Origin of the sequence: Paenibacillus sp. NPDC058898 (assembly GCF_049316025.1) — a bacterium.
Lineage (GTDB): Bacteria > Bacillota > Bacilli > Paenibacillales > Paenibacillaceae > Paenibacillus_AQ.
On sequence record NZ_JBMOSM010000004.1, the window covers coordinates 403,701 to 519,043 of the forward strand.

General features: G+C 51.0%; 107 protein-coding genes (2 of these 107 cut by a window edge). 83 read left to right on the top strand and 24 right to left on the bottom strand.

What is annotated here, in order from left to right:
* On the top strand, positions 1-744 hold the 3' portion of the coding sequence (tyrS, locus tag ACOZB4_RS13815; RefSeq protein WP_379406492.1) for a tyrosine--tRNA ligase. Its footprint begins 510 nt before the window's first position; the window shows 744 of its 1,254 coding nt (coding positions 511-1,254); the start codon falls outside the window, past its left edge; it ends in the stop codon at positions 742-744.
* Between the two features lie 86 nt (positions 745-830).
* Here the strand turns inward: tyrS and rpsD are convergent, their stop codons facing one another.
* Positions 831-1,433, bottom strand: a complete 603-nt coding sequence (gene rpsD / locus ACOZB4_RS13820) for a 30S ribosomal protein S4 (RefSeq protein WP_076320710.1) — start codon at positions 1,431-1,433, stop codon at positions 831-833.
* Between the two features lie 534 nt (positions 1,434-1,967).
* Here rpsD and ACOZB4_RS13825 point away from each other — a divergent pair.
* The 5 genes from ACOZB4_RS13825 to ACOZB4_RS13845 all read left to right on the top strand — a co-directional run bounded on the left by ACOZB4_RS13825 (position 1,968) and on the right by ACOZB4_RS13845 (position 6,922).
* The gene (locus ACOZB4_RS13825) at positions 1,968-3,959 is read left to right on the top strand and encodes a sensor domain-containing diguanylate cyclase (protein ID WP_379406491.1); all 1,992 of its coding nucleotides are present in this window, start codon (positions 1,968-1,970) and stop codon (positions 3,957-3,959) included.
* A gap of 103 nt (positions 3,960-4,062) precedes the next feature.
* The gene (locus tag ACOZB4_RS13830) at positions 4,063-4,896 is read left to right on the top strand and encodes a hypothetical protein (RefSeq protein WP_379406490.1); all 834 of its coding nucleotides are present in this window, start codon (positions 4,063-4,065) and stop codon (positions 4,894-4,896) included.
* A gap of 131 nt (positions 4,897-5,027) precedes the next feature.
* Positions 5,028-6,143, top strand: a complete 1,116-nt coding sequence (locus ACOZB4_RS13835; protein ID WP_379406489.1) for an aminopeptidase — start codon at positions 5,028-5,030, stop codon at positions 6,141-6,143.
* A 95-nt stretch (positions 6,144-6,238) separates the two neighbouring features.
* The gene (locus ACOZB4_RS13840) at positions 6,239-6,484 is read left to right on the top strand and encodes an HPr family phosphocarrier protein (protein ID WP_071223684.1); all 246 of its coding nucleotides are present in this window, start codon (positions 6,239-6,241) and stop codon (positions 6,482-6,484) included.
* Positions 6,485-6,634: 150 nt separating this feature from the next.
* Positions 6,635-6,922: a YlaN family protein gene (locus ACOZB4_RS13845; RefSeq protein ID WP_009589686.1), complete on the top strand. Its 288-nt coding sequence runs from the start codon at positions 6,635-6,637 to the stop codon at positions 6,920-6,922.
* A gap of 126 nt (positions 6,923-7,048) precedes the next feature.
* Here ACOZB4_RS13845 and cax read toward each other — a convergent pair whose 3' ends face one another.
* Positions 7,049-8,122: a calcium/proton exchanger gene (gene cax / locus ACOZB4_RS13850; RefSeq protein WP_379406488.1), complete on the bottom strand. Its 1,074-nt coding sequence runs from the start codon at positions 8,120-8,122 to the stop codon at positions 7,049-7,051.
* 187 nt (positions 8,123-8,309) lie between these two features.
* On the opposite strand from cax, the gene ACOZB4_RS13855 reads away from it, so the two are divergent.
* Complete coding sequence (locus ACOZB4_RS13855) at positions 8,310-8,696, top strand: Asp23/Gls24 family envelope stress response protein (RefSeq protein WP_009589611.1); 387 nt, start codon at positions 8,310-8,312, stop codon at positions 8,694-8,696.
* Positions 8,697-8,752: 56 nt separating this feature from the next.
* Here ACOZB4_RS13855 and ftsW read toward each other — a convergent pair whose 3' ends face one another.
* The gene (gene ftsW / locus ACOZB4_RS13860) at positions 8,753-9,970 is read right to left on the bottom strand and encodes a putative lipid II flippase FtsW (RefSeq protein WP_098742818.1); all 1,218 of its coding nucleotides are present in this window, start codon (positions 9,968-9,970) and stop codon (positions 8,753-8,755) included.
* 11 nt (positions 9,971-9,981) lie between these two features.
* Positions 9,982-10,329, bottom strand: coding sequence for a YugN family protein (locus tag ACOZB4_RS13865; RefSeq protein WP_076320716.1), 348 nt, complete (start codon positions 10,327-10,329; stop codon positions 9,982-9,984).
* Between the two features lie 251 nt (positions 10,330-10,580).
* Here ACOZB4_RS13865 and ACOZB4_RS13870 point away from each other — a divergent pair, with 251 nt between their 5' ends.
* From ACOZB4_RS13870 to ACOZB4_RS13910, 9 genes are all read left to right on the top strand, one after another.
* Positions 10,581-11,090, top strand: a complete 510-nt coding sequence (locus ACOZB4_RS13870; RefSeq protein WP_379406487.1) for an NUDIX hydrolase — start codon at positions 10,581-10,583, stop codon at positions 11,088-11,090.
* A gap of 31 nt (positions 11,091-11,121) precedes the next feature.
* The gene (locus ACOZB4_RS13875; protein WP_379406486.1) at positions 11,122-12,294 is read left to right on the top strand and encodes a M20 family metallopeptidase; all 1,173 of its coding nucleotides are present in this window, start codon (positions 11,122-11,124) and stop codon (positions 12,292-12,294) included.
* A 140-nt stretch (positions 12,295-12,434) separates the two neighbouring features.
* Positions 12,435-14,219: a DNA repair helicase XPB gene (locus ACOZB4_RS13880; RefSeq protein WP_379406485.1), complete on the top strand. Its 1,785-nt coding sequence runs from the start codon at positions 12,435-12,437 to the stop codon at positions 14,217-14,219.
* Positions 14,216-15,931 (top strand): helicase-associated domain-containing protein, encoded by a 1,716-nt coding sequence (locus tag ACOZB4_RS13885; protein WP_379406484.1) that lies wholly within the window; start codon positions 14,216-14,218, stop codon positions 15,929-15,931. Before ACOZB4_RS13880 ends, ACOZB4_RS13885 begins: the two co-directional genes overlap by 4 nt.
* Before the next feature lie 104 nt (positions 15,932-16,035).
* On the top strand, positions 16,036-16,473 hold the full coding sequence (locus tag ACOZB4_RS13890) for a YlbF family regulator (RefSeq protein WP_098743096.1): 438 nt from the start codon (positions 16,036-16,038) through the stop codon (positions 16,471-16,473).
* Between the two features lie 47 nt (positions 16,474-16,520).
* The gene (locus ACOZB4_RS13895) at positions 16,521-16,784 is read left to right on the top strand and encodes a YlbG family protein (protein ID WP_076320721.1); all 264 of its coding nucleotides are present in this window, start codon (positions 16,521-16,523) and stop codon (positions 16,782-16,784) included.
* A gap of 420 nt (positions 16,785-17,204) precedes the next feature.
* Positions 17,205-17,642, top strand: coding sequence for a hypothetical protein (locus ACOZB4_RS13900; protein WP_076320722.1), 438 nt, complete (start codon positions 17,205-17,207; stop codon positions 17,640-17,642).
* 117 nt (positions 17,643-17,759) lie between these two features.
* Positions 17,760-18,665 carry a selenium metabolism-associated LysR family transcriptional regulator gene (locus ACOZB4_RS13905; RefSeq protein WP_339272003.1) on the top strand — a complete coding sequence of 302 codons (906 nt, stop codon included), beginning with the start codon at positions 17,760-17,762 and terminating at the stop codon, positions 18,663-18,665.
* Between the two features lie 38 nt (positions 18,666-18,703).
* A complete protein-coding gene (locus ACOZB4_RS13910; RefSeq protein ID WP_379406483.1) occupies positions 18,704-19,570 on the top strand; it encodes a PHP domain-containing protein in 867 nt (288 codons plus the stop codon).
* A 175-nt stretch (positions 19,571-19,745) separates the two neighbouring features.
* Here the strand turns inward: ACOZB4_RS13910 and ACOZB4_RS13915 are convergent, their stop codons facing one another.
* On the bottom strand, positions 19,746-21,503 hold the full coding sequence (locus ACOZB4_RS13915) for an Rqc2 family fibronectin-binding protein (RefSeq protein ID WP_379406482.1): 1,758 nt from the start codon (positions 21,501-21,503) through the stop codon (positions 19,746-19,748).
* A gap of 178 nt (positions 21,504-21,681) precedes the next feature.
* Between ACOZB4_RS13915 and ACOZB4_RS13920 the strand changes: the two genes are divergently transcribed.
* The 18 genes from ACOZB4_RS13920 to spoVM all read left to right on the top strand — a co-directional run bounded on the left by ACOZB4_RS13920 (position 21,682) and on the right by spoVM (position 42,290).
* Entirely contained in the window at positions 21,682-24,477 is a 2,796-nt protein-coding gene (locus tag ACOZB4_RS13920; RefSeq protein ID WP_379406481.1) for a calcium-translocating P-type ATPase, SERCA-type, read from the top strand.
* Positions 24,478-24,552: 75 nt separating this feature from the next.
* On the top strand, positions 24,553-25,389 hold the full coding sequence (gene dapF, locus ACOZB4_RS13925; RefSeq protein WP_379406585.1) for a diaminopimelate epimerase: 837 nt from the start codon (positions 24,553-24,555) through the stop codon (positions 25,387-25,389).
* A gap of 182 nt (positions 25,390-25,571) precedes the next feature.
* On the top strand, positions 25,572-27,443 hold the full coding sequence (locus ACOZB4_RS13930) for a bifunctional homocysteine S-methyltransferase/methylenetetrahydrofolate reductase (protein WP_379406480.1): 1,872 nt from the start codon (positions 25,572-25,574) through the stop codon (positions 27,441-27,443).
* 38 nt (positions 27,444-27,481) lie between these two features.
* Positions 27,482-28,369: a YicC/YloC family endoribonuclease gene (locus ACOZB4_RS13935; protein WP_379406479.1), complete on the top strand. Its 888-nt coding sequence runs from the start codon at positions 27,482-27,484 to the stop codon at positions 28,367-28,369.
* Positions 28,370-28,422: 53 nt separating this feature from the next.
* The gene (remA, locus tag ACOZB4_RS13940) at positions 28,423-28,683 is read left to right on the top strand and encodes an extracellular matrix/biofilm regulator RemA (protein WP_006209218.1); all 261 of its coding nucleotides are present in this window, start codon (positions 28,423-28,425) and stop codon (positions 28,681-28,683) included.
* Between the two features lie 13 nt (positions 28,684-28,696).
* On the top strand, positions 28,697-29,269 hold the full coding sequence (gene gmk / locus ACOZB4_RS13945; RefSeq protein WP_076320728.1) for a guanylate kinase: 573 nt from the start codon (positions 28,697-28,699) through the stop codon (positions 29,267-29,269).
* Positions 29,270-29,327: 58 nt separating this feature from the next.
* Positions 29,328-29,528, top strand: a complete 201-nt coding sequence (rpoZ, locus tag ACOZB4_RS13950; protein ID WP_076320729.1) for a DNA-directed RNA polymerase subunit omega — start codon at positions 29,328-29,330, stop codon at positions 29,526-29,528.
* Between the two features lie 123 nt (positions 29,529-29,651).
* On the top strand, positions 29,652-30,905 hold the full coding sequence (gene coaBC, locus ACOZB4_RS13955; RefSeq protein WP_379406478.1) for a bifunctional phosphopantothenoylcysteine decarboxylase/phosphopantothenate--cysteine ligase CoaBC: 1,254 nt from the start codon (positions 29,652-29,654) through the stop codon (positions 30,903-30,905).
* Positions 30,905-33,433: a primosomal protein N' gene (gene priA / locus ACOZB4_RS13960; protein WP_379406477.1), complete on the top strand. Its 2,529-nt coding sequence runs from the start codon at positions 30,905-30,907 to the stop codon at positions 33,431-33,433. Before coaBC ends, priA begins: the two co-directional genes overlap by 1 nt.
* 43 nt (positions 33,434-33,476) lie before the next feature.
* Positions 33,477-33,971, top strand: a complete 495-nt coding sequence (gene def, locus ACOZB4_RS13965) for a peptide deformylase (protein ID WP_379406476.1) — start codon at positions 33,477-33,479, stop codon at positions 33,969-33,971.
* Positions 33,968-34,909, top strand: coding sequence for a methionyl-tRNA formyltransferase (fmt, locus tag ACOZB4_RS13970; protein WP_379406475.1), 942 nt, complete (start codon positions 33,968-33,970; stop codon positions 34,907-34,909). The genes def and fmt overlap by 4 nt, the downstream gene beginning before the upstream one ends.
* Positions 34,906-36,288 carry a 16S rRNA (cytosine(967)-C(5))-methyltransferase RsmB gene (gene rsmB / locus ACOZB4_RS13975; RefSeq protein WP_379406474.1) on the top strand — a complete coding sequence of 461 codons (1,383 nt, stop codon included), beginning with the start codon at positions 34,906-34,908 and terminating at the stop codon, positions 36,286-36,288. Before fmt ends, rsmB begins: the two co-directional genes overlap by 4 nt.
* 180 nt (positions 36,289-36,468) lie before the next feature.
* On the top strand, positions 36,469-37,509 hold the full coding sequence (gene rlmN / locus ACOZB4_RS13980) for a 23S rRNA (adenine(2503)-C(2))-methyltransferase RlmN (protein ID WP_076320734.1): 1,041 nt from the start codon (positions 36,469-36,471) through the stop codon (positions 37,507-37,509).
* 6 nt (positions 37,510-37,515) lie between these two features.
* Positions 37,516-38,292: a Stp1/IreP family PP2C-type Ser/Thr phosphatase gene (locus tag ACOZB4_RS13985; RefSeq protein ID WP_076320735.1), complete on the top strand. Its 777-nt coding sequence runs from the start codon at positions 37,516-37,518 to the stop codon at positions 38,290-38,292.
* Positions 38,289-40,427, top strand: coding sequence for a Stk1 family PASTA domain-containing Ser/Thr kinase (gene pknB, locus ACOZB4_RS13990; RefSeq protein ID WP_379406473.1), 2,139 nt, complete (start codon positions 38,289-38,291; stop codon positions 40,425-40,427). The genes ACOZB4_RS13985 and pknB overlap by 4 nt, the downstream gene beginning before the upstream one ends.
* Before the next feature lie 51 nt (positions 40,428-40,478).
* Positions 40,479-41,387, top strand: coding sequence for a ribosome small subunit-dependent GTPase A (gene rsgA / locus ACOZB4_RS13995; RefSeq protein WP_076320737.1), 909 nt, complete (start codon positions 40,479-40,481; stop codon positions 41,385-41,387).
* Positions 41,388-41,390: 3 nt separating this feature from the next.
* Positions 41,391-42,050, top strand: a complete 660-nt coding sequence (rpe, locus tag ACOZB4_RS14000) for a ribulose-phosphate 3-epimerase (protein ID WP_379406584.1) — start codon at positions 41,391-41,393, stop codon at positions 42,048-42,050.
* Positions 42,051-42,209: 159 nt separating this feature from the next.
* Positions 42,210-42,290: a stage V sporulation protein SpoVM gene (gene spoVM / locus ACOZB4_RS14005; RefSeq protein WP_034273235.1), complete on the top strand. Its 81-nt coding sequence runs from the start codon at positions 42,210-42,212 to the stop codon at positions 42,288-42,290.
* A 444-nt stretch (positions 42,291-42,734) separates the two neighbouring features.
* Here the strand turns inward: spoVM and rpmB are convergent, their stop codons facing one another.
* Complete coding sequence (gene rpmB, locus ACOZB4_RS14010; RefSeq protein ID WP_006209230.1) at positions 42,735-42,923, bottom strand: 50S ribosomal protein L28; 189 nt, start codon at positions 42,921-42,923, stop codon at positions 42,735-42,737.
* Between the two features lie 366 nt (positions 42,924-43,289).
* Between rpmB and ACOZB4_RS14015 the strand changes: the two genes are divergently transcribed.
* The 4 genes from ACOZB4_RS14015 (at position 43,290) to ACOZB4_RS14030 (ending at position 48,415) form a co-directional block, all read left to right on the top strand.
* Complete coding sequence (locus ACOZB4_RS14015) at positions 43,290-45,068, top strand: DAK2 domain-containing protein (protein WP_379406472.1); 1,779 nt, start codon at positions 43,290-43,292, stop codon at positions 45,066-45,068.
* A gap of 49 nt (positions 45,069-45,117) precedes the next feature.
* A complete protein-coding gene (locus ACOZB4_RS14020) occupies positions 45,118-45,975 on the top strand; it encodes a DegV family protein (RefSeq protein WP_379406471.1) in 858 nt (285 codons plus the stop codon).
* 14 nt (positions 45,976-45,989) lie between these two features.
* Positions 45,990-48,041, top strand: coding sequence for an ATP-dependent DNA helicase RecG (recG, locus tag ACOZB4_RS14025; protein ID WP_076320740.1), 2,052 nt, complete (start codon positions 45,990-45,992; stop codon positions 48,039-48,041).
* A gap of 86 nt (positions 48,042-48,127) precedes the next feature.
* Complete coding sequence (locus ACOZB4_RS14030) at positions 48,128-48,415, top strand: stage VI sporulation protein F (RefSeq protein WP_215164004.1); 288 nt, start codon at positions 48,128-48,130, stop codon at positions 48,413-48,415.
* 158 nt (positions 48,416-48,573) lie between these two features.
* Here ACOZB4_RS14030 and ACOZB4_RS14035 read toward each other — a convergent pair whose 3' ends face one another.
* Positions 48,574-49,281: an SOS response-associated peptidase gene (locus ACOZB4_RS14035; RefSeq protein WP_379406470.1), complete on the bottom strand. Its 708-nt coding sequence runs from the start codon at positions 49,279-49,281 to the stop codon at positions 48,574-48,576.
* A gap of 179 nt (positions 49,282-49,460) precedes the next feature.
* On the opposite strand from ACOZB4_RS14035, the gene ACOZB4_RS14040 reads away from it, so the two are divergent.
* On the top strand, positions 49,461-50,762 hold the full coding sequence (locus tag ACOZB4_RS14040; protein WP_076320743.1) for an NCS2 family permease: 1,302 nt from the start codon (positions 49,461-49,463) through the stop codon (positions 50,760-50,762).
* 198 nt (positions 50,763-50,960) lie between these two features.
* Here the strand turns inward: ACOZB4_RS14040 and ACOZB4_RS14045 are convergent, their stop codons facing one another.
* A complete protein-coding gene (locus ACOZB4_RS14045) occupies positions 50,961-51,608 on the bottom strand; it encodes a putative glycolipid-binding domain-containing protein (RefSeq protein ID WP_422759554.1) in 648 nt (215 codons plus the stop codon).
* A gap of 258 nt (positions 51,609-51,866) precedes the next feature.
* Here ACOZB4_RS14045 and ACOZB4_RS14050 point away from each other — a divergent pair, with 258 nt between their 5' ends.
* The 12 genes from ACOZB4_RS14050 (at position 51,867) to ACOZB4_RS14105 (ending at position 61,885) form a co-directional block, all read left to right on the top strand.
* The gene (locus tag ACOZB4_RS14050; protein WP_379406469.1) at positions 51,867-53,411 is read left to right on the top strand and encodes a sensor domain-containing diguanylate cyclase; all 1,545 of its coding nucleotides are present in this window, start codon (positions 51,867-51,869) and stop codon (positions 53,409-53,411) included.
* Positions 53,412-53,619: 208 nt separating this feature from the next.
* Positions 53,620-53,964, top strand: a complete 345-nt coding sequence (locus ACOZB4_RS14055) for an ArsR/SmtB family transcription factor (RefSeq protein ID WP_379406583.1) — start codon at positions 53,620-53,622, stop codon at positions 53,962-53,964.
* 157 nt (positions 53,965-54,121) lie between these two features.
* On the top strand, positions 54,122-55,048 hold the full coding sequence (locus ACOZB4_RS14060) for a COX15/CtaA family protein (RefSeq protein ID WP_379406468.1): 927 nt from the start codon (positions 54,122-54,124) through the stop codon (positions 55,046-55,048).
* 152 nt (positions 55,049-55,200) lie between these two features.
* Positions 55,201-56,121 carry a ubiquinol oxidase subunit II gene (gene cyoA, locus ACOZB4_RS14065; protein WP_339272021.1) on the top strand — a complete coding sequence of 307 codons (921 nt, stop codon included), beginning with the start codon at positions 55,201-55,203 and terminating at the stop codon, positions 56,119-56,121.
* Between the two features lie 14 nt (positions 56,122-56,135).
* Entirely contained in the window at positions 56,136-58,109 is a 1,974-nt protein-coding gene (locus ACOZB4_RS14070; RefSeq protein ID WP_379406467.1) for a cbb3-type cytochrome c oxidase subunit I, read from the top strand.
* On the top strand, positions 58,109-58,735 hold the full coding sequence (cyoC, locus tag ACOZB4_RS14075) for a cytochrome o ubiquinol oxidase subunit III (protein WP_379406466.1): 627 nt from the start codon (positions 58,109-58,111) through the stop codon (positions 58,733-58,735). Before ACOZB4_RS14070 ends, cyoC begins: the two co-directional genes overlap by 1 nt.
* A gap of 1 nt (position 58,736) precedes the next feature.
* Entirely contained in the window at positions 58,737-59,060 is a 324-nt protein-coding gene (gene cyoD, locus ACOZB4_RS14080) for a cytochrome o ubiquinol oxidase subunit IV (protein ID WP_379406465.1), read from the top strand.
* Positions 59,057-59,929 carry a heme o synthase gene (gene cyoE, locus ACOZB4_RS14085; protein WP_379406464.1) on the top strand — a complete coding sequence of 291 codons (873 nt, stop codon included), beginning with the start codon at positions 59,057-59,059 and terminating at the stop codon, positions 59,927-59,929. Before cyoD ends, cyoE begins: the two co-directional genes overlap by 4 nt.
* 124 nt (positions 59,930-60,053) lie before the next feature.
* A complete protein-coding gene (locus ACOZB4_RS14090) occupies positions 60,054-60,362 on the top strand; it encodes a FixH family protein (RefSeq protein WP_379406463.1) in 309 nt (102 codons plus the stop codon).
* A 37-nt stretch (positions 60,363-60,399) separates the two neighbouring features.
* Complete coding sequence (locus ACOZB4_RS14095; RefSeq protein WP_379406462.1) at positions 60,400-60,765, top strand: c-type cytochrome; 366 nt, start codon at positions 60,400-60,402, stop codon at positions 60,763-60,765.
* Positions 60,762-61,337, top strand: a complete 576-nt coding sequence (locus ACOZB4_RS14100; RefSeq protein ID WP_379406461.1) for an SCO family protein — start codon at positions 60,762-60,764, stop codon at positions 61,335-61,337. The genes ACOZB4_RS14095 and ACOZB4_RS14100 overlap by 4 nt, the downstream gene beginning before the upstream one ends.
* A gap of 26 nt (positions 61,338-61,363) precedes the next feature.
* Positions 61,364-61,885 carry a TlpA family protein disulfide reductase gene (locus ACOZB4_RS14105; protein WP_379406460.1) on the top strand — a complete coding sequence of 174 codons (522 nt, stop codon included), beginning with the start codon at positions 61,364-61,366 and terminating at the stop codon, positions 61,883-61,885.
* A 95-nt stretch (positions 61,886-61,980) separates the two neighbouring features.
* Here ACOZB4_RS14105 and ACOZB4_RS14110 read toward each other — a convergent pair whose 3' ends face one another.
* A complete protein-coding gene (locus ACOZB4_RS14110) occupies positions 61,981-63,417 on the bottom strand; it encodes a PLP-dependent aminotransferase family protein (RefSeq protein ID WP_379406459.1) in 1,437 nt (478 codons plus the stop codon).
* A gap of 306 nt (positions 63,418-63,723) precedes the next feature.
* Between ACOZB4_RS14110 and rpmG the strand changes: the two genes are divergently transcribed.
* The 17 genes from rpmG (at position 63,724) to ACOZB4_RS14195 (ending at position 79,647) form a co-directional block, all read left to right on the top strand.
* A complete protein-coding gene (gene rpmG / locus ACOZB4_RS14115; RefSeq protein ID WP_076320761.1) occupies positions 63,724-63,873 on the top strand; it encodes a 50S ribosomal protein L33 in 150 nt (49 codons plus the stop codon).
* A 112-nt stretch (positions 63,874-63,985) separates the two neighbouring features.
* Positions 63,986-64,459, top strand: coding sequence for a hypothetical protein (locus ACOZB4_RS14120; RefSeq protein WP_379406458.1), 474 nt, complete (start codon positions 63,986-63,988; stop codon positions 64,457-64,459).
* A gap of 105 nt (positions 64,460-64,564) precedes the next feature.
* Positions 64,565-65,173, top strand: a complete 609-nt coding sequence (locus tag ACOZB4_RS14125; protein WP_339272027.1) for a DUF1349 domain-containing protein — start codon at positions 64,565-64,567, stop codon at positions 65,171-65,173.
* A 211-nt stretch (positions 65,174-65,384) separates the two neighbouring features.
* On the top strand, positions 65,385-66,278 hold the full coding sequence (locus ACOZB4_RS14130) for an alpha/beta hydrolase fold domain-containing protein (RefSeq protein WP_379406457.1): 894 nt from the start codon (positions 65,385-65,387) through the stop codon (positions 66,276-66,278).
* Between the two features lie 199 nt (positions 66,279-66,477).
* A complete protein-coding gene (locus ACOZB4_RS14135) occupies positions 66,478-66,666 on the top strand; it encodes a hypothetical protein (protein WP_076321309.1) in 189 nt (62 codons plus the stop codon).
* Positions 66,667-66,705: 39 nt separating this feature from the next.
* Positions 66,706-66,855, top strand: a complete 150-nt coding sequence (locus ACOZB4_RS14140) for a hypothetical protein (protein ID WP_422759555.1) — start codon at positions 66,706-66,708, stop codon at positions 66,853-66,855.
* A gap of 33 nt (positions 66,856-66,888) precedes the next feature.
* Complete coding sequence (locus ACOZB4_RS14145; protein WP_379406455.1) at positions 66,889-67,863, top strand: Gfo/Idh/MocA family protein; 975 nt, start codon at positions 66,889-66,891, stop codon at positions 67,861-67,863.
* A gap of 328 nt (positions 67,864-68,191) precedes the next feature.
* Positions 68,192-71,866, top strand: coding sequence for a nitrate reductase subunit alpha (locus tag ACOZB4_RS14150; protein WP_379406454.1), 3,675 nt, complete (start codon positions 68,192-68,194; stop codon positions 71,864-71,866).
* Complete coding sequence (gene narH / locus ACOZB4_RS14155) at positions 71,856-73,391, top strand: nitrate reductase subunit beta (protein WP_379406453.1); 1,536 nt, start codon at positions 71,856-71,858, stop codon at positions 73,389-73,391. Before ACOZB4_RS14150 ends, narH begins: the two co-directional genes overlap by 11 nt.
* Positions 73,384-73,953: a nitrate reductase molybdenum cofactor assembly chaperone gene (narJ, locus tag ACOZB4_RS14160; RefSeq protein ID WP_379406452.1), complete on the top strand. Its 570-nt coding sequence runs from the start codon at positions 73,384-73,386 to the stop codon at positions 73,951-73,953. Before narH ends, narJ begins: the two co-directional genes overlap by 8 nt.
* Positions 73,940-74,632: a respiratory nitrate reductase subunit gamma gene (gene narI / locus ACOZB4_RS14165; RefSeq protein WP_379406451.1), complete on the top strand. Its 693-nt coding sequence runs from the start codon at positions 73,940-73,942 to the stop codon at positions 74,630-74,632. The genes narJ and narI overlap by 14 nt, the downstream gene beginning before the upstream one ends.
* Positions 74,633-74,683: 51 nt before the next feature.
* Positions 74,684-75,148 (top strand): GAF domain-containing protein, encoded by a 465-nt coding sequence (locus tag ACOZB4_RS14170; RefSeq protein ID WP_339272033.1) that lies wholly within the window; start codon positions 74,684-74,686, stop codon positions 75,146-75,148.
* Positions 75,145-76,227, top strand: coding sequence for an ATP-binding protein (locus tag ACOZB4_RS14175; protein WP_379406450.1), 1,083 nt, complete (start codon positions 75,145-75,147; stop codon positions 76,225-76,227). The genes ACOZB4_RS14170 and ACOZB4_RS14175 overlap by 4 nt, the downstream gene beginning before the upstream one ends.
* On the top strand, positions 76,224-76,871 hold the full coding sequence (locus ACOZB4_RS14180; protein ID WP_076320774.1) for a response regulator transcription factor: 648 nt from the start codon (positions 76,224-76,226) through the stop codon (positions 76,869-76,871). Before ACOZB4_RS14175 ends, ACOZB4_RS14180 begins: the two co-directional genes overlap by 4 nt.
* Positions 76,872-77,038: 167 nt before the next feature.
* The gene (locus ACOZB4_RS14185; protein WP_379406449.1) at positions 77,039-78,553 is read left to right on the top strand and encodes a nitrate/nitrite transporter; all 1,515 of its coding nucleotides are present in this window, start codon (positions 77,039-77,041) and stop codon (positions 78,551-78,553) included.
* 51 nt (positions 78,554-78,604) lie between these two features.
* On the top strand, positions 78,605-79,330 hold the full coding sequence (locus ACOZB4_RS14190; protein ID WP_379406448.1) for a YwiC-like family protein: 726 nt from the start codon (positions 78,605-78,607) through the stop codon (positions 79,328-79,330).
* 80 nt (positions 79,331-79,410) lie between these two features.
* Positions 79,411-79,647, top strand: a complete 237-nt coding sequence (locus ACOZB4_RS14195; RefSeq protein WP_076320777.1) for a DUF6953 family protein — start codon at positions 79,411-79,413, stop codon at positions 79,645-79,647.
* 107 nt (positions 79,648-79,754) lie between these two features.
* Here ACOZB4_RS14195 and ACOZB4_RS14200 read toward each other — a convergent pair whose 3' ends face one another.
* The 4 genes from ACOZB4_RS14200 to ACOZB4_RS14215 all read right to left on the bottom strand — a co-directional run bounded on the left by ACOZB4_RS14200 (position 79,755) and on the right by ACOZB4_RS14215 (position 86,199).
* Positions 79,755-82,244: a glycoside hydrolase gene (locus tag ACOZB4_RS14200; protein ID WP_379406447.1), complete on the bottom strand. Its 2,490-nt coding sequence runs from the start codon at positions 82,242-82,244 to the stop codon at positions 79,755-79,757.
* Between the two features lie 22 nt (positions 82,245-82,266).
* On the bottom strand, positions 82,267-83,271 hold the full coding sequence (locus tag ACOZB4_RS14205; protein ID WP_379406446.1) for an ROK family protein: 1,005 nt from the start codon (positions 83,269-83,271) through the stop codon (positions 82,267-82,269).
* Entirely contained in the window at positions 83,268-85,145 is a 1,878-nt protein-coding gene (locus ACOZB4_RS14210; protein ID WP_379406445.1) for a class I mannose-6-phosphate isomerase, read from the bottom strand. Before ACOZB4_RS14210 ends, ACOZB4_RS14205 begins: the two co-directional genes overlap by 4 nt.
* A 121-nt stretch (positions 85,146-85,266) precedes the next feature.
* The gene (locus tag ACOZB4_RS14215; protein WP_379406444.1) at positions 85,267-86,199 is read right to left on the bottom strand and encodes a helix-turn-helix domain-containing protein; all 933 of its coding nucleotides are present in this window, start codon (positions 86,197-86,199) and stop codon (positions 85,267-85,269) included.
* Positions 86,200-86,407: 208 nt separating this feature from the next.
* Here ACOZB4_RS14215 and ACOZB4_RS14220 point away from each other — a divergent pair, with 208 nt between their 5' ends.
* A complete protein-coding gene (locus tag ACOZB4_RS14220) occupies positions 86,408-86,998 on the top strand; it encodes a YdhK family protein (RefSeq protein WP_379406443.1) in 591 nt (196 codons plus the stop codon).
* Between the two features lie 76 nt (positions 86,999-87,074).
* Here ACOZB4_RS14220 and ACOZB4_RS14225 read toward each other — a convergent pair whose 3' ends face one another.
* Positions 87,075-87,983 carry a TIGR01777 family oxidoreductase gene (locus tag ACOZB4_RS14225; RefSeq protein ID WP_379406442.1) on the bottom strand — a complete coding sequence of 303 codons (909 nt, stop codon included), beginning with the start codon at positions 87,981-87,983 and terminating at the stop codon, positions 87,075-87,077.
* Positions 87,984-88,120: 137 nt separating this feature from the next.
* On the opposite strand from ACOZB4_RS14225, the gene ACOZB4_RS14230 reads away from it, so the two are divergent.
* On the top strand, positions 88,121-89,086 hold the full coding sequence (locus tag ACOZB4_RS14230; RefSeq protein ID WP_379406441.1) for an arsenic resistance protein: 966 nt from the start codon (positions 88,121-88,123) through the stop codon (positions 89,084-89,086).
* Between the two features lie 170 nt (positions 89,087-89,256).
* Here ACOZB4_RS14230 and ACOZB4_RS14235 read toward each other — a convergent pair whose 3' ends face one another.
* The 5 genes from ACOZB4_RS14235 to ACOZB4_RS14255 all read right to left on the bottom strand — a co-directional run bounded on the left by ACOZB4_RS14235 (position 89,257) and on the right by ACOZB4_RS14255 (position 94,979).
* Positions 89,257-90,447, bottom strand: coding sequence for an ornithine--oxo-acid transaminase (locus ACOZB4_RS14235; RefSeq protein ID WP_076320785.1), 1,191 nt, complete (start codon positions 90,445-90,447; stop codon positions 89,257-89,259).
* Positions 90,448-90,542: 95 nt separating this feature from the next.
* The gene (gene rocF / locus ACOZB4_RS14240; protein ID WP_379406582.1) at positions 90,543-91,448 is read right to left on the bottom strand and encodes an arginase; all 906 of its coding nucleotides are present in this window, start codon (positions 91,446-91,448) and stop codon (positions 90,543-90,545) included.
* Between the two features lie 242 nt (positions 91,449-91,690).
* A complete protein-coding gene (locus tag ACOZB4_RS14245; protein WP_339272045.1) occupies positions 91,691-93,052 on the bottom strand; it encodes an ABC transporter substrate-binding protein in 1,362 nt (453 codons plus the stop codon).
* Positions 93,053-93,177: 125 nt separating this feature from the next.
* The gene (locus tag ACOZB4_RS14250; RefSeq protein WP_339272046.1) at positions 93,178-94,002 is read right to left on the bottom strand and encodes a carbohydrate ABC transporter permease; all 825 of its coding nucleotides are present in this window, start codon (positions 94,000-94,002) and stop codon (positions 93,178-93,180) included.
* Positions 93,999-94,979 carry a carbohydrate ABC transporter permease gene (locus tag ACOZB4_RS14255; protein WP_379406440.1) on the bottom strand — a complete coding sequence of 327 codons (981 nt, stop codon included), beginning with the start codon at positions 94,977-94,979 and terminating at the stop codon, positions 93,999-94,001. Before ACOZB4_RS14255 ends, ACOZB4_RS14250 begins: the two co-directional genes overlap by 4 nt.
* A 235-nt stretch (positions 94,980-95,214) precedes the next feature.
* Here ACOZB4_RS14255 and ACOZB4_RS14260 point away from each other — a divergent pair, with 235 nt between their 5' ends.
* The 7 genes from ACOZB4_RS14260 to ACOZB4_RS14290 all read left to right on the top strand — a co-directional run bounded on the left by ACOZB4_RS14260 (position 95,215) and on the right by ACOZB4_RS14290 (position 102,176).
* The gene (locus ACOZB4_RS14260) at positions 95,215-96,198 is read left to right on the top strand and encodes a LacI family DNA-binding transcriptional regulator (protein ID WP_379406581.1); all 984 of its coding nucleotides are present in this window, start codon (positions 95,215-95,217) and stop codon (positions 96,196-96,198) included.
* Positions 96,198-97,076, top strand: a complete 879-nt coding sequence (rbsK, locus tag ACOZB4_RS14265) for a ribokinase (RefSeq protein ID WP_379406439.1) — start codon at positions 96,198-96,200, stop codon at positions 97,074-97,076. Before ACOZB4_RS14260 ends, rbsK begins: the two co-directional genes overlap by 1 nt.
* Positions 97,077-97,078: 2 nt before the next feature.
* Complete coding sequence (rbsD, locus tag ACOZB4_RS14270; protein WP_379406438.1) at positions 97,079-97,477, top strand: D-ribose pyranase; 399 nt, start codon at positions 97,079-97,081, stop codon at positions 97,475-97,477.
* A gap of 15 nt (positions 97,478-97,492) precedes the next feature.
* Positions 97,493-98,974: a sugar ABC transporter ATP-binding protein gene (locus ACOZB4_RS14275; RefSeq protein ID WP_339272051.1), complete on the top strand. Its 1,482-nt coding sequence runs from the start codon at positions 97,493-97,495 to the stop codon at positions 98,972-98,974.
* A 1-nt stretch (position 98,975) separates the two neighbouring features.
* On the top strand, positions 98,976-99,944 hold the full coding sequence (rbsC, locus tag ACOZB4_RS14280; protein WP_076320794.1) for a ribose ABC transporter permease RbsC: 969 nt from the start codon (positions 98,976-98,978) through the stop codon (positions 99,942-99,944).
* A gap of 15 nt (positions 99,945-99,959) precedes the next feature.
* On the top strand, positions 99,960-100,877 hold the full coding sequence (rbsB, locus tag ACOZB4_RS14285; RefSeq protein ID WP_076320795.1) for a ribose ABC transporter substrate-binding protein RbsB: 918 nt from the start codon (positions 99,960-99,962) through the stop codon (positions 100,875-100,877).
* A gap of 222 nt (positions 100,878-101,099) precedes the next feature.
* On the top strand, positions 101,100-102,176 hold the full coding sequence (locus ACOZB4_RS14290; protein WP_379406437.1) for a Gfo/Idh/MocA family protein: 1,077 nt from the start codon (positions 101,100-101,102) through the stop codon (positions 102,174-102,176).
* 138 nt (positions 102,177-102,314) lie between these two features.
* Here ACOZB4_RS14290 and ACOZB4_RS14295 read toward each other — a convergent pair whose 3' ends face one another.
* Complete coding sequence (locus ACOZB4_RS14295; protein WP_379406436.1) at positions 102,315-103,937, bottom strand: response regulator; 1,623 nt, start codon at positions 103,935-103,937, stop codon at positions 102,315-102,317.
* Complete coding sequence (locus tag ACOZB4_RS14300; protein ID WP_379406435.1) at positions 103,934-105,670, bottom strand: sensor histidine kinase; 1,737 nt, start codon at positions 105,668-105,670, stop codon at positions 103,934-103,936. The genes ACOZB4_RS14295 and ACOZB4_RS14300 overlap by 4 nt, the downstream gene beginning before the upstream one ends.
* Positions 105,671-105,983: 313 nt before the next feature.
* Here ACOZB4_RS14300 and ACOZB4_RS14305 point away from each other — a divergent pair, with 313 nt between their 5' ends.
* From ACOZB4_RS14305 to ACOZB4_RS14325, 5 genes are all read left to right on the top strand, one after another.
* Entirely contained in the window at positions 105,984-106,913 is a 930-nt protein-coding gene (locus tag ACOZB4_RS14305; protein WP_076321312.1) for an ABC transporter permease, read from the top strand.
* A gap of 20 nt (positions 106,914-106,933) precedes the next feature.
* Entirely contained in the window at positions 106,934-107,854 is a 921-nt protein-coding gene (locus ACOZB4_RS14310) for a carbohydrate ABC transporter permease (RefSeq protein WP_379406434.1), read from the top strand.
* 44 nt (positions 107,855-107,898) lie between these two features.
* The gene (locus ACOZB4_RS14315) at positions 107,899-109,518 is read left to right on the top strand and encodes an extracellular solute-binding protein (RefSeq protein WP_379406433.1); all 1,620 of its coding nucleotides are present in this window, start codon (positions 107,899-107,901) and stop codon (positions 109,516-109,518) included.
* 3 nt (positions 109,519-109,521) lie between these two features.
* Positions 109,522-109,674 carry a hypothetical protein gene (locus tag ACOZB4_RS14320; protein ID WP_379406432.1) on the top strand — a complete coding sequence of 51 codons (153 nt, stop codon included), beginning with the start codon at positions 109,522-109,524 and terminating at the stop codon, positions 109,672-109,674.
* Positions 109,675-109,978: 304 nt separating this feature from the next.
* Positions 109,979-111,061, top strand: coding sequence for a Gfo/Idh/MocA family protein (locus ACOZB4_RS14325; protein ID WP_379406580.1), 1,083 nt, complete (start codon positions 109,979-109,981; stop codon positions 111,059-111,061).
* Here the strand turns inward: ACOZB4_RS14325 and ACOZB4_RS14330 are convergent.
* From ACOZB4_RS14330 to ACOZB4_RS14340, 3 genes are all read right to left on the bottom strand, one after another.
* The gene (locus ACOZB4_RS14330) at positions 111,056-112,030 is read right to left on the bottom strand and encodes a hypothetical protein (RefSeq protein ID WP_339272058.1); all 975 of its coding nucleotides are present in this window, start codon (positions 112,028-112,030) and stop codon (positions 111,056-111,058) included. The two genes, ACOZB4_RS14325 and ACOZB4_RS14330, sit on opposite strands and share 6 nt — an antisense overlap.
* A 435-nt stretch (positions 112,031-112,465) precedes the next feature.
* Entirely contained in the window at positions 112,466-113,032 is a 567-nt protein-coding gene (locus ACOZB4_RS14335; protein WP_379406431.1) for a redoxin domain-containing protein, read from the bottom strand.
* Positions 113,033-113,118: 86 nt separating this feature from the next.
* The gene (locus ACOZB4_RS14340) at positions 113,119-113,787 is read right to left on the bottom strand and encodes a Crp/Fnr family transcriptional regulator (protein ID WP_379406430.1); all 669 of its coding nucleotides are present in this window, start codon (positions 113,785-113,787) and stop codon (positions 113,119-113,121) included.
* Positions 113,788-113,977: 190 nt separating this feature from the next.
* Here ACOZB4_RS14340 and ACOZB4_RS14345 point away from each other — a divergent pair, with 190 nt between their 5' ends.
* Positions 113,978-115,343 carry the 5' portion of a cobyric acid synthase gene (locus ACOZB4_RS14345; protein ID WP_379406429.1) on the top strand. Its footprint extends 266 nt past the window's final position, so only the first 1,366 of its 1,632 coding nucleotides appear in the window; it begins with the start codon at positions 113,978-113,980; its stop codon lies off the right edge, out of view.

Here is a 115,343-nt window from a genome sequence, read left to right on the forward strand (position 1 = left end):
CAGGGCGGGCTTCCGATCAGCATCCACGAGTTCTTTTACCCGTTGATGCAGGGTATGGATTCTGTGGCGCTTAAGACCGATGTCGAGCTTGGGGGAACGGACCAGAAGTTTAACCTGCTGATGGGGCGGACCCTGCAGAAGGAGTATGGCACAGAGCCTCAAGTTGTGATCACGATGCCGCTTATCGAAGGACTTGACGGTATACAGAAGATGAGTAAGAGCTTGGGGAATTACATCGGTATCGATGAAGAGCCAAATGAGATTTACGGTAAATCCATGTCCGTTCCGGACGAACTTATGCTTAAGTACTTCGGCTTGGCCACCGATATGGCAGCTGAGGAGGTAACCAGACTGGAGAAGGGGCTTCGGGACGGAAGCGTTCATCCCCGGGATGCCAAGATGAGTCTCTCGCACACTCTCGTTCGGATGTATCATGGGGGGGTGGCTGCGGATGCCGCACAGCAGCATTTTGTGACCGTGTTCCAGCAGAAGGCACTTCCTGAAGACATTGAGGACTATATTGTACCCGAAGGAGAACTGGAGGAAGGAAAGATTACGCTTATCAAAATGCTGACACTGCTCGGTTTTGCCGCTTCCAATGGTGAGGCCAGACGCAGTATCCAGCAGGGGGCCGTAAAATGGAATGGAGAAAAGTGCAGCGACACCCACGGTGAAATCGCTCCTCAAGACGGGGATGTGGTTCAAGTAGGCAAGCGTAAATTTGCCAGATTGAAGTTTTCTTAAGATGATTGAACTTGCGGAGCATTCATTTCGATATTAAAAAAACCTGAAGGCCAAGGCCTTCAGGTTTTTTGGGTTCCGAGTTAATCTTAACGGTTGTAGAATTCGACGATTTGTTTCTCATCGATATCTTGGGAAAGTTCGGAACGTTCTGGAAGACGGATGTATTTCCCTTCCATTGCTGCTTCATCAAACTCAAGGTAAGCTGGAAGATGTACGCGGTTAGCCAAAGCTTCCTTGATGGAAGAGAGGCTGCGGCTTCTTTCACGAAGACCGATTACATCGCCAGTGCTCACAGCGTAAGAAGCGATATCGACTTTCTTGCCGTTCACAGTCACGTGACCGTGAGCTACCAATTGACGAGCACCCGCACGGGAGTTGCTGAAGCCAAGACGGTAAACCAGGTTGTCCAGACGGCTCTCAAGCAGGAACATAAAGTTCTCACCAGCGATACCTTTCATGCCAGTTGCTTTGTTAAACAGGGTTTTAAATTGCTTCTCGCCCAAGCCGTACATGTGACGCAGCTTTTGCTTTTCTTGAAGCTGCATACCGTAGTTGCTAATTTTTCTCCGTTGGTTAGGACCATGCTGACCTGGAGGGAAAGGGCGTTTAGCCAATTCTTTACCTGTACCGCTCAGGGAGATTCCCAGACGACGGCTTAATTTAAATTTAGGACCGGTGTAACGTGCCATGTTATATAGACTCCTTTTTAATTAAAGTTTCATTAGGGCTCTATTTGCGCCGTATTTGTTTGCTCTAGCCGTAATCTTCGGAAGATCTGCCAGGAAAGTTCAGCCGCTGTCCTGTCAGTAACAAATAACGTGAGGGTGACACAACCCGCCCAAATTCATGGAATGCATTGCATTCTTACTCAACAATAAATATTATATGAAGTAATGATATAAAGTCAAGTTCAACCTGTAACTTACTATAACTTGGTTTTTGTCTAATTTTGTCGATAGGACTACAGACCTAAAAATATTGTGAAAAACGCATAAATTTTAATGCAAAAATGGGTAGAAAAGAGTAAGATGATATTGGATTAAGTAGTCTCATTTATCTAGTTACATATCGTAACATCTTTTGGTGTTTATCATGACCCTCCCAATATGTTGAACAGCTGGGTTACCGTTATTAAATGCGGCAGCCAAATGGATCCTTACATTATGAATCCCGAACGCCAGTCTTGGATAGGCCTTTTATAATGGTGCAAAGGAGCGCCCAATATGTCAGAAGATCAACGGAAAGCGTATGAAAGCTCTCCCGGTTCTGCAGTTATGTTTAATGATGCTGGGCCAATTCCTGGAAATGAGCCTCGTTTTTGGCTTCAGAGCTTGGATATTACACCTCATGATTTCCCTTATATTCAGCCTCTCATATCAGACAGCTATCTGGAGTGGCTAAGAGAAAGCGCAGGCACACGGGCGATGAAGAAATTCAGCTGGGCCCTTCTTTCTCATGAGGGAGCTTGGCTGACAGGGGCGTCCGAAATAACGCAATACCTTAACGCAAGTGAAGATGAGACGTTATCGCGTACTTTAAACTCCAAAGAAGCCGTCCAAGGGATGGGAAAGGGTTCTTTGGAGGGAAGCGTGCTGTGCGCTGTCCCGCTCTTCACTCGCATTCATGGCGATGTATTTGCGGTGATGGTCAGTGTTTCCTCGCTTGAGATGGAGCCGGAACAGTCACTTATGCTGACAGAAACTCATGCGTTATTGTTTCGTTCCTGCTTCTATCGGAAGTTGGAATACGTATTTGCCGATGATCTGGAGAAAGTCCACAACCAAGCTGAGCGTGAGGTGCACAGGCGTTCCATCATGTTTCAATATGTCAAGCGGATGCATGTGCAGATTAATGTGGACAATGTGCTGGTGGAGGCTATCGACAGTGTTCTGGCACTGTATCCCAAGGCCAAAGTTGAATTGTTTATGTCTCAGGACCATGAGAGCGGACATCCGCTGGTGCGTCCCCTGCTGCTTCATCATTGGCAGAGAGAGGTTTATGTCCGCACATTTATGGAGGGTACCCTCACGATTGATGAACATAAGGAACCCGATTCGATCGTGGAAATCGGGATTCCTATGGGAGGCAAGCAGGGCGTTTATGGCGTGCTCCATGTGGAAGTGGACAAGTCTGAGCTGCCCGATATGGATCTGGAATTGCTCTCTATGATGGCCGATGCTGCGGGCACCGCGTTTGAGAATGCCAAATTGTACGAGCAGTCCAATCTGATGATTCATGAGCTCCGTATGATTAATGAACTGACACAGCGGTTGAACAAAAGCTTGCATTTGGCGGAGATATTTCAATTTGCCAACCATGAGCTGCTAAAGATTCTTGAGGCCGATTACTGCTGCATTTTGATTTATAACGAGGAGCTTGGCGGTCTTGAAGTTGTATCCTGCAACGCCGAATGGCTTGCCAAGGAGGTCTTTGAGAAGGATTATGGTTTGGGCGGCCTAGTCTACCATTCGAAGGAACCGCTCATCCTGTCAGACTATAACGAAGAACGTCCGGCGGAATCCCGGCTAATGGAGAGCACTCATTCCAGCTCGATGATTGCTACTCCGCTTACCGTAAACGGTGAGGTGCGGGGGGTTGTCCTTCTCACCCATGCGAAGCGGCATTATTTTTCGTATGACAGCTATCGGTTGCTTCAAGCTTTGACAAGCCATATTGGTCTGGCTATCGGCAATGCCTTCCTGCATGCGGAAGTGAGAAGAATGGCGAACCGGGATATGCTGACTGAACTGTATGCGAGACATTATCTTGATGAAATGATCCATGAATGTCAGACTCGTGATTTTTGCGGTTCTCTCATTGTTGTGGATATCGATGCATTCAAGCAGGTTAATGATACGTTCGGTCACCAGCGGGGGGACAAAATTCTGAAGCAGGTCAGCAGTATCGTGAAGACAACGATTCGCCATAGCGATATTCCGGCCCGCTGGGGAGGCGAGGAGCTTGCCGTGTATTTGCCGGGACTCGGCATTCAGCAGGCGATGCAGGTCGCCGAACGGATTCGCATAAGGGTATCGGAAGAGACCGACCCGCGCGTAACGGTGTCCTGCGGAATTTCCGAATGGAACTGGACCAATGACAAGATCAGCGTGGAGTCCCTCTTTTATCGAGCGGATATGGCTCTATACGAAGCGAAGAATGGCGGCCGCAACCGGATTGTCGTGGAGAGGGCCGAGGCTGAAATCGGATTAGATTAAATACCCTGCAGCTATTTAGTGGCTGCAGGGTTTTTTCTGTCATCTGCATAATGTCATGGACCGCGGATAGCCTAAGAGAAAGATCAATGAGGGGCTGATGATTATGAGAATAAGAAGATCACGGAGCGTCATCGGAATGGTTTTGTTTGTCTTTTGCTTAACCGGATGTGCCTGGCAAGATCAATTGTCTGCCGAAGAGTCGTTTAACCGCGCCCTGTCGGGGCTGTCTGGCGTTGATAATTTCTCTTTTCGGGGAGAAGCGGCGATTCGGAGCGGAGAAAACGGACCGTTTCAGCAAAGTTTGGCATTTGAAGGCAATCTGCAGCATCATAAGGATCTGACACTATCCTCAAGGAACAAGGGCACAACCATACGTAATGATAAAGATAAGGTATATGCCGATTCGGTATATCAAGCGGATGGACTTACCGTGTCCCTGAAGCGCAAGGAGGGCAAGTGGAGCACACTCTCATCAGGACATGTCGAGGAAATGTGGATAACCCGCTTGAATCCGTTAGAATTACTGGAATATATCGGGAATTCGGAGAAGACGGTGACCCAGGAGCTGGGGGCGGCAAGAGGAACCAAGGTGCTGCGCATCGAGCTGTCACCCGAGGCGGCAGCCCAAATGGTATATGGATCGCTGGATGAGCAGATGAAGACGCTGGCGGAACGGATCGAACGCAAAGGGGATCCGCTGTACAGTGAAGATCCGAAGGTACGCAAACGACTGAAGGCCGTGTGGGAGCGGGACTATAATGAAATGAAGAGCATGTTGAGCAAGGCGGACACGGTTTCGGTTTCTCATGTAACGATTAACCAAAAAAAACAGCTTCCTACCAAACTGACTATGGAACGAACCTTGTTTTTTGTTGATGAACAAGGCAAAACCCGCACGGAAACGTTGCTGTCCGATGTTACATTTACTGGTTATTGAAGGGATTGCCATGAAAATTTTTTTAACGATGAACGCTGACTTAAGGCTGTTCGCATGCTACAATAATGAATAAATTTACCGCTGTTCAATTCATAACGTAGGGAACAGTCATCATAAGGAGGATATGACATATGCGTGATCCCAGAATTCAAAAATTGGCTCAAAATCTCGTGAACTATTCGGTAGATATGCAGCCGGGCGAAAATGTGCTCATCGAAATGATTGGATCGGAGCGCGATCTGCTGAATGCCATCATTGAGGAGGTTTCGAATCAAGGTGGCCGCCCGTTCGTGCAATTGACAGATCGCACGGTTCAACGTGCCATGCTGAAGAACGCAAATAAGGAGCAGCTTGAGCTGTGGGCTGAGCTGGATCTTGAGCGCATGAAGAAAATGGATTGTTACATCGGTATCCGCGCAGGCGAGAACGTCAACGATATGGCTGACGTGCCTGAGGAAAACATGAAGCTGTATAATGCACTTTATTCGCACCCCGTACATAGCGAAGAGCGCGTCAAGCATACGAAGTGGGTGGTTCTCCGCTATCCGAACGCCAGCATGGCGCAGCTTGCCAACACTAGCACCGAGGCGTTTGAGGATTTCTACTTCGATGTGTGCAATCTGGATTACTCCAAAATGGACCGCGCCCAGGATCCTTTGGCCGAGCTGATGAGAAAGACCGACAAGGTTCGCATCGTAGGACCGGGAACGGATCTCAGCTTCTCGATCAAAAACATCGGTGCAGAGAAATGCTCCGGTCAGAAGAACATTCCGGATGGCGAGGTATATACAGCGCCTGTTCGTGATTCAGTTAACGGCACAATCTCTTACAATACACCGACTCTCTACAATGGCGTAACCTTCGAGAATATTATATTCCGCTTTGAAAACGGAAAAATTGTTGAAGCAACCGGTAGCGACACCAAACGTTTGAACGAGATTTTGGATGCGGATGAAGGTGCAAGATATATCGGCGAATTTGCCATCGGCTTCAACCCATATATTTTGACACCGATGAAAGATATTCTGTTTGATGAGAAAATCGCCGGAAGCCTGCATTTTACGCCAGGTCAAGCATATGATGTAACAGACAACGGCAATCGTTCCTCGATTCACTGGGATCTCGTTTTGATCCAGCGTCCGGAGTACGGCGGCGGGGAAATCTACTTTGATGATCGCTTGATTCGCAAGGATGGTATATTTGTTATTCCAGAACTAGCAGCGTTAAATCCGGAAAATCTTAAATAGATTGGAAAAAATGTTGCATAAGAAAACGGATTCAATGTATCATGAAGGTGCAGTGATGAGCTTTATTCAGATCCTAAAGTTACGGAGGGATTCGTATGTCCAATAACAATCAATCTATCGTAGAAATTTCGCAAACCGCTAGCCAGTTCTCATCCTCCATCGTTTTGCAGGCAGAGAACAAGTACATTGATGTTAAGAGCATCTTGGGTCTGTTCACAACGCTTGTCAACAGCCAAAGCTATGAACTGCATGTTCATGGACCTGATGCTGATGCAGCTAAAAAAGCAATGATCGACGTATTCACCAAGCATGGTTTGAATGTATCTGTCGTGGCTGAATAACAGTCGCCCAAAACACCCCTCCATAGAATGGAAGGGTGTTTTTTCGTAGAGAAAGGGTCTATTTTGTTCAGGTCCTTGTATTGAGAAACGATTTCGACTAATATTAAAGGTAGTAACTGTGCTGTGATTTTTGACATAGGGGGGAAGATCATGACTTCATCTGATTTACAGGAACAGCTGAATTTAAAAGCGATCAGTCTTCTTCATGAAGATGCAGATAAAATCCTAAAGCTTATTGAAGTACAGATGGAGAATCTGGCGACCCGTTATTGCCCTCTCTATGAGGAAGTGCTGGATACCCAAATGTACGGTTTTTCAAAAGAGGTTGATTTCGCGGTGCGGGCCGGGCTTCTTCCGGAAAGTACGGGAAAGCAGCTGATCAGCAAGCTTGAACGCAATCTGGCGGTCCTGTACGAAGCCATGAATCAATCCAAATAGCCTGTATTCGTACAGGCGCATACATAGAGAAACGCATGTCGCACTCAGGCGGCATGCGTTTTTTTCTTGTGAATTATCGCACACGATGCAGGCAGCTGTGTGGGCTTACCCTTCCTTACATTACATTTAGACGAGGAAGAACGAGACGCTTAGTATGACGTACACGGCGAGCAGCAGAAGGCCTTCATACCAGTTGGAGGCACCGTCTTGCGTAATGGATCTGGCAATGAATACGGCGACACCGATAGCAACCAGCTCCAGCGTGGTAAACACAATATCCATCGTATCCCCAAGGAAGAAGCTGATGAACACGAGCACGGGAGCAACAAACAGGGCAATCTGCAGGCTGCTGCCAACGGCAATTTCAACGGCTGCGCCGATTTTGTTCTTCATGGCGAGCATAATGGCTGCACTGTGCTCGGCTGCGTTACCGATAATCGCTACAAGGAATGCCCCGATAAACAGTTCGCTAAGGCCATACTCGTGGCTGATAGGCTCAAGCACCCCCACAAGCCATTCACTGACAAACGCAACCATCACCGTAGCGACAACGAGGTACAGTATTGAGCGTTTCTTGGACCAGACGGGACCGTGCTCGTGCGGCAGCGCATCCTGATCGTTATCGTCGCTGACATCCGCCAGATAGTTCTTGTGGGTGATCATCGAGAACCCCAGCCATGCGATGTAGGCTACGATCAGAATTCCCGCCACAATGAGGCTGAGCGTCTTGGTCTCACTCTCCGTAATGGAGTGGGTATTCAGAAAGACAGCAGGGATAAACAGGGCGATAATCGCCAGCGTCATCAGGGATCCGTTCAGACCTGCCAGCGTCACGTTGTATTTTTGGATTTTAAATTTGAGGCCCCCGGCAAACAGGCTGAGTCCGAGGACGAGCAGCAGGTTGCCGATAATGGAGCCGGTGATGCTTGCTTTCACCATATCGTACAAGCCTTCCTTGATCAGCAGGATGGCAATGATCAGCTCCGCCGCGTTACCGAAGGTGGCGTTCAGGAATCCCCCGAGCCGTTGACCGGCGTAATGCGCAACGCTTTCGGTTGCTTTGCCAAGGAAACCGGCGACAAAAATAACTGAGATGGCAGACAGAATGAATTGGAGTGTGAAGTTCCAATCCGCAAAATGCCCCAGCGCACTAAGCAAAAAAGTGAAGATGAGCAGCGCGGGGTTCAGCCATTTTTTCATAATCGACACCTACCTTATGATTTATGTATTGATGAGTTCTTGCGAGCGGAAACGACGATTCTCGTATCGCTTTTTACAATATACCCAAATTTTTCGGAAAATTATCCTTCTTTTCAGAAAGGAGCATTTGCTTTTTAGGTCCGTTACCATTTACAATAACGGATAATGAGGTGAAGGAGGAAATGGCATGACGGAACAACTTCAACTGGATAACGGTTTGATTCGAATATCGGATGATGTCGTCTCGAAAATTGCCGGATTAGCTGCCTTGGAAACCCCAGGTATTGCAGCAATGTCCGGTGGATTGTCCGAGGGCTGGGCTAAGCGACTGAGCGGCAAAAATGTGCAAAAGGGTGTTACCGTAGAAGTAGGTCAGCTGGAAGCGGCGATTGACCTGCGGATTATCGTGCTTTATGAGACACCCATACATGAAGTGTGCCGCATGCTTCAACAGAATGTCCGCGAAGCTGTCGAGAGCATGACAGGACTTCGTGTGGTTGAGGTCAATGTGAAGGTCGAAGGCGTAGCTTTTAAAGACGATGAAATCGACGATATTCAGCTTCGAGCTAAATAAGACGTACCATAGGGGATCCGTTCCCCGCTGATGATGAAAAAAAACGAGAAAAAAGACTACCCGATTGCCCGGTAGTCTTTTTTAATTACGGATTTAACCTGCTCCTCTTTCATCGGACGGTTGCTGTCCCTGGATATGCTAAGCACGATTCCCATGCTCAGCATCATAACCAGCAGCGAGGATCCGCCATAACTGATGAATGGGAGGGTAACGCCCGTTATCGGGATGGTATTGGTAACCCCACCGATATTGATGAAGGCCTGTATGGCGATTAGTCCCATGATGCCGACGCCGGTCAAGGTTCCGAACGGATCCGAGCAGCGAAGCGACACAATGATCCCTCGCAGGATAAAGTATAAGTAGAGCAGGAGGAATATCGCAGTTCCGATAAAACCGAATTCTTCGCCGATGACCGAAAAGATAAAGTCATTGTAAGGATTCGGCAGGTAATGCAGCTTCTGCACACTCTCCCCGTAACCGGCTCCAGTGACACCGCCCTGGCCGATGGCGATCAGCGATTGCACCAAATTGTAGCCCGTGTCCGACTCATCGTGGAACGGGTCCATGAAAGCCTCGATCCGGCCCATCTTGTAGTTCTTGGAAGCCTGCTCCTGATCTCCGCTGGAGTTAAAGAGTGCACCGACGCCCAGAGTGAGTACCAGGCCAAGCGCGACAAGCGAGATACATCCCAGGATATGCTTGAGGCTGGCGCCGCCAGCATAGATCAGCAGCCCGCTCGTAGCCACGAGGATGAAGCAGGAACCTAAATCCGGCTGAAGCATGATAAGTCCCGCTACGACCCCTACAATAATGAGTACGGGGAAGAAACCGCCCTTCCATTGACGAATTCGTTCCCCTTTTTTGGTAATCAGCGCTGCCAGATAGACAATGGTCGCAATTTTGGCCAGTTCGGTCGGCTGGATGCCGAATTTCCCCAGGTTAAACCAGCTTGTGGCTCCGTTGGTTGCGGAACCGATGATCACCACAAGAATCAGCAGCATCAAGGTTAGAAAAAACACCGGTATGAATAGCTGCTTGTATTTCTTATAGTTGATGTTCATGGCAACAAACATAACCAACGTGCCAAGGACGGCAAACGCGACTTGCCGCTTCGTAAAATGCAGCGGATCGTTATTGAATTTTTCATTGAAAACGGCCAAGCTGGAGCTGGAACTGAACACCATGATCAGTCCGAATCCCACTAACAGCAAGGTAAGGATCAGCAGTTGAAAATCAGGCGTCCCTCTCTTCGGCTGAGGTTTGGTCGTATTCATAATGTTCGACCTTACGCTTCCAGAAGAGCTTTGAGCTCTTGAAGCTTCTTGGTAGCCACATTCATAACGGGCTGTGGAGCCATGGATTCATACTCAAGTCCGTGCGGGAACGTGGCTCTACCCAGGTATACCGCTTCGATTTTGAGGATGGCGTCCGGTTTTTCGAGCTTGCCTTCAACAGCGCGGGTGTTAATGCGCAGGAAGTATTCAGCCTGATTTTTTTTATCTTCGATTTTCAAGTCATATGTAGCGCGGTAGTATTCCCACTGCCAACGAATGAAGCCTACTTTCTCGGCACATTCATCAAGGTAAGCTAAATCGCTGTGCAATCCGTCCAAGCCTGTATTTTCGAAAATCATGTGGTTGTAACCCCCTTAATAGTCCTTGCAAAGTTCTTTAATATGATAGTATGTTTCAGGAACTTGTGCAAGCCTGTACCGCCCGTCACGCTTCAATTGAGACCTTTTATCCAGATGAGATTTTGATAACGACAGGCATTCTTCTTTTCTGCTAAAATAAATGGAAGTGAAAACGCTGTGAAATGTACGCTTTCCATCCTGGTGGTTATATATTCATAGGACTTCAATTAAGCGAAGGGTGGATATGGCCGATGAATCGCGTCGTTTACCGCACGGATTATTATGTAGTGGAAGAGAACGGGCAGCAGGAAATTGTCGTAATTGACCGGATTCCGGAATCGGCAGCGGTTGTGGCCGTTCATCAAGGTTGTCTGCTCTTGGTATGCCAGCACAGGGAAGCGGTTGATAAGATCACCTGGGAGCTTCCCGGCGGAACGGTGAAACCGGGTGAGGAACGGAAGCTTGCCGTGAAGCGGGAGCTTGAGGAAGAGGCAGGCGTGCTGTGCAAGGACCTGTCCTACATGGGCAGTGCTTATCCGATGGCTTCTCTGGCCAACCGGAACGTTCATTTTTATTTCACCGACGATTTGAAGGTGTCTGGCAGCCAAGAGTCGAATCAAGATGAGGACGAAGATGTTAGAGCTGTGTGGGTCCCGCTCAGGGATGTATATCGCAAGATCAAGGAAGGCGGCCGAATGGATGCCATGGTTGGGCACGGACTGCTGCTGAGCAAGCTTTACGGATTTCTTGCGATCGATTGAGCCGCATATAGCGGGGGGAGGATGATGGAACTTGACGAAGGAAGCATTTTGGGAACAATGGTATCCACGGATGGTGGAGTGGCGTCGTCATTTACATATGCACCCGGAACTTTCGTTCCAGGAGAAGGAAACTTCGACATTTATAGCAACCCGGCTGCAGGAGCTTGGCCTTGCGGTCAAGACAGGTGTGGGCGGGCATGGCGTTATAGGAATTATAAAAGGAGATACACCTGGCAAGACCGTTGTGCTGCGTTCTGATATGGATGCGCTGCCGATTGAAGACGGCAAGAGCTGCGAGTACAAATCCCGGGTGCAAGGCGTGATGCACGCTTGTGGGCATGATGGGCATACCTCCATGCTGCTGGGGGCCGCTGCTTATTACAGCACGTATCCGGAAGAAGTCCAGGGCGAAATTCGTTTTATGTTCCAGCCGGCGGAGGAAGTCTGTCCCGGCGGTGCGGTAGAGATGATCAAGGATGGAGCACTTGACGGAGCCGACGTTGTCTATGGTCTCCACTTATGGACGCCGTTTCCGGTAGGGACCGCAGCGAGCGCGCCGGGTCCGCTGATGGCTGCGGCGGATGAGTTTTTCATTGATATTACAGGGCGCGGGGGACATGGCGGTATGCCGCATGTGACAGCCGATGCCCTGGTAGCGGGGGCAGCGCTTGTTATGCAGCTCCAAACCATTGTAAGCCGCACGGTAGATCCACTGCAGCCTGCCGTGGTTACGGTAGGAACGATGCAGGCCGGAACGGCGCAAAACGTAATTGCTTCCTCTTGCCGGATCACGGGAACGGTGCGCACCTTTGACGAACCTACCCGGACATTGATCCGGGAGCGGATCGAACATATGACCCGGACGGTTTCGGAAACCTACGGCACGAAGGCAGCGGTCCGATATCTCGTCGGTTATCCACCCTTGGTGAATGATGAGACCGAAACCGCGCGGTTCTTCCGTACGGCACCGAAAATATTCGAAGCGGATCAGGTCAAGGTCTCGCCCAAACTGATGCCAGCGGAGGATTTTGCCTATTACTTGATGGAAATTCCAGGCTGCTTCATTTTTGTTGGAGCCGGTAACCCGGACAAAGGGGCAATCTATCCGCATCATCACCCGATGTTCGACTTTGATGAAGATGCTATGCGTTATGGGGCGAAGCTGCTGGTCGAGATGGTGTCGAGTTATCAGAACGGGGACTAGACTTTAAGAAAATCGCAATCATCGCGCATGAACGCTCGTCATTTGGAAATCCTATTGATCATAGGGGAAGTTCAGATCCATGGATATGGATGTGGGCTTCTTTTTTTTGAGAGAACCAAATGTTACGAGGAGGGATTAAGATGCATAACAAGCCATGCATCGTCCAGCGGGATCGGACCATCTTGCTTGAGACCGCTCATGTGGAGGCTGAGGCCGCACGCGAACAACTGGCCCAGTATGCGGAATTGATCAAAAGTCCTACGTCTTTTCATACATATCGCCTGTCCCCGTTATCCTTATGGAACGCTGCTGCCGGAGGATTGACAGCTGAGGCGATTTGTTCGAGCCTTCAGTCGCTATCACGTTGGGATGTGCCGGCAGCCCTGCTGGAAGAGGTTATCCAGCTCGTTGGGCGTTACGGACAGCTGTCGCTGCTCCCGCATCCCACACAGGATTGTTCATTGCTGCTACACAGCAATAGCGAAGCCCTGATGCAGGAGCTCAGGTCCAAGCGTTCCCTGATGGAAATCGGCGTTCGATTGATTTTGGCAAACGAGGCAGAGGTGCCCTCAGACCGGCGTGGCCTATTAAAGCAGGAGTTGACCCGGCTTGGATATCCTGTGCTGGATCAGGCGGGATATTTGGACGGGCAATATCTGAACATCCTTTGGCGAGGAGAAACAACGGGTACGGAGAGAGGCGGAGGTTTAAGCGGCGGCTCAAACGATCAGCGATTCAAGCTTCGCGACTATCAGCAGAAGGCTGCTGAGTCCTTTCGGGATATCGGCGGAGAAGGGGGGAACGGGGTGCTTGTCCTGCCCTGTGGTGCCGGGAAAACGGTGATTGGCATCGCCGCCATGCGCGATCTGCAGTGCGAGACCCTGATTCTAACCTCCAACACAACGTCTGTAAGGCAGTGGATCGACGAGCTGCTGCAGAAAACCTCACTCTCCGCGGAGGAGATCGGTGAATACTCCGGTCAGCGCAAAGAGGTGAGGCCGGTAACGGTCGCTACCTATCACATCTTGACCCAAAGGCAGGGCAAGAGCGATGAACAACAGCATATGAAGCTGTTTAATGAACGTCGCTGGGGCTTAATCATCTATGATGAGGTCCATCTCCTCCCCGCCCCGGTATTCCGTGCGACGGCCGATATTCAGGCGACCCGCAGGCTTGGTCTGACCGCCACCTTGGTTCGCGAGGATGGAAGGGAGCATGACGTGTTCTCGCTGATCGGCCCCAAACGATATGAAATGCCGTGGAAAAGGCTGGAGGAGCAGGGCTGGATTGCTTCGGTGAACTGCACGGAGATTAAGGTGCCGCTGCCGGATGAGATAAGAGAAGCCTGCAAGACGGTAGGCAAAAGGGAGCAGTATCGGCTGGCTGCCGAGAATCCCTCCAAGCTTCGTGTGATTCGGCAGCTCGTGGATCTCCACAAGGATGCACAGACGCTGATCATCGGGCAATACCTGGATCAGCTTCATGCCATTGCCGAGGAGCTGCAGGCCCCTCTCATTACGGGGCAAATGACGCAGGATCAGCGCAATGAATGGTATAAGGCTTTCCGGGAAGGAGCCGTCCGTGTACTTGTCGTTTCGAAAGTGGCTAACTTCGCGGTTGATCTGCCCGATGCTTCCGTCGCGATCGAGGTTTCGGGCAGTTACGGCTCACGGCAGGAGGAGGCGCAGCGCCTTGGACGCTTGCTGCGGCCGAAGCAGGGGGAGAATCGGGCTTATTTCTATGCATTGGTGACGGAGGACAGCCGGGAGGAGATGTTTGCGATCCGGCGCCAGCTGTTCCTGATTGAGCAGGGATATGAATATCACGCGATTCAAGCGAAGCATCCGGCATCCCTTGACCTCATAGCGATGCGGCATACGCATCGCTTGCAGATTCCTGACGGGAAGGAGGCCTCGTGGAGATGATGGAACAGCAGAACGTGGCGGAAGCCACAAGCTTAGAGCATCTTCTTGCCAAGGAGCGATCGGTCCTTCATCATATTTGGAGCCGCTTTGCCGGGCAGAGCTTTGATGACGACAAGCTTCGCTCGCTTCGCGTTCAACGCCTGAGCGGTGTGGAAGTACAGCTCGCCTTCTTATCCTTGAGGCAGCAGCGATGGGTTCAAGCAGTCAAACAGGGCTGGGGCGAGAGGCTGTATTTCATTCCTTTTGATAAACTTCAGATTCTCCAGGAGGCTTTTGGCAATCTCGAGGCGGATTCCGTTCCTGCTGCTGCCGTGAAGCTCCAGCAAGAGGGAAGAAGCGGCATAGCAGTTGATATGTTCAATGTGCTTGTCTATATGGCCAAGAACCAGGTGGCTATAACCGCTAAAGGGGTTCTACATAAGAAGTTTATTCAGAAGCTGGGAAGCATCGTGGGATTAACGCCATCCGATGTCGAGGGGCTTACTCTCCAATATGATCACGCTGATGTTTACCCACCGTATGTTGCGATCGTATTGGATCTGCTGTTTTCGTTTGAGCTGGTCGCCTTGGAGCAAAGGGAGCTTAGGCTAAACATGACCGCGTTGCGTCATTGGCTCGCACTCTCACGCGAAGCGATGGACCGATTGGTTCTTTTGCACATGATGGAACGTTATGTTCCGGGTTCGGCCGAGTATCAGCATTTCACATGGCAGATTTGCCACTCATCACGGATCGTCGGGATGTGGTATTATGCTCAGCACATGTTAGCAAAGGGCGAGGAACCACTGAACTGGAATCCTCTTAGGGGAAGGGAGTTGTCCGCGGGGGATGCGGCTTCATGGCTCCGTTTATTGACCGGTTGCGGTTACATCGATCTTGGGATGGATCACGATGGTCAATTCCTGTTCCGGTGGCGTATGGATCCCTGCTCCTTGTTGAGTGGAAGCAGTAAGGATGACACCGGATCTTCGGGGCTGTTTATTCAGCCGGATTTTGATATATTGATTCCGCCTGACGTGCCTTATATGGTCAAGTTTACGGCTGCCCTATGCACGGAGCGCATCTCGGATGACGTAATGACGGTTTATCGACTGACCAGAGATTCGGTAGCTCAGGCGGCGACTGCAGGAATGGGGCCGGAAGCGATCACGGCTTTTTTCACGGAACATGCAGTGGCAGGAATTCCAGAGAACGTGTACACGGCCCTACGTCAATGGGGCAAGGAGATTGAACGCGCGGGGAGGAATGAGTTCTTACGGTATGCCGGCGCAACTCCAAAAGATGAAACGGAATTCGGGGCCAGTGATGAAGGAGATAACCGTTCCGCTTTGCCGCGTTATCCAGGCTGCCCTTCTAGCGGATTGATTCGCTCTGCTCGCAGTGAGCTTGTTCTTGAATGGGACGACAGCCTTCCGGATAAAGCGTCAATCGTTCCGGATTTGAACCGGATTCCCATCATGTGGACACGGGATTGGCGTTCTTATCACGGTTCGACGGCCAAGCAAATGATGGAGCAGGCGCTTGAATTGTCAGCCAAATTAGAGATTGCGGTCGATGGAAGCCGGATGGAGTTTATTCCATATCAGCTCGAGCGGCAGCCATGGAAAATTTCGGGAGCATTATATGATCTGGATTCCGATTCCGAAATGACGGGAACCGTGGTGCAGTTAGGCGAAGGGGAATGGAAGGAAATGCGGCTTGTGATTCCGTAAAAGCGTATGAATTCCCCCTTCTTAAGATACGAGCGTTATGCTATGATGAAAGAGTCCACAAAAATAAAGCGTGGGCCAAACTATTAGAAAAGCGGGATGAGTTCATGAGCGTATCGGAAATAAACACGGTCGATATGGCCGAGGTGCTCACCTATGCCTATGAAATAGGCGACATGATTAATGCTTCCGTCGAAGTGGCGGATTATCTATATTGGAAGCAGGCAGTTGAAGGTGATCCTACGATTCAGGCTTTGATCAGAAAGCTTGATTCCAAGAAAGAGCTATTTGAAGAGACTCAGCGGTTCGGTCACTTTCACCCGAATTACCATTCGGCCAAGGATGAAGTAGCCGCAGTGGAGGCGGAGCTTGAGGCTTACGAGCCTGTAGCCCGGTTTAAGCAGGCGGAGAAGAATCTGGACGATCTGCTGCATTCGATGTCGGAGAAGATTGCTTTTTCGGTTTCGGAGAGCATCAAGGTACCTGGCAACGATCCTCTTCCCAAGAAGGGGTGCGGCAGCGGCGGAGCTTGTTCGTGCGGATAATAAGCATAGACTAGAGATAGAGACGAAAGTGAGGCGAGGAGCTTAGGATGTTGGCTGAACGGACCGGTTTTATTATATGGGTCAGCGATGTAAAGGCAGCAAGAAATTTGGAGAAATACGGCAGCGTGCACTATATATCACGCCGCATGCATTATGTTGTCATGTACGTCAATGCTGACCGCGCCGAGGAAACAATGAAGAACATCCGGAGATTGTCCTACGTTCGTAAGATCGAGCGCTCCTTCCGGAATGAGATCAAGACGGAGTACAGCAGCAAAGGGCCGGATAAAGCGAAGTTTTACGGTCCTTAGCATGATGTGCCTGATCAAGACTCTAACGTTAACGCATAAGTTAGCATAAAGCGGCCCCCACGGGGGCCGCTTTTTTTAAGATATTGGAAGGTATAAAATTGAAGCATGGGACTTCCTGATATCGCAAGAGAAATCCACTTTTTTATAAAGTTTTTTTGGATTGATGGCGATAGATTGGCATAAATCGGAATCTTGTTTGATAAAATAGTATAAGTAAGGTACAATTTACATTTTAATCAAGCCATCATTCCAGGCGACGTCAGCGCCTAACGCACAGGATACAACTAGAGATATTTCTAAATTTTCGGTGATTGTTCACAAGAAGCGAGGTTTCAATCTTGTGAATGCCAGTGGAATGATGTAATATGTTGGGTATATATACATAGATACAAAGACCCATTTGGTGGAGAGTGATATTCCATGCGCGACAAAGGGACAGAGCGGTGGAGCACCTATGAGCCGTTTTATATTACGTTAAATGATAAAAAGGTAGCCGACATCATCATTACCAATCATGCGAAGAGCCGTTATACGGACCGGGTTCAGGGCAACGACACCTCCCATGAGGAAATCGGGACTTGGATGTGGGAGTGCCTGAAACAGGACCGGATCGTGCCGTATTACCGCAACGAACAGGATGTCTATCTGATTGACGACGACTTGGTGGTTGTGGCGGAGTTTTCGGAGCTGGAGCATGAACGTGATTTGATTGGCAACCCGCTGCACCGGATGATTATTGTAACTTTTTTGGGACGTATGTCAGAAACCATTGAGCTTCGAGACCTGAAGTCGTATTACTCATGGCTTCGCCATTCACGTCGTATGACACTGATTAAGAACAGCCGGAAACGTAAATAAAGAAATAGAGTCATCATATGGCATGCGAGCGTAAGCGCGGATGTCTTTTTTGTATGCTCCGCTCTGATCCGTTACAATGATAATAACAAGAGAGGCAGCGAGAGGGGAACCGATGCTATGAACTTTCATCAGCTACATATTTTTTATACGGTAGCAGAGCGTGGGAGTTTTTCCGCTGCTGCCCAGGCGCTTCATATGAGCCAGCCCGCTGTGACGATGCAGGTACAATCGTTGGAGGAATATTTTGGGACAAAGCTCCTCATTCGTTCCACCAAGCGCATGGAATTGTCCGAGGCCGGGAGGACGCTGCTTCCTTTTGCCCGCAAGAGCCTGGAGCTGTCGCAGGAAACGGACGCAGCGATGGCGGCATTCTCAAATAAGCTTCAGGGAAGACTGCAACTGGGGGCTAGCCTGACTATCGGGGAGTACGTGCTGCCTCGACTGCTGGGGCCCTTCGGTCGGGAGTATCCCGATATATCCATCATGCTTAAAGTGATGAACACCACGCAGATTCTCGAGGAAATCGCTGGCCATCAATTGAATTTCGGGCTGATTGAGGCACCTGTCGAGCATCCGGATATGGTCTTGGATTCGGTTATGGAGGATGAACTGAAACTGATCGTTCCTTCCAGCCATCCTTTAGCGACAAGGGAAGATGCGATATATTTGGAGGAGGTGCTGAAGTATCCGTTTGTCCTTCGTGAGAAGGGGTCTGGCACCCGGAAGGTGATGGAGCATGTGCTGCTTATGCGGGGGTACGATCCCGAGAGCATCCGGACGGTAATGGAGCTTGGGAGTACGGGAGCGGTGAAATCGGCGGTAGAGGAAGGACTCGGCATTACGATGCTGTCGACCTCAACGGTCAAGCATGAAACGGCGCTCGGCTTAGTCAAAATGATCGATATTGCGGATGCCTCATTTAAACGGAACTTTTATTCCATTCAGTTGCGGTCAGCGCTGCTGCCGATGTCGGCGATGACGTTTTTGGCCTATTTAAGGGAACGCCAGCGAAACCAGCGATAAAGCACACCCGCACATACAACGAAAGGGGATTGAATATCATGGATACATCGATGGATCGGACAGGCTGCGACCTTCATTCCCACACTCAGGCTTCAGACGGGATGAACACACCTTCGGAGAACGTGCAGCTTGCCTTCGATCGGGGACTTGGGGCGCTAGCTATAACGGATCATGACACCGTAGCTGGTGTCGAGGAGGCGCTGCAAGCCGGAGAACGGCTGAACATGGTCGTGGTCCCTGGCGTAGAAATCAGCACCATGGCATGCGGGACGGATATTCACGTCCTAGGCTATTACATAGATTACCGGAACCCCGTATTTCTGGAGCGGCTGGTAGAGCTCCGTCGAACGAGGGAGAAGCGTAATGAGAAGATCATGAGCAAGCTAAGAGAGCTTGGCATCGAGCTTACGATGGAGGAAGTGATCGCCAGCTTGGGACGGCCGCTGGAACCCGATGAGAGCATCGGCCGCCCGCATATTGCGGATGCGCTGGTCCTGAAGGGCCATGCTCTCGATCTCAGGGATGCCTTCGATCGTTATCTCGCACAGGGCGCAGCTGCTTATGTGCCGCAGCCGCGGATTCATCCCAAGGAAGCCTGCGAATGGATACGGGAAGCCGGGGGTGTGCCGGTGCTTGCACACCCTGGACTCTACAGCGATGACGCGTTGGTGAGAGCGGTCATTGAAGAGGCTGCATTCAAAGGGATTGAAGTCTATCATTCGGACCATGGGGCAGCGGAGGAGAAACGCTACTTGGCCATGGCCGAAGATTACGGCTTGATCGTGACCGCCGGATCGGATTACCATGGTGAGAGGCAGGGCCAGGTATTCCATGGGGATATCGGAAGCCGCCAGGTATCTATCCAGGTGTTGGACCAACTTCAACAGGCGCAGGCAAGGAGCTGAGAACCCGACAATACTGCCGGTTTCGAGCGGATTAAGTTTGTGCGGCTTCGGCGGATTCGTATAGGAGAATCCTGGCATGAGAATAAGAAAAAACGGGCATCCCGGCTGGTCACACGACCTTTCGGGGTACCCGTTTTTTAGTTAAATTAACGATATATCGATGTCTTAGATTATCTTAATTGCGATTGTTTTTTACCGAACTGGGCATCGCCTTGATCCGCTGCTCGTCTGGCGTGACAAACAGCGTTTTCTGATTGTCATAAATGACAAATCCCGGCTTAGCTCCATTCGGCTTGCGTACATGGCGAATGAGTGTGTAGTCGACGGGAACACTGCTCGATTCTTTAGCCTGACTGTAATAAGCAGCCAGCTGTGCCGCTTCCTGCAGCGTTGCATCCCCGTACTCGCTACTGCAGATAACCACGTGGGAGCCCGGGATATCCTTGGTGTGCAGCCATGTATCGTTAGAGGAAGCGAGACGGTTGGTAACGTACTCGTTTTGTAGGTTGTTTTTGCCTACATAAAGCTCGATGCCTTCGGATGAAGTATAGACATGCAGCGTCGGCTTGTCGTTTTTCTTCTTTTTCTTCGCTTTACGATTGCGGTCTCTTAAGTATCCCTGCTGGATCAGCTCTTCCCGGATTTCATCGATGTCGCTCAAGGAAGCATGCGACAGCTGCTGCAGAAGATTCTCGATATAGTTGATCTCTTCGCGGGTTTTGATTAATTGTTCGTCGATGACCGCGAGGCTGTTCTTGTACTTGTTATATTTTTTGAAATAGCGCTGTGCATTGTCCGACGGAGTCAGGAGCGGATCCAACGGGATGGTGACGGTCGCCTGCTCTTCATCATAGAAGTTAACCAGCTGGGCTTCACGGTCGCCCTTCTTAATCTGATGGAGCGAGGCGAAGAGAAGCTCGCCAAAGATACGATACCGGTCGGCATCCCCGGCTTCTTCCAAGTCCTTATTCAGATTATCCAGCTTCTTGATGTTCTTCGTCCGTTCATTCTGCAGGAATCGGAGGAGGTCGCTTACCTTCTGTTTAACTGTATCCCGCTGCGCCTTATCCCCGTAATAATCCTCCATGCATCGGCTGACCGACTCGTAGGTTGTGGTTTCGTCCACCAGCGAGGTCAGCGGAATGACGGAGAACACCGATTTCCCCTTGGCATTGACGCCTGTAACGGGCGTATATTGATGGTTACGAACTTGTTCCATGAGTTCATCAAAAACGCTCCACAGGCTGCCGCAATCTTTTTCCCCTTCAACCCCGCTAGCACTGCTTTCTCCTGCGCGGTGGGCAATTTCCTGTGCCGCGAGCGGACTGAGGCCGCTGAACGCGCTGACCAACCATGGAACGGCCTGCTCCTCGTTCATCAGACAAGATTCCCGGAAGGCTTCCTGCAAGGTTTCGAGCGGATTCAGCTTGTGCTGCTCCGGCGGATTCGTATAGGCGAATCCCGGCATGACCACGCGATAGCTGCTGATGGCGGGTGTCACATGGTTGATGCCGTCCAGAATGGTGTCGCTTGCTGGGTCGAGCAGAATGATGTTACTGTGTCTGCCCATCAGTTCGACGATGATTTTCTTGGAGGAGATATCCCCAAGTTCGTCGCGCTGCCGGATCGTAATATGGATAATTCGTTCCATACCGACCTGCTGGATGTCCTCGATGATGCCGCTCTCGCAATGCTTGCGCAGAATCATGCAAAACATAGGGGCTTCGGCCGGATTCAGAAAGGTCTCCTGTGTCAGATGAACCCTGGGATACGTGGGGTTTGCGGATAGCAGCAGCTTGGCGTTTCCCTGCTGGGTGCGTATATGAAACACGATGTCCCGATCGTTCGGTTGATATATTTTATTGATCCGTGCGCCCCGGCATGATTGAAGCTCATGCACGATCGCACGTGTGACAATGCCGTCTAATGCCATCCTTCATTCTCCTATCTGTCTGTTACCCTTCCTATCGTACTTCTCTATGATGCCATATTTCCCTTAAAAACTTAAGGCCCCTTCTGTGATAATTCAGGACCTGTCCGAATACATTTACGTAGAAAGGGTGGAAAAGCTGTCATCCGCCGGAGGAAAACAACCGGGAGGGAAAGGAAGCATGGAACAAAAGCAATGGCATCAAATGGATACGGATGAATTGCAGCAAGCGCTGCATATGCATCCGGAGCAGGGCCTCACGGAAGAGGAAACCGGGGAGAGACGAAAAAAAAGCGGCTATAATGAGCTCTCCGAGGGCGTTAAAATTTCTCCATTTGTTCTGTTTCTGAATCAATTTAAGGATTTCATGACGTTGGTGCTCCTTGGAGCCACCCTGGTATCGGGTCTGCTGGGTGAGTATCTGGATGCCGTAACGATTGTAGCCATCATCCTGATCAACGGGATTCTTGGTTTCGTTCAGGAATTCAAGGCGGAACGCTCGCTTCGGGCCTTGAAGCAGCTGTCCGCACCAATGTCCAGGGTCATTCGGGACGGTAAAGTGGTACAGGTTGCGGCCAGAGAACTCGTCCCTGGCGATGTCGTGCTCGTCGAGAGCGGAGACCGCATTCCGGCCGATGTTCGCTGGCTTGAGATCAACAGCTGCAGCGTCGAGGAATCGGCCTTGACCGGCGAGTCCCTGCCGGTGAACAAACATGCCGAGCCGATCCGCGATGCGGATGTTCCCCTGGGTGACCGGAAGAACATCGGGTTCATGGGCACGATGGTGGTCCGCGGTACGGCGAAGGGTGTTGTCATCCGAACCGGAATGGATACGGAGATGGGCAAAATCGCCGATTTGATCCAGAACACGGAATCCCAGGAGACGCCGCTGCAGCATCGACTGGAGCAGTTGGGCAAAATCCTGATAGCCGTTTCACTGGGGCTTACGATTCTGGTCGTCGTAGCAGGCATTCTGCATGGACAGCCTGCCGCAGGTATGTTCCTTGCAGGAGTCAGTCTTGCGGTTGCGGCCATCCCGGAAGGGCTTCCGGCCATCGTCACGATTGCGCTCGCCCTCGGCGTGCAGCGCATGATTAAGCGCAAAGCGATTGTACGCAAGCTGCCATCCGTGGAAACGCTGGGCTGTGCATCCGTAATCTGTTCGGACAAAACCGGGACACTCACGCAGAATAAAATGACCGTAACCCAAGTTTGGCTGGGAGGGCGCTCATTGGAAGTGACCGGGCACGGTTATGACCCGACGGGTCAGATCCTTCATAGAGGCAAACCGGTCGAGCTGCGGTCCGACCAGGGCCTGCGCAGATTATTGCAAATCAGCGGTCTGTGCAACAATGCCGAAATCTATGAGAACGTGCAGGAAGAAACGCGGAACAAGCGGAAGAGCAAGGAAGAGCCGACAGCTGCTGCCTGGGAATTAAAAGGGGACCCGACCGAAGGGGCGCTGTTGACGTTATCGTCCAAAATGGGATTGACAAAGGGAAGCCTGAACTCCATCTACCAGAGAGACAAAGAGTTTCCGTTTGATTCGGAGCGAAAGCTGATGTCCGTCATTGTCAGCCATCAGGGCGGACGCTTGCTCTGCACGAAAGGCGCGCCGGATGTGCTGCTAGATGCATGTGCTTATATTATGTGGGACGGAAATGTTGTTCCGCTTACCGCTACGCTCCGTCAGAAGGTGTTTGCCGCCAATGAAGGTATGGCCCTTGATGCGCTGCGCGTGCTTGGTTTGGCTTATCGGGATTTGCGTTCTTATGACAAGCCGGAAACGGAGCAAGAGGCCGAGAGCCAGCTTATCTTTGTCGGGCTGGCCGGGATGATCGATCCGCCGCGCCGTGAAGTGCGCGATGCGATTGCGACATGCCGACGCGCGGGCATCAAGACCGTCATGATTACGGGCGACCACCGGACGACGGCGGAAGCGATCGCCGCCCAGCTTGGCATCCTGCCAAGGAACGGCCTGTCGTTATCAGGCCAGGAGTTATCCGGGATGGATGACAAAGAGCTCGATGCGAGGGTGGATCAGACCTTTGTTTACGCCCGCGTATCCCCTGAGCATAAGCTCCGGATCGTAAAGTCGCTTCAACGTAAGGGGCATGTGGTTGCCATGACGGGGGACGGCGTGAACGATGCTCCGGCCATCAAAGCGGCGGATATCGGAATTGCCATGGGGATTACCGGGACAGACGTAACGAAGGAAGCGTCTTCGCTTGTGCTCAGTGATGATAATTTCTCCACAATTGTTTCAGCGATTGAGGAGGGGCGCAGCATCTATGAAAATATTCGCAAATTTATCCGCTATTTGCTGGCTTCTAATGTCGGCGAAATTCTGACGATGTTTTTCGCGATGATGATGGGTCTGCCGCTTCCGCTCGTTCCGATCCAGATTCTGTGGGTCAACCTCGTGACCGACGGACTGCCGGCTATGGCGCTCGGGGTGGATCAGCCGGAGAAGGATCTGATGGAGCACAAGCCGCGCGGAGCCAAGGAAAATATTTTTGCCAGACGTCTTGGTTGGAAAATCATCAGCCGCGGCATATTGATCGGCCTGTGTACACTTGGCGCATTTTGGATTACGCTGCGCATCGCGCCGAATGATCCGGGTCAGTTGGCCAAGGCACAGTCCGTTGCCTTTGCGACACTCGTCATGGCCCAACTGATCCATGTGTTTGACTGCCGCAGCTCGCGTTCGATTTTCCATCGCAATCCGCTTCAGAACAAAGCGCTGGTGCTTGCTGTGCTGTCCTCGGTATTGCTGATGCTTGGCGTCATGTACATCGAGGCGTTTCAGCCGATCTTTAAGACCGTTCCATTGAATTTGAAGGAATGGGCACTGACACTCGTGGCCGCCGGCATTCCTACCTTCCTGATGGGAGCGGGAAGCGTGTGGGGAGGCAGACGAAACCGCAACCGGAACCGCCGCAGCATGATGACGAAGAGTGCAAATATTTCGGCATAAATTGAATGGATAGCCCATCACCTCTGCGATATGCTAAGCACGAGCATAGCAATTGCAGAGGAGATGGGTTTTATGATGGAATTTACGAAAATGCATGGCCTTGGCAACGACTTCGTTGTCGTATACGGCGAGCAAGAACTTCCATCCCATGCATCCGAATGGGCCGTGAAGCTGTGCAATCGCTTTTTCGGCATCGGTGCAGACGGACTTGTATATATTTTGCCTTCCACAAAGGCTGACTTTATGATGCGCATCATGAACTCAGATGGTTCCGAAGCGGAACAATGCGGCAACGCCATTCGTTGTGTAGCGAAGTATGTGTATGATCACGGCCATATTGACCGAGAGGAGATTACCATTGAAACCATCGGCGCCGGGGTACAGCAAGTACGCCTTACGGTGCAGGATGGTCAAGTGAGCAGCGTGCGGGTCGATATGGGTGAACCGGTCCTGAATGGACTGAGCGTGCCTACGACGATCGATCTCCATCCGGTGGTGAATCATCCAATTGAAGTGGACGGCCAGGATTTCCGCTTCACCGCGGTGTCCATGGGCAATCCGCACTGCGTCATTTATGTGGACGATGCCATTAACTTCGATCTCGGTGAATGGGGACCTAAGCTTGAGGTACATCCGCTGTTCCCGAGAAAGATTAACGTGGAGTTTGCGACGGTGAATTCACGGGGCCAAGTGGACATGCGGGTATGGGAGCGTGGTGCAGGACCGACCTTGGCCTGCGGCACCGGCGCCTGCGCAACTTTGGTATCTTCGGTACTGAACGGATTGACAGACCATAGCGCAACGATCTCTCTTAAAGGCGGGGACTTGTTTATCGAGTGGAATGAGTCCGACAATCATGTGTACATGACAGGGCCAGCCGAGGTCGTGTACACAGGCACGATTGCCTTGTAGAGCATCCGCCAGCCGTTACAATCCTGCCCGCAAAAGTGAAAAAACAGTATGATCTAAAGTTTGTCCATTAGGGGTGGACACGTTAGGGAGGCCTTCTGAAGGCTTCCCTTTTGTCTCTTTATCTTTTGAGAGGTTTTATGATACATTAGTTGAAAATAAACGTCGGGTGGAGGAGAAACGCGATGAAACCGAATCTTCGGCAGGCATGGGAGAATCAGGTACTGGTCGGTGACGGCGCGATGGGTACTTATTTATATCAAAAAGGATTTCCTGTAGGCATATCATATGAAGAACTGAATTTAACCTCCCCGGAGGTCATCGGAAACGTTCATCGCCAGTATGCTGAGGCTGGTGCCCAGGTCATTGAGACGAACACGTTCTCTGCCAATTATGACAAGCTGTCCAAATACGGTTTGGAGGCGAAGGTAGGAGAGATTAACCGCGCAGGCGTGAGAATTGCGCGTGAAGCTGCCGGCGATAACGGATATGTAGTGGGTGCGGTAGGCTCCATTCGTGCAGGCAAAAGAAGCAACATTTCCACGAGCGAGCTCAAGCGTTACTTCGAAGAGCAGCTGTCGGTACTCATATCGGAAGGCGTTGACGGCATTCTGCTCGAAACGTTTTATGACGTGGACGAGATTCAATTGGCTTTGGCGCAGGCTCGGATGCTTAGCGATCTGCCGGTGATCTGCCAGTTTGCGGTAGAGGATATTGCCCGTACACTGGACGGCTTCACGATGCCGGATGCTTACCGCATCCTGAGTCAAGAAGGTGCGGACGTGATCGGCTTTAACTGCCGGACGGGTCCAAACGGTATCATGCGCGCACTTGAAACCCTGAACGGCATTATGAATCTTCCGGCTTCGGTCTACCCAAATGCGGGGATCGCTGATTATGTGGATGGGGAATACCTTTATGGTGCGAGTCCTGAGTATTTCGGCAAGACGGCTTTGGAGTTTGCGAAACGTGGTGCCCGGATTGTCGGCGGCTGCTGCGGAACGACACCGGAGCATATCGCCGAAATATCATCGGCGTTGTCCGATTACGTACCCGCGCCGCTTCCTGCCGTCGATGAGGCTGAAGTCAACCGGATCGTGATTCACGAGACAGCCCAAGAGCAATTTTACGAGCGCATCGGGGAGCCGACGATTGTCGATATCGTGAAGGAACGTCATACCGTTATCGTCGAGCTGGACCCTCCAAGGGATCTGGATATCACCAAGTTCATGAAGGGTGCGGAAGCTTTGAAAAAAGCGGGAGCCGATGCGCTGACCCTTGCAGATAACTCGCTGGCCGTAACCCGTATGAGCAACATGGCGCTCGGCCATCTAGTACAAGCACGCACGGGACTGCGGCCGCTGATCCACATCGCTTGCCGTGACCGAAACCTGATCGGCACGCAGTCGCACATGATGGGCTTTGATGCGCTTGGCATCGACCATGTGCTTGCGGTGACGGGGGATCCGGCACGCTTCGGGGATTTGCCGGATTCCAGCTCGGTGTACGACATGACCTCATTTGAAATCATCCGCATGATCAAACAGCTGAACGACGGCATTGCTTTTTCCGGAAAGCCGCTTAAGCAGAAGGCCAAATTCGTTGTCGGCGCAGCGTTCAATCCCAATGTAAGGCATCTGGACAAAGCGGTTGCCCGCTTGGAGAAGAAGATTGCGTCGGGTGCGGATTATGTGATGACACAGCCTGTGTACGATCCCGAGTTAATGGTTAGGCTGAGGGAAGCGACGGCACATCTGGATATTCCGATCTTTATCGGCATCATGCCGCTGGCAAGCGGAAGGAACGCGGAATACCTGCATAATGAGGTACCGGGCATTCAACTGTCGGACGAAGTCCGCAGCCGCATGGCCGGGCTTGAAGGTGAAGCGGGCCGGGCGATGGGTGTCAAGATCGGCAAGGAGCTGCTGGATGTTGCAACAGAGCATTTTAACGGCATATACTTAATGACGCCGTTTATGTTCTATGAAATGAGCGTACAATTAATGGAGTATGTCTGGGAGAAATCGGGCCGTCGATTGACCCCCTTGTTTCATTAATAATTATCAATTACAATAGTGTAATGGATGTGATTCCGATGTCATTGAGCATGACCGGATATGGGCAATCCGTTGTCGATTTTCAAGGTTACAGTATCTCTTTCGAAGTGAAGTCAGTCAATCATCGGTATTGTGAAATCGTCTTTCGCATGCCCCGTGAGTGGGCTTGCTTCCAGGATTCACTTCGACGGGCGGTACAGAGCCGAATTGGACGCGGGCGGATTGATGTTTATATTAACAAGGAAAACAACGGCGAGTCCCAGGGTGCTGTGCTGAACCACGCCATGGTTCAGGCGTATTTACAGGCAGCCGAGGATTTGAAGTCATATGGAATCAAGGGAGATCTGGCGGTGCGGGATATTTTGTCGCTGCCAGATGTTCTTGTTAGTCCGAGCGGACTTCCCATGGATGAAGCGCAGCAGAAGTTATGGAATGATGCGCTTCTTCAAGGTCTTGAACAAGCGCTGGAGGGTCTGATTCAGATGCGCAGCAGGGAAGGTTCTTTTCTCGTGAAGGATATCGGGCAGAGGTTAGACCGATTGCAGCTGCTTCACCGAGAGATGACCGAGATTGCTCCTGAAGTTCCGGAAGAGTACCGGAAGCGTCTGCGGCAGCGCATAGAATCTCTTGATGACGGGTCGCTTGCTGTTGATGAACATATATTCGGAATGGAAGTTGCCCTGTTTGCTGAACGTTCTAATGTGGACGAGGAGTTGATTCGACTTAACAGTCATTTGGAACAATGCAGAGAGCTGCTTCATCAGAAAAGCCCTGTAGGCCGTAAACTGGATTTTCTGATTCAAGAAACGAACAGAGAAGTCAATACGATTGGATCGAAAGCCAATCATCTGACTCTGGTAAACCGTGTTGTCGAAATGAAAGCGGAACTGGAGAAGATTCGTGAACAAGCCGCTAATGTGGAATGACCGCAGCTTCATCGGCAAGTAAGAGTCAAATGTATAGGGGGAGCAACCGCACAATGGCAATCAAACTTATTAATATTGGCTTCGGAAATATCGTATCGGCCAATCGGATCATCTCTATCGTGAGTCCTGAATCGGCTCCGATCAAGAGGATCATTCAAGAAGCACGGGACCGTCATATGCTGATTGATGCTACATATGGCCGAAGGACACGAGCTGTTATCATTACGGATAGCGACCACGTGATTTTATCGGCTGTGCAGCCAGAAACGGTGGCTCACCGTCTGTCCAGCAAAGATGACGACAACGACGAATAAGATGAGGAGTACTATGTCTAGAGGATTATTGATTGTATTGTCCGGTCCTTCCGGGGTGGGAAAAGGAACCGTCTGTACGGCACTTCGCAGCCTGGTTCCAGAGCTGGTGTATTCGGTGTCGGCTACGACACGTTCACCGCGGCTCGGCGAGGTACATGGTGTGAACTATTTTTTCAAAAGTCGGGAACAATTCATGGATATGATTGAGAACGACCAGCTTCTCGAATATGCGGAATACGTCGGGAACTATTATGGAACCCCGCGTGATTTTGTGGAAGAAACTTTAGCCTCCGGCAAGGATATTATACTGGAGATCGAAGTGCAGGGTGCGCTGAAGGTCAAGGAGAAGTTTCCAGAAGGTATCTTTGTGTTTCTGATGCCGCCGTCGCTGGATGAACTGAAAGATCGGATCCAGGGACGTGGGACAGAGAGTCAAGCTACCATCGACCACCGCATGTCCGTAGCGGTTGACGAAATCAATTTACTGCAGCATTATGATTATGCGGTAGTGAACGATGAAATCAATCTCGCTTGTGAGAGAATACAATCTATCATTATTGCCGAACATTGTAAGGTGAGAAAGTAACCTGTCTTTTCATAGACGGCGTTAACTTTCAAGTAAAAGAAGAAGAGGTGCTTCGACCGTGTTATATCCATCCATTGATGAAATGATGAATAAAGTAGACAGTAAATATTCTCTTGTGGTTGCGGCTTCCCGCCGTGCACGCCAATTGCGTGAAGGCGGAGTCAGCGAGTTGAAGAATCCGAAATCCCATAAGTTTGTCGGTGTCGCTCTGGAAGAAATCTATGGCGATTACGTGAAAATCGAGCGGGGACAGGACTAAGACCTTTTTTCAATATTTGAATATCATGCGTTAGCGCGCGAAAATGTGACAACCGAAAGGTTGTTATTTTTTTGAGAAGATATGAGAATATAGCCTTTACACTATGGAAAGCGGGGGATTGTCATGTTGAACGGAAAAGTCATTGTGCTTGGCGTTACAGGTGGCATTGCCGCGTATAAAGCAGCGACTTTATGCAGCAGGCTTGTCCAGAGGGGAGCGGATGTGCATGTCATTATGACGGAATCCGCGAAGCAGTTCATTCCGGAATTAACGCTTCAAACGCTGACTAAAAACCCGGTTTATAGCGATACCTTTGATGAACGGGACCCATCGGTCGTCTCGCATATCCATTTGGCTGATTTGGCCGATCTGGTATTGATCGCTCCGGCCACAGCCAATGTCATCGGCAAGATGGCACATGGCCTGGCGGATGACATGCTGACCACGACGCTGCTTGCGACCACGGCTCCTGTCATGATCTCACCGGCAATGAACGTGCATATGTACACGCACCCGGCCGTCATGGCGAATATGGAGACGCTGGTCTCCCGCGGGGTATCCATGATTGAACCCGGAGAAGGGCTTCTGGCTTGCGGATATGTCGGTAAGGGACGGATGGAAGAGCCCGATACGATTGTTGACGTGGTTGACCGGTTTTTCCAAGATCGTGCCGCACAACCTGTGGCGTTGAATGAGGAAATGGCGAGCAGCTCGACAGGCATATTGCATGGTAAAAAGGTAGTTGTCACGGCCGGCGGCACGATCGAACGCATTGATCCGGTCCGGTATATAACGAATGATTCTTCCGGAAAAATGGGGTTTGCGATCGCGAAAGTGGCCAAGCAGCTGGGAGCGGATGTTCACCTCATTGCCGCTCATACCGATGAAGCTCCGCCAGAGGGAATCAAGACGGAAAAGGTGGAATCGGCTCAAGATATGTACGATGCGGTACAACGCGTGTTCGATCATAGCGATATCGTGGTCAAGGCAGCAGCGGTTGCCGATTATCGCCCTGCTGAGGTAGCGACATCAAAGATCAAAAAGCGCGGGGAGACGATGACGCTGGATCTTGTCAAGACAACGGACATTCTGGAGAGCCTGGGACGCCAAAAAACCACCCAGTTCTTAATCGGATTTGCCGCTGAGACCGATACGGTGGAGCAGTTTGCAAGAGAAAAGCTAAAACGCAAAAATTGCGATCTGATCGTTGCTAACGATGTTACACAGGAAGGAGCAGGCTTCCGCACGGATACGAACAGCGTTCATATCTTTGATGCAGAAGGGCTGGTCCTGCAGCTTCCCGTGATGTCCAAGGAGGAAGTGGCCCAGAGGCTGTTAACGCTGGCGGCTGATCGGTTGTCCGGGAGGTCATCCTGATGGAAATGGCCCGAGTGATTGTGGACGTGCCGTCCAAGGATACGGACCGGCCTTTTGATTATTTAATCCCTGAGGAGCTCCGCCCTTGGGTCGAGGTAGGCAGCCGGGTCGGCGTGCCGTTCGGGCATCGTACGCTTCAGGGGTTTGTGGTCTCTCTGCATCCCCGGCCCGAGATGGATACGGCGAAAATGAAGCCGATTCAGGAAGTGCTCGATGTGATGCCGCCGCTTTCGCCTGAACTGATTGAGCTTGGAGAATGGATGAAGGAGCGGTACGCATGCCGCTATATATCGGTTCTGCAGTCGATGCTGCCAACGGCGCTGAAAGGGAAGGCTGAGCGGTACATTTCCATTGGCGATTCAGACACGTCTCCGACGGATGAAACCGACGGATTATTTGCGCTCCTGCCCGAGAGTGAGTCGGAACAGGAGATCATCCGCTTTGTCAGTCAGAGAGGCGAGGTTTCGCTCCAGCAGTTAACGCGGGCATTTCCGGATGGGGCTGCCATCATCAAAGCACTGATTGGCCGTGGACGGCTGAGTGAATATCAGCAAATCAAGGATAAACTGCAGAAAAAAACGGTTAAAGCGGTAGAGCTTGCCGTATCGAGCGAGGAAGCGCATCTGGCGCTTGCCTCATTTCCGGCCAAGGCCCAGCGCCAGAAGGAAGTGCTCCAGTATATTTTGGAAATGGAAGCATTTCTGCCGATATCGCAGAAGGATCTGCTACAGGCGCTGGGCGTCACCGCAGGCACCGTGAAGGCGCTGGCGGACAAAGGGCTGATTACCCTTGAGGATATCGAAGTGTTCCGTGACCCCTATCGGGGGCGGCATTTTACGCCTAGCACCCCATTAGCGCTCACACCGGAGCAGCAAGCGGTGTACCGCAGCATCGTGCACAAGCTGGATGAACGCAAGCATGGCGTGTTTCTTCTCCACGGGGTAACAGGCAGCGGCAAGACCGAAATCTACCTGCAAACGATTCAGCGATGCCTCGAACAGGAGCGCCAGGCGATTGTGCTGGTGCCTGAAATATCGCTGACACCCCAAATGGTGGAACGATTCAAAGCCCGTTTTGGCGATCGCGTAGCTGTCATGCACAGCCGGCTTTCAGATGGGGAGCGTTACGATGAATGGCGGAAAATAAGGGAAGGCCGGGCGTCCGTTGTCGTGGGCGCACGATCGGCAGTGTTTGCGCCGTTTGACCGTCTGGGCTTGATCATTATGGATGAAGAGCATGAAGGTTCCTATAAGCAGGAAGAGACGCCGAAGTACCATGCCAGGGATGTTGCGATTCACCGTGCCCAGCTGACCGGTGCAGCCGTCATTTTGGGTTCGGCAACGCCTTCGCTGGAGAGTTACCATGCGGCGAGATCGCAAGCTCAGGATGATTTTGCGCCTCATCTGCTGGAGATGCCGAGCCGTGCGCTGGGCAACAAGCTGCCTGAGGTCCAGGTCGTGGATATGCGAGAGGAGCTGCGAGAAGGAAATCGCTCGATGTTTAGCCGCTCCCTGCATGCCGCGATTTCGGCAAGGCTGGAACGCGGGGAACAGACGGTACTGCTGCTGAATCGGCGGGGCTACTCTACGTTTGTCATGTGCCGGAGCTGCGGATATGTGGCAGGCTGTCCGGAATGCGACATATCGCTAACCTATCATCAGAAATCGAATAATTTGCGCTGCCATTATTGCGGTTATGCCGCACAAGCGCCGGAGGTTTGCCCGGATTGCGGAAGTGAACATATACGCTATTTCGGTACGGGAACGCAACGTGTCGAGGAAGAATTGGCCAAGCTGTTTCCCGGCATTCGCGTCATTCGGATGGACGTGGATACCACGACCGAGAAGGGTTCCCATGAGAAGCTGCTGAAGCAGTTTCGGGATAAAAAAGGGGACGTGCTGCTAGGTACCCAGATGGTCGCCAAAGGCCTGGATTTCCCCGATGTCACCTTGGTCGGTGTCATTACAGCCGATTCGGCGCTGAACCTGCCCGATTTCCGGGCGGCCGAGAAGACGTTTCAACTGCTGACGCAGGTTGCCGGAAGAGCAGGACGCCATCATCTGCCGGGTGAAGTGGTTATCCAATCCTATACACCCGAGCATTATTCGATTATTCATGCAAGCAGCCATGATTATTTATCCTTTGTCAAGGACGAGCTGAAGCACCGCAAAGCGCTCCATTATCCGCCGTATTGCAGGCTGATCCTGGTGACGCTGTCGCATGAACAGCTGCCGCTGCTGGTAAGAATGGCGGAGAATTTTGCCGCGACCATCAAAAGCGAATCCGACCGCCGGGGATGGTTTGGGAGTCTGGACCGATTCGACGCTAGCGCGCTCGATATATTGGGCCCGGTAGCCTCCCCTATTCCGCGGTTGAAAAATAGATACAGATTTCAATGTATGATAAAATGGCGGGGAACGATGGATGCTGTCTCGCTGGTACGTTCGGTTGCCGAGAAGCTTCAGGATTCGGCGCGGGACAGCAAGCTCCAGATCAGTATTGACGTAGATCCGCAAATGTTAATGTAATTCAGCATATAATGATGAAAAGCACAAGGATGGTGTCATAGACATGGCGATTCGTATTATCGTTAAAGAACCGGATGAGGTTCTTCATAAAAAGGCAAAGGAAATTACCAAAATTACGCCGAACGTTCAAAAGCTCCTGGACGATATGGCCGATACCATGTACGATGCGGAAGGCGTTGGATTAGCTGCGCCGCAGGTCGGCATTCTGAAGCGTCTGATCGTGATCGATGCCGGTGACGAGCACGGTTTGATCAAGATGATCAATCCGGAGATCGTGGAGAGCGAAGGCGAGCAATTCGGACCGGAGGGCTGCCTGAGCATTCCGGGATGGAACGGGGATGTGCGCCGTGCGGAGAAAGTGACGGTTAAGGGGCTTGATCGTGAAGGCAAAGAGCTTATCATTACGGGAACTGGGCTGCTTGCGAGAGCGTTTCAGCATGAAATCGATCATCTGAACGGGGTGCTGTTTACGGAAATCGCTGATCGGGTGTATGAGTATGTTCCGGAACAGCCGAGAAAAGAGCTGGAGAATCGATGAATATTGTATTTATGGGCACCCCGGCCTTTGCAGTACCCAGCCTGGAAATGTTGATTGCCGAAGGTTATTCCATAGCTGCCGTCGTTACGCAGCCTGACCGTCCGCAAGGGCGTAAAAAAGTGCTAACCCCAACACCGGTTAAGGAAGCCGCTCTTCGTCACGGCATCCCGGTTCTGCAGCCTCAGCGGCTGCGGAATCCGGAAGCCGTGGCCGAGCTTGCCCGATATAAGCCTGATTTGATCGTCACGGCCGCCTATGGCCAAATCCTGCCGAAATCAGTGCTGGATATGCCGTCACTCGGCTGTCTTAATGTCCACGGCTCGCTGCTCCCCGCCTATCGGGGAGGAGCTCCGATTCAGCGCAGCATCATCAACGGAGAATCCGTAACAGGCATCACCCTGATGTATATGGCTGAGGGGCTCGACACGGGGGACATGATCGCACGGACCGAGGTTCCCATTGAAGATGACGATACGGCCGGAACGATGTTCGAGAAGCTGAGCCAAGCCGGTGCGGAGCTGCTCCTGCGGGAGCTGCCGCGGCTCGTGAAGGGCAAGGTGGAGGCCGAGCCCCAGGATGAAACGAAGGCAACGTATGCTCCGAACCTGACCCGGGATGACGAAAGAATCGACTGGACTCGCACTTCCCGCGAAATCTATAATCAAATTCGCGGTCTGGTTCCTTTCTCCGGTGGATTTACGCTGTGGAACGGGGAAGTGTTCAAAGTATGGGCAGCGGCCAAGCCGGACAGCGCTCAGAAGCCATCTGGCGATGCACAGCCCGGAACCGTGCTGGAGCTGCATGAGAAGGGGATCGTCGTGAAAACAGGCGACGGCGCGCTGACGCTGCTTACGGTTCAGCCCAGCGGCAAGAAGGCAATGGATGCAGCGCAATTCGTGCGCGGGACGAGCCTGACGGCCGGGACGGTGCTGACGTGAGCGGAAACCGCAGCCCGAAGGGGCGTCAGGACTCCCCGAGAGAGCTGGCGATGAATGTATTAACACAGGTTGAGCAGGAGGGGGCGTACAGCAATCTTCTGCTCAACACCGCCTTGCAGAAGTCCTCGCTTGCGAAGAGCGACGCCGGACTTGCTACAGAGCTGATCTATGGCACGATCTCGCGACTGAACACGCTCGATTATTTTTTGGACAAGTTTGTCAATAAAGGGGTACAGAAGCTGCAGCCGTGGGTAAGGGCACTGCTTCGCATCAGTCTGTATCAGGTCGTATATCTGGATCGGATTCCGGATCACGCGGTTGTCAGCGAAGCCGTTAATCTGGCGAAGCGCCGCGGGCATCAAGGGATTTCCGGTATGGTGAACGGGGTGCTTCGGAATATTTTGCGTCAGAAGGAAAGCTTGGCGATCCCTGAGAATATGCCGGCGGCCCAGCGCATTTCTCTGCTGCATTCCCATCCGCAGTGGCTGGTGGAGCGCTGGATATCCCAGTACGGGATCGAGACGACAGAGGCAATCTGTGCCGCGAACAATGAACCGCCGGCTGTCAGCGTTAGGGTGAACACCACGATGATCAGCCGGGAGGACATGCTGGCATTAATGAGCAGCCACGGCCTCGATGCCACCCCTTCGTCGCTTAGCCCCTATGGGATTGTCGTAAAAGGAGCGGGCAATATGGCCTTGACCGATTGGTATCGGGACGGGATGATCTCGATCCAGGATGAAAGCTCCATGCTGGTCGCCGAGGCTGTCAAGCCAGAGGCGGGAATGCGGGTGCTGGATTGCTGCGCAGCCCCGGGCGGGAAAAGTGCCCACATGGGCGAGCTGATGAAGGATGAAGGCAGCATTGTTGCCAACGACATCCATGCCCATAAAGGCAAGCTGATATCGGATCAGGCCAGCCGTTTGGGACTGGACAGCATTTCGATCGTGACTGGTGACGCGCTGGATTTGGTTGACCGCTTCGAGCCTGCGTCTTTTGACCGAATTTTGCTGGATGCTCCATGCTCGGGCCTTGGCGTAATCCGTCGCAAGCCTGATCTGAAGTGGGGCAAGTCACAGGAGGACATACATGAAATTGCGGCGCTTCAGCTAAGGCTGCTGGAGTCGGTCTCGACCTTGCTTCGTCCCGGAGGACTCTTGGTGTACAGCACGTGTACGATTGAGCCGCTGGAGAATGAAGGCGTTGTATCTGCTTTTCTGGAAGGCCATTCCGAGTTTGACATCCCGAAAGACGGTCTTGGAGCCTTAAGCCGGCTGGAAGAGAAATCGCTTCAGCGTGGAGGCGGGATTCAAATTCTGCCCCAGCACTATCACAGTGACGGCTTTTACATTGCAAGACTCGGCAGACGCCGCTCTTAGGGTGTCCGCCGCCATGACTATAGTCGTATCCCGCCAATGCCGGCGGGTTTTCCTCTTTTACCGTCTCTTTTATTTATGTTAGAATAGGAAGAATGAAAAAAGAGATGCATATGAATGTAATAGGGAGAGTTCGGAAGAATGCTGACTGGACTTCCTCTAAATTAGACAGGTGTGGTGAGAATGAAACCTTTTATATATGATTATTCACTGGAAGAGCTTCAAGCATGGGCTCAAGAGAATGGGGAACCGGCGTTTCGCGGAACCCAGATCTATGACTGGCTGTACGTAAAGCGGGTGAACGACTTTGCGGAAATGACGAATCTGTCCAAGGAGCTTCGGACGAAGCTGGAACAGGAGTTCAGTTTTGTTACCCTGACGGAAATCACCAAGCTGGAGTCAAAGGACGGAACAGTCAAGTTTCTGTTCGGTCTGCATGATGACCATGCGATCGAGACCGTCATCATGAGGCACAATTACGGCAACAGCATCTGCGTTACAACGCAGGTAGGCTGCCGCATCGGATGTACGTTCTGTGCATCCACACTGGGTGGCTTGAAGCGGAATCTGACCTCCGGCGAGATTGTTGCCCAGGTGGTTCAGGCGCAGAAGATTCTCGATAAAACGGGAGAACGTGTCGGCAGCATCGTGATCATGGGCTCAGGCGAACCGTTTGAGAACTATGAAGCGACCATGAAGTTTCTGCGCACGATGATCCATGAAAAAGGCTTGAATATCGGCCAGCGCCACATTACCGTTTCGACGAGTGGCATTGTGCCTAACATCTATAAATTTACGGAAGAGGATACTCAGATTAATCTGGCCATCTCCATCCATGCACCGAACGATAAGCTGCGCTCCAAGTTAATGCCTGTTAACCGCCGGTTCCCGTTTGATGACGTGATTGAGTCGCTTCGTTATTACCAAGCAAAAACCGGACGGCGCATTACGTTTGAATACGCCTTGATCGGCGGCGTAAACGATCAGGTTGAGCATGCCGAAGAGCTTGCGGATGTCATTAAGGATATGAACTGCTTCGTCAATCTGATTCCGGTTAACCATGTGCCGGAACGGAAATATGTTCGCACATCGCGTAACGATATTTTCAAATTTCAACGTGCGTTAGCAGACAAGGGGGTCAATGTGACCATCCGTCGTGAACAAGGCCATGATATCGCTGCCGCTTGCGGTCAGCTGCGGGCCAAGCATATGGAGTTGGGGTGAGAAGATTTGATCAAGACGGTTCATGTAAGCCATGTGGGACGCGTTCGTCCTGTTAATGAAGATTCGGTATTTGTTAGCACACTGGAGCATGGCTATACCTTGGGTGTGGTTGCTGACGGTATGGGAGGTCACCTTGCGGGTGACACCGCCAGCAGGCTTGCGGTAGATACCGTAGCCGAGGATTTGTCTTCTTTGGAACAGGACATGTCCATGGAAAGTATTCGGGCTGCGCTTGGTGATGCCATATTGCATGCCAATGCCGTTATCTATCGTGAAGCCTCGGCTGATGAGCGGCTTCACAATATGGGCACGACGATTGTAGCGGTGCTGCTGCGAGGTTCCGAAGGTTATATCGGACATATCGGGGATAGCAGGGCTTACAAAGTCGTTCCCGGACAAGTGATTCGACTCACAGATGACCACACATTGGTCAATGAGCTTTTTAAGAGTGGTCAGATTACGGAAGATCAACTGGAAACCCATCCCCGGAAAAATGTATTAAGCCGGGCACTTGGAACGGATGTGGATGTGACGGTTGAGCTAACACCGGTTACGATCGGAGAAGGCGAAGTGCTGCTGCTCTGCAGTGACGGGCTCAGCAACCGGGTCAGCCGCGAGCTGATCGGTCAGATTTCCGGTTCACTTGACCTTCCTCTGGAAGAAAGAGCGGATCGCCTGCTTCAACTGGCACTTCTTGCTGGCGGTGAGGACAACATCACGGTCGCAATGTTTGAACATCAAGAAGAAGTTGTCGGGCAACGTATAAAGGGGTGGGATTCATGATCGGACATGAATTGGCTGGTCGTTATAAAATTATAGAACGCATCGGTGGCGGTGGCATGGCGCTGGTCTACAAGGCTCAGGATATTTTGCTGAACCGGAATGTAGCGATCAAAGTGCTGCGCCAGCAGTTTGTGCACGACGAGGAATTTATTCGCCGTTTCCGGCGTGAGGCACAATCAGCGGCTTCGTTGTCGCATTCCAACGTGGTCAGCATCTATGATGTGGGCCAAGAGGAAGAAGTGCATTACATCGTCATGGAATATATCGAAGGTCAGAATTTGAATGAAATTATAAAAGAACGGGCACCGCTGCAGGTGGAAGAAGCTGTACGGATTGCTATCCAGATCTGCGATGCACTGGGGCACGCCCATCATAACCAGATCATTCACCGGGATATTAAACCGCATAATATTCTGATTGGCCGGAATGGGAGGGTCAAAGTAACCGACTTTGGCATTGCCAGGGCGGTCACGTCGACAACCATTACGCAAACAGGCTCTGTTGTGGGCTCTGTGCATTATTTTTCGCCGGAGCACGCCAAGGGCGTTGTTACTGGCGAGAAATCGGATTTATACTCACTTGGTATTGTGTTATATCAAATGCTCACGGCCCGTCTTCCATTTTTGGGCGAGAGCCCGATTAGTGTAGCTCTGAAACATCTCCAGGAGGAGTTTGATGAGCCTAGAGAAGTGAACCCGCTCATTCCTCAAAGCGTGGAGAACATCATCCTGAAGTCCATGCGCAAAAACCCGGAGGAGCGTTACCAGTCTGCGGAAGAAATGATGGACGATCTCGAGACGTGTTTGATGCCGATGCGACTCAACGAACCGAAGATGGAGTTCGAGGACGATGCCGATTCAACCCTGGTCATGCCGGCGCTCAAAACGATGCAGCGCAGCAGCCAGCATCACCATGACCCGGACGACGACTCGGATGACGAGGAGTTTGAGGAAAAGCCGACCGGTAAACCGAAGAAAAAATGGGTCAAGCCGACCATCATCATCGGTTCGGTGCTCCTGTTCCTCGGCATCATGGTAGGTGTCATCATGTATGTGAACAACATGCTGGAGGTACCTGAGGTTAAGGTGCCCCCAGTTGTAGGCATGACGGAAGAGGAAGCAATCCGCGAGCTTGAGGCCCAAGGTTTGACGGTGGATGAGGAAGTGATCCGGAAATATAAACCGGATGTCGAAGAAGGCATTGTGTTTGCCCAGGACAAGGAACCAGAGACCATGCTGAAGAAGGGTTCACCGGTTCAATTGTCGGTTGGGGATGCGAAGCCGCTTGAAAAAATGCCGGATCTCTCGGGTAAGACGTTTGATCAGGCAGTTGAGATACTGAAAAATATGGGTATTAAGGATAACGCTATTAAGCAGTCCTCTGAAAACAATGATAATGTACCTGTCGGTCAGATCTATGATCAGAGTCCTTCCGCGACCACCCAAATTGATCCTGAACAGGTGGAGGTCCGAGTCACGATCAGTAAAGGTAAGTTAACGGTCAATATGCCGAGCGTGATTGGAATGGATAAAGACAAAGCGGTCGCTACCATCGAATCCTTCGGCCTTACGGTTGAAGTGATAAAGGAGAAATCCAGCTTTGAAGTGAAGAAGGGCGAAGTAATGGAGCAATGGCCTTATGAGCCTAATGCGCAGGTACCGCCTAACTCCAAAATCACGCTGTTCGTCAGCTCCGGCTATCCTTCGGATGCGCTTGAGTATAATTACAGTGTACCGGTCTCACCAAGCATGGAGGGACAAGAAAGCAAAATTCGGGTCGTTTTCACCGATGCGCTGGGAGAAAACCAGGAAGCTGTGAACAAGGTCATTACAACCTCGGAAATGGTACCTGTTAAGCTGCTGCTGGCTCCCGACAAGCATGCAACGGTCATGATCTTCCGTGACGGTCGCCAAGTGGATACGTACAGCGTAAGTTACAGCGATGTCAAGAATGGCACCGTGCCGCAGCCGACCTTTGAACAACCGCCTGTTGAGCCTGATGTGCCGGTGGACACCAATCCGGATGAAGGAACTGGCGAGGACGGTTCGAATGAGGAAGATGATTCTGCTTACAATGGGGACTCCGGCAACCATGAAAAAGGCAAAGGCCCTGGTAAAGGTAAGGATAAAGATTAAAAACGAGTCATGAGCACACTAAATTTCAACAAGAAAGGTGAGGCCTATTATATGCTAGAGGGACTGATCGTGAAGGCACTAAGCGGATATTATTATGTCAAACCAATGCAGGATGGCAACATTATATCCGGGGAGGACCCAGCGGTTCAATGCAGAGCCCGCGGCATTTTCAAAAAGAAAGGTATCTCTCCGCTCGTTGGAGATCACGTGATGTATTCATTGACTGAAAATGGGGAAGGGACCGTGGACGAAATTCTTCCACGGTCTTCCCAATTAATTCGCCCGCCTGTCGCGAACGTCGACCTGGCGGTGCTGTTGTTTTCGGTCAAAGAACCGAATCTGAGCCTGCATCTGCTGGACAAGTTTCTGGTACATATTGAGCATGAGAGCCTTGAGGCATTGATCTGTCTGACGAAGCAGGATCTTGTGGACGCTTCCGACGGTGTACTGGAGCAGGTGAAGCGCCAGTATGAAGAGATTGGTTATGAAGTGCTGATTACCAGCTCTCTGCAAGGGATTGGGACCGAAGAGGTGAAGAAACGCCTGGCCGGTCGAATCAGTGTCTTCTCCGGTCAATCCGGTGTCGGGAAATCGTCCCTGCTGAATGCGTTGATGCCAGGCCTCTCGCTGGAGACGAGTGAAATCAGCCTGCGTCTTGGCCGCGGTCGACATACGACACGCCATGTGGAGCTGATTGAGCTTGATAACGGAGGGTATGTTGCCGATACACCCGGCTTTAGCCAGTTGGATTTTCTGGAGCTGGGTGTCGAGGAGTTATCGACCTGTTTCAGAGAATTTGCTCCTTATGCTGCGGAATGTAAATTCAGAGGCTGCAGTCATCTGCAGGAGCCGGGCTGCCGGGTGATCCAAGCCAAAGAGGATGGAATCATCCTGGCTAGCCGATATGAGCATTATGTGGAGTTTTATACAGAGATGAAAGACAAGAAGCGGAGGTACTGAATGATGATTAAAATTGCGCCATCCATATTGTCAGCGGATTTTGCGAAGCTGGGACAAGAAATTAAGGAAGCCGAGACTGGCGGAGCCGACTGGATTCATGTGGACGTCATGGACGGACACTTTGTACCTAATATTACGCTGGGACCGCCGATCGTCCAAGCCATCAGACCCCATACGAGCCTGCTGCTTGACGTACACTTGATGATTGAACAGCCTGAGCTGTATATTGCGGACTTTGTCAAGGCTGGAGCCGATCTGATCACCGTTCATGCCGAGACCTGCCAACATCTTCATCGAGTCATTCATCTGATCAAAGAGTTTGGCGTGAAGGCCGGCGTCGCGATCAATCCGGCTACGCCAGCCCATGTCCTTCAGGAAGTGCTGCCTGACTTGGATTTGGTGCTGGTGATGACCGTGAACCCGGGGTTTGGCGGACAGGCATTTATCGAGCGGACTGTAAACAAGATCTCACAGCTGCGTGAATGGATTTCAAACTCCGACTACCCGAATATCCATATTGAAGTGGATGGCGGCATTACAGCGGAGACAGCGCCGCTTGTGGTGGAAGCGGGAGCGGATGTCCTGGTTGCGGGCAGCGCCGTATTCGGCAAGCCGGATCGCGCGGCAGCCATTGCAGTAATCCGTGACAGTGTATCATCTTGACCAGAAGGTGAGCAACGGATGCATAGGGCGCGGGGTTCCCGCATAAATATGGTTACATGAGCTGGGTTCTCATGTAGCCTTTTTTGTCTGTGTTCACATCTGTGGGCTTGGTGCATAACATAATCTAGGAAGGCATGAGAATGATGGGGAGGGTGAGACATGAAATTCTATACGTTCAAGCTGCCGAAGTTTTTGGGAGGTTTTGTGAAGGCCATCTTAAATACGTTTCACAAGAGCTGACAGCTTGTCCCGGCGTAACAAAACCTCCGCCTGGGACTGACGCCGCCTAGCCGGTTCTGGGGAAAGAGGCAAGAACACTCCGATAGAGCGCGCATGGAGGACATACCGCATCAGTGTGCGGAGGTTTTTCTTGCGGTATAAGAAAGCCATAATGTGCGGGAGTTCTCCTTCGCTTTCTTATATCAAAAGAAGAGTGTCTAGCGACGTACTTATCGAGGACAGACTGCGTTCGACCGGAAGTTTTTCTTGCGATATAAGAAAGCGGAAGTTTTGCTCTTTCATTTTTCTTATATCTAAATAAAAAAAGCACCTGCTAACTGCTTAGGGTGCTTTTTGTTTAGAAGGAGAATATGTATCTAAACGCAAGAAAAACTTCCTTGTCCCGGATCGCCCACAAATGGTGCCTGGAGATTAAGAAGTTTTTCTTCATATAACACAAGATGATTATACGCGAGTCACTTTACCGGATTTCAAAGCGCGAGTGCTGACGTATACACGTTTTGGCTTGCCATCCACCAAAATGCGAACCTTTTGAACGTTGACACCCCAAGAACGCTTGTTGTGATTGTTAGCGTGAGAAACATGGTTACCACTGCTTGGTTTCTTGCCAGTTACATAACATTTGCGAGCCATTTATTACACCTCCTTGTTCCTAACCCTGCATGAAACAATACTTAAATATAATATCACAGTAAAAATTGCTCCGTCAACTGTCTTAAAAACATTTATTTCTCTTTGCCATTATAGTACAATGTTGATTAGTCCATAATATTTCCGAAGAAATAGTTCGTGGGCTTGTCGGCATGGCTCTCAAAAGGCTTGGGAACCGCCGGAAAGCGTAGAGGACGAGAGGATAGCCCATCATAGATTTATGATCCATTAATCATGGTATGTCTTTTATTTACTGCTTGGGCATTTCGTCAGCTATAAGCTATGAAATAGATATGAAATTTACAACAAGAAGTGTTATGGGTATCAAGCCAGGAAGGGGAATTCTCATTGAGTAAGCGTTCTTTGAATGGAACAGAATTTACCGCGATGGTCCTAGCCGGAGCGGAGCAGCTGCAGCAGCATGCAGAACACGTCAATTCCCTGAATGTATTCCCGGTGCCGGACGGCGACACGGGGACCAACATGAATTTGACGATGACTGCAGGTGTGGCAGAACTGAAGAGTAAGTACTCGGAGTCCGTCGGGCATAGTGCCGGTGTGCTGTCCAAGGGGCTTCTGATGGGAGCCAGAGGGAACTCGGGGGTTATTCTGTCCCAGCTGTTCCGTGGTTTCAGCCGATATGCTGCACCTTATACAGAACTAAATTCTCATCAATTCGCCGCAGCACTGCAGACAGGCGTAGAAGCTGCGTATAAAGCTGTCGTGAAGCCTGTTGAAGGTACCATCCTTACCGTAGCTAAAGAAGCGGCCAAGCATGCGGTTTATTTCTCCCGCCGCAACAACGATATCGTGGAATTGATGGAGCAGGTGTTGGCCAAAGCCAAAGAAACACTGTCCCAGACGCCGGATATGCTTCCTGTTCTGAAGCAGGTTGGCGTCGTGGACTCGGGTGGCCAGGGCCTGGTTTACATTTATGAAGGTTTCTTGCAGGCGCTAAGAAAAGACGCTCCGTCCGGTTCGTTTACTGTTGCCGAAGGACAAGCTGAACAGAGCAACACGGCACCGGCCTTTCAAGCAGTCCCTGACTTCTCGGCGATTCAAGCTCCGGCTTCTGCCCAGTCCAGACTGTCCACAGAGGATATTGAATTTTTATATGACATGGAATTCTTTATTAATCGGCAGCTCGGAGAAGGAACGAACGCAGACTTTGATGAAGATAAGTTCCGGAAAGCGCTTGCAGTGAATGGTGATTCCATCATTGTCATCGCCGATGACGAGACCATCAAAGTTCATGTGCATTCCAAGGCTCCGGGCGAAGTGTTGAATTTGGCGCTAATGTATGGAGAGATCACTCAGATTCATATATTGAATATGCGCGAGCAGCACCGTGATTTGCTGACAACGGGAATGGATATCGCACCGATGCCTGAGATATTTGCGGATATTCCGGCAGAGACCGTGACACCGGAAGCTCCGGCTGTTCCTCCGGCAGACGAGATCGCACCGTACGGTTTCATTGCGGTATCGTCAGGGGAAGGGATATCCGACATATTCAAAAGCCTGGGCGTTGACGTCGTTCTCTCCGGAGGACAGACGATGAACCCGAGCACCGAGGATTTTGTCAATGCGATTACTTCGATCTCGGCGCAGCAGATTTACATCCTGCCGAATAACTCCAACATCGTGCTGGCTGCCCAGCAGGCGAGAGAGCTTCTCGAAGGCGAGCGCAGCGTAACGGTTATTCCAAGCAAGACGATTCCGCAGGGGATCGCGGCAGCATTTGCTTTCGAGGAAGACGAGAATGCGGATACGAATACCGACAATATGCTGAATGCGATCACTCGTGTGCAATCGGGGCAGGTAACCTATGCCGTTCGGGACACAACGATCGATGATCTCGAGATCAAGGCTGGCCAGTTCATCGGTATTCGCAATTCGAACATCGTTGCAGCAAACGCGGATCTGATTACGACCTCCCAGGATTTGCTCGGTAAAATGCTGGAATCCGGGGATGAAATCGTGACTCTGCTTACCGGCGCGGATGCAACCGAGGAATCGACCAACACACTCACGGAGTGGCTTGGTGAGCAGTACCCTAACGCAGAGGTTGAGGTACACTACGGCGGACAGCCGATCTATTCTTATCTGTTCTCCGTGGAGTCTTGATATACAACGCTTTGACATTATGCAAGGTACATTTATAGGAGGGGTTCCGGTGAATAAGACCGTTATTGTGACAGACAGCACAGCGGATATTCCGGCAGACCTGGCGAAGCAACACAACATTCATATTGTGCCGCTGAAACTCATGTTCGGGGAAGATTCGTATTTGGACGGAGTCGAAATCACGCCGGGAGAGTTCTACAAAAAGCTGGTTGAGTCGCCACAGCTTCCGACGACCTCTCAGCCTTCACCTGCAGATTTTTCGGCTGCGTATGAGTCCATCTTGGAACAGCACCCAGGCTGCTCCATTGTGTCGATTCACATCTCATCCGGCATGAGCGGGACGTATCAGTCCGCGTTGCTTGCCACCTCTCTCATCGAAGGAGAAGCGGATATAACCGTGTGGGATTCCAAATCGGCCTCCTATGGTTTCGGATTATTCGTGGTCCATGCAGCGAAGCTCGCACAAGAAGGAGCCGCTGTTTCTGATATTATTTCGTCACTCGAAGATCTTCGTTCCAAGCGCCGTCTCTACTTCTTGGTAGACACGCTGGAATATTTGCAGAAGGGCGGACGGATCGGTAAAGCTTCGGCTGTGCTGGGCACGCTGCTTAACATTAAGCCGATCTTGTCCATTGATGGCGAAGGAATCATATTTCCGGTAGACAAGGTCCGCGGTCGCAAGAAAGCGACGGCGAAAATGATTGAATTGTTTCAACAGGATCTAACCGGTGTGAAAAATATTAAAGTGGCTGTGGGTCATACAGCTGACCCTGCTCAGGTTGAGGATTTTTTGCAGCAGCTGTCCGCTGTGTTTACGATTGAGGAAACCGTATATTCCGAGATCGGTCCGGTTGTCGGTACGCACGTTGGACCGGGAACCATTGCAGCATATATATGGCCTGCTTAAGTGAGGTAGATGATATGAGTCTCAAACTCGATCAAATATCCGTCAGACAGATCAACGGCGTGAGCGCCCTGAAAGAGGGGGAGCTTCACGCCTTTGGCGTCTCTACGGTCAAGGATCTTTTGGAGTATTACCCCTTCCGGTATGAGGATTACCGGCTCCGTTCTCTAAGTGAAGTCAAGGACGGGGACAAAATCACCATTCAAGCCAAGATAGCCAGCGTACCGGTACTGCAGCGCTATGGGCGTAAATCCCGTCTCACCTGCAAAATGCTGGCCGAAAACTGGATGTTCACCGCAACCTGGTTTAACCGGCATTTTCTGAAGGACCAGCTTACGGCTGGCCGGGAGATCGTGCTGACAGGCAAGTGGGATCAGCGCAGAATGCAGCTTACGGTGTCCGAATCCGAATTCCCGGATAAGGGAGCCTTCCGCAGCGGGACGCTGCAGCCGGTGTATTCCATCGGCGGTAAGATCACGCAATCGTGGATCCGAAAAACGATGGGACAGGCATTGGAGCAGTACGGGGAGATGATCCCCGAGATTTTGCCACAATCCCTGCTTAGGAAATATGATCTGATGCCCCGTAAAGCGGCAATCATGACGATCCATCAGCCTGTCGACTCCCGGGAAGGTCAGGAAGGGCGGCGCCGGATGGTGTATGAAGAGCTCTTCTTGTTTCAGTTGAAAATGCAGGCGTTCCGGGCGCTGAACCGGAGTCGAATGGACGGCGTAGTACATACGGCTGACAATGCAACGATCCGGGAGTTCGTGCGCAGCTTCCCTTTTGAGCTCACGGATGCGCAGAAGAAGGTGGAGCTGGAGATTTTGCATGATATGCGCTCCCCTTACTGCATGAACCGTTTGCTTCAAGGGGATGTCGGCTCGGGGAAAACGATTGTTGCCGCCGTCGCTCTGTTTACAACAGTGCGCTCAGGCTTTCAAGGGGCCTTGATGGTGCCGACAGAGATTCTCGCCGAACAGCATATGCGTTCGCTGCAGAAGCTGTTTGAGCCCTTTGGCATTACCGTTGGCCTGTTGACAGGCAGTGTCACGGGTAAGAAGCGCAAAGACCTGCTGGCTTCCTTACAGATGGGGTTGACGGACGTTGTCGTGGGCACCCATGCTCTCATTCAGGATGATGTATACTTCCGGGAGCTGGGACTCGTCGTGACGGATGAACAGCACCGTTTTGGCGTGAATCAGCGAAGCGTACTCCGCCGTAAAGGCTATAACCCGGATGTGCTAACGATGACGGCGACGCCGATTCCACGGACACTGGCCATTACCGCGTTCGGGGATATGGATGTATCCACGCTGTCGGAGCGTCCGAAAGGCCGTATTCCCATTACGACCTATTGGGTCAAACATGAACTCATGGACCGTGTGCTCGGATTTATTTCCCGGGAAGTAAATCAAGGACGTCAGGCATATCTGATTGCTCCTCTGATTGAAGAATCGGACAAGCTGGACGTTCAGAATGCGATTGATCTGCATGTTCAGATGCAGCAGGCCTTTCCTACGTATGCTGTGGGTCTGCTGCATGGCCGTATGACGCCTGCCGAGAAGGATGAGGTTATGCGCCAATTCTACAGCAATGAGGTCCAGCTGCTGATTTCCACGACGGTCGTTGAGGTTGGCGTCGATGTGCCGAATGCCACGTTGATGATCATTATGGACGCCGATCGCTTCGGTCTGTCCCAGCTGCACCAGCTTCGGGGCCGTGTAGGCCGTGGGCAGCATGCATCCTACTGTGTTCTTGTGGCCGATCCGAAATCGGAAGTGGGCCAGGAACGGATGCAGGTGATGACCGAAACCGAGGACGGCTTCGAGGTATCCCGGAGAGATTTGGAGCTTCGGGGCCCGGGCGACTTCTTCGGTACGAAGCAGAGCGGACTGCCGGAGTTCCGGCTGGCCGATATGGTCGCCGACTTCAAAGTAGTGGAAGAGGCTAGAGGCGATGCAGCGGCCCTTGTCAGCGACAGTTCCTTCTGGACGTCTCCTGAATATGAGCCATTGCGCGACTTTCTTCAGCAGGAGAAGATCTTCCAGGGCGATATCATGGACTAATAACATGAATCTGTTAGCACAATGGACAGACCTTCGTCATATACTCAAAAAAGGTAGCAGCATTTATGACTGGAGGTGCTTCAACATTGAGTTATCAGCAGTACGGGATTAGTCCGCAGCTGGTAGAACGAATCAAGCAAAAAATGAAAAACCCGGCAGTCAAGGAAAGAATCAAAGGGCTAACTCAGGGTTTAACCAAGGCAGATCTTCAAAATAGCGCAAAAGTGCATCAAATGATCCGGACGGCCAGCGGCATCTTGAATGAAAAGCTGAGCTCCACGCAGGAGCAGCAAATGGTTCAGTTTGTGCTTGCACAGCGCATCGATCCGAACAACACCTTCCATTTGATCAAGCTGTGGGGGATGTTTCGATAACAATTGGATGACATCAAGGAATTACTTTGCATAGAAGAAGCCCCTCTCGGGAGTGTTTTCTCCTTATGAGCAGGGGCTTTTGATTTCGCGTATGCAAAGGATGCAACATTCCTGGCGGACTCCCGTAAAAGGAATCCCTTAGTTTGTGGTCAACGGATTTAGCTGCCTGTAATAGAACGGATGCAATCTTCCGTGTCATTTTTAACGGAATTTACGGTTGTGCTAACCGGAATGGCTTGCATGTCCTCCGCGGGGTAAGGCCTCAGAAGCTCTTTGAGGGATTGCAGGAGGGAGGGGCTACCTTCATGGGTATGGGAAGACGTCTGCCGTTCAAGCCATAACGCTTCGTCTGCGGGTCTCAGAATGACCGGCATCCGGTTATGGATCGGCGCCATGAGTTGATTGGGTTCGGTTGTAATGACGGTGCAGGTGCTAAGCTTATCTCCGCTTGGGGTAATCCAGGTATCATACAGACCTGCCATGCTGAATATTTCGCCGTTCTTCAAGCTGATGCGAAAGGGCTGCTTGCCATTGCCGTTTTTTTGCCATTCGTAAAAACCGTCTGCAGGAATTAGGCATCTTTTCCGATAAAAGGGCATCCTATAGGCAGGCTTGTCTTCCAGCGTTTCACTACGCGCATTGATCATTTTGGCTCCGGCCGAGGCATCCTTGGCCCAGGATGGGACAAGCCCCCATTGCAGCTGACCGTTCCGATTGGTGCTGCCGTCGTTGATAATAGCCGTGACCATCTGCGTAGGCGCGATGTTGTACCGGGGAATATGAAAGGGAGAGACCGATTCGGGATCGATGAGATACCTGATCATCAGTTCTTCCCAAGTGACCGTGAGTGTAAAGCGTCCGCACATCGTTTCAAGCCTCCTGTCATTTGCTGTCGCTAAGATTTGAATATAGCGTCTAATTAAGACTTTTATCGAGTTCAGAAATAAATTGCTAGTACTTTGTGTTTGAGTATATCAAATATAACGTAACTAACCAAAAGGGCTTAGCGCATAGCAGGCCAAGCATCATGAATGGAGGATTTTTTGTGTTTGATTTAAAAGCTAACGGTACCTCGGTTAAGACAGAAGTTGTTGCCGGGGCCACGACGTTTTTCACGATGGCGTATGTGACTGTTGTGAATCCGCTGATTCTATCGCAAGCGGGTGTGCCTTTTGAGCAGAGCTTCACGGCTACTATTATTGCCGCTGTGATTGGTACACTGCTGATGGGGCTCGTAGCCCGTTATCCGATCGCTGTAGCACCGGGGATGGGCTTGAATGCCTACTTCACCTATTCCGTCGTTCAGGGACATGCCGGACTTGGGTATATTGAAGCTTTCTCAGCCGTTTTTATAGCCGGTATTCTGTTTCTGGTATTATCGATGACTTCCCTGCGGCGCAGGCTGATTGAGATGATCCCGGCCAATTTGAAACATGCGATCACGGTCGGAATCGGCTTGTTTATTGCTTTTATCGGATTGCGGATGAGCGGCATCATTACAGCGCATCCGGACAATCTGGTAGCGCTCGGTGATCTGCACCAGCCATCGGTTGTGCTCGCCTTGGTAGGACTTGCGGTTACGCTTGTGCTGCTGTCGCGCGATGTGAAGGGTGCCTTGTTTATCGGAATGATTATTACCGGAATTATCGCTTATTTTGCCGATATGCTGTCTTTTACGAACGGGATTATGTCGCTTCCCACGCTGCCGGAAGGCATTCTGGTATGGAACCCGATTACCGCTGCCTCGGATGTGATCAGTCATGGACTCTATGCCGTTGTGTTTTCGTTCCTCCTGGTGACACTGTTTGATACCACAGGTACGGTAGTTGGTGTGGCAGAACAGGCAGGGCTTATGAAGGATAACAAGCTGCCTCGTGCGGATCGTGCCATGTTCTCCGATTCGGTGGCAACTGTGGCCGGATCTATGGTCGGTACAAGCCCGACCACCGCTTATGTTGAATCTGCAGCCGGTGTTGGCGCAGGCGGTCGGACAGGATTAACGGCGGTCGTCGTTGCTGCATTGTTTGTGGTTGCTGCCTTCTTCAGCCCGCTGATCGGCGCGGTTTCCGGATTATCCGCCATCACCGCACCTTCGCTCATCGTAGTGGGTTGCCTGATGCTAAGCAACGTTCAGCACATCCGGTGGAATGATTTTGATGAAGCGTTCCCCGCGTTTCTCGTGATCTTGACCATGCCGCTTACGTCCAGCATCGCGACTGGGATCGCGCTCGGTTTTATCTCATATCCGCTGATGAAAATCGTGAAGGGCAAGTGGAAGGCGGTTCACCCGCTGATGTATATTTTTGCTGTGCTGTTCGTACTGCAGCTTGTCTTTGTCCCGCATTGATTCAGGAGCATTAGAAGCATGACAATCCCCTGCAAGGTCTAAGCAGACCCGGCAGGGGATTTTTCATGCCGATAAACCCTCGTATGAGCTTGAACATTGTTTGTGACGGATCGAGAAAATGCTGCAACGGCTCATGGTTGTTAATTCTCGTCCGGTTAAAGGGCCATGCCTTCTTATGGCCGTGCAGATGCACAGAGCTTAGCGAGTTCGGCTCCATACGTCCGCGTACCTCGTGACGAGGCCGTGCTCGTCAACCTCCAGATCCGCTTGATAGGCCCCATGGTTACTCTCATAACGGTAGGTGTACTCGCCCGTACGCGTGTATTGTTGGGGAAGCGGGGCGATGGTTAGACTCGGGAACTGAATCCAGACTGCCGTCATGGACGCACTCTCCCCAGGCTCCAGCTTCAAGCGCCGGATCGGCAGCGTGTTGGTGGATGGGGTAATCCCGAGATCAATGTCGTTCATTCCGGCAAATGCCGTGAGCTCGGTATCGCCGCTCCACCAGCAGCCGTCGTCATCCCGCTCCAGGTGAAGGGACCGTTCCTCCGTGCCGCTTGTGAGCTTAATCTTTACCCTCCGGGTCTGCCAGCTGCTGGTTGTTTCAACCTCATAGGAGCAGTGGAGCTGCCGGCCTTCCAGGCTGGCTACGACCGTTCCGGTGAGCGTAAATCCTTCATGATGCTGATAGAGCCGTCCATGCTCCAGGGAAGGAAGATCGTGCCTGTTCCATAGCAGCGATTGCAGAAGCTGACCAGGGCTTGTGGTCTTTTGTCCCAGGGGCTGCATGTCTGCTTCAGCATGGATATGGTCGTTCAAAGTGAGATCACGTCCTTTGTCAAACAAGAGTATGAATAGATGCTACACCTCTATATTATATAACGAACATATGTTTGTTATAAAGCGATAAATACCGTGTGTGATAACCGAAGATAAATCGGGGACTTCCACACAAGATGCTTATTCCATATATGGACGCAAAATCGTTTGTGAAGTAATATGTAAAGATCATATACTAATCCGGCAGTATTTTTCATCAAGAGTAGGGGTGCAGCGGTCATAAACATACCTAAACAACGCATCAAAATAAGTCTAGCCATGCTCATGCCTGCGCTGGTTTCCTTATCCATTCTCATGACGATGTCCATTATGATCTACATTCAGTATAAAAATGAGAAACGATCCCTATACAACAATACCATGTCGCTTAATTTATCCTCCGCACAAAAAATGGCGGTTACCATTGAAGCGCTTTTCTCAGGGATGCGCCAAAGTCTTCGCGCCTCTGCCAACAACCCGGCAATTGAGGCTAGTGCGACATCCGATGAGAGGGAGTTGCAGCTCATTTTTGATCTTATGCTTCAGAGCAGCCCTTACTTCAACTCCGTATTTTGGGCCGATCAAACGGGTACCATTCGCGTGGTTTCTCCTGTGGGAAACAATTTGAATCAGGCCCGATTAAAAACAGTGGGGACCACGGAGGCGCTAAAGGAGAGAAAGTCCTACATATCGGCACCGTATAGAAGCCCTACCGGCCGCTGGATTGTTCTTGCGAGTGAGCCGATTTTTGACAGCTCCGGCAAGTATCACGGGATGATTGCCGGCACGATCTACCTGGAAGAAAACAATATATTGCATCGGATTTTCGGAAGCGGCGCGGGGAATATCGAAGACTCATACTCGTATATCGTTGATTCCGGCGGGAAGCTGCTCTATCATCTGGATAAAAGCCGGGTAGGGGAGGACGTAAGCTCTAATATCGTGGTGCAGCGGCTCATGAGCGGCGAGAGCGGTATGAAACGTGTCATGAATACGCAAGGTGAAGATTACTTAACAGGGTACGCCAGTGTTTCGATGAATGGCTGGGGGATTGTCATGCAGACATCGGTTAGTTCCATTCTGGCCGATGTCAATCGCAACTTGCAGGACCAGCTGAGAAGTATGCTTTTTCCGATCGTGATCATGCTCGTCATTGCCGCATACATGGCTGCAAGAATTGCCGCTCCATTTACCCAGCTGTATAAATTAACAAAAGCGGTAGCAGCTGGCCAAACGGTGTCTCCCGAGGAATTCCAGCCGCATTGGAATCGGGAAGCTGATCAATTGAACCAGATTATGGGGGTGGCTGCCGAAACGCTTGCCAAACAGGCCTATTCGTTACAGCAGGAAGCCAGCACGGATCCATTGACAGGGCTAACCAATCGCAGAGAACTGGAACGCTGCCTTGACTCGTGGGATATGCTTGGGGATCCGTATGCTGTTTTAATGCTGGACATCGACCATTTTAAGAACGTTAACGATACATATGGCCACCAAACCGGCGACCAAGTCCTGAAACTGGTAGCAGTGGTCATGAGCGATTGTGTTCCTGAGGGTGCAGTCTGCTCCCGTTTTGGCGGGGAGGAGTTTGTCATTCTTCTTCGCAAGCATCGTATGGATGAAGCCTACCAAACGGCTGAGCGGATACGCAACGCGATTCTGATGTCCAAAACCCCGTACTCCCTAACACTTACCGTATCGATCGGCGTATCCTTATATCCTGAACATGGCAAAAGCCGCGAAGGTGTATTCCTGGCAGCGGATATGGCGTTATACCAGGCGAAGGCCGAAGGCCGTAACCGGACGATTGCGGCAGAGATATCGGCGTAATAGTATAAGGCATTGGTATGGCAAAGTTCCCTGTTGGATGAAGCTGCCGATGAGATGACTCCTGAATTCATCCAGGGGTCATCATGTGAATAAGGGTTGAAGGAAGCCCAGCCGACCAATGGGCCGCATCATTGATGCTTGACGTGTCAATGATGGCTTGCTACAATCAACAGATCAAAATAATTTGATGGAAAGTTGTGGTGACAACATGAGGGTCTCTATTATACAAGATGACGTATTAAGCCTGTATGAACAGAAATTTAAAGCGTTATCCGATAAGAATCGCTTAAGAATCATCTATGAATTGAACCAGCGAGGGAAAGTGTGTGTATGTGACCTCACCGCCTTGCTGGATCTTCCTCAATCGAAACTGTCTTACCATCTAAAAATGTTGCTGGATGCAAATATTATATTGATGGAACGCATCGGAAAATGGAACTATTATGAGCTTAACGATGAAGAGGTTAAGGGACTGTTATCCGAGAAGTTGTGCTGCGTTTTTTATCCGAATTCAATGAAAACCTGCATCCCAATATACCAAGAACGCCCTTAACCGGGGCGTTCTTTTTTTGTCAACAACGTGAAGCGGATGGTCGGAAACTGAGCTCTAATGGAGGGTCACGGATCATGTGTAATTCTTTAACCTGTGCAATGGGATAGGTCTTGAACCTTGAACCTGTTCCAACATTAAATTCAGACACAAGAGGTGGATGATATTGTTCGTAGTATCCTTAAAGCACCGTTTGCTGGTATGGTCCTCATTTATCGGTATGTTCTTAGTATTGCTGGCTGGGGCGCTTGTAACTAAGACCGGTTCCGGCCTTGGGTGCGGCGATGATTGGCCGCTTTGCAACGGGAAATTCATCCCGGCTTATACACTGGAATCCATGATTGAATATTCGCACCGGATGATAACCGGCGTGGTCGGAATTCTGGTGCTTGCCACTTATATCGTGATCCGGAAACATTACCGGGGCCATAGGGAGGCGAGTTATTATGCTGGCGGTACCTTATTGTTCACCGTGATTCAAGCTCTAATGGGGGCCGCGGCTGTCATGTGGCCGCAGCAGCCGGCGGTCATGGCGCTTCATTTTGGGATCTCCTTGTTTGCGGTGGCCAGCAGTATGCTGCTCGTGGTATGGATGCGTGGACTCCATGAAGCACAGGATTATCGTACTAACGTTACGGTTCCGCGATCTATCCGCTTCTTGGGCTGGGGAATCTGGCTGTATAGCTGCGGAGTGGTATACCTTGGCGCCTATATCCGGCATACGGAGTCGGAGGCTGGCTGTATGGGCTGGCCGCTATGCAATGGCCAGGTCATACCGTATCTGGGCGGGGCTTCTGGCATTGTCTTTCTTCATCGGGTCGCCGCTGCGGTTTTACTCATATTGCTGATTCTTCTGCTCTTAGCTGTAAAAAATTATGAGACAAGGGTGCGTTCAACAGGTCTGACAACGCTGGTAATCGGTCTTAATCTCGTAGTGCTAGCACAAATTTTAAGCGGGGCGTGGCTGACGCTTGCCATGAACAATTATCATATTTTTATTTTTGCAAGTCTTGTTCACAATGTGTTAGCGACCTTGCTCTTTAGCATGCTCGCGGTTTTTGGGATTCGTACATGGAAGAGAAGATGAGACGTAAAGACGAAAATTCTGAATTTGTATGTGAAATTTGTTACAGAATCTTGAACTTGGCCTGCATATTTAGTGAACGAACGGCTGGTGACACCAACTGCCTTGTCAACTAAAGTAAGTCAGGACAAGTGAGCAGATTGGAGCTGAATGTAATGAAACGACCCAAAACACTTCGAATCATGGGGTTAGCGGTTCTGCTGACCATCATGCTGCTGGCCATGACCGGATGCAGCGAGAACATCATTATTTTGAATCCGAAAGGACCCATTGCCGAGCAGCAGCGTGATTTAATGATCATCTCGACCTTGCTGTGCAGCATTGTCATCGTTCCGGTGTTGATACTGACGGCTATCATCGTGTGGCGGTATCGGGACAAAAAAGGAAGAAAAGCAGCGTATACCCCGGAGTGGGAGCATAGCACGAAGCTGGAACTGATTTGGTGGGGAATTCCCATCTTGATCATATTGACGCTGGCAATTATCACGGTCAAAGCAACGTATGCACTGGAACCGTCGAAGCCCATTGCCTCCAGTGAGAAAGCGCTGACCGTACAGGTAACCTCCTTGAACTGGAAGTGGCTGTTTCAGTATCCCGAACAGGGCATAGCCTCGGTCAATGAATTGAAGATTCCGGAGGATGTGCCTGTCCGCTTCGAAATTACGGCCGATTCGCCAATGAACTCGTTCTGGATTCCGCAGCTTGGCGGCCAGATGTACGCTATGTCGGGGATGGCGATGACACTGTATTTGCAAGCCGATGAGGCTGGGGATTATTGGGGGTCCGGCGCGAACTTTACGGGTACGGATTTTGCAAAAATGTATTTTGACGTGGAAGCGACGTCCAAGGAGGAGTTTGACGCATGGGTGGAGGAAGTGAAGGCAGAGTCGCCCAAGCTGACATTGGAGGGATATAAACAGCTGAGGGAGCCGTCCGCATCCGAGGTTCATACGTATTCCGCTTTTCCGGAAGGGTTGTTCGAGATGACGGTGACAAAATATGCCGCTTCCCACAACCATGGTTTGTCATGGAAAAACACGCAAAACTTCAATTTCAAGGACCAGGTGACTAGGTAAGGAGAGAGCTTCTAATGTGGGAAAAGATAAAAGAATTTGCTTCCGGATTTTTCGTGACGGGCGATCCGTTAATTTATGGCGCGGATGTCACCATCGTTCTAACGTTGATTGCCATTGTAAGCGGCTTGACGTACTTCAAAAAGTGGAAGTGGTTATGGCGGGATTGGCTGACCACCGTCGATCATAAAAAAATCGGCATTATGTACATTTTGTCCGCGTTCCTGATGCTGTTTCGGGGCGGAGTAGACGCGCTTCTCATGAGGGCGCAGCTGGCTATGCCGGAGCTTGATTTGTTGCCGCCGGATCATTATAACCAGATCTTCACCACGCATGGGGTGATTATGATTCTGTTCATGGCCATGCCGTTCATGTTCGGTTTGTTTAACATCATGGTGCCGCTGCAGCTCGGAGCTCGAGACGTAGCCTATCCGTTTCTGAATTCGCTCAGCTTCTGGCTGTTCTTCTCAGGGGCGATGCTGTTTAACCTGTCGTTTGTCATTGGTGGCTCGCCCGACGCTGGGTGGCTGGCGTATCCGCCCTATTCGGGCTCCATGTACAATCCGGGTGTAGGGCAGGACTTTTATATATGGGGAATCCAAATCTCGGGGCTCGGCAGCTTGATGACCGGGGTTAACTTCCTGGTGACGATTCTGAAAATGCGGGCGCCGGGCATGAAACTTATGAAAATGCCGATGTTTTCCTGGTCAGTGCTATCCAGCTGCATCGCCATTATATTCTCGTTTCCGATTTTGACGGCAACGCTGGCGCTGCTATTCCTGGATCGTTATGCCGGGGCGCATTTCTTTACGCTTGACGGCGGGGGGAACCCGATGATGTATATCAACCTGATCTGGATGTGGGGACATCCTGAGGTGTATATCATTGTCCTGCCGGCCTTCGGCATATTTTCAGAGATCGTTTCCACGTTCTCGAAGAAAAAGCTGTTCGGCTACAAGTCCATGGTGTGGGCGATGATGATCATCAGCGTCCTGTCCTTTCTGGTATGGGCCCACCATTTCTTTACGATGGGGTCGGGGGCGGACGTCAATGCTTTCTTTGCTTTAACAACCATGCTGATCGCAATCCCAACTGGCGTGAAAGTGTTCAACTGGCTGTTCACCATGTTCCGTGGAAAAATTACATTCGAAACGCCGATGTTATGGACGATTGGATTCATTCCATGTTTTATCGTAGGGGGGTTGACGGGGGTTCTGTTATCCGTCGCTCCGGCGGATTTTCAGTTCCATAACAGTTACTTCCTGGTCGCGCATTTCCATCAGGTGATCATAGGGGGCGTCGTATTCGGTTACTTTGCCGGGCTGTACTATTGGTGGCCGAAAATGTTTGGCTTCAAGCTGAACGAACGCATCGGGAAGTGGGCATTCTGGTTCTGGAACATCGGTTTCTATTGCTGCTTCATGCCGCAATATGTGCTCGGTCTGATGGGAATGACCCGCCGGGTCGTTTCGTATAGCTGGGACAAAGGCTGGTGGGAGCTGAATCTGGTGTCCACGATCGGTGCTGTGCTCATGGCGATTGCCTTTCTGTTTCAGGTTTGGCAGATCGTGGATGGGTTTAAGCACCAGGCAAAGAACCGGGATGTCACGGGGGATCCGTGGAATGGCCGTACGCTCGAGTGGTCCATTCCTTCGCCGGCACCGGTCTACAACTTTGCCGTATTGCCGAACGTCTCCCGTCAAGACGAATGGTGGGAGCAGAAACAAGCGTCAGGAACACATCGGACCAAGAAGCAGCACCTGGAACCGATTCATATGCCTAGAAATTCCGGTGTTCCGATTGTCATGTCGGCTTTCTGGTTTATAGCAGGGTTTGGCTTCATATTCGATTGGACCGGATTTATCTATACCGGATTGGCAGGCGTGGTAGGCTGTTTACTATATCATTCCTTTAATTATGACACGGATTATTATATTCCGGTTGACGAAATCGAGCGAACTGAAGCTGCCATAAGGAAGGTGAATATCTAATGGCTGAGTCCCAAATATCAGAACCCATAACTCAAGCACACTTGCAGGAAGCGCATCATGGTCATCCGGATATGGAGGAAGTACGAACGTTCGGCTTCTGGATTTACCTCATGACCGACGTTATTATATTTGGCACATTGTTTGCCACCTACATTGTTCTGCAACGCAACACGGACGGAGGTCCGGGACCTGCAGACCTGTTTCAGATGGGCGGAATTATAACCAGTACGTTCATATTGCTTGCGAGCAGTTATACTTGCGGCCTTGCGCTGCTGTCGATGCACAAGCATAACGTTAAAGGCCTCATATCCTGGCTGGCGATTACAGCTGGGCTGGGTGCCATATTTATCGGGATGGAGATTGCTGAATTCAATCATCTGGTACATGAAGGTGCGACGATAGGAACCAGCGCATTTTTATCTGCCTTCTTCACGTTGGTGGGAACGCATGGATTGCACGTATTGTTCGGACTGGTCTGGATGATCGCCCTGATCCTTCAGATCGCCAAGCGGGGAATTACCCCCGTGACCAAACGGAAGGTCAATGTGATCAGCTTGTTCTGGCATTTTCTCGATGTGGTATGGATCTTTGTATTTACAGTCGTGTACTTAATGGGGGTGAGTTAATATGGTGCCGTCCAATACGCATCAAGCCCCGGAAGAGCACGGTTCTTTCAAATCGTATACCATCGGATTCATCTGCTCGATCATTCTGACACTTATTCCTATCATAATTGTCATGAATGACTGGTTGGAAGGAACCTGGAACACCGTTGTGTTGATGATTGCGGCCGTGCTGCAGCTCATGGTTCAGCTCTTATTCTTCATGCACTTACGTGAAGAGAATAAGCCGAGGTACAACCTGATCTCGCTGGTTCTGGGCCTGGTCATTTTGCTGGTCATCGTAGCAGGGTCCATGTGGATCATGCTGTACAACATGGTGGCTGTATGAGGAAACGCACCGTACTGGGAGATTGGATACAGCTCGTCAAACCGCGAATTATCCAGCTAAATCTGGTTGCAGCATTCGGAGGCTACTGGCTGGCTTCTAAATGGGTCATAGACTGGGGCTTGTTATGCTGGATGCTGCTTGGTACAACGCTAACGATGGCATCTTCCTGTATCTTCAATAATATTTGGGATCATAAATTGGACCGCAAAATGGTTCGAACGAACGGCAGGCCTCTTGCCACGGGGCGGATTCAGTTAACCCATGCCTTATGGTGTGCTCTGGTCCTTGGTATCTTAGGAGAATGGATCCTGTTCTTAAACGTGAACCGGATTGCAGGTTGGCTCGGTTTGCTGGGGATGTTCTTTTATATTGTCATATACACGATGTGGCTTAAACGGAAGTCAACCTGGAGTACCGCTGTCGGCGGCGTGTCGGGAGCGGTTCCGCCGGTTATCGGATACTGTGCCAGTACGGGAACGATAGATATCGGAGCTGTTTTGTTATTCTGCTTGCTGTTTTTGTGGCAGCCCGCGCATTTTTGGTCGCTGGCCATCCGGCGGGTGGAGGAGTACAGAGCGGCTGGTTTTCCTTTACTTCCTGTACGAAAAGGGGTCAGGCGCACCAAGCTGCAGATGATTCCTTATGTAACGCTGCTGCTCCCAACCGTCATTTTACTGTACGTTACCGGTTTTTCCGGTCCCGTATTCCTGATAGTGTCTGTGATCGGGGGCGTTATATGGCTATGGCATACGCTGCGCGGAATGATCGTTTCACTGGATGAACGCTGGGCCAGGACCAATTTTCTGATTTCCGTGAATTATTTGATGATTGTGTTCATTGTTATGATTCTGGACACGCCTTCGATTTAATGAAAAGCATTGCAAAAACGAGGTGAGGCTTATGAGGAGATTAGGGTTATTTGTCCTTTTGGCGTGTGTACTTTTATTAGTGTCGTGTTCTCCGGCTCCTGCGTCTGAACCAGAGGTTGAAGCATTGATTCAGGTTGATCTGATTTTACCGACCGGCCCGGTGGAGACCTTGCAATCGGTTCCCTTTGAGGCGCGAGTGACGCAAGGTGAAGAACCGGTAGCAGATGCGCAAGAGGTGAGTTTTGAATTCCGGCTGGTCGGTCAGGACGAACATGATTTGATTGACGCTAACCATGCTGAAAACGGCAGTTACCGGATCGATAAGACATTTGAAGCGGAAGGGACCTATGAAGTGACTGCGCATGTTACGGCAAGAGGCATGCATGTGATGCCGAAGAAAGAGATCGTTGTAGGAAATCTGGGGAAAAAGTGAACTTAAGGTTGCCATGATCCGGTAGGAAGGGTGGCAGATGGAATTGATCCGAGAATATATATGGATTGTTGTTATGCTGGCTATGCTGACGTTGTCTGCATGCAGCGAACGGACCGAGGATGATTCGGTGCTTCGTACCAGCATCACCACAACGGAGGATGAAGAGGCGGTTGCGCTGTACAAGAGCCAGTGCCTGTCATGCCATGCCGTCGACTTAAGCGGAAGGGTTGGCCCAAGTCTGAAGGATGTCGGGACGAGGCTATCTGAGGATCAAATCGCGGACATCGTAATGGAGGGTTATCAAGGCATGCCATCATATAAAAAGATTCTGGAGGAGAGCGAGATCAAGTCCATTGCGATGTGGCTTTCGAACATGAAGGAGGAACAGGAGGGAGATACATGAAAAAGATTGTGTTTATAGGCGTAATCATGGTGTTCACGTTGGTGGCAGCCGCATGCGGCAACTCTAAACCAAGTCAGCTGAGCATTCCGATCCAGCCTTTTGAATATATCAACCAGGATGAAGAGCCGATTTCTTTAGCCGATCTGGAAGGCAAGGTATGGATCGCAGACTTTGTGTTCACGCGGTGCATTACGGTATGTCCGACCATGACCGCTAATATGGCCGAGCTGCAGCAGCGGCTGGATGACGCGGGGCTTGAAGCCACGCTGGTATCTTTTTCGGTGGATCCCGAGCGGGATGACCCTGCAGCACTGAAGAGCTATCTGAGTAAATTCGATGCGAATTTCACGAACTGGCATGCGTTAACAGGCTATTCGTTTGAAGAAATTAAAACGTTTGTGCTGCAATCCTTCAAAGCGCCTATCGCCATGGATACTGCAGCGGATCAGGTCATCCATGGGACGTCCTTCTACTTGGTTGATCCATCAGGTACAGTCGTTGCGAAGTATGATGGTAACACAGATCCTCCATATGACAAGATCCTGAAGGACGTCAAATCGCTGCTGAAGTAGCAGCGAATATCGTGAGGTGGAGTGAGATGAACCTTATCGCTCGTTCAACATGGGTCCGAGGGCTGATTCTGGCAATTCTTCTGGCAGCCGCTGCATATGCACTCTTTCAATCCATGATGAAGGATGGCCAGATTGCAGAGATTGGGCATGCCGCGCCTGGCTTTGAAGCGGTGAATCTTCAGGGTGAGCCGGTCCGGCTCTCCGATTATAAAGGGCAGGCCGTGCTGCTGAACTTCTGGGCGTCCTGGTGCGGTCCCTGCGTGAACGAAATGCCGATTCTGAACGAAGCGTATACACAGGAGCCAGGTGTTGAGATAATTGCCGTTAATATAGGCGAAAGCCGCGAGAAAGCAGAGGCATTCGTTCGGAAGCATCAAGTGGATATACCGATCGTGTTGGACCAACAGAATAAAATCAAAGGGAAATACGGCATAAGCGGCCTGCCGGTAACCGTGCTGATCGATGACCAAGGCAATATCGTGGATCGCGTAACTGGTGAGCTGCCAAGCCTTGAATTTATCAGAGAAATGATGGACAGGATTCGATAGGATGGGATTTGTCGGGTTATGAAAAAAAGGTTAGCTTCCGGTAAGCTAACCTTTTTCCTCGTTACAGGTAGGGTAGCGCCGTTCCCGGTGCTGCCCTATTGGATCGTAGTGTGCAGAGCTTCAGCGAACCTGGATATTCCAGATGGGATATCCTCAGCCCTGGCACGAGCATAAGTGAATCTCACATAACCTGAAGCTGAACCGTATACGCTGCCCGGTGCAAAAATCACGCCTTTTTGAATGGAGCTTTCCAGCAGCTTGCTGTCATTCACGTCCGGGACGATTTTGCACCAGAGATGCAGGCCGCCCTCGGGCACATGGAAATGCACCAGGCCTTGCAGTTCCTTCTGAAGGGCCTCGATCAGTAAATCCCGCTTGTATAGCAGGCTTGCTCTCAGCCTGTCCAGGTGCGGAGCAAAATGGGAAGAATTGAGGAACTGTCCGGCCAAGCTTTGGGGCACTACGCTTAATCCGAAATCCATCTGCTGCCTGGCGTCCGCAAGCCGCTCCACCACCGAATTAGGGGCGACCATCCAGCCTACCCGGAGACCGGATGCGGCTATTTTCGAGAAAGACCCGATGTACACCACCGACCCGACAGAATCCACGGATTTCAAAGGGGCAGGTGGAGAACATTGATAGGCCGTTAAACTGAAGGGGTCATCCTCCACGATCGGAAGCCCGAGCTCACTTGCCGTATCCAGCAGTTGGGCCCTTCTCTCATGATCCATAACGGTGCCTGTCGGGTTCTGAAAATTCGGATTAATGAAAATCATCTTGATCCGGTGTTTCTTGTACAGGGAGCGGATGTCTTCCGGTTGTACCCCTCGTTCATCGACCGGGAGCCTGAACAATCGCAGACCTGCGGATTGAAACATCGGCAGTGAATAACAATAGGATGGATCTTCGATGGCAACCGCGTCACCAGGTGACAGCAAGCACTGTGTAATGAGATACAGCGATTGCTGGGATCCCGACGTGATTAGGATGGACGATTCGGTAGTTTGAATCCCGCGATATTTTTTGAGATACGTAACCAATGCTTGTCTAAGTGGTCCATATCCTTGTGGATTGTCATAACCGAAATAGGACATATTGGGTTTCTGACTCATCAACGTATTCATCTCTTGGATCGGCGCCAAATCCCCGGCGAGCTCCCCGCTGGCAAAATCAATCAAAGAAGGATCATGCGCCAAAGCCTCCCGAATCCGGCGGAGAAAAGGGGGATTAGGCAGGAAATTTCCTCCCTCAGCGTAACGGCGCCAGTTCGGCGTATGTTTTGGCGTGGCGCCCCACTTGGAACTGCTGACCCGCGTACCGCTCCCGGAACGGCTCTCTATGATTCCAAGCGCCCGAAGCTCCGAGTAAGCCAGAACCACGGTGCTTCGATTAACTCCGATTTGCTCCGCCAGTTTTCGCTCGGAGGGGAGTAAGCTGCCTGGTGGAAATTCTCCATACGATATTCTTTGCTCCAGATCATCAGCAATTTGCTGATATAGAGGTTGTGTGCTGTTGCGATCCGGCTTCCACACCTTCCTCATCCTTTCATGAACATATTCAGGCTGTTTCTGTCTGTAATGTTAATCATATCATTATGTATAAATGAAGGGTTTTCATAATTTCATCATTACGATGACAAATATCCTGCAATCCGTTGAACATGGATGGTGTATCTGATTGTAAATTGGATGGGTCAACGTAATCCCTCTTACTGGGATGTGGCTGTAATTCGCTTGCGCTTTCGGTTTCTTGACAAAATTTAAAAAGAGGAATAAAGTATGATTTGACTAATCGTAATTGTTACGATTAAACAAACACAAGAATAGGAGGTGCTGACTATGCGAGTGACGGTAACATTGGCATGCATGGAAACCGGCGACCGTAACTATACAACGACTAAAAATAAAAGGAATCACCCGGAGCGAATGGAATTGCGCAAATATTGTCCACGGTTGAAGCGGGTAACACTTCATCGGGAAACCCGATAGTGAATACGGACCGTAAGCCGGATCTATCATCCGGCTTATTTGACTTCAGGTGAAATGGGATTACACTAAAAGTAGCAGAAGTGCAGCCATGTAAATGAGGGGGATGGATGGGATGAACCAGGAACGACATGATTCCAGCGGTGAGCTGCTCCTAAGCACACATACCCCGGAACAGTGGAGACGAAGAAGGCAGGAGCTAAATGAGTGGATCAACAGACCTAAGGTGCGCAAACAGCCCAAACGGACGCGTGTATTCGGCAATACCCATGTCGATGAGCAGTTATACCTGATATTGATCCGGCTGCAGCAGGCGGGATTGGAGACCGAGTTTTCCTGCGCGGGTGTAAGCCCGCTTGATGAACCCGTTGATCATTCCCTGTACGCCTACCTAACTTTTTTCTCGAGCGGTCCTGCGGAGCAGTTCGCTAACATTTTGAAGGGTAACATGAAGCATCGAGCGCTGATTACCTATGAGCCTGCCCGTCACCGCTATGACGTTTCATCGTTCTTTATCGGACATAACCGTTCCTTTTGTATACTTCTCCAGCACAGTGCGGATCAGTTACTGAGAGATTTAGTCCAGTAGAAAATGGGGCTTTTACATAAAATAACATTGCTTTGCCGGCTCAGAGTCCCTTGAGCAGCTTAGCTTCGAACAACCCTATTAGGGGAAATAAGGAGTTGTGATCGAATGACGAAACGGAGAATTGCTTGGAATTCAGGTCAATGGACAACCGAACCGGTATCGGTGGCAGAGGAAGGGTTGCATCTGAAGGTTGAGTCCAGAGAAGGCAGTGATTATTGGGAGAAAACCCTGTATGAGTTTCAACGTGACAGCGGTCATTCACTGCTTGCGGCGTGGGATAAGGATACGGCCATAGAGGTCACCTTTGAATTGGATGCCTTTACGGAGCTATATGATCAGGCCGGGCTTATGCTAATGAACGCTCCGGGACAGTGGATCAAAGCCGGGATTGAAATCAATGACGGAATCCCCCAGCTGGCCACGGTGGTCACCCATGAATATTCGGATTGGTCACTGGCACCCGTGCCGGAGTGGGTTGGCGAGCGTGTCACGATCCGTGCCTCCAGGCTGAATGATGCGGTCATCATTAGGGCGAGAACCGGGAAGCATCCTTGGCGCACCGTTCGCGTGGCGCCCTTCCCCGCCCGAACAGCAAGTCAGGCCGGGCCTTTTGTCTGTTCGCCTACCCGCTCCGGTCTCATCGTGACCTTCACGCGTTGGGTGAGCACGCTGCCGGACAGCGACATTCATGTTGACCCGCAGGTGGAAGAGTAGAGGTAGGGCCAGGACTCCTGAGATTAACCAACAGCTAATAGAGGTAAAGAGACTTCACCCATCATTTCGTGATCGGTGAGGTCTCTTTTTATATGCAGACCGTTCTGTATCAATTGCCACAGCGGCCATGCGGATTGTGGTGGTATATTGAGGCTGGATACACACTAATCTGCCATATATTGATCACGTCCAGCAAAGGGGATAAAACCATATGCCGAGCAAAGAAAGTTTTGCTATAAAGGAACTGCTGACCGCAGAGGGATTCAATCATAAATGGGAAAATGCCGGAACGATTCGGCAATATATCGAAACGCTGCCTCCATATCCTGCACTTCCAGAGGAACAGGAGGGATTTGAAACCCGCTGTTTTGAAAGTGGATCCGGCTTGAGTATGAATTATTATATATCGCATGGTGCAATGGAACAGGGGACGGTCGTTTATTTACACGGTGGAGCTTATATCGAAGAGATTCTACCGCCCCATTTCGCTTTTGCCAAACAGTGGACGAAGCGAACCGGATTCACCGTAATTATACCCAATTACCCTACCGTCCCGGCTATTGATGCGAAGAAGCTGACAGGGCTAATGCGCGAATTTTACAAGTACATCTGCGCCGAGGCGGGGAGTGCGGTATTTCTAATGGGCGATTCGGCCGGTAGTGCGCTGGCTCTCGATATGGCCCAATCAGTAAAAGAAACGCCGCTTGCACCAAAAGGGTTAATCCTGCTCTCGCCATGGGTGGATGCAGCTACGGACAATCCCCAGATTGCTGCACTCGGTATACCGGAGCGTGACGTCTTTCTGCAGCCGGCCGGGCTCGGTGAGGTTGGAAGGATGTATGCAGGAAGTCTTCCTATGGACGACCCGACGGTCAGTCCGTTGTTTGGCGAGATGGGAAGCCTTTCCCGTACGGTCATTCTCGTCGGAACCGATGATTCTCTGCTGCCGGACGCTCGTCTGCTGCGCGATAAACTGGTCCGAGAAGGTGTTGATTCCGAATACTGGGAATACGAGAACATGATGCATGTGTGGCCTCTGTTTCCGATGCCTGAAGCCGTAGAGGCACTGGAGCGGCTGCATCAATGGGTGGCGTGCGGTGGTTGAAAGCCATAATGGAGGGTGACAGACCAGCCAATTGGATGGTTACAACTGTCGCGCAATTGGATGGTGTGCATTAGCCGATTGTTCATTATAATGAGGCAGAAATGACAAATGAATGATGATTACTGTTGATCCTGATGCCTCAGGTTCTATAATAGAGTGTATATAATGAATAATCGAATGGGGTTGTTTGTGGTTGGTTATGTATATTATCGTCATCGCGCTGGCATTAATTGGTGGAGTTTCCACGCTTCTTGTCGGATTATCTCAGGAGAATAAGAAGGCAAACCCGAACTATGAGCGGAAAACAAAAACCAATCTCACGAAACTGCTCATCATTTATTTTGTTTCGTTAATTGCGTTTATTGTGATATGGATGATTTTGAGATAACTATAAAGGCTGTTTCCTGAACGATCGGGGAGCGGCCTTTTGTTATTCATGATTATCATTGGAACCTGGGTCCATTTGATGTATTCTGGAGACATCAGCTCCACGGAGATCGTCATCATCGCTTACGTCCTGATGCTGGTTGTGTTCGCTGCAGGATTTGTATATCAATGGCTGAGAAGAAAACCATAGTGTCTCTAATCAAAGGGGAGGTCTTAGGATTACATGGCATTGCGAATTGGAATCATAGGCACAGGCTGGTTTAGCAAAGTACATGCAGATATTTTGTCCAACATGGACGGAGTTAACGTTGCCGCCTTTGTTGGGACGAGTCAGGAGAAAGCGGAACAAGCGGTGCGGGGCTATGCCGGGGCCAAGGCGTACAGCAACGTTGAACAGATGCTGGATGCAACTAAGCCGGATGCGGTTTATATCTGCGTCCCGCCGTTTGCGCACGGAGAGATCGAAGCCCAGGTAGTGGAGCGGGGCATTCCTTTTTTGGTCGAGAAGCCGCTGGGCACGAACCTCGATACGCCAAGGCAGATTCTGCATGAGGTGAAGAAGGCCGGTTTGATTACGTCTGCAGGGTACCATTTCCGTTATACGGATGCAGCCATCAAGGCTGCCGAGCTGCTGGAAGGCCGGGAGATCGGGATGGCGCTTGGCTACTGGATGGGAGACATGCCGCAGGTGTACTGGTGGAGACAGCAGGAAGGCTCGGGAGGGCAATTCATCGAGCAAACCACCCATATAGTTGACCTGCTTCGCTGCCTGCTGGGTGAAGCGGATGAAGTGTATGCGGCTTATGCCCATCGAGCGATGAAGGATATTCATGAGGGGGTAACGGTGCACGACGTAGGTACCGCGACGCTGAAATTAAAATCCGGCGCCGTGGCAACAATCTCCAATACCTGCATGCTGCCGGAGTCGGATCGGGCCGGCTTGGATATTTATACGGAGCAGGGGGTCATCGGCATTCAATCCGATAAACTCATCGTTAAGGAAAAAGGAAGTATGACGGAATACCGCAATGCGGCTAACCCGTATCTTCGGGAGAACGAAGTGTTCATCCACGCGGTTCGCACCGGGGATCCCTCTGGAATCTTATCCTCCTACGAGGATGCGTTTAAAACCATGGAAATTACCTTTGCTGCTTTGCAGTCGGCCGAAACGGGGGTCCCGGTGAAGATCGGGGAATGATCGATCGGTCTGTCTGAAAAAGTACGTCGATCGACGTTTTTCATATGTTCGTCAACCAGATTCATAATGAAAGCCTTAGGGATGCCCCATAAGATCTTCAGGTCTTATGGGACATCCCTTTTTTCGTTCAAAAAGCGCTCCGTGCACGGCTCGCTCCTTTCGATAGGGCAGTCCGGGCGACAATCCATCAACAAGGGAATTCTCGGAGGAATATAGGTGTTTCCCTAATAGGAACCAAGGAAGAGGCCACTCATAATTAAGTTATACGAAGGACGGCATATTGATTCCCCAATCATTGTCATTCAAGCAGAAGGAGTTGAACTGTCCTATGAAACGAAAGTCGGGGCTGAAGTTCTTCAAGAGGATGGAAAGCTATTCTGACAATTGGTCCGTTCTAGAGGAGAAAAGCAGGGAATGGGAAGATATGTACCGCAAGCGCTGGTCGCATGACAAAGTGGTACGGACGACGCATGGCGTGAACTGCACAGGCTCCTGCAGCTGGAAGGTTTTTGTGAAGAACGGGATCATCACTTGGGAAAACCAACAGATTGATTATCCTTCCTGCGGGCCGGATATGCCGGAATTCGAACCACGCGGATGCCCGCGTGGAGCTTCATTTTCCTGGTATGAATACAGTCCTCTGCGAGTGAAATACCCTTATATGCGCGGCAGGCTATGGCATATGTGGAAAGAGGCCTTAAGCCAACACAGCGATCCGATCGCCGCTTGGGCCAGCATCGTCGAAGATCCGGAGAAGTCCAAGTCCTATAAACAAGCGCGGGGTAAAGGCGGTCATGTCCGTGTGTCCTGGCAGGAGGCCACGAAGCTGATCTCCGCGCAGCTCATTTATACGATCCGCCAATACGGGCCAGACCGGATTGCCGGGTTTACGCCCATTCCGGCCATGACGATGATCAGCTATGCTTCAGGAGCCAGATTTATTTCCCTGCTTGGGGGAGAAATGCTCAGCTTCTATGACTGGTATGCGGACTTGCCGCCGGCATCTCCACAAATCTGGGGAGAGCAGACAGATGTGCCGGAATCCAGCGATTGGTACAATGGCGGTTACCTTATTATGTGGGGCTCGAACGTGCCGTTAACGCGGACGCCGGACGCCCACTTCATGACGGAGGTGCGGTACAAAGGCACGAAGGTTGTGTCGGTCGCGCCGGACTATGCCGAGAACGTTAAGTTTGCCGACAACTGGCTGGCTCCGAATCCCGGAACCGATGCCGCAATTGCACAGGCCATGACGCATGTTATTTTAAAAGAATTCTATCATGAGCGTCAGGAACCGATGTTCCTGAATTATGCGAAACAATATACGGATATGCCTTTCCTCATTCTATTGGATGAGTTTGAGGGGGGATACAAGGCGGGACGCTTCCTGCGGGCAAGCGATTTGGGCGATACCACGCAGCATGCCGAGTGGAAGCCGGTGATTATCGACGAGAATACCAATGAAATCACGGTTCCGAACGGCACGATGGGGCAGCGCTGGGAGCAGGACAAGAAATGGAACCTGATCCTGGAGCGCGAGGACGGCTCGATCATTGCGCCGGCGCTATCCGTGGAGCCTCAGGGTGGAGAGCGACAGACGATTTCCTTCCCGTTCTTCGATAACAACGCCAACGGCACTTTCGAACGCCATATTCCGGCGAAGACCATTCAGCTGGCGGACGGGACGCAGCGTCTGGTGGTAACGGTATACGATCTGATGCTGAGCCAGTATGGCATTGGACAGGCAGACAGCGGGCTGGATGCAGACGGGTACAAGGATGCGGACTCCTTCTATACCCCGGCCTGGCAGGAGAAAATCACCGGTGTGAAGCCATCCATCGTGGTTCAGATTGCCCGGGAGTTTGCGCAGAATTCGCTGGATACCGGCGGCCGCTCCATGATCATCATGGGTGCGGGCATTAATCACTGGTTCAACAGCGACACGATCTACCGCTCCATTTTGAATCTGGTCATTCTAACGGCTTCCCAAGGCGTAAACGGCGGCGGCTGGGCGCATTACGTCGGCCAAGAGAAATGCCGCCCGATCGAGGGCTGGTCCACGGTTGCATTTGCTAAAGACTGGCAGGGAGCGCCGCGTCAGCAAAACGCGACATCTTTCTTTTATTTTGCGACTGACCAATGGAAGTACGAAGAAATGGGAGCCGATTCTCTGAAATCACCAACGGGCGGGGAGATCCGTTACCAGCATCCGGCGGATTACAATGTGCTTGCCGCGAGACTTGGATGGCTTCCATCTTACCCGCAGTTCAACAAAAACAGCCTGAAGTTTGCGGAGGAAGCAGCGCAGCTGGGGAAAACCACCCATGAGGAAATTGTGAAGCATACGCTTGAACAAGTTGTTTCCGGGGATACGAAGTTTGCGGCCGAAGATCCCGATGCGCCTGAAAACTTCCCGAGATCGTTGTTCGTTTGGCGCTCGAACCTGATCTCGAGCTCTGCCAAGGGTCAGGAATATTTCATGAAGCATTTATTGGGCGCTTCCGACAGCCTGCTCTCGACGCCGAATGAAGAGGATAAGCCGGAGGAAATGGTCTGGCGCGAAGAAGTCGAAGGCAAGCTGGATCTGCTTGTTGCCTTGGACTTCCGGATGACATCAACTCCGATGTACGCAGATGTCGTCCTTCCTGCAGCAACCTGGTATGAGAAAACGGACTTGTCTTCAACCGATATGCATCCTTTTGTGCATCCGTTTAATCCGGCAGTGGATCCCCTCTGGGAATCCCGGTCGGACTGGGATATATACCGAACGATTGCCGAAGTCTTCTCAGATATGGCGAAGAGCCATCTTCCGGGAATATATAAGGACCTGGTCACCACACCTCTCTCTCATGACTCCATAAGCGAGATCGCCCAGCCATACGGTGAAGTGAAGGATTGGCGCAAGGGGGAGATTGAGGCCATACCTGGCAAAACGATGCCGAATCTGACGGTGGTCGAGCGGGACTATACCAAAATTCACGACAAATATATAACGCTCGGTCCGAACCTGGCTACAGGTAAAGTCGGAGCGCATGGCGTCAGCTTCTCGGTAGCCGAGGAGTATGAAGAGCTGAAGCGTTTGAACGGAACTTATTACGATGACACGATCAAGAATGGCCTGCCCAAACTTCATACGGCGCGAAATGCGGCGGATGCCATTTTGAATCTGTCTTCGGCCACGAATGGCAAGGTATCGCAGCGAGCCTGGGAATCGGCGGAACAGGACACCGGCGTGCAGCTAAAAGACATTTCCGCGGACCGCGCCGCAGAGCGCATCACGTTCCAGAGCATTACAGCCCAGCCGCGGGAAGTCATTCCGACGCCGGTATTCAGCGGATCGAACAAAATGGGCAGAAGATATTCCCCGTTCACAACGAATATTGAACGGCTTGTGCCGTTCCGTACGCTGACCGGCAGACAGCATTTTTATATCGATCACGAAATTTTCCTGCAGTTTGGAGAGGCGCTGCCGGTGTATAAACCGACGCTTCCGCCATTGGTATTCGGACCGCGCGACAAGCAGATTACCGGGGGGAAGGATACACTCGTGCTCCGATATCTGACGCCGCATGGCAAATGGAACATTCACAGCACCTATCAGGATAATCTGCACATGCTGACGCTGTTCCGCGGAGGGCCGACGGTATGGATTAACAACGATGACGCAGCGGCTCACGACATTCAGGACAACGATTGGCTGGAAGTATACAACCGCAACGGGGTCGTCACCGCTCGCGCCGTCGTCAGTCACCGGATGCCGAAAGGCACGATGTACATGTATCACGCGCAGGATAAACACATCAACGTGCCGGGCTCGGAAATTACGAAGGATCGCGGCGGCAGCCACAACGCTCCGACGAGAATACATGTGAAGCCGACCCAGATGGTTGGGGGTTATGCGCAGCTCAGCTATGGATTTAACTACTACGGACCGATCGGCAACCAGCGGGATGTGTACGTGGCTGTCCGCAAAATGAAAGAGGTGGATTGGCTTGAAGATTAAGGCACAAGTCGCCATGGTTATGAATCTGGATAAATGCATTGGCTGCCATACGTGCAGCGTCACCTGCAAGAGCACCTGGACGAACCGTCCGGGTGCGGAATATATGTGGTTCAACAACGTGGAAACGAAGCCGGGCGTAGGCTATCCGATCCGCTGGGAAGACCAGGAGAAGTACAAGGGAGGCTGGACGTTGAAAAAGGGCAAGCTGCAGCTGAAATCCGGCAGCAAGCTGTCCAAAATCGCGCTCGGCAAAATCTTTTACAATCCGGATATGCCGGAAATGAAAGATTACTATGAGCCGTGGACCTATAACTATGAGCATCTAACCAATGCCGGGGAGAAGAAGCATCAGCCGGTGGCCCGTCCGAAATCGGCGGTAACCGGCGAGACGATGAATCTGGAATGGGGTCCGAACTGGGAAGACGATCTGGCGGGAGCCCATGTGACCGGCCCAAAAGATCCGAATATCGAAAAGATCGAGGAAGAAATCAAGTTCAACTTTGAGCAGGCATTCATGATGTATCTGCCCCGCCTGTGCGAGCATTGCCTGAACCCGAGCTGCGTAGCGTCCTGTCCTTCCGGTGCCATGTACAAGCGGGATGAAGACGGCATCGTCCTGGTGGACCAGGAAGCCTGCCGCGGCTGGCGGTACTGCATGACGGGCTGTCCGTACAAAAAGGTGTATTTCAACTGGAAAACGAATAAAGCCGAGAAATGCACCTTCTGTTTTCCGAGAATTGAAGCCGGGCTGCCTACGGTATGCTCCGAAACCTGTACAGGACGTATCCGGTACTTGGGCGTGCTGCTGTACGATGCCGACAAGGTACAGGAGGCAGCCTCCATGCCGGATGAGAAGGATCTCTATCAGGCCCAGTGCGATCTGTTCCTGGACCCGCATGATCCGGCAGTGATCGAGCAGGCGCGCAAGGACGGATTAACCGAAGAATGGATCGAAGCTGCCCAAAACTCGCCCGTATATAAACTGGCCATTGAATACAAGCTGGCCTTTCCGCTCCATCCGGAGTATCGGACGCTGCCAATGGTTTGGTACGTGCCGCCGCTCAGTCCGATCATGAACTATTTTGAAGGCAGGGATTCGATCGAGAATCCGGACATGATTTTCCCGGCGATCGAGGAGATGCGTACACCGATTCAGTATCTCTCGAATCTGCTCACGGCAGGGGATACGGTGACGGTAAAGGAAGCCCTGCAAAAAATGGCGATGATGCGTTCTTATATGCGCGCGCAATCGTCGGGGACTGAGTTTGATGAGACGCGGCTAGAACGGGTTGGGTTGACCGCCCATCAAATGACGCAGATGTATCGGCTGCTCGCCATCGCTAAATACGATGACCGGTTTGTGGTCCCGACTTCGCATAAAGAAAGCCATATGGATGTTTACCGTTCACAGGGCTCCGAAGGCTTCAGCGCAAGCTGCGGCGGCTGCGGTCCGGAAGGTCTGCAGGGCAAAACGGGCAAAGAGCTGTACGAAGAAAACTTCTATGGGGGGATCTGGCGTGATTAATCTCGGAAAGCTGCATGATTATAAACATGTTTTCGGTTTTTTCGCTCAGCAGCTCACGTATCCGGAGAAGCTGGATTTCCATCCGTCGGTCATGGAGGAGTCGCTTGGCTCCTCGGACCCGGCCTACGAATCCGTCAGAACGTACTGGACGGCCATGCATGAATACAGCATGGAAGAGCTGTACGTCCAGACCTTCGACTTTCAGGCGAAATCTACATTGTACATGACCTTTTATAAATTTGAAGATGGCCGGGAACGTGGCCAGATGCTCGCCAAACTTAAAGAGACGTATGAGATGTTTGGCCTGGGCATCGCGGGCTCGGAATTATCGGATTATCTTCCGCTGATGTGCGAGTTTATATATGCGGCGAATTGGCAGGGTCGCGAGAAGGAAGTGGCAGCGAGCCTGGATTTGATGCTGGCTGTAATGGAAGACGGCACATATCATCTGTTGAAAGCTTTGGAGAAGTATAAGAGTCCGTATCTTCATCTCATTCAAGGTCTGCGTGAGACGTTCAAAGCATGTTTCAATCAGGAGGCGGCAGATCATGAGCATGATTAATCAGTTTCTGTGGGTCATCTTTCCCTATATCTGCCTTGCTGTGTTTATTGTCGGTCATATTTACCGTTACCGTACAGACCAATTCAACTGGACGGCAAAATCTAGCGAGTTTATCGAGAAGAAACATCTCAAGCTGGGCAGTCTCATGTTTCATTTAGGCATCATACCGGTTATCGGGGGGCACGTCGCAGGCTTGGCCATCCCTCAATCCTGGATGGAGTCGCTGGGCATCAGTGATCATATGTACCACATCGGGGCGGTGTATATCGGAAGCGCATTTGGCTTTCTAACCCTGGCAGGTATGGTACTGTTAACTGCCAGGCGGTTCACCATTCGAAATGTGCGAAAACTGAGCAGCGCTTCCGATATGACGGTTAATGTCCTCCTGCTGTTCATCGTATTTATGGGCATGTACAGCACGCTGGTTACGAACGCGGTACAGCCGGAATTCAATTATCGGGAGTCGGTATCCGTGTGGTTCCGTGGATTGTTTATGCTCCGTCCGGATGCTTCGTTGATGGTGAATGTGCCGCTGGCGTTTAAAATTCACATTTTGGCCGGATTTGGTATTTTTGGCTTATGGCCGTTTACTCGATTGGTGCATGTGTGGAGTGTTCCGTTGAATTATGTGGGTAGAAGATATATTCTGTATAGAAAGCACCGTAAATTTGAATCGTAGAGCGGAAGAAGGCTTTTTGGCCTTCTTTTCTACGTCAGAGGAGTAATGGAAATGAAGAATCAGCCGATCTTTAACTACCAAAGTGAAATGGATAAGCTTCGTGCCCGGTTTCAATTCGATTTCGTGTCCATGGCATTGGTGCAGCCGGCTGAAGACCGATTTGTATTGACCTGGCAGTATGCCTCGGGAAATATAAACGAGAGGTATAAGCGCATCGTTTTACATTCCGGCAAAGGCATCGCCGGCATGGTGTTTAAGACAGGAAAACCGATGCTGATTCAAAACGTGAATGCTGATATTGAATCAAGGGACTTGTATAATTACCCGATTATCGTTGCCGAGCAGTTGAAAAGCCTTGGTGCAGTACCGCTGTGGGAAGGCTCTCGCGTCAGGGGTGTTTTGCTTGTGGGATATCGCAAGGAAAACGTGCTGGATCCAATGTCCTTTGAGTCGTTTCAGGAAGGAATTGGAACGGAATTTGGTGCTTTTTATGCCAAGGAGGTATCACAGCCTTGATTCAAATGACGGATGAGCATTTAAGCGAATTGCTTAGAAACATGTATCATAATAGCATGGAAGCCATTTTTTTTATTGACGAAAAGGGCAGCGTGGTGGCTATGAATCCGGCCGCAGAGAACATCCTTGACATTGAAGTGATCGAGAGGATGCATTCTGGTGCGGATGGTTCCTTCTGCCAAACCTGCAAAGGGTACACCGATGAACAGGATCTCATAACCTGCTCCACATGCTATCTGGATTATCCGGATGGCGAGTTTTCGTCGTTCCAAGTCTATCTTAAGACACGGGGCGAAGGAATCGTTCCCTATGCGGCCAGTTACCATATCATCGATGAAGCTCGCGGCATCCGGGTGATGATGCTTCTCGACCTGACGAAGCAGCAGAAGACACAGGAAATGCTGCAGCGGACGAATATGCTGAAATATGTCATCAAGGCACAGGAGGACGAGCGCAAGCGGATATCCCGCGAACTGCATGATAGCGTGGCTCAAGAGCTCTTAAGCTCGCTGGTCGACCTGCGCGTCGTTAAATATATGAATGTGGGCGAGGATGTGCTCAAGAAACTGCAACAGACCGAGGTGTCTTTAACCAGGCTTCTGGATGATATCCGGCATTTATCCGTTGAACTAAGGCCGGCTTCATTAGACGATTTGGGGCTTGAGGCTGCATTCCGCTCCCATTTTAAATGGATCGCGAAGAATTACGGTATGTTGGTTGAATTCTCTGCGGAGTTAGAGGCAGCCCGCTACGGCAGCGAGATTGAAACAGTTGTGTACCGGGTATGCCAGGAAGCGGTGCTGAATGCCATGAAATATTCAGGAACGGATGAGGTACATGTACGCTTATGTGAAGTGAATGGCTACCTTCAGTTAACCGTCCTGGACCGTGGAGTCGGGTTTAACATGGTCATTGATGAAGCTAAGGGAACCGGACTGGGACTGTACGGGATGCGCGAACGCGCAGAGCTCGTCGGTGGTCAGTTTATTTTGCTTTCCGCTCCCGGTGAGGGTACGACGATTCAGCTTAACATTCCGCTTACGAATGGTGACGACAAGCCGGAGGTGATGGGTACATGAAAATTGTGATTGCGGATGATCATGCCGTGGTCCGCAGCGGGTTTTCCATGATTCTGAATTACCAGGAAGATATGGAGGTCGTCGCGACGGCGGCAGACGGCATGGAGGCTTACACCATGGTGGCGAAGCACCGGCCGAATGTGCTGTTGATGGATTTAAGCATGCCTCCCGGCGAAAGCGGACTGATTGCAACCGGCAAGATCAGCAGTGAATTTCCAGACACGAAAATTCTGATTCTAACCATGTATGATGATGACGATTACCTGTTTCATGTTTTAAAAAACGGTGCTTCAGGTTACGTACTGAAAAATGCGCCGGATGATGAATTAATCTCCGCCATCCGCATGGTGCATAAGGGAGGGACCTATATCCATCCCCAGATGGCTACTTCCCTGGTTCGGGAGTTTATTAAGAAAGATAGCGAGAGCGCGGAACAAGATCCGTTTAACAGTCTGTCCAAACGGGAGATTGAGATCCTGCCCTTGATCGCCAAGGGTTATGGCAATAAGGAGATTGCGGAAAAACTTTTTGTATCGGTCAAGACGGTGGAAGCGCACAAGGCCAAAATTATGGACAAGCTGAATTTGAAAAGCCGCCCGGAGTTAGTGGAATATGCATTAAAGAAAAAATTGCTGGATTTTTAGTCCTTACGTATATAAAAAGGGCGCAATAAAGGGTTGTTGCTTTAAGGAATAGGGAAGTTCCCCGGAGAGATTCAGGGAACTTCCCTATTAGCATTGTGAATAGGTGCACGTACAATAGGAGCTGGGGATCAATTGCCATTCATTACGCTTTAGAAAAGGTGATGGAAATGATCAAAAAGCTGCAGCTTCCGCTGCAAACAATGAATCTGGTGCTTGGCTTTATGGTATGGGTCATCATCTCCGCGCTCTTGCCGTTTATTCGAGAAGATATCTCCATTCCGGCAGACCGGCTCGCTATTCTGACGGCTATTCCGGTGGTGCTGGGTTCGGTCCTCCGGATTCCGCTTGGCTATTACGCCAATGTCGTGGGAGCACGAATTGTTTTTATCGTCAGCTTTATCCTGCTGCTGTTTCCGGTTTATTTTATCAGCTCGGCTTCATCCTTTACGCATTTGGTAATCGGTGGCTTGTTTCTGGGGATCGGAGGGGCCGTGTTCTCGGTCGGTGTGACCTCATTGCCTAAATACTATGCGAAAGAAAAGCTGGGACTCGTAAATGGGATTTACGGGATGGGCAACATTGGCACCGCCATTACCACGTTTGCTGCACCGGTCATCGCGACTCAGATCGGATGGTCCAAAACCGTCCAGCTGTACTTAATTCTGCTGCTGATATTTGCCGTGCTAAATGCACTCTTAGGTGACCGTAAAGAAATCAAGGTGAAAACACCGATTATGGAACAGATCAAGGGTGTATATAAAAATGAAAAACTGTGGTTTTTCTCTCTTTTTTATTTCATCACATTCGGTTCGTTCGTAGCCTTTACGGTGTACTTGCCGAACTTCTTGGTTACCCATTTCGAGCTTGCAAAGGTGGACGCCGGGATGCGGACGGCAGGATTCATTTTGGTAGCCACTTTATTACGTCCTGTAGGCGGCTGGCTTGCGGATAAATTTAAACCGCTGTTCTTATTAATGGGCATATTCTTAGGGCTCACGGCTGCGGCCATCCTGTTGGCATTCTCTCCGTCCATTGGCTTATATACGGCCGGATGCTTAACCATTGCCGTTGGTGCCGGTCTCGGAAACGGCGTTATTTTCAAACTCGTGCCCCTTTATTTCAACAAGCAGGCGGGCATTGTGAACGGTATCGTGTCCATGATGGGCGGCCTTGGCGGATTCTTCCCGCCGCTGATGCTTTCCTTTATCCATTCGGCCACAGGGCAGTATTCCATTGGATTCATGGCCTTATCGCAGGTTGCGCTTGCCAGTTTCGTTATTGTGGTATGGATGTACTACCAAGACAAACTTTCCGTGCAATCCGAGGTGTTTAACTCCACCGGCCAGGGGATTCTGGTTACGGATTCGAACGGTAGGATCAATGCCGTCAATCCGGCATTCACGAAGTTAACCGGATATTCGGAGGAGGAAGTGCTCGGCAAAAATCCGAGCGTATTGAAGTCCGGAAGACAATCACCGGCGTTTTATCAGGCGATGTGGTCTGAAATCAGGGAACACGGGAGCTGGCAGGGGGAGATTTGGAACCGCCGGAAAGACGGAGAAGAGTACTTGGAGCTACTGACGATTAACGCGGTAAAGGACGAATCGGGTGACATCGTACAATATGTGGGTACCTTCAGCGATATTACTTATCATCCGCCTGGCCGTTGTTCGAATGGCTGAAGATATAAATCAGGATGGGTATGAGTTGATGGATTGGAGAGGGAGAGACGCATGAAAAAGATGAGGATTGTCATCCCACGGGAGCATGGTGGCTGGGCTATGGTCAGTGTACCCTATATCATAGGAATGGCGGCAGCCAAGCCGGTTCTGCTGCACCTTCCGCTATTTTTGGCCTGGTTATGTTTATACATGGCGTCCTATCCGTTTCTGCAATCCTTAAAGAAGACGTTCCAACGTAAAACTTGGATATCCTGGGGGATCGTGTATGCTCTTATCGCCGTTGTTTTTCTAATTCCGGTGCTTGTCTTCAAGCCGTCGATGCTCTGGTTTGCACCTGTGCTGCTCATCCTGATCATGGTGAATGTTTGGCATGTTCTTCAGAAAGCGGAGCGTGCGCTGTTAAATGATATTTGCGCGATTCTGCTGTTCTGTACCGGAGGTGCCGCTGCTTATATGCTGGGGGGCGGTGGTTTCGATCCGATGCTTGCCGCCGTCATTGTGTATAATTTCCTATATTTCACGGGCACCGTGTTCTTTGTCAAATCGGTCTTCCGTGAGCGGAAAAACAGGCGCTGGACGATATACGCAAGAATATATCATGCCGTCATGTTGGTTCTGCCGATCATCTTCGGGAATCCGTGGATGTGTCTGCCATTCGTATTTCCGTTCATTAAGACGTTATTGTATTCCGGAAAAGCAATGAAACCGATGAAGGTCGGAATCATCGAGATTGTGGGTTCCGTTCAGTTTTTATTGCTGTCCATGATCTTGATGTAGTCTGCCGTTTTCATAAAAATCGATTCCATCGTCCATTCTGTTATAATAAGTGAAGGTATACAGAAGGGAACGATGTTCATATGACATATACAGCGCAGCAGGTGGCCGAATGGATGGTGGAGGAAATCCGGTTTACGGGTAATTTGTATCAGACAGAGGCCATCCGCTATGTACGCGAGAACTTCGGGGAAGAGTTTGTTTTCGTTAACGAAAACGGTAATGCCTCACTGTCCAAGGAAGTGAAGAAGGCATTCCGCAAACTGCATGGCGGTCGGATCGCTTGGGATCGTGACGGATTCATGTGGGCATGGACGTAGTCTTACTGTGGAAAAATAATAAGGGCTGGAGCGGCTTGAGGGCCATCCTGCCTATCATAATGAAAAACAGCTGCCTTGAAACCAGGGCAGCTGTTTTCCATCTTGACTTATTTGATTCGGTGAATCGTGAATTGTCCGGTTGAAGCGTGCAGGGCTTTCACAGCCTGCTCCGGGTCCGACTGGCGATGCCGCTCTAGCGCATAACGGAACTCGTAGAAGCCACCGAGCGTCGCCTTGAAGTTGGTTTCCCAGTAGTTGGTCAATATCCAGGCATACGTGGAAGGACGGCTGTCCGCAGACTGCATGGTGTGGAGCAGCCGGGGGGCGTGCTCCAGCGTTCCCAGCTGTACGAGCGGCGTGTCTGTCATGGACAGAATGAGCGCTTCCCGTTCTTTGGCCGAGTGCCAGAATATTCCCTCTTGGACACTGGTGTAATCCAGGCAGGTTCCGGGAATCTGATCCTTCCATGGCCGGACATGACAGCCGGCTTTTTCTACGTATAGCTCGGCTTCAGTCCCCATAGTGAATGGCAAAGCCACGTAAACATTCTCCGGTAGCCAGACGCTGTCCTTGTGGAAGCGGACGGACACCTCGACACGAGGTTGGTTCGCATACATCTTGATGTGTAGGGCATAGTAGCTGAGCCCTTTCACGTCAAAGACCAGCTCCACCAGGGCAAACAGCGGTCCGTTGTCCAGCACGGTGATTCGGGTCAAGCGTCCGGTATCCCGCTGGACGTTCGTGCCCTTCCGGTTGCGTCCCATGCGGCGGCGGATTGAGCATATTTCGGACGGATTATGCTCATCCTGTGCCGGCGTTACCTCGTACACGGGGGTGAATGGCGCGTGCTCGCGTGCATCGTCCAGCAGGTCTGCCGAGCGTGTCTTATCGATCCATGCCGTAATGCCTTCGTTCATCTCCCATTCGATCCGAAAGGATTCGGATTCGATCGAACGCTTGCCCACAACGATTGGATATGGAGTTTTGGGCTGAGTTTGGATGTCGGCAATTCCTTCGCATGCAATCGGTTCGGTGTTGCGCGCAGTCACCATGTTCCCGGAAGCGGAGAGTGCATCCGGTGTTTCGTGCGGATGGATGTACAAGATCCGGGACTCATCCGGTTTAAGTGAGAGCTGCGTGACAAGCGCCCCCGTGTGTGCCAATTGGTACGGTAACGCCTGTCCGGTCGTTTCGTCGATGAGCTCGAACTTTTTCTTCAAGATCACATGTTCCCAACCATCCAGCGGGATGGCGACCTGCAGCGTCGCCGCGGCCGGCTCCGTGTTGATCACCTCGTAGCGCAAGGGACGATGAGGGGCAAGCAGTGCGCCCTGACGGGCAACAAGCGTTTTATCCAGCGCCTGGTAAGCCAGCTTGCTGGCTTCGGCCGCATAGGCTTGCTTCCGCACCTCCAGCATTTGCACCTGCGGGTGCCATGGCTCATATACGGAGGAATGATAGCCCCATGTATGCTCCGCGTACATGGTCAGTGCTTGTGAGGCATCCTCGATCTCGGTCAGGCTTGCCGCACCATGGACCGGATCGAGCCGCTTGACCTTGCGAAGGGTGCGCTGGGCATCCCGGTAAATCTGGGTATGCATCGCTGTTGAAGCCACCCCATCGGTCCACCAGTCCGGCCAATCCCCCCGGTGTACCGGAAGCGCGGACAGGTCCTCCTGTTTCAATGCTGCAAAAAATTCGGACAGCGTTGCCATCTTAATGGTGATTTGGTCGCCGTATTGTTCATTCCAATTCGTAATCCACTCCGCGATATCCGCATTCGGGGATGCATTGTCCGTGCCTAGGCCTGAGACCATGACCGGAACGAAGGAGTAGGGGTAGGATTCCTGCTCGAGATTCCATAAATACCGGTTAATCCGTAAAGCAGCGATGTCGTTATGACGTTGTTCAGGCTCCATCAAGTTATGCTGAAGCTCGTCTTTGATGATGTATTTACCCAGTGCATCCGGACAGAACCCGAGCTCGTTGCCGAACATATAATGTTCGCCGTTCCAAACAAGCAGCTTGCCGCCACTTGGACTTTCCCACCAGAACGGCGTTTGTTTGCGGCCCAGCGGATACATGCCGTGATGCGTATGGATGCAGGAAAACAGGTGCTCGATGTTATGTTGCAGCAGGCTTTCGGCATACCCCCAGCTGTACCCGTTAATGTCGGCGGTCATGGCGCTGTCGATCCGATGTCCGAAGGTCTCCGCGAACCTTTGCGCCTTGCCGTGATTCCGCAGAAGGAGGTCGAAATCCGGGAGCTCGGTCATATTGAGATAGGTTCCGGACAGTTCGATATCGCCACGTTTCACCGCTTGTTGAAAAGCTTCTTTCTCTGCCGGAGTTGCTTCTTCGAGAAATTTCTCCACGGCCCAGAAGGTCTCGCAGGTCCAGCGGAATGTTTTCCATTCCGGGCGCTCCCCGCGGTGTGCGGCTTCCGTGATGTCTAGTGCCTGGCGGATAAAATCCACATGGTATTGCTCAATTCTTTCTTGGCGCTCGGTGTAGCCGATATCTGTGTGGGAATGATGGATGACATAGATCGTCCAGGGGCGGGCGGGTCGATGACCGCCTTGCGTGGATAGGTTCATAATATTGGTGACCTCCTATAAATTAATTGGGAGCGGAAACATGATGATCCGGATCCCCGAATAACTTCTCAATGCCGTTAAACACAGCCGCCGTTCCATCTGCGAGACTGTGAACCGGAACGGCATGCCTGCTTAAAGCTAGCTGGATTTCCCTTTCCCATAAGAGCAAGCTGTACGAGATTTGTCCGCCTAGCACTAGGCGGCTAGGTTTGAACTCGGATAGATAAGGGAGAAGCATCTCTCCTAGCTTGGTGCCGTATTCCCGGAATACATCCTGAGCTTGCGTGTTACCGCCCTTGGCTGCTTCAGCGAGGTCGGCTACATCGATCCCGTCGGTCAGGAGACCCCGCTTCGAAGCCATGTTCAGAATGCCCATTCTCCCGAAATAGCTGTCCACGATGTGATCCCGGTAAGGCTCCGCAAACAGCATTCCGCTGCTTGGGATACCGTGTCTACCGGCTACGATTTGACCATTCTCCACAAAGGCAGAGCCAAGGCCTGTACCGAGAGTAAGGCATAGGAGACGCTCCGATGGGAACCGGATGGAGGCCCCAAGCCCGAACATGAAGGCGTCATTCCCGAACCGGATATCGGCCGCAGTCAGACGATTCATTGTGACACCCGGGAAGGATGACTTGAGTCTCTGAAATTCGAAACGGAGCAAATCCCGAACCGACAGCTTGAACAGGGCTTCATATTTGCCGATGCCTTGAAGAAGCGCGATGCCCTTTGCATAATCGAAGGGCCCCGGAAAAGCAAAGCCGATCCGGATCGAATCGTAATAATCCAATGGCCGGAAGGCCGAAGTGTAATAGGTGATCAAATCATGACAGGCTTGAGCAAAGCTGGTGATTGTATCCGCCGCGGCTCCTTGGGATTCTGAAGGCCGGGTTAGGAACGAGCCGGGGATTAGCTGCCCGTTCACGATGAGCGCTCCCTTCAACGCAGTGCCGCCAGCATCGAGCGCGATCGTGATAGGGGCAGGAGAAGGCACGCTTTCTGGATCGGCGCTATCATTGCGGCTCATTGAAACTCCCCGCTTTCGGTTGCCCAGTGAGGCGGAAGAAGCGGAAGATTCCACTCCGGATTGACTCTGGCGGCGATCAAGGTGCACGGGGAGCCGGACAGGTTCTCCAGACGGTATTCTCCCACACATGCCGGGACGATGTAGGATTCCGCATAACCCCATTCAACGGCCGCACCCTCGTCCGCTACCGGTACAAGGCGGACACGTTCACCTTCCACAAGGTTGTACATGACGAATTCTCCTTGTGTGTCTGCATTCCATGTTTCATGCAGGGTCAGCCTGCTAACCTGGAATAGCAGATCATCCCGTTGACCGAGCAGTTCCTCCGCACTACGGCCTTGACGGCTTATGACGGTTGGCTGGGCGATAAGTCCGCTTTCTACCGCTGACGTATTCATGGCGTCATTGATATTGTGGCGTGCATGCTCAGGGTTCATCGGGCGCGGCTTGCCATCTGCGTCCATCCGTAAGTAATCGTAGATCTTGAACGTGAACCACCAGGTGGTTGAGGAGATTTCCAGCACCAGATTATCCCTGCCAGAGCAGTGGACCGTGCCTGGTGGAATGAGGTAAAGATCCCCTGTTTGCGAATCGTACTCGTTAACGTAGTCGGAGAGCTGAAGCGGCTTTTCCTGAAGCTGGGCGTCTTCCACTGCTTCAAGCAGACGTCCGCCGCTAATTCCTTCCTTCAGCCCGAGATACACCTTGGCTCCCGGGGCATTCCGCATGATGTAGTACGACTCTTGCTGCGTCATGTGTTCATTGAACCGTGACTCGGCATATTCTTGCAGCGGATGCACCTGCAGCGATAGCTCGCCGCCCTGCATTGTATCCAGATAATCAAACCGGATCGGGAAATAATCGCCGAATAGCCTGACATTACGCGTTCCCATGATCTCTTGAGGCGCTGCCTCCATCAGCAATGTGAACGGAATCTCGAAGGTGATATCCTGCACGCACAGCAGAAGCGTATTCTCGGGAGCGATGGGCTCAAAGCTCCAGGCGCAGTTCGGCCATTCGTCGGGAAGGCCGCATAATTCCTTAAGGTATTGACCGCCCCATATTCCCGGGGCAAAAAACGGCTTGACCCGAAACGGCTGCTGACTCGCTTTATGCAGTACGTTTGCCAAGGTTGCTGCCGGCAGCCACACCGGCTCTTCCGGACGATTGAAGTCCATGTAGAACGCTTTATTGTCCGAGCGTTCGGCATGGGTATAATGGGCTAACCAGTCACGACGGTAAGTCTCCCAGACGGGCCATTCGAGAAATAAACAATTCTTGTAAGTCTCAACCTTGTCGTGGGAGATGCCCAAGCCGAAGCTGCCCATATGCTGGGCATGACGCCGCTGCTGGTTTTCGCGGGAGTAATCGGCGTAGAAACGAAGGTCGGGTGTCCGGCCTTCAAGCAGCGAAGCGCCGGGTCCGTGCAGTACGTATATGCCGCGCATCGCGTCAGATTCAAGCGCACTTTTTTTCAAGGCAGACCGTGCGTCCTGTTGAAAATATTGAATGGGACGTACATCGGTTGCTTTATAGCCGAATGCCCGGTTGTCAGTCAGATAAGGAGCCATCTCGGCCCGGAGCTCGGCTTCGGGTTTGACATAATCGGACGTGGAATCGCATGAGAAGGTGATCCCTTCTTGCTCACAGGTTTGCTGAAGCTTTGCCAGAAGTTTATCGAAATCCGCGCCGTGTGTTCCGTCAAGCGTAATGAAGATACTGCTCTTTTCTTGCACTTCATGCTGGGATTTTTGTTTGTAGGTCGATAGGATCAACGAACACCATGAGTCGATCCCGCTCTTCATGAATTGGGGTCCGTTTCGAAAGTCCAAGTGGTTGATCGGGTGTGATTGAAAGGCTGTTGCAGGTTTCATGGATAGATGGATCCTCCCTTCCGGAATGTCTGTTACGACTTCATTGTAGAAGGCAAGGGAGGATCCGTCTTTATAAAAAGAGGAAGTGTTTTTGTACGATCAGGACATCGACCTCTAGCCGCTAAAGCTCGGAATCGTAACGACCTTCCGAAAACTGCGACCGCCGGAAGCGGGCAGGGGTTACACCAAGTTTAGATGTAAACACCCGGGTGAAGTAGTGCACGGACTCGAATCCGCAAGAGATGGCAATCACTTTGATCTGCCGGTCTGTATTCAGAAGCAGGTGTTTAGCCTGCTGCACACGCTGCTCCTGCACATAATGAACAAAGGATTGATGTCCGTATTTCCGGAACAGTCTTGTCAAATGACGGGTCGTAACGTGAAGATGGCCAGCCACCCGCTCCAGCGAGAGCGGCTCGCCCAGATTATCCTTGATAAACAATTCGGCCTGATGAAACATCGAAGCTCCTTCTTCGTTTGCTCCACCATCGGAAGGTTCTTGGTAGAAACCGGGGCCGTGGGCTGCCAGAATCGATAATATGAGTGAAATAGCCATGCTGTTCAGCATATGCGGCGGGTGCTGCTTACCGCCAGAGCCCGACTGAAACACGGATAACAGCGAAAGCCACAAGAGTCCAGGCGCTTGCCCGGCACCTTCCTGAAGCACCGGAATGCCTTGGCTGGCTAACCTTCGGAAAGCAGCCGTATGGAAATCGTTGTTTGCCGATTCATCCAGCTCAAAGGCAACATAACATAAGGCCAAGCCTTCTCTGCTCTTAATTTGGTGCTGGACCCCCGGCCTTGAGAGAAACAGGGTGCCTGGATGAAGATGGAACTCTGTCTCGTTTTCGATATACGATCCACGGCCTGTCAACACGTAACAGGCTTCAAAAAAAGAATGCCTATGCTCCGTATTATCGTAGTGGCGCGGCATAAATCCCCAGTAGTGGATCCGGATGCTCAGTTCCTGCTGATCGATACGGTTCAGGGTTCGGTTTAATATGGAATTGGCCCGTTTAAATAACGGGATGAAAGTTTCGTCATTGATTTGCATGGGAGATGGTGCTCCTTCTCGGAATTGGTTGATTTTCTCTAGCAAGAATATAGGGCTAAATGGGACTTATGATTACTCTCTATTGTATATCATAGATAAGTTTTATTGAAAAAATGGGTATAGTGATGTAATGCATAGACAGCTACACAAGTTCTTCATAAGTAGTTGTTATGCTATGAACATTCAATATAAGGGAGGAGTTCATCATATGTCAGCTAAGAAACGATGGAAGCCGCTTATTCTGGTTGCGTTAGCATCCCTCATCCTCATACTGGGTGCCTGCGGTAATACGAAAAGCGCAAACCCCGATAACAAGGAAAACACGGAGGCCACCGGGAACATGGATGACATGGATCATGGCAGCATGAACCATTCCGGCTCGGGGGAGGTTCCGGAAGGGTTGAAGTCGGCAGAGAATCCAACCTATGCGGTGGGCACCGAAGCGATCATTGAATCCGACCACATGCCCGGAATGAAGGGGGCAAAAGCAACGATTGTCGGGGCGTACGATACGACGGTGTACACGATATCGTATACGCCGACGAGCGGCGGACCTGAAGTAAAGGATCATAAATGGGTGATTCATGAGGAGATGAAGGATGCCGGGAAGGAACCCTTGGAACCCGGAACGGAAGCGGTCGTGAATGCGGATCATATGGAGGGAATGAAGGGGGCCACTGCCGTTATCGATTCCGCCGAACAAACGACGGTCTATATGGTGGATTTCACGACAACAACCGGCGAAGAAGTCAAGAACCATAAGTGGGTGACAGAAAGCGAGCTGGCCCCCGTACAATAGAAGTTTTATGAAAAAAAGAAAACAATCGTTCTCTATATCGAGAGAGCGATTGTTTTTTTGCATATGACGGTAAGGCTCAGCTTTCTTTGATCTGCTGCAGTGCGCCCGTCACTTCCGGATATCGAAACTGGAAGCCATGACGCAGCGCTTTGGCCGGAAGGATTCGCTGGCCCTTTAGTAGAATGAGCGACATTTCACCCAGGATGGTTTGGAGCATGAAAGCAGGCAAGGGGAGCCAGTGCAGACGGTGGTAGACCTTGGCGATGCTCCTGCCGAATTCATCGTTCGTGACCGCATGCGGGGAAGCCGCATTCACGGCTCCGGATATGTCCTCGTGTCGGATGCAATAATCGATCAAATCCACGATATCGTCGATATGTATCCAGGAGAGCCATTGTTTGCCGCTGCCGATCTTACCGCCTACGCCTAGTTTATAGGGCAGCAGCATTTTGGGAAGGGCTCCGCCTTTAGCGCCCAGAACAACGCTGATGCGCAGCTTGATTAACCGGTCGACCGGGATGCGGTCGGCCGCTTGCTCCCATCGCTGCACAACTTCGGACGGGAAATCCATAATCGTGGCAGGGCTTTCCTCATCAAACGTTTCAAACTCGGATGTGCCGTAAATGGCCATCGCTGATGCTTGAATAACGACCGAAGGTTTATGCTCCAGGCGGTCCATCAGTTCGGCTACGGAGGAGACGGTTCGTTGTCTTGATTGAAGGATTCTCTGCTTGCCTGCTTGCGTCCAGCGTTGACTAAGGGAAGAGCCTGCTAGGTTAACGAGGGCATCCAAATCCTCAAACCGCTCGGGATGGGACTTCATCTCATCCCAGGTCAGATAGGATATAGGCCCGTCTTGTTGGTGATGGGGAGGAACGTCCGGCTTCGATCTGGTCACGATGATAACGTCATGTCCGTCGCGCTGCCAACGCGAACACAATGCCTGTCCAATGAAACCGGTGCCTCCGCAAATGGCTATTCTCATGTATGAACCTCCTTATACTTTTAATTTGTCCTGAACATTATACAATCCATTATACAAAAAATGCGGTATGATTCCGTTATATGATTTTTCGGTCATTACTTCATTTTTTCTATGATTTAAATGGTAAGGGGTGCGGGATGGGACTTTTAGAGAAACTTCAAACTTTGATCATCATGGGTGCGGTGGCAATCGGGCTGTTATTGGGGCAGTTTCCGGTTGTTTCGGAATATGCAGACTACGGGATCGTTCCTTTTTTGCTGCTGATGTTGTATGGATTGTTCTTGACGATACCGCTGCAGCAGTTAAGAGAGGCGTTCAAGAACATTAAGTTTCTGGGGGCGAGCACCGCCATTAATTTTATCTGGACGCCGCTGCTTGCTTGGGGACTCGGCGCTGTCTTTCTGTCGGATCACCCGGCGCTTTGGATCGGATTCATTATGTTGATGGTGACCCCATGTACCGACTGGTATTTGGTGTTTACCTCGATTGCCAAGGGGAACGTGCCCTTGTCAACATCGGTGCTGCCCATTAATCTGATCCTCCAGGTGCTGCTGCTTCCGCTATATTTGCTCTTGTTCTCCGGTACGATCGAAACGATATCGCTGGAAACATTGATCGAAAGCGTGCTGCTTGTGCTTGTAGTTCCGTTCACTCTTGCACATCTCACCCGTTTCTTGCTGAGAGCGAAGAAAGAGGCGCTGGAGCACAAGGTGCTGCCATTTTTTGGCCGGGCACAGATTGTCTTTCTATGTCTTGCCATTGTCGCGATGTTTGCGTCACAAGGGTCATACTTATTGAATCATATGGACATGATTTATATTCTCATTGTTCCGATCTTGATTTATTTTATGATGAATTACACGCTGGGCAGCGTAGTGGGCAGAATGCTGCGTTTCTCTTACGAGGATTCGGTCAGCCTCCATTTAACGATCATTGCCCGGAACTCTCCGGTAGCTCTCGCGATCGCCGTGACGGCCTTTCCGGAACAGCCGGTCATTGCCCTTGCCCTGGTTATCGGACCGCTGATCGAACTGCCCGTGCTTGCTGTTGTCTCTCAGCTGCTGCTTCTATCAAGAAGAATGAAAGTGAAGTCGATTAAATAACTGTGCTCAGACCCTATCAGGAAAGTGGCACGGTGAATCGCAGTATCAGGATAAGCTGCAAAGCTTGAGTGAGAGAGGAACCAGAAAAACAGTTTGCCGCACCCGTTGTTATTTGAGCCAGGGGGTGAACAAACTGTTTTTTTATGCAATTGCAAGTCTGTTTCGGATCGTCACGCAAACGCTTGCCTTACGATCCCAATGGCCTGGTCCAGTTCCGCTTTGGTGATGATGAGCGGAGGGGCGAAGCGGATAATGGATTCATGGGTTTCTTTGCAGAGCAAACCGAGATCCTTTAGTGTCTCGCAGTAGGTTCTGGCTGGAACCTTCAGTTCCATGCCGATGAATAGGCCCCTGCCGCGCACCTCCTGAATATCGCGATGCCGGATGGATCGAAGCTGCTGAAGAAAATAGTCGCCGAGCTCCTTGGAGCTGCCTTCCAGCCCTTCCTCCAGGAATACATCCATGGAAGCGATGGCCACCGCGCAGCCGAGGGGATTCCCGCCGAAGGTGGAGCCGTGGGACCCCGGCTCGAATACACCGAGAATATCGGCGTCCGCCGCCACGGCAGAGACTGGGAAAACACCCCCGCCCAGCGCTTTTCCGAGGATGTACATATCCGGCATGACATCCTCCCAGTCGCAGGCAAAACGTTTTCCTGTCCTGCCGAAGCCGGTCTGGATTTCGTCCGCGAGCAGAAGAACGCGATGCTGCTTGCACAGCTCCATTGCGCCGCTAAGGTATCCGTCAGGAGGGATAATGATGCCGGATTCTCCCTGGATCGGCTCTACAAGAAAGGCGGCCGTATTCGGTGAGATGGCCTGCTTCAGCGCTTCCAGGTCGCCATAGGGGATGACTTTGAAGCCCGGCGTGAAAGGGCCGAAGTCTTCCCGATATTCGCTGGATGAGGAGAAGGAAGTGACGGTGATGGTGCGGCCGTGGAAATTACCTTCGCAGACGATGATTTCGGCCTGATTGGCCGGTATGCCTTTCTTCCGGTAAGCATAGCGGCGTGCTGCCTTGAGTGCCGTCTCAACAGCCTCGGCCCCCGTATTCATGGGAAGAATCATGTCTTTGTGGGTGAAAGCAGACAGCTTCTCGTAAAACTCGCCCAGTTGATCATGATGGAATGCGCGCGAAGTCAGTGTCACCTTATCCGCTTGTTCCTTTAAAGCGCCGATTATTCGGGGATGACAATGACCTGCATTTAGCGCCGAGTAGGCGCTTAACATATCGATGTACCGCTTGCCGTCCGAATCCGTCACATGGATGCCTGCAGCTTTGGCAATGACAATGGGTAGCGGGTGGTAGTTTCTCGCACCGTACCTTTCGGCTTTCTCGATATGTGGGTTTGAAGGGTCCATAGTGTAACCTCCTTGGGAGTCTTAAGAAACCTAACCGGCGGCTGGCACCGGATACCGCGCCAAAAAAGCCTCTCATAATCAAGTATGAGGACGCGTCACAAGATGCTTTCGCCCAGCATGGAGCCGATTAAGCCGACAAGCAGCCGGGACGTTGTCTGTCCGCGGTCCAGCAGCGGGTTGTTCTCCACGAATTCAGCCGAGGTCAGAATAGCGGATTCCGACAGCATCTCCATGGCCAGATGCGCTTCCCGGTAACTGAGTCCGCCCTGAACCGGCGTTCCCGTTCCAGGTGCGATTTTCGGATCGACACTATCGATATCGAAGGAGAGGTGAACGCCATCCGTGCCCGTTGACGCTATTCGGATAGCCTCCTTCATGACTCGGAACATGCCCATGCGGTCGATGTCCTGCATCGTGAAGCAGGTAATGCCTTCCCGACGGATGAAATCCCGTTCGCCCTGATCGAGGGAACGAGCGCCAATGAGCACTACATGCTCCGGCTTGATCGTTGATTTTACGCCGCCGATCGATGTTAACTGTGCATCGCCTCTTCCCAAGCTGACAGCCAGCGACATGCCGTGGATATTGCCGCTTGGAGTTGTATCCGGCGTATTGAGATCGGAGTGAGCATCAATCCAGATGACGCCCAGGCTTTGATAGTGCCGGGTAAGCCCGGCTAGCGTGCCGATTGCAATGCTATGGTCACCGCCAAGGACAAGCGGGAAGACGCCCGATTGTGCCAGGGCAGACACATGAGCTGCGAGCTGCTCGTTAATCGTTATGACTTCTTTCAGATGTTTTAATTGAGGATCGTGCGTTTCATCCTTGTGTTCGGGGAGTCCAGCAAGGTCATCGACCTGGTAGGATACACCGAGCATGTCAAGCTTGCGTTTCAAGCCGGCTCCGAAAATCGCATTCGGTCCCTGGCTTGCGCCGCGGCGGGTAGCACCCCGGTCAAACGGCACCGGGACGATGGTTACGGTGGACGGAAGATTTCTCATCATAGGCTCACCTCCACTTTGTATCAGTGTATTCAGGAGCCCGGCTAAGTGACTTGGGCAAACCCCTATACAAGCTGATCCAATATGGAAAGTTGAGTGAAGCTGCCATCAGAAAAATACCCCTGATGCATGATTCATAGGGCACCGCGGGGGGGCCTTATGATCCTGTATCAAGGGTTGCAATTCGTTCATATATGACAGTATATGAGGTCTGTCTTCCGAGAAAGTACGTCGATCGACGTTTATTTCACCGTTTTATTATAGGTCTCGATCTTGGAGCTGATCTCCTGAGCGGCTTTGTCCAGTGCTTCCTGCGCCGTTTTTTGACCGTTTAGCACTTCCTCGATGGCCGTTTCCGTCAGCTGGCGGGCTTCAGGGAACACGCCCATGACAGCGCCTTGCGTTGCCAGGTTGGCCGTCGTTTGATGCAATTGATCCACGGCCGTCTGGAATTGCGGATATTTCTCCAGGTTTTCCTTTACCAGGGTCTCTTCGTAAGCTTTAGTTGTTACCGGGAAGTAACCTGTGTTGACATGCCAGTAGGCTTGCGTTTGCGGCTCGGCCAAATATTTCATAAATTCCCAGGCTGCCTGCTGCTCTTCTTCCGATTTGTTGTTCATCAGCCACAGGCTTGCACCGCCGATAATAACGCCGCCTTCGCCGCCGTCAGCCGGTTTGGGCAGGAACGCCGTACCGACTTCGAATTTGCCTTCCGCTGCGCTGACGATTCCGCGGAGGGAAGCCGTCGAGTCCAGCGTCATGGCAATTTGACCTGCTGCAAATGCTTTTTTGGTGTCATCCGTTTTACGTCCCAGGTTCAGGAGCACCTTATCGTCCAGCATTTGCTTCCACCATTCCAGCGTCTTCACGGCAGCGCCGTTGTTGACCTGCGAAGCGGTTGCCGGAGAAGTGCGGCCATTGCCGTTGTTCAGCAGCTCAACGCCTTGATTCGCAAGGAATTGTTCCATGAGCCAGCCATAGATGGCGAAGGATGCGCCGGTTTGGCCGCCTTTTGTCAGCGCTTTTGCCGCTTCCGCTACCTCTTCGTAGGTTTTGGGAGGGTTTTCCGGGTCGAGACCCGCCGCTTTAAAAGCGTCCTTGTTGTAATACAGAATCGGGTTGGAGGAGTTAAACGGCATGGAGTACAATTTGTTGTCGAATGTATAGTAATTTTTGATATTCGGTTCCAAGGAGGAAATGTCGTATGCTTCAGCATCCATGAAGTCCTGAACCGGACGGATGGCCTTGGTATCCATCATGAAACGACTGCCGATTTCGTACACCTGGATCATGCTTGGACCGCTCTTTGATCCCAAGGAGGCCTTCAGCTTGTTCAAGCTTTCATCATATGTTCCTTGAAACACGCCCTCAACCTGAATATCCTTGTGGGCCGCATTAAAATCGGAGATCAGCTTGTCCGCGACAGTCCCGAGCTCCCCGCTCATGGAATGCCACCACACAACCTTAACAGGATCTTTGGCTGGCTCGCTGCCGGCAGCAACGGTCGTTTCTCCAGCGGCTGGCGTATTGCTGCAAGCGGCGCTGATCAGCATGAAGCAGGAAAGCAGGAGCAGCGCGAAGGACCTTTTACCAAAACGTTTCATGATCGGTTAATCTCTCCCTTTTTGAAAATAAAGTATGGTTTGATCTATCAGAAATTGCGCGGCCCGTTTCTTATCGATAACCGGCACGCAAGGCTGATTCATTATAGTCCGAATTAATATAGCGATTAGCCCTTCAACGCACCTGCCGTGATGCCGCGGACAAGCGGTTTCAAACCGAGCGCAAGCAGCAGCAGGGAAGGAAGCAGGAGAAGGAGTACGCCGGACAGAATCAAATTCCACGAATTCATCTCTTCGAACTGCAGCATGCCAATCCCGATCTGAACGGTACGCATTTCAACGCGGTTGGTGGTCAAGAGCGGCCATAGGTACATGTTCCAATTGTTCAGGAACGAGTACACGCCCAGCGTGGCAATTCCAGGTACGGATAACGGCACCACCATGCTCAGAAAAATCCGGACATGGCCGCAGCCGTCCACCCGGGCCGCTTCAAACAGCTCCTTTGGCAGCTGCAAAAAGGCTTGTCTGAGCAGGAAGGTTCCGAAGGCGGTTGCCAGGAATGGAACGATAAGCCCCTGGTAGGTATCGAGCCAATTCAAGCTTTTGACCGTCAGATAGTTCGGGATCATGATCACTTCCCACGGGATCATCATGGTGGCGAGAAAGAGACTGAACAGCAGCGTTTTACCCGGGAACCGGAGGAAGGCAAAGGCGTATGCCGCCAGGCTTGCGGTCACGATCTGCCCGACCATGATGGCAATGGAGACGACCAGGCTGTTCCCGATAAAGGTAAGGACAGGGATCGTATCGATCACCTTGGCGAAATTGGACAGATTGATGGCTTCCGGAAGCAGAGGTGGCGGATAAACGGCCGATTCAGCCTCGCTCATAAGCGATGTCGACAAGGTGTATAGAAGCGGAAAGGCAACGACCAGCGAACAGAGAAGCAGCGCGAAGTAGATGAAGCTTTTGGGCATGAGACGCATGTTCATTGGTAATGCACCTTCTTCTCCACGAATTTAAATTGAAAGACGGTCAGCAGCAGAATGATCGCAAACAGGATGAGCGCTTGCGCGCTGCCGATGCCGAAGCGGAAGTTGACGAATGCATCCTGATAGATATTGAACACGATGACGTTGGTGCTGTTCATCGGACCGCCCTTGGTCAGGATGTTGATTTGTCCAAACGCCTGGAAGGCGCCAATCACTGACACGACGGATGTGAAGAATAACGTAGGGGAGATCAGCGGCATCGTAATCCGGAAGAAGGTTCTTAACGGACCGGAGCCGTCAATCTTGGTACTGTCATAGATATCCTCGGATACGCCCTGCATGCCGCTCAGCATCAGGATGTAATTAAACCCAAGATTCATCCAGACCGTCATAATGGCAACGGAGATCATGGCCCATTTCGGATCGGTCAGCCATTGGATGGGCTGCGTGCCGAGTTGCGACAGGAAATAATTCAGCATGCCCATAGTCGGATGGTAGAGGATCATCCAGATCATCGAGCCGGTACCGACGGACACGGCCATGGGCAGCGAGAATATAAAACGGAATATTTTCATGCCTTTCAGTTTATTATGCGTCAGGGCTGCGAGCAGTATGGCGGCTGCCATGCCGATCGGGACCGTCAGTACGATAAACAGCAGTGTGTTGCCGAAACTGGTATAAAACATCTCGGAGGCCAGTATCTCCTTGAAATTATCGAACCCTACGAATTCGGCTACCCGGCCTTGAGGATCGGTCAGGAACAAGCTCAGATAGACGGATTTGAGCAGCGGATAGAACAGAAATAGACCGAAAATGAGCAGCGATGGTGCTAGACATGCATAAGCGAGCATGATTTCCCTGCGTCTTGTTTTCTTGATAGAGATCGGTTTTGCGGCTGTCGAAGGCTCAGCTTCGCTAACCGGCGGCGTCAGAGAATGACCCGGAGAAGGAAGCATAAATTCTTTTTCCATAATCATGTTTACCTCACTTTCCTGCTTGGCCTTACAGGTATTGAGTATAGGAACCGGATGTAAACTCCAGTAAAGGTTTTTGTAAGAATACCGTAATTTATTGCTGGCCATGTTATTACTGAAGGTGGGTTTGCCAATACCCGGTACAAAAATATTCCAATCCTCAAAAGCTTGCAGGTTAAAAAAAGATGTGATATGTTATAGCTGTAACCGGTTACACATGAATGAGGTGATGACAGTAATGGCAACGATCAAGGATGTGGCAAACCGGGCTGGCGTGTCCGTGGCCACGGTTTCACGGGTTTTAAATGGAAACGGTTACGTGCATGAGGACACTAGGTCCAAGGTAGAACAAAGCATTCGCGAGCTGAATTATACGCCGAATGAAGTAGCACGTTCTTTATATAAAAGAAAATCCAAATTGATAGGACTTTTGCTTCCGGATATTATGAACCCTTATTTCCCGCAGCTTGCCCGCGGAGTTGAGGATGAGATGCAGGAAAATGATTATCGGTTGATATTCGGGAACAGCGACGAGAGCAAGAAGAAGGAAATGGAGTACATCCAAACCTTTGTCCAAAATAATGTGGTTGGTGTCATATCATCGACCAATGATCCGGATGCCGACATATATGCAGGGCTCAAGATCCCGGTTGTATTTCTGGATCGAACCTCATCGGATCGACCTTCCGTATTTGCGGATGGTCGGCAGGGAGGTAGGATTGCGGCACAGGAGATGGTTAGGCGAGGCAGTAAAGCTATAACCGTGATTCAAGGCCCGGCGGATGTCCGTCCTGCCCAGGAGCGTTTTGAAGGAGCTGTTGAAGTTCTGGAAAAACAGGCGGCTGCGTATCAAGTACTGAAGACGACATCGTTTTCTTTAACCGACGCGGAAGAATTCGCCCAGCAAGTGTTCATTGAGCATCCGGACACGGATGGCGTCATCGCCAGTAACGATATTATGGCATCCGCCGTAGTCAAGGAAGCGCATCGGCTGGGGAAAAGGGTGCCGGAAGACGTACAGATTATAGGATTTGACGATATTCTGCTCAGCCGACTGCTGGCCCCGCCCCTGTCCACGATTCATCAGCCGGCATATGAAATGGGCCGGGAAGCGGCCAGATTGCTTATCGGACTTATTGAAGGGCAGCACATCGAGAGAAGCAGTATCGAATTCTCGGTAGAATTTATTGAGCGGCAGACAACAAGAAAGGTGGAATCATAATGGCGAAGATCGTGGTAATCGGAAGCGCGTCGATGGACTTGGTGGTCACCTCCACCAAGCGCCCCGGCGCTGGAGAGACGGTGCTAGGCGACAGCTTTAAGACGGTACCCGGAGGGAAGGGAGCCAACCAGGCCGTCGCGGCGGCGAGACTGGGTGCAGAGGTAACGATGATTGGCTGTGTAGGTGAAGATTCCTTCGGCGAAACGATTTTGAGCAATTTGCAGGAGAACGGTGTTATTACGGAGTATGTGGAACCGGTTACAGGTATTGAAAGCGGAACCGCACACATCATATTGGCTGAGGGAGACAACAGCATCGTGGTGGTTAAGGCTGCCAACGATCGGATCACCCCGGATTATGTTGATCAGGCAGCGGAGGTTATCCAGGCTGCGGATATCGTGTTGATTCAGCAGGAGATTCCGGAGGAAACGGTGGTGCATGTCAGTGAATTATGCGCAAGATATCAGGTGCCGTTGATGCTGAATCCGGCTCCGGCCCGCCCGGTGCCGAGCGTTGTTATTGAACGGGCGGCTTACATGACGCCGAACGAACATGAAGCGGCTATCCTGTTCGGAGATGAGCCGCTAGGCGACGTGCTGCGCCGTTATCCGAACAAACTGATCGTGACGGAAGGCAAGCGGGGAGTTCGTTATTTTGACGGCAATGAAGAGGTTGTGGTTCCCGGCTACAAGGTTGAAGCCGTGGATACAACGGGAGCGGGCGATACATTCAACGGTGCCTTTGCCGTGGCTCTGTCCGAAGGCATGAGCATGGCCGACAGCTTGAGATTTGCGAACCGCGCAGCTTCCTTATCGGTCATGAAGTTCGGAGCGCAGGGAGGAATGCCGTCGCGCCTCGAAGTGGAAGGGAGTCTTTGAATATGAAGAAGAACGGAATGCTGAACAGTCACATCGCGAAAGTGCTGGCAGATCTGGGACACACCGATACCATCGTTGTTGGCGACGTGGGCCTTCCGATTCCTCCCGGAGTTCCCAAGATTGATTTGGCGCTAACGCTGGGGACACCAAGTTTTACCGAGGTGGTAGAAGCGATCGCTGGCGATATGGTAATCGAAAAGATCGTCATCGCTGAAGAAATGAAGCTTGATAATAAGGAAACACTGCATTATATACAGGAAAATTTTCAGGATTGCGAGATCGAGGCTTGCTCACACGAGCAGTTCAAGGCACGGACTCGAAACGCTAAGGCGGTTATCCGTACAGGCGAAGCCAAGCCCTATGCGAACTGCATTTTGCAGGCCGGTGTTCATTTCGGTTAAAAAGGAGGAAGCACCATGAACATTGAGATGACGAATATCCAAAAATCTTTTGGCACGAACCGGGTGCTGGCAGGCGTGGACTTTGATCTCCGGGAAGGAGAGGTCCATGCCCTGATGGGAGAGAACGGCGCAGGTAAATCGACGCTGATGAATATATTAACCGGTCTTCACAGCCGGGATGAAGGCAAGATTGTCATCGACGGTAAGGAAACCTATTTTGCTAATCCGAAGGAAGCGGAAGAGAGAGGCGTTGCCTTCATCCATCAGGAGCTTAACATCTGGCCGGAGATGACGGTTCTGGATAACTTGTTTATCGGCAAGGAGATGACGTCCGGCCTCGGTTTCCTCAATATGAAACAAATGAAGGCGCTTGCGAAGGAACAGTTCAGCAAATTAGCGGTGACGATACCATTATCGCAGGAGGCAGGAGAATGCTCCGTCGGCCAGCAGCAGATGATTGAGATCGCCAAAGCGCTTATGACAAAAGCGAAAGTCATCATTATGGATGAACCGACGGCGGCATTGACCGAAAGGGAAATTGAGAAGCTGTTTGATGTCATCCGTTCATTGAAAAAACAAGGCGTATCCGTCGTTTACATTTCCCACCGGATGGAGGAGATCTTTACGATCTGCGACCGGATTACGGTCATGCGAGATGGTAAATCCGTCGATACCAAATCCATTCCGGACACGAATTTTGATGAAGTCGTCAAAAAGATGGTCGGCCGGGAGCTGACCGAGCGATATCCGGCACGTCATCCATCTCCGGGTAAGCCCGTGCTGGAAGTGAAGAATATTAGCAGTAAAGGCCGGTTCGAGAATGTAAGCTTCACGGTTCGTGCCGGCGAGATTGTTGGCGTATCCGGCCTGATGGGGGCAGGGCGCACCGAGATGATGAGAGCGATCTTCGGATTGGACCCGCTGGATAGCGGCGAAATCTGGGTACGCGGAAAGAAAGTTTCGATCAAGAAGCCGGATGACGCCGTGAAACACGGCATTGGATTCATAACAGAGGACCGCAAGGATGAAGGTTTGGTCCTGGATTTCTCGGTCCGTGAAAATATGGCACTGCCCAATCTGTTCAGCTTCTCTTCCAAAGGGTTCATTTCCGGGAAGAAGGAGCAGGATTTCGTGGACACCTTGACGAAGCGGCTGCAGATCAAGACGCATACATCCGAGACGCTGGCACGCAATCTGTCGGGTGGTAACCAGCAGAAGGTCGTTATTGCCAAGTGGATCGGAATTGGGCCGAGCGTGCTCATCCTGGATGAGCCGACACGCGGCGTGGACGTTGGTGCGAAGCGGGAAATTTATCAGCTGATGAATGAACTGACCGAACGCGGCGTGGCGATTCTGATGGTGTCGTCGGAGCTGCCGGAGGTGCTCGGAATGAGCGATCGGATTCTCGTTGTTCACGAAGGCAGGATTTCCGGTGAATTGGACCGTGAACAAGCCACGCAGGAACATATCATGACTCTAGCTACAGGAGGTCAGTAATATGACAACTATTAACGATGCCAAGGCGGAAAAAGGGTTTAAGGTATCAGGTTTGACGCAAAAGCTCGGTCCGCTGCTCGGACTGATCATTCTAATCGTTATCGTATCCGTCCTGAATCCCAGTTTCTTGGAACCGCTTAACATTCTGAACCTGCTGCGTCAGGTATCGATTAATGCATTGATTGCATTCGGTATGACGTTTGTTATTCTGACAGGCGGTATTGACCTGTCGGTCGGTTCGATTCTCGCGCTCTCCAGCGCATTTGTCGCCAATATGATGGTGGCCGGGTTTGACCCGATCCTATCGATCATCATCGGCGTTGCGCTTGGCGGTGTCATGGGGATGATCAATGGTCTCATGATTACCAAGGGGAAAATGGCGCCGTTTATCGCCACCTTGGCCACCATGACGATATTCCGAGGACTTACGCTCGTCTATACGAACGGTAACCCGATTACGGGTCTTGGCGACAGCCTTGCATTCCAATTGTTCGGTCGCGGATACCTGCTTGGTATTCCGGTGCCTGCTATTACGATGATCATCACGTTTGCCGTGCTGTGGGTCATCCTGCATAAAACGTCATTTGGCCGCAAGACATATGCCATCGGCGGTAACGAAAAAGCATCGCTTGTATCCGGTATTAAAGTACCGAGAGTCAAGATTATGATCTATTCCCTGGCAGGGATGCTGTCCGCGCTTGCAGGCGCGATTCTGACCTCCCGTTTGAATTCCGCACAGCCGACTGCAGGGACGTCCTATGAATTGGATGCCATCGCAGCCGTTGTTCTTGGCGGTACAAGTCTGACCGGTGGTCGCGGCCGGATCGTCGGTACGTTAATCGGTGTGCTGATCATTGGCATACTGAATAACGGGCTCAACCTGCTCGGTGTGAACTCTTTCTATCAGATGGTTGTCAAAGGCGTCGTGATTGCGATTGCCGTACTGCTCGACCGCAGAAAATCGGCTTAAGGGGGAGAATGAACGATGAAAAAAACAACTTTGCTGCTCGTATCACTTATGTTGATCTTCATAACAGGCTGTTCTCTGGAGCCGCCGGAATGGGCGAAGCCCAAGGCTGGCGGGGATGTCAAAGACATCAAAATCGGTCTTTCCATCTCGACCTTGAATAACCCGTTCTTTGTATCCCTGAAGGATGGCGTCGTTGCCGAAGCGACCAAACAAGGGATGGAGGTCGTTGTCGTAGACGCACAGAACGACTCGGCCAAGCAGAGCAACGACGTTGATGATCTGATTCAGCAGGGCGTCAATGCACTGCTGATTAACCCGACGGATTCGTCCGCGATTTCCACTGTGGTGCAAACGGCAAATAGCTTGGGTATTCCGGTCATTACACTTGACCGTTCGGCGGATCAGGGCGAAGTCGCTGCGCTGGTTGCCTCCGACAACATCAAAGGCGGTCAGATGGCAGCCGAGTATATCGTGGATCAGCTGGGCAAAGATACAAAGGTCATTGAGCTCGAAGGGGTTCCGGGTGCTTCCGCGACCCGCGAACGCGGCAAGGGATTCCATGATATCGCAGATAAGCAGCTGAACGTGGTGGCGAAGCAGGCAGCGGATTTTGACCGGACGAAGGGTCTGACCGTGACGGAAAATCTGCTGCAGGGCAACCCGGACGCCAAAGCGATTTTTGCCCACAATGACGAAATGGCCTTGGGCGCAATCGAAGCGATCCAAAGCTCGGGCAAAGACATTATGGTCATCGGCTTTGACGGTAACGACGATGCGCTGAAGTCCATCGAAGCCGGCAACCTGACGGCTACCGTAGCCCAGCAGCCGGAGCTGATCGGTCAGCTTGCCGTCGGCGCAGCCAAGGACGTGCTCCAGGGTAAAGAGGTGGAAGAGAATATCGCTGCACCTCTGAAATTGGTGGTGAAGGAGTAATCTAGTATGATTTAGAAGCGTTACCTTTTGCGATAGAAGCAGGGTAACGCTTTTTTTGGGGGAAATATATTGATCATTTCTTACAGGATGCGAAGTAACTCACAGCCTTGCGATAATAGCGGGAATACAATATCGTTAAAAGAGGACAGTTATTTCGCATATTATATTATAATGGATGTGTATGCGTTTACTTCTTAGATGTGATAAAGGAGCTATGTAATTATGACGATGGAGAAAAGAAAACATGCGATCGTGATCGTAGGTTATGGTGGAATGGGCAGCTACCATGCCAAGCTGATTAAGGACAATGCATTTCTTGAGGTTACGGGAACCTACGATATTTTGGAAGAACGCCGGGAAGTATCCCAGCAAGACGGGTATCCTGCCTACGAAAGCTATGAGCAGGTACTAAACGATACTGCGGTTGACGTGGTGCTCATTGCTACGCCTAATGACGTGCACAAGGAACTGGCACTTCAGGCGTTTAAAGCCGGCAAACATGTCATCTGCGAGAAGCCGGTAACATTGTCCGTCAGTGACTTCAAAGAGATGATGGCTGCGGCCGATGCTGCTGGCCGGGTGCTGATGGTTCACCAGAACCGCCGCTGGGATGAGGATTTCCTGACCATTAAACAAATGTACAATGAGAAAACGATAGGTGACCTGTTCCGAATTGAATCCAGGGTGCACGGGGCGAATGGCATACCGGGCGACTGGCGTCATCTGGAAGCCCACGGCGGCGGCATGCTGCTGGACTGGGGCGTGCATCTTCTTGACCAGGTCCTGTTCATGGTGGACAGCCGAATAACCAACCTGAGCAGCCGCTTGAGCTTTATTCTCGGCGATGAGGTCGATGACGGCTTTGAATCGGTCATCGAATTCGAGAACGGCGTATCCGTACTGATTGAAGTGGGAACGACGAATTTCATTACGCTGCCACGCTGGTACGTCAAAGGAACCGAGGGAACCGGTATTATTGAGGATTGGTCGTTAAACGGAAGAGTCGTTACCCGGAACCAGGATGCCGTGAAGGTGGAGCCGAAGCCGATTCAAGCCGGGGTAGGATTGACCAAAACGATGGCCCCTCCTTCCGAAGAAGCTACCATTACAGGAGCTCTGCCGGAGCCATATCGTCAATCCAGCAGCTTCTTCGATAACTTTGCGGCCGTGATCCAAGGCGAAGCAGAACCGATTGTGAAGAACGAGGAAGTACTGCGTGTCCTGAATCTGATCGAGGCAGTATTTGAATCGGCCAGAACAGGAGAAACGCTGAAGGATTTCGATATTTACCCTGCGTAATCTATACAGACTAGCACTCATTATGATCATAGAAAAAGTACCGCGGCTGCCAAGCATAAGCTTGAGGCTGCGGTACTTTTTATTTTTCATGTTGTGGTTGCTGACTGCTCATTCGCGAAACTCGTCGAGCGTGTAATGTTATTTCGCATGATCGATCTTTCCGCTGCTCCCGGCTTGCAGCACCCGTCTATAGTCACTGGGTGACCAGCCCGTATCCTGCTTGAACAGCTTTGAGAAATAGGAATAGTTGGCGTACCCCACCTTAGCCGCAATCTGGTATACCGACAAGGGAGTCGTCTCCAGCAGATGCTTGGCCGCCTTGATGCGGGACTGAATGATGTAAGTACCCAAAGAGACGCCCGTTTCTTTCTTGAACACGCGGGCCAAATAATCCGGGTTGAGATAGACGATTTCCGCCAGGCTCGTTCGCGTCAGCTCATCCCCGTAATGGCAATGAATATAATGCTTGATCTCCTCCACCACGGTATGCGAGTGGTCCGCGTAGGCATGATATTCTGCTGCCGTGCTGACGAGATATTTCGTATATTTCTCCATATCTTCAATTGAGTTCAAGGATTGCAGGAACAGCTGGTCATTGGTTTTGCCGGTATACAGCTTATGAGCCTGGATCTCTTTGCCCTTCAGATAGGAATATACCAGCTGTACGATATCCAAGCGGAATAAACGCAGCACCGAGGTGTTGTAGACGCCATTCTTGGCCAGGTTGTGCAAGTATTTGCGGGTTTCTTCCAGAAACCCAGCCGGATTGTTCCCGCTGAGAAGGACTTCCCAGTCTTGCAGCGGGGGAGGGGTGTACGTGGCTTCTTGCAGGGAATGGTGTTCCAGAAAAACAATCTGATTCCGCTTTTTGATCATATCCTCATTCATTTGCAGCAGCATCCGAATGGACTTGTTGATCTCCTCCAACGCCACCGAAATTGATACGCTGCAGGAAGCATCACTTCGGAGAAATTGATTGGCTTTTTCAATAAATGACGTGCAGATGTTTTCCATGACGCTGGAATCCGGAGGAAGATTCCATTTCAGCATGACCATCCAATTGTAATCCTTATATTCCATAGCGGCTTCAACCGTGAAGAGCGGGTCCTGGAACAATTCGGACAGCACATTGAGAAACGCATAGTCAAACAGGTCTTTGTCTTCTTTACCCAAACTTTGATCATGCGGAAAAATGGTGATGAGCACAGGAAGAAATAGATTCGACATCTCATAGGAGAGTTTCTGTTCCGCGATATATCCTGCGATGGAGGCCCGGTCCGAAGAAGCTTTCCGATCCTTTATCAGCTTGCTCCAAAAATGCTCCTGGAGCTTTTTTTGATTTTTTTTCCACAGCTGCCCGTCCTGTATCGCTTCCTGATCGCTTTGCTGTTCCTTTGCTTTATAGACGGCCTTGGAGATGATAAGGCTAAGCTTATCGAATTCAATCGGTTTCAGGAAATAGTCAAAGCTTTGCAGCTCAATGGCTTTCTGCGCATAGTTGAAATCAGCGTAATTCGTCAGAAATATCGTTTGAATGCCGTATTGTTCCTCGCGTATCCAGGCGAGAAGCTCGAGTCCGCTGCCCTGCGGCATTTCGATATCGCAGATGAGGATCTGGACCGAATGCTGCTGCAGTATATCCCTTGCCTGCGCAACGCTGTAAGCGGTATAGACCTGTTCGATCGAGAGTGTCTTCCAATCAATCTTCTTCTCCAGTGCGGCCACGACAAAATAATCATCATCAACCAGCAATACGTTCATTGAATTTCTCCTCTCCGTTCCTGCACGGGTTGTGGAAGCGTTAATGTGACGCTAGCGCCGCCCTCTTCCGGGTTCGAAAATTCCACATGCGCCCGGCGATGATAGAGCAGCTCGAGCCGTTGAAGGGTGTTCATAATCCCGATGTGCTTCCCTTCGCTTTGATCGAGCGCTTTGCCGGTTGTCAGCTTATCCAATACTTCTGCGGGAAACCCGGGCCCGGTATCGGATATCCTGATGACCATAGAAGGTTTATCCCCCTCCATCCGTAGACTAACGGACAATCGGATTTGCAGCTCATGATCTCGGGATACGGCGTATTTTACCGCGTTTTCGATAAAGGTCTGGAGCACGAGGGGCGGAATGGTGAGACCGGTAAGCTCCTCTTCGACATCGATACGATAAGAAAAGGCATCGCGATAGCGGTGCTTCTGAATCTCCAGGTAAATCCGGACATGCTCGATTTCGTCCTCAAGCCGCACGAGGTTATCGCCGCTTTGAAAGATGTAGCGAAAGTATTTGGACGTGGACAGCGACATATATTCGATTTCCTTAAACATCTGCATTTGCGCCATGCTGTAGATGTTCGTCAAGCAGTTCAGGAAAAAATGGGGGTTGATCTGCAGCTTCATATAATCCAGCTGGATTCTCTGTTTATCCAGCTGCTGCTCATAAATATCGATTTTAAACTTCTTGATCTGTTCGATCAGATGTTTGAATTGGGAGTTGACCTGCTCGAGCTCGATGATCTCGCTGCTCATGAAATCCAGATTTTCGCTATCCTCATGGATGCGCCTTACGTTTTCCGAGAAATTCTGAATCGGCTTTAACACTTTCTTCTTGAAATACAGCATCACCAGGCTGAGCGTACACGTGAGTATAACAAACAGCAGCATAATGAGGAGCTGGGCGATCATGATCGTCTCAAATACGCCGAATTGGATGACCAGTTGCACGTTGAAGGAAGCGTTCGAGAATCCCTCCGTGACCGTAGTCCGCGGCTGTGACAGGCTAAAAGGGGAAGCTTTGGCAGCTTCGACCATGGCTCCCAGCTCGCCGACACTGGCGCTCGAAAGAGCTGCCCCTTGATCATCCACCAGAGACACGTAACCATCCTCACCCAAATCCAGTTGTTGGAGTGGTCGGATCAAATCGTCTGCGGAGATGAGACAGATCAGATACCGGTTGTGGTAAGGAACGATGTTGATGATGTAATTCGTGTCCTGAACAAGGATTGGGTTCCAGTTGGAGTAGAACGTTTCGTATACGTTTTTGGAATCCGTGAGGGAGACGATTTGCTCCTTGAGTTCCAGGAACTCTGTATACGACAGGGACATGGGTGCATAGTTCTGAAAAAAATCCTGTTCTTTTAAATAGAAAAAGAAGTTGTATTCTTGGCCGTAGTTTTTTTGAAGTTCATTAAATCGTTTATGCACTCTTTCGCTCGACTTGATGTAGTCCACGTAATCGGTGCGGGGGGTATCCATGATCTTAACGCTCTCATCATTCGCCAGCGTCCAGCCCATATAGTGGTTGATGTAGGAGAAGTCATGATTGATCTGCCTGATGTACAGATTCGCTGTATCCTGCAAATATCGGGTCGATTGCTGCTTCACGATGAAGATGGAAGCGAAACTGATCACGAGATCCACCACGAGGGCAAAGATTGAGATAAAGAGCATGATTTTCACATAGTGACGGATGGGATAGGGTTTGTTATTCAGTGCTTTAACCATGGGGCTGCCGTGATTCCTTTCAATTCGCCAAATAATGAAAGCGTTTTAATAGTGGTACTGTCATTATAAATGGAAAAGACGAAAAAATCAGGAGCGAACGCTCGGGCATCTTCATAAAGTCCGGATACCACATCGTAAAGTCCGGATAATAGCATGCTTGTATATGGAAATCGAGGATTTCTTGAAGGGGGACAAGGCGAAGGTCCGAATAACGCATGATGAGGTCCAAATAACGATTCCGGGTGGAAGTATACTTGAGTTGCTTACGCGACATGCTGGATCCACGACGACGCGAACAGAAAGGGGAATCGATTTGAAAGCAGGCCAACTGAATAGAACAACACACCCAACCCTCGGGCGCATCAAAAAGAATTGGGGCCTGTATCTGCTGCTGCTGCCTGCGGTTGTGCTGGTTTTGTTGTTTTCTTACGTACCGATGTACGGGATCTTGATCGCATTCAAGGACTATAGTCCCGCTCTCGGGATTATGGAGAGTCCATGGGCGGGTCTAAAGTATTTTGAGAAGTTTTTTAACTCCTATCAATTCTCGACAACGATCACCAACACGCTTGTGATCAGCTTATACAGCGTTGCGACGTTCCCTATTCCGATCATGCTTGCCTTGATGGTCAATCAAATGCGCCAGAATTGGTTCAAGCGCTTCTTCCAGACCGTAACCTATATGCCGCATTTTATCTCCACGGTCGTGATGGTTGGACTCATGCTGATTCTGTTCTCCCCGGGGTCGGGGCTGATCGGAAATATATTTCGTCTATTCGGTGCGGAAGCGCCGAACCTGATGGGATCAGCCGGCTTGTTCAGCAGCGTGTACGTATGGTCGGACGTGTGGCAGCATACGGGATGGGACAGCATCATCTATATTGCGGCGTTATCTGCGGTGAGCCCCAGCTTGTACGAAGCGGCCACGATGGACGGGGCAAGCCGATGGCAGAAAATCCGGTTTATCGATATCCCGATGCTGATGCCAACGGTTGTGACCCTGCTCATTTTGCGGATCGGCAGCTTGCTTGGTGTCGGCTTCGAGAAGGTTTATCTCATGCAAAACAGTCTCAATATTACCTCCAGCGAGGTCATCTCCACGTATGTGTACAAAATCGGCATGCTGAGCAGCCAATACAGCTTCTCGTCGGCGATCAATCTGTTTAATACGGTCATTAATTTTGTTCTGTTGATTCTGGTTAACCAGATTTCGAAAAAATACAGCGAAAACAGTTTGTGGTAACGCAAGAGAGGAAGGGTTCTATGGGCGTTGTGGAAATAAGAGAGAAGACAGCGCCAAGGCAGAGGAATACCCGATCTTCCGACAGGGTGCTGGAGATTGGCCTGTATGTATTCGCTGTCTTGATGCTGATTGTGTTGATCTACCCGCTATACTTCATCATCATTGCTTCGTTCAGTGAGCCGGCGGCTGTTGCGAATGGACAGGTATGGCTTTGGCCCAAGGATTTTACGCTGGCAGGCTATCAAGAATTGCTGAAGCACTCTAATATATGGATTGGGTACCGAAACACGATCGTGTATACGATTGTAGGTACCGCCATCGGCTTGGTGGTTAACATTTCTGCAGCTTACGCGCTCTCGAGAAAAGACCTCGTAGGCCGCAAATATATATCGCTGCTCTTTATTTTTACGATGTTCTTTAATGGCGGTTTAATTCCGACCTTTATGACGATCCGCGATTTCCATCTGTACGATACGTTTCTTGTCATGGTGCTGCCGTTTTCGGTTGCAGCCTTTAACATCATCGTGGCACGGACTTTTTTCCAGAGCAGTATTCCGGAGGATTTATGGGAGGCGGCCCAGCTGGATGGCTGCGGAAATCTGAGATATTTCATGACCATCGTGATTCCGCTATCGAAAGCAGTCATCTCGGTCATTGCCTTGTGGACGGCCGTGGGTCATTGGAACTCCTATTTCAATGCCCTGATCTATCTAAAAGATACGAACCTGTACCCGTTGCAGCTCATTTTGCGAAATATTCTGGTTACCAACCAGATGCAATCCGCTATGGGTACCGGAGAGGCCGCGGCCATAGCGCTGCGACTCGCCAATATTATGCGTTATGCGGTCATTATCGTCGCAACGGTACCGATTATGTGCATCTACCCGTTCGTGCAGAAGTATTTCAATCAGGGGGTGATGATCGGAGCCGTGAAGTCGTAAAGCCGGATAGATCTATTAAAAATAATAATTGGGGGAATGGTTGAATGGGAACAAATAAGGCAATGAGGAGACATCGTCTGAAGCTGGCTGCCGTCATTATGTTGGCCGGAGTACTGCTGTTAAACCTGGCGGGCTGCAGCGGCGGCAAGAGCAATGATACTAAAACGGATACCGAAGCGGCTTTTAACAAAGAAGGTCTGCCGATTGTCAATGAGCCAATAACGCTGGATGTGCTGACCGTTCGCTGGGGCAACATGGGAGATACGTTCCTCCAGAACCAGTGGCTCAAGGATTTAGAGAAGGAGACCAATGTCAAAATCAATTGGCAAATCATGTCCTCGAATGATTGGGGCGAGCAAAAATCGATCATGCTGGCGAGCGGTACGCTGCCGGATATTATTTTCGGCGATATCGTATTCAGCGATTCCGATATCGTGAACAACCTGTCGTATTTCCGCCCGCTGGATGACTACATCGATCAATACATGCCGAACCTGAAAGCGGCGCTGGAAGAAACGCCCGAAATGAAAAAGATGAGCACATTCCCGGACGGGAAAATCTACTCCTTGCCGGCACGGCTGCCGTCAAGGCCGAAAGCATCGATCCAGCCGATCATTAACAAAACATGGCTCGACCAGCTCGGACTGGATATTCCGGACAACACAGACGAGCTCTACGAGGTGTTCAAAGCGTTTAAAGAACAGGATCCAAACGGCAATGGCAAGGCCGATGAGATTCCGGTCAGCGGATCGGGGAACATCAGCATCGACCTGCTGAATCCGTTCGGCATCACGGACATTAACGGCAACAGCATGATGGTCATCGATAACGAGCCCGTGTTCTACCCGGTGACGGGGAACTACAAGGAAGCGATCAAGTGGGCGCATAAGCTGTATTCGGAAGGACTGATCGACCAGGAGATTTTTACGCAGGACAGCACCATGTCCACGGCGAAGCATCAGAATCCAGATGCGGCGCTGATCGGTTTCTCCAACCAATGGGTGCCGGATGCGGTGTTCGGGAAGTGGAAGGATCAATATATTGCGATTCCGTCCATCGCCGGACCTGACGGAAAAAGGTATCAGGGCGGCGAGCCTCAAGGCATGAGCCTGCGGAGAAACGAGTTCCTTATCACCACGTCGAACAAGTATCCGGAAATTTCGGCTCGCTTCGCGGACCAGTTCTACACCAATGAAGCGAGCATCCAGAATTTCTGGGGCGCCATCGGCACGGTGATTCAGAAGAACGACGATGGGACGTTTACGCTCATGAATCCGCCGGAAGGAACGAGTGCGGATGCGTGGTACTGGGAGCAATCCGTAAGGGATTTCGGTCCCAAGTATGTAAGCCCCAGCTTTGAGAAAAATATCATTCTGGATGAGACCACGGGCGACGGCTTGAAGTTGGTCATCGATAAGCTGGGAAGCGAATACGTAACGACGCCGTTCCCGAACGTGATGTACAGCGCTGAAGAATTCCAGGAGCTGCCTACGCTGACAACGGATATCGACGGTTATGTCGGCACGACCCGGGCGAAGTGGATATCCGAAGGCAATATCGATGCGGAATGGGATGCATACGTAAAGCAGCTGAACGATATGGGCCTTGAGCGTCTGGTGCAAATCCGCAAGGAAGCCTATCAGCGGTATATCAGCGTCAAATAAGGATTGCCTGCATCCGTCCGGGCTGCCCCGCAGATCAAAATGCTGCGGGGCATTGTGGTTCCGGCGTGGGACGGAAACGATTTTTTGATCTGTATTCATGTGTCTGCTTCAACGGAGAAGGCGGAATTGTTTTGGAGAAGCGAAGCGGTCCCCTGAAAGCTTTCCATCGGAAAGCTCGCAACGAAAGCATATGCTATCCCCGGATTTCAACATTATTCACTTCATTCCGAAAAAATCCGGGGGTAACAGGGATCGGAAAAACGATCCGCATGCGTAGTGATGATTATGCTTCTGAATAGCATTCTAGCGAGCACAGGAGGCAATATGGGAAAACATCAAAGTCACGGTGTGGAATGGAATACCGGCATGAGAAACATAATGAACAGGTAGCCATCCTATATCCGAACAGCATATTCAATCCTAGTGATAGATAGATTTATAAACAAGGAGTGTTTCGATGATGAATAAATTTCGAATCGGCTTAATCGGTTTGGGCGGGATGGCGCAGGAGCACATCCGCTGGATGAATGAAGAGAACATCTATCAGTTCGTGGCCGTGAGCGACGTCAATGGGGAAGCGGTGGCCAGAGTAGGCGATCAGCTGGGGATTGAGGACGGCAAGCGCTATGCGGATTTCAAGGATTTAATTGAAGATCCTGACGTCGATGCCGTCATTTCGGTTACGCCCAACAACGTGCACGCCGATATCATCAGCGCATGCTTGCAAGCGGGCAAACCTTTTTTGGCGGAAAAACCATTTACGCGAGTCTTCGAAGAGGCCATCTCCTTGCTGGAGCTGTATGAGAAACAGCCCGTCCCCGCCATGATCGGGTTTACGTACCGTTATACGCCCGCTTTTCGTTATGCCAGGGAACTGATCCGTACGGGAAAGCTGGGTACGGTCCGTCACTTCTCCATTCAGTACTTGCAGGGGTTTGGCGTGCCGAACCAGCAGGTTCCCTACATGTGGAGATACAACAAAGGCATCACAGGGACGGGGACCCTGGGAGATTTAGGTTCGCATATGATCGATATGGCCCGATTTCTGTTTGGAGAATTTGAAGAAATTACGGCCCAGCTACATACCATCATTCCAGAACGTAGGGACCCGGTAACGGGAGCGATGGCCAAGATCGAAGTTGATGATTTTGCCAGCTTTCAGGCACGGATGACCAATGGCATGATGGGCGTGTTCCAGACATCACGCAATGCGTTCGGTTCAGGCAACCAGCATGAGGTGTCCATTTACGGCGATCATGGCACGGTCCACGCCAGCACATTGGATCCGGAACGGGTGGTATGGATTCGCGAAGAAGAGCCCGGGCAGCTCGCTAGAACGACCATGGAAGTGCCGCAGCATTGCAAGGTCAAGCAGTATGCCGATTTCGCCGCGATATTGCGGGGGACACCTACCGATGGAGTCCCCGGGTTTATGGACGGATACCGGAATCAAGAGGTGCTGGATGCGGTCGTTAGAGCAAGCGAGACCAAGGCCGTGGTAGAGCTTCGAAATACGGGCCAACGAATCCAGAGTTTGTCATAACGTCTTGCCCATCCAGATATACAGCGCCATCAAAGTGAACAGAAACAGACAAAAGTTAACGCTTACAAATAATCCGCGAAGTACAGCGGAGCGGTGGAATTGAAATGGAGTTTTAAGCTCACCCGTACCTTCGATTAGGAATAAGATCAGTACCGTGTGAATGATCGTATGGCCAATGACTTCTTTGTAACCGAATACAAGGCTTGTCATAATAAAAATGCCAGATACCAGCAGAGCGGTGAATCGGCTCATGATGCCTACGATAAATGCCCACGCTAGCCCTATTTCGACAAAAGCACTGATCATGACGAAATGCTCAATGGTAAATCCGAAGGTAGGAAGTCCGTAGCTGCCCATTACGGTGCAAGCAAGCTCGGGGATGGTCAGCTTTTCCATAGCAAGCCAAGCAAGGGACATGCCCGTGCATATATACATGACGGGAGGAGCCGTTCTTTTTATTGGAGTGCCGCACACAAACAGATAATATACAATACCGAGATAGATTAAATAATCGATGGAATGAAAAATGCCGTAGGTTAATGAAGCTTGTAGATAGAGCAAGAATAGGATGGCACCGCTCACCGGCAATGTGCGTTTATAGAGCAGGCAGGCTGCGGCGGCGGAGAGACCGAGGATAATCCACATGGAATTGGTTTTGAACTCGGGTGCCAGGTATGAGCCGCTCAGAAGCTGCAGCACCAGGCCGATGGCCAGCCCTATGCGCAGAATGACTTCGGAATGGGGCCTTAGTCTGTGCAGCCATTGGTGAATTTTCATGATGGGCCTCATCTTACCCAGGGGATCGTGAAAGGCACAGGTGAGTAATAGGATCAACAATGTAAACGCTAACCAAAACAGGAACGTCAGCGTAACGATACGCGGAAAGGGCAGGGGGACCCATTCAAAGTTGTCCGTAAACCATTTGACATGAATATAGATGTTGCTAATCTTGGAGAAATGCATTACCATTCAATCAGTTCCTCCCTTAACCAACTCTAGTCACCTATCCAAGATAATACAATATTAGATAAAAAAGTATATTGTTGGATGAATATATCCCCCATTTTGAAAATATTATCCCTTAAGAGCATTCATAGACAGCATTTGACTTTACAGTCATAGCGTCACTAAACAAGAGGGTGTCCCAAAGATCTTAGATCTTGCGGGAGGCCCCCTTCTTGCTGTTAGAAGACGCTCCGTGTACGAATCGTTCCTACCATCGCTGTTGCCCCCACTTTAGACGCAAAGAAACCGTTCTTTGGTAAAATGGAGGTGCGACCCAAACCATTTACGAAAGGAACGGTTTCTTTTGTACATTCAATATACCATGGACCAACTCTATCTGCCAATGGATTTGGATTTCCTTTTACCGCTGAATGCGACTTAATGACAGGCTCAACCCGGCTAGGGAAGCTGTGTTCCGGCAGCATAACGTTCAACAGTTTCATAAGGCAGATGATCGGTAATAAGACGACCGTAATGCGCAATCCGTATGATGCCGTCCTCATCCAACACAAACTCTGCCGGAATCCGATTGAAATTTGAACCTTCTTCCAGCGTCAGCTTGAAACCTGCCGCTTCTGCTTCATCCGTGAATTGATGCACATTCGGTTGTGCTAAGGTGGCTTGTGTCTTGGCTACCGAAGTCTCGACTCCATAGCGAGTGTAGAGCTCCGCATTCGGATCGGCAATAAGAGGAAATGGAGCATTCTGCTGACCGACATGCTGATGAAGTGCCGCTTCCGGTGATTCGAAAACGCAAATGACATCGAGATGATACTGCTGCTGCCACTGAGGATATCGCTGAATAAACTGGTGCACCCTCAGATTGCATAGTGCACAGGCTGCGTTACGGAAAAAAGCGAGAAGTAATTTACGTCCGCGATGGTTTTCTAGTGAAATGATATTTCTATTTTGATCTACGCTTTGGAATAATGGAGCATAATCTCCGGGTTGGAGCACATTGTTCATTTTGGATTTCCTCCTGGGTTAACGGTATATAGGCGTGAGGCCTATTACCAATGTAGCAGGGAGGACTACATTGCTCTGTGACTAGGTCACATAGCAGTTTCTGTTAGACAGCCCCGGTTTATAATTTTCACCCAGCCTCTTCCTGTTTCCAGCCATCCTTTCTTTTGGAAATGGCCCAGCGTACGGGAGACGACCTCTCTTACGGAGCCAATTTCATCAGCAAGCTCTTGGTGGGTTGTGTGCACTAACGGATGTTCTTCCGAGGTGATGCGCAGCAGAGTCCTGGCAAGGCGCTGCTCCAGCGGTAATGACTGTCTCTCCTGCAGCATATTTGCCATCCGCAGTGTTCCATCAAGCAGCCCACCAAATATAGCGCTACGGATGGGTTCATATACCTGCAGCCAACGGAGAAAGCTGCTTTTCAACACATACAATACCTCTACCTCGGACTCGGCAATGAGAGTCCCCGGATAATCCTGCCCGCTAAGCCCGCTAAGCACGAGGAGCGAACAGACTTCACCGGCTGATAGTATGTTTAACACCGATTCGTTGCCATCTTCGTTGATGATTGTGATACGGGCCGATCCGCTGATCAGGAACATTCCATACATCGTGGCATCCTCTCGATGAAAGATTCTCGATTTGGCATCAAAATGTTTTGTGAAAGCTTTAGCATGGATCCATTCTTCTGGCGGTACGACTCTCAAATAAGGAAAGATGTCGGTTATCTGCTTCTCATTCAGTTCAGGCTTCATGGTTTGTTTCCGCCTTTCGGTAATCATGCACGGACATGCGAAACTGCTATTCTATATTGTTAACATTTCGGGCTGACAAAGTTCAAGAGAATTTTCTGGATTTCATGCGGGAAGAACTCCTTTAGCGATGCGATGGTTTTGCTATAATGATGTGAGCAAGCGATTTAAGTCAGGGAAAAGGGTGAAGAAGATGAATGAAACGCAATACATAAGGGATACGCCCACGAAGATCAGGAAAGGACAGGGAGCGGTGCTCATGCTGCAGGGCACCGCTTCGGATGTAGGCAAGAGCATCGTAACGACGGCGCTATGCCGCATATTTCTACAGGATGGTTATCGTACGGCTCCATACAAATCGCAAAATATGGCTCTTAATTCCTACGTGACGCTGGATGGCAAAGAGATCGGCAGAGCACAAGGCGTGCAGGCCGAAGCCTGCGGCATTGCCGCAACAACGGACATGAATCCGATCCTGATCAAGCCGATAAAGGACATGTTTTCACAAATCGTGATCCACGGCGTTCCCCACATGCAGATGAGTGCGATGGATTACAGGACGCAGTTCCTGCCGAAGGCCAAAGAGATTGTGCTGGATGCACTGGATCGTCTACGGGAGAGCTACGATATCGTTGTCATGGAGGGCGCGGGAAGTCCTGCGGAGATCAATCTTAAGGATCGGGACATTGTTAACATGAATTTGGCAGGATGGGCGGATTCGCCGGTTATTCTGGTTGCGGATATCGATCGCGGCGGCGTGTTCGCTTCCATTGTAGGTACGCTTGAACTGCTCGAGCCCCATGAGATGGCCAGGGTCAAAGGGTTTATCATTAACAAGTTCCGTGGGGATTTAGCACTGCTTCAGCCGGGACTGGACTGGCTTGAAGAGCGGACAGGCCTTCCCGTGCTGGGCGTGCTCCCCTATATTCAGGACATGCGAATCGAGGCCGAGGACTCGGTTGTACTGGATGAGCTTCAATATCAAAGACAGGAAAAACGCGACCTCGATATTGTCGTTATCCGGTATCCGCGTATTTCGAATTTTACGGATGTTGAAACGCTGCGCTGGGAGCCGGATGTTGTCGTTCGCTTTGTCCAATCGGTGGATGAACTTGGCACGCCGGACGTCATTATTTTGCCTGGCACCAAGGATACGATCAGTGACCTCGGGTTCCTTCAGGATCGGGGCCTGGCCGATGCGATCTTGAGGCAGACGCAGCAGCGGGATGTGCAGTTGGTTGGCATCTGCGGAGGATATCAAATGCTGGGCGAGCAGCTGTCGGATCCGCATGCGGTCGAAGGAAGCGTTCGGGAAGCGAAGGGGCTTGGCCTTCTGCCGATTCGGACTTCTTTTTTGAAGAATAAAAGGACGGTTCGGGTGAAAGGGGAATTGTTACCGGAACATCCGCTGAGGTTCGTTACTTCGGATACAGAGGTCGATTTTACGATTACGGCCTATGAAATCCATATGGGTGTGACTGAATGGAGCGCCGTGTCTGACGGCTCAGGACACCGCCCGCTTTTTTCGATTGAAGCAGATGGCACAGATTCTTTAAAGG

Bases quoted from the DNA above. Each gene is read 5' to 3' on its own strand.
- rpsD (WP_076320710.1), bottom strand. From the start codon at position 1,433: ATGGCACGTTACACCGGTCCTAAATTTAAATTAAGCCGTCGTCTGGGA.
- ACOZB4_RS13825 (WP_379406491.1), top strand. From the start codon at position 1,968: ATGTCAGAAGATCAACGGAAAGCGTATGAAAGCTCTCCCGGTTCTGCA.
- ACOZB4_RS13830 (WP_379406490.1), top strand. From the start codon at position 4,063: ATGAGAATAAGAAGATCACGGAGCGTCATCGGAATGGTTTTGTTTGTC.
- ACOZB4_RS13835 (WP_379406489.1), top strand. From the start codon at position 5,028: ATGCGTGATCCCAGAATTCAAAAATTGGCTCAAAATCTCGTGAACTAT.
- ACOZB4_RS13840 (WP_071223684.1), top strand. From the start codon at position 6,239: ATGTCCAATAACAATCAATCTATCGTAGAAATTTCGCAAACCGCTAGC.
- ACOZB4_RS13845 (WP_009589686.1), top strand. From the start codon at position 6,635: ATGACTTCATCTGATTTACAGGAACAGCTGAATTTAAAAGCGATCAGT.
- cax (WP_379406488.1), bottom strand. From the start codon at position 8,122: ATGAAAAAATGGCTGAACCCCGCGCTGCTCATCTTCACTTTTTTGCTT.
- ACOZB4_RS13855 (WP_009589611.1), top strand. From the start codon at position 8,310: ATGACGGAACAACTTCAACTGGATAACGGTTTGATTCGAATATCGGAT.
- ftsW (WP_098742818.1), bottom strand. From the start codon at position 9,970: ATGAATACGACCAAACCTCAGCCGAAGAGAGGGACGCCTGATTTTCAA.
- ACOZB4_RS13865 (WP_076320716.1), bottom strand. From the start codon at position 10,329: ATGATTTTCGAAAATACAGGCTTGGACGGATTGCACAGCGATTTAGCT.
- ACOZB4_RS13870 (WP_379406487.1), top strand. From the start codon at position 10,581: ATGAATCGCGTCGTTTACCGCACGGATTATTATGTAGTGGAAGAGAAC.
- ACOZB4_RS13880 (WP_379406485.1), top strand. From the start codon at position 12,435: ATGCATAACAAGCCATGCATCGTCCAGCGGGATCGGACCATCTTGCTT.
- ACOZB4_RS13885 (WP_379406484.1), top strand. From the start codon at position 14,216: ATGATGGAACAGCAGAACGTGGCGGAAGCCACAAGCTTAGAGCATCTT.
- ACOZB4_RS13890 (WP_098743096.1), top strand. From the start codon at position 16,036: ATGAGCGTATCGGAAATAAACACGGTCGATATGGCCGAGGTGCTCACC.
- ACOZB4_RS13895 (WP_076320721.1), top strand. From the start codon at position 16,521: ATGTTGGCTGAACGGACCGGTTTTATTATATGGGTCAGCGATGTAAAG.
- ACOZB4_RS13900 (WP_076320722.1), top strand. From the start codon at position 17,205: ATGCGCGACAAAGGGACAGAGCGGTGGAGCACCTATGAGCCGTTTTAT.
- ACOZB4_RS13905 (WP_339272003.1), top strand. From the start codon at position 17,760: ATGAACTTTCATCAGCTACATATTTTTTATACGGTAGCAGAGCGTGGG.
- ACOZB4_RS13910 (WP_379406483.1), top strand. From the start codon at position 18,704: ATGGATACATCGATGGATCGGACAGGCTGCGACCTTCATTCCCACACT.
- ACOZB4_RS13915 (WP_379406482.1), bottom strand. From the start codon at position 21,503: ATGGCATTAGACGGCATTGTCACACGTGCGATCGTGCATGAGCTTCAA.
- ACOZB4_RS13920 (WP_379406481.1), top strand. From the start codon at position 21,682: ATGGAACAAAAGCAATGGCATCAAATGGATACGGATGAATTGCAGCAA.
- dapF (WP_379406585.1), top strand. From the start codon at position 24,553: ATGGAATTTACGAAAATGCATGGCCTTGGCAACGACTTCGTTGTCGTA.
- ACOZB4_RS13930 (WP_379406480.1), top strand. From the start codon at position 25,572: ATGAAACCGAATCTTCGGCAGGCATGGGAGAATCAGGTACTGGTCGGT.
- ACOZB4_RS13935 (WP_379406479.1), top strand. From the start codon at position 27,482: ATGTCATTGAGCATGACCGGATATGGGCAATCCGTTGTCGATTTTCAA.
- remA (WP_006209218.1), top strand. From the start codon at position 28,423: ATGGCAATCAAACTTATTAATATTGGCTTCGGAAATATCGTATCGGCC.
- gmk (WP_076320728.1), top strand. From the start codon at position 28,697: ATGTCTAGAGGATTATTGATTGTATTGTCCGGTCCTTCCGGGGTGGGA.
- coaBC (WP_379406478.1), top strand. From the start codon at position 29,652: ATGTTGAACGGAAAAGTCATTGTGCTTGGCGTTACAGGTGGCATTGCC.
- priA (WP_379406477.1), top strand. From the start codon at position 30,905: ATGGAAATGGCCCGAGTGATTGTGGACGTGCCGTCCAAGGATACGGAC.
- def (WP_379406476.1), top strand. From the start codon at position 33,477: ATGGCGATTCGTATTATCGTTAAAGAACCGGATGAGGTTCTTCATAAA.
- fmt (WP_379406475.1), top strand. From the start codon at position 33,968: ATGAATATTGTATTTATGGGCACCCCGGCCTTTGCAGTACCCAGCCTG.
- rlmN (WP_076320734.1), top strand. From the start codon at position 36,469: ATGAAACCTTTTATATATGATTATTCACTGGAAGAGCTTCAAGCATGG.
- pknB (WP_379406473.1), top strand. From the start codon at position 38,289: ATGATCGGACATGAATTGGCTGGTCGTTATAAAATTATAGAACGCATC.
- rsgA (WP_076320737.1), top strand. From the start codon at position 40,479: ATGCTAGAGGGACTGATCGTGAAGGCACTAAGCGGATATTATTATGTC.
- rpe (WP_379406584.1), top strand. From the start codon at position 41,391: ATGATTAAAATTGCGCCATCCATATTGTCAGCGGATTTTGCGAAGCTG.
- spoVM (WP_034273235.1), top strand. From the start codon at position 42,210: ATGAAATTCTATACGTTCAAGCTGCCGAAGTTTTTGGGAGGTTTTGTG.
- rpmB (WP_006209230.1), bottom strand. From the start codon at position 42,923: ATGGCTCGCAAATGTTATGTAACTGGCAAGAAACCAAGCAGTGGTAAC.
- recG (WP_076320740.1), top strand. From the start codon at position 45,990: ATGAGTCTCAAACTCGATCAAATATCCGTCAGACAGATCAACGGCGTG.
- ACOZB4_RS14035 (WP_379406470.1), bottom strand. From the start codon at position 49,281: ATGTGCGGACGCTTTACACTCACGGTCACTTGGGAAGAACTGATGATC.
- ACOZB4_RS14050 (WP_379406469.1), top strand. From the start codon at position 51,867: ATGCCTGCGCTGGTTTCCTTATCCATTCTCATGACGATGTCCATTATG.
- ACOZB4_RS14055 (WP_379406583.1), top strand. From the start codon at position 53,620: ATGAGGGTCTCTATTATACAAGATGACGTATTAAGCCTGTATGAACAG.
- ACOZB4_RS14060 (WP_379406468.1), top strand. From the start codon at position 54,122: ATGATATTGTTCGTAGTATCCTTAAAGCACCGTTTGCTGGTATGGTCC.
- cyoA (WP_339272021.1), top strand. From the start codon at position 55,201: ATGAAACGACCCAAAACACTTCGAATCATGGGGTTAGCGGTTCTGCTG.
- ACOZB4_RS14070 (WP_379406467.1), top strand. From the start codon at position 56,136: ATGTGGGAAAAGATAAAAGAATTTGCTTCCGGATTTTTCGTGACGGGC.
- cyoC (WP_379406466.1), top strand. From the start codon at position 58,109: ATGGCTGAGTCCCAAATATCAGAACCCATAACTCAAGCACACTTGCAG.
- cyoD (WP_379406465.1), top strand. From the start codon at position 58,737: ATGGTGCCGTCCAATACGCATCAAGCCCCGGAAGAGCACGGTTCTTTC.
- cyoE (WP_379406464.1), top strand. From the start codon at position 59,057: ATGAGGAAACGCACCGTACTGGGAGATTGGATACAGCTCGTCAAACCG.
- ACOZB4_RS14095 (WP_379406462.1), top strand. From the start codon at position 60,400: ATGGAATTGATCCGAGAATATATATGGATTGTTGTTATGCTGGCTATG.
- ACOZB4_RS14100 (WP_379406461.1), top strand. From the start codon at position 60,762: ATGAAAAAGATTGTGTTTATAGGCGTAATCATGGTGTTCACGTTGGTG.
- ACOZB4_RS14105 (WP_379406460.1), top strand. From the start codon at position 61,364: ATGAACCTTATCGCTCGTTCAACATGGGTCCGAGGGCTGATTCTGGCA.
- rpmG (WP_076320761.1), top strand. From the start codon at position 63,724: ATGCGAGTGACGGTAACATTGGCATGCATGGAAACCGGCGACCGTAAC.
- ACOZB4_RS14120 (WP_379406458.1), top strand. From the start codon at position 63,986: ATGAACCAGGAACGACATGATTCCAGCGGTGAGCTGCTCCTAAGCACA.
- ACOZB4_RS14125 (WP_339272027.1), top strand. From the start codon at position 64,565: ATGACGAAACGGAGAATTGCTTGGAATTCAGGTCAATGGACAACCGAA.
- ACOZB4_RS14130 (WP_379406457.1), top strand. From the start codon at position 65,385: ATGCCGAGCAAAGAAAGTTTTGCTATAAAGGAACTGCTGACCGCAGAG.
- ACOZB4_RS14135 (WP_076321309.1), top strand. From the start codon at position 66,478: ATGTATATTATCGTCATCGCGCTGGCATTAATTGGTGGAGTTTCCACG.
- ACOZB4_RS14145 (WP_379406455.1), top strand. From the start codon at position 66,889: ATGGCATTGCGAATTGGAATCATAGGCACAGGCTGGTTTAGCAAAGTA.
- ACOZB4_RS14150 (WP_379406454.1), top strand. From the start codon at position 68,192: ATGAAACGAAAGTCGGGGCTGAAGTTCTTCAAGAGGATGGAAAGCTAT.
- narI (WP_379406451.1), top strand. From the start codon at position 73,940: ATGAGCATGATTAATCAGTTTCTGTGGGTCATCTTTCCCTATATCTGC.
- ACOZB4_RS14170 (WP_339272033.1), top strand. From the start codon at position 74,684: ATGAAGAATCAGCCGATCTTTAACTACCAAAGTGAAATGGATAAGCTT.
- ACOZB4_RS14180 (WP_076320774.1), top strand. From the start codon at position 76,224: ATGAAAATTGTGATTGCGGATGATCATGCCGTGGTCCGCAGCGGGTTT.
- ACOZB4_RS14185 (WP_379406449.1), top strand. From the start codon at position 77,039: ATGATCAAAAAGCTGCAGCTTCCGCTGCAAACAATGAATCTGGTGCTT.
- ACOZB4_RS14190 (WP_379406448.1), top strand. From the start codon at position 78,605: ATGAAAAAGATGAGGATTGTCATCCCACGGGAGCATGGTGGCTGGGCT.
- ACOZB4_RS14195 (WP_076320777.1), top strand. From the start codon at position 79,411: ATGACATATACAGCGCAGCAGGTGGCCGAATGGATGGTGGAGGAAATC.
- ACOZB4_RS14200 (WP_379406447.1), bottom strand. From the start codon at position 82,244: ATGAACCTATCCACGCAAGGCGGTCATCGACCCGCCCGCCCCTGGACG.
- ACOZB4_RS14205 (WP_379406446.1), bottom strand. From the start codon at position 83,271: ATGAGCCGCAATGATAGCGCCGATCCAGAAAGCGTGCCTTCTCCTGCC.
- ACOZB4_RS14210 (WP_379406445.1), bottom strand. From the start codon at position 85,145: ATGAAACCTGCAACAGCCTTTCAATCACACCCGATCAACCACTTGGAC.
- ACOZB4_RS14215 (WP_379406444.1), bottom strand. From the start codon at position 86,199: ATGCAAATCAATGACGAAACTTTCATCCCGTTATTTAAACGGGCCAAT.
- ACOZB4_RS14220 (WP_379406443.1), top strand. From the start codon at position 86,408: ATGTCAGCTAAGAAACGATGGAAGCCGCTTATTCTGGTTGCGTTAGCA.
- ACOZB4_RS14225 (WP_379406442.1), bottom strand. From the start codon at position 87,983: ATGAGAATAGCCATTTGCGGAGGCACCGGTTTCATTGGACAGGCATTG.
- ACOZB4_RS14230 (WP_379406441.1), top strand. From the start codon at position 88,121: ATGGGACTTTTAGAGAAACTTCAAACTTTGATCATCATGGGTGCGGTG.
- ACOZB4_RS14235 (WP_076320785.1), bottom strand. From the start codon at position 90,447: ATGGACCCTTCAAACCCACATATCGAGAAAGCCGAAAGGTACGGTGCG.
- rocF (WP_379406582.1), bottom strand. From the start codon at position 91,448: ATGAGAAATCTTCCGTCCACCGTAACCATCGTCCCGGTGCCGTTTGAC.
- ACOZB4_RS14245 (WP_339272045.1), bottom strand. From the start codon at position 93,052: ATGAAACGTTTTGGTAAAAGGTCCTTCGCGCTGCTCCTGCTTTCCTGC.
- ACOZB4_RS14250 (WP_339272046.1), bottom strand. From the start codon at position 94,002: ATGAACATGCGTCTCATGCCCAAAAGCTTCATCTACTTCGCGCTGCTT.
- ACOZB4_RS14255 (WP_379406440.1), bottom strand. From the start codon at position 94,979: ATGATTATGGAAAAAGAATTTATGCTTCCTTCTCCGGGTCATTCTCTG.
- ACOZB4_RS14260 (WP_379406581.1), top strand. From the start codon at position 95,215: ATGGCAACGATCAAGGATGTGGCAAACCGGGCTGGCGTGTCCGTGGCC.
- rbsK (WP_379406439.1), top strand. From the start codon at position 96,198: ATGGCGAAGATCGTGGTAATCGGAAGCGCGTCGATGGACTTGGTGGTC.
- rbsD (WP_379406438.1), top strand. From the start codon at position 97,079: ATGAAGAAGAACGGAATGCTGAACAGTCACATCGCGAAAGTGCTGGCA.
- ACOZB4_RS14275 (WP_339272051.1), top strand. From the start codon at position 97,493: ATGAACATTGAGATGACGAATATCCAAAAATCTTTTGGCACGAACCGG.
- rbsC (WP_076320794.1), top strand. From the start codon at position 98,976: ATGACAACTATTAACGATGCCAAGGCGGAAAAAGGGTTTAAGGTATCA.
- rbsB (WP_076320795.1), top strand. From the start codon at position 99,960: ATGAAAAAAACAACTTTGCTGCTCGTATCACTTATGTTGATCTTCATA.
- ACOZB4_RS14290 (WP_379406437.1), top strand. From the start codon at position 101,100: ATGACGATGGAGAAAAGAAAACATGCGATCGTGATCGTAGGTTATGGT.
- ACOZB4_RS14295 (WP_379406436.1), bottom strand. From the start codon at position 103,937: ATGAACGTATTGCTGGTTGATGATGATTATTTTGTCGTGGCCGCACTG.
- ACOZB4_RS14300 (WP_379406435.1), bottom strand. From the start codon at position 105,670: ATGGTTAAAGCACTGAATAACAAACCCTATCCCATCCGTCACTATGTG.
- ACOZB4_RS14310 (WP_379406434.1), top strand. From the start codon at position 106,934: ATGGGCGTTGTGGAAATAAGAGAGAAGACAGCGCCAAGGCAGAGGAAT.
- ACOZB4_RS14315 (WP_379406433.1), top strand. From the start codon at position 107,899: ATGGGAACAAATAAGGCAATGAGGAGACATCGTCTGAAGCTGGCTGCC.
- ACOZB4_RS14325 (WP_379406580.1), top strand. From the start codon at position 109,979: ATGAATAAATTTCGAATCGGCTTAATCGGTTTGGGCGGGATGGCGCAG.
- ACOZB4_RS14330 (WP_339272058.1), bottom strand. From the start codon at position 112,030: ATGGTAATGCATTTCTCCAAGATTAGCAACATCTATATTCATGTCAAA.
- ACOZB4_RS14335 (WP_379406431.1), bottom strand. From the start codon at position 113,032: ATGAACAATGTGCTCCAACCCGGAGATTATGCTCCATTATTCCAAAGC.
- ACOZB4_RS14340 (WP_379406430.1), bottom strand. From the start codon at position 113,787: ATGAAGCCTGAACTGAATGAGAAGCAGATAACCGACATCTTTCCTTAT.